General features: G+C 64.1%; 102 protein-coding genes (2 of these 102 cut by a window edge). 50 read left to right on the top strand and 52 right to left on the bottom strand.

What is annotated here, in order from left to right; translation table 11 throughout:
• The 4 genes in view from ABEA18_RS16790 to ABEA18_RS16775 are tightly spaced (at most 57 nt apart) and all read right to left on the bottom strand, a layout consistent with a single transcriptional unit that may run on beyond the window.
• Positions 1-264: the beginning of a pyridoxal-phosphate dependent enzyme gene (locus tag ABEA18_RS16790; protein WP_345450937.1), read on the bottom strand. Its footprint begins 633 nt before the window's first position; the window shows 264 of its 897 coding nt (coding positions 1-264); its start codon is at positions 262-264; its stop codon lies beyond the left edge, outside the window.
• Between the two features lie 57 nt (positions 265-321).
• Positions 322-1,422 carry an ABC transporter permease gene (locus ABEA18_RS16785; protein WP_345450935.1) on the bottom strand — a complete coding sequence of 367 codons (1,101 nt, stop codon included), beginning with the start codon at positions 1,420-1,422 and terminating at the stop codon, positions 322-324.
• The gene (locus ABEA18_RS16780) at positions 1,422-2,531 is read right to left on the bottom strand and encodes an ABC transporter permease (RefSeq protein ID WP_345450933.1); all 1,110 of its coding nucleotides are present in this window, start codon (positions 2,529-2,531) and stop codon (positions 1,422-1,424) included. The genes ABEA18_RS16785 and ABEA18_RS16780 overlap by 1 nt, the downstream gene beginning before the upstream one ends.
• On the bottom strand, positions 2,528-3,466 hold the full coding sequence (locus tag ABEA18_RS16775; RefSeq protein ID WP_345450931.1) for an ABC transporter ATP-binding protein: 939 nt from the start codon (positions 3,464-3,466) through the stop codon (positions 2,528-2,530). The genes ABEA18_RS16780 and ABEA18_RS16775 overlap by 4 nt, the downstream gene beginning before the upstream one ends.
• A 290-nt stretch (positions 3,467-3,756) precedes the next feature.
• On the opposite strand from ABEA18_RS16775, the gene ABEA18_RS16770 reads away from it, so the two are divergent.
• Genes ABEA18_RS16770 through ABEA18_RS16735 form a run of 8 tightly spaced genes read left to right on the top strand, consistent with a single transcriptional unit; the run spans position 3,757 to position 12,788 of the window.
• A complete protein-coding gene (locus ABEA18_RS16770) occupies positions 3,757-4,929 on the top strand; it encodes a sugar ABC transporter substrate-binding protein (protein WP_345450929.1) in 1,173 nt (390 codons plus the stop codon).
• The gene (locus ABEA18_RS16765; RefSeq protein ID WP_345450927.1) at positions 4,929-6,464 is read left to right on the top strand and encodes a sugar ABC transporter ATP-binding protein; all 1,536 of its coding nucleotides are present in this window, start codon (positions 4,929-4,931) and stop codon (positions 6,462-6,464) included. The genes ABEA18_RS16770 and ABEA18_RS16765 overlap by 1 nt, the downstream gene beginning before the upstream one ends.
• On the top strand, positions 6,461-7,435 hold the full coding sequence (locus ABEA18_RS16760) for an ABC transporter permease (protein ID WP_345450925.1): 975 nt from the start codon (positions 6,461-6,463) through the stop codon (positions 7,433-7,435). Before ABEA18_RS16765 ends, ABEA18_RS16760 begins: the two co-directional genes overlap by 4 nt.
• Entirely contained in the window at positions 7,432-8,322 is an 891-nt protein-coding gene (locus tag ABEA18_RS16755) for an enoyl-CoA hydratase/isomerase family protein (RefSeq protein ID WP_345450923.1), read from the top strand. Before ABEA18_RS16760 ends, ABEA18_RS16755 begins: the two co-directional genes overlap by 4 nt.
• A complete protein-coding gene (locus tag ABEA18_RS16750) occupies positions 8,309-9,547 on the top strand; it encodes a CaiB/BaiF CoA transferase family protein (RefSeq protein ID WP_345450922.1) in 1,239 nt (412 codons plus the stop codon). Before ABEA18_RS16755 ends, ABEA18_RS16750 begins: the two co-directional genes overlap by 14 nt.
• 25 nt (positions 9,548-9,572) lie before the next feature.
• The gene (locus ABEA18_RS16745; protein ID WP_345450921.1) at positions 9,573-10,268 is read left to right on the top strand and encodes a GntR family transcriptional regulator; all 696 of its coding nucleotides are present in this window, start codon (positions 9,573-9,575) and stop codon (positions 10,266-10,268) included.
• Positions 10,265-11,674, top strand: coding sequence for an amidase (locus ABEA18_RS16740; RefSeq protein ID WP_345450919.1), 1,410 nt, complete (start codon positions 10,265-10,267; stop codon positions 11,672-11,674). The genes ABEA18_RS16745 and ABEA18_RS16740 overlap by 4 nt, the downstream gene beginning before the upstream one ends.
• A complete protein-coding gene (locus tag ABEA18_RS16735) occupies positions 11,664-12,788 on the top strand; it encodes a ring-opening amidohydrolase (protein ID WP_345450917.1) in 1,125 nt (374 codons plus the stop codon). The genes ABEA18_RS16740 and ABEA18_RS16735 overlap by 11 nt, the downstream gene beginning before the upstream one ends.
• Here ABEA18_RS16735 and ABEA18_RS16730 read toward each other — a convergent pair.
• The 6 genes from ABEA18_RS16730 to ABEA18_RS16705 are packed head-to-tail and all read right to left on the bottom strand — an operon-like array spanning position 12,763 to position 19,711.
• A complete protein-coding gene (locus ABEA18_RS16730) occupies positions 12,763-14,037 on the bottom strand; it encodes a vWA domain-containing protein (RefSeq protein ID WP_345450915.1) in 1,275 nt (424 codons plus the stop codon). The genes ABEA18_RS16735 and ABEA18_RS16730 overlap by 26 nt on opposite strands.
• Positions 14,030-14,974: an AAA family ATPase gene (locus ABEA18_RS16725; RefSeq protein ID WP_345450913.1), complete on the bottom strand. Its 945-nt coding sequence runs from the start codon at positions 14,972-14,974 to the stop codon at positions 14,030-14,032. The genes ABEA18_RS16730 and ABEA18_RS16725 overlap by 8 nt, the downstream gene beginning before the upstream one ends.
• The gene (locus ABEA18_RS16720) at positions 14,958-15,899 is read right to left on the bottom strand and encodes an XdhC family protein (protein WP_345450911.1); all 942 of its coding nucleotides are present in this window, start codon (positions 15,897-15,899) and stop codon (positions 14,958-14,960) included. Before ABEA18_RS16720 ends, ABEA18_RS16725 begins: the two co-directional genes overlap by 17 nt.
• 1 nt (position 15,900) lies before the next feature.
• Entirely contained in the window at positions 15,901-18,294 is a 2,394-nt protein-coding gene (locus ABEA18_RS16715) for an aerobic carbon-monoxide dehydrogenase large subunit (RefSeq protein WP_345450909.1), read from the bottom strand.
• Positions 18,291-18,827, bottom strand: coding sequence for a (2Fe-2S)-binding protein (locus tag ABEA18_RS16710; RefSeq protein WP_345450907.1), 537 nt, complete (start codon positions 18,825-18,827; stop codon positions 18,291-18,293). Before ABEA18_RS16710 ends, ABEA18_RS16715 begins: the two co-directional genes overlap by 4 nt.
• 5 nt (positions 18,828-18,832) lie before the next feature.
• Entirely contained in the window at positions 18,833-19,711 is an 879-nt protein-coding gene (locus ABEA18_RS16705; RefSeq protein WP_345450905.1) for an FAD binding domain-containing protein, read from the bottom strand.
• A gap of 240 nt (positions 19,712-19,951) precedes the next feature.
• Here ABEA18_RS16705 and ABEA18_RS16700 point away from each other — a divergent pair, with 240 nt between their 5' ends.
• Positions 19,952-20,557, top strand: a complete 606-nt coding sequence (locus tag ABEA18_RS16700; protein WP_345450903.1) for a DUF1326 domain-containing protein — start codon at positions 19,952-19,954, stop codon at positions 20,555-20,557.
• 191 nt (positions 20,558-20,748) lie between these two features.
• Here ABEA18_RS16700 and ABEA18_RS16695 read toward each other — a convergent pair whose 3' ends face one another.
• The 6 genes from ABEA18_RS16695 to ABEA18_RS16670 all read right to left on the bottom strand — a co-directional run bounded on the left by ABEA18_RS16695 (position 20,749) and on the right by ABEA18_RS16670 (position 27,585).
• Complete coding sequence (locus ABEA18_RS16695) at positions 20,749-22,461, bottom strand: CocE/NonD family hydrolase (protein WP_345450901.1); 1,713 nt, start codon at positions 22,459-22,461, stop codon at positions 20,749-20,751.
• 6 nt (positions 22,462-22,467) lie between these two features.
• Complete coding sequence (locus tag ABEA18_RS16690) at positions 22,468-23,421, bottom strand: MBL fold metallo-hydrolase (RefSeq protein ID WP_345450899.1); 954 nt, start codon at positions 23,419-23,421, stop codon at positions 22,468-22,470.
• Positions 23,418-24,350 carry an alpha/beta hydrolase gene (locus tag ABEA18_RS16685; RefSeq protein WP_345450897.1) on the bottom strand — a complete coding sequence of 311 codons (933 nt, stop codon included), beginning with the start codon at positions 24,348-24,350 and terminating at the stop codon, positions 23,418-23,420. The genes ABEA18_RS16690 and ABEA18_RS16685 overlap by 4 nt, the downstream gene beginning before the upstream one ends.
• 5 nt (positions 24,351-24,355) lie before the next feature.
• On the bottom strand, positions 24,356-25,501 hold the full coding sequence (locus tag ABEA18_RS16680; RefSeq protein ID WP_345450895.1) for an FAD-dependent monooxygenase: 1,146 nt from the start codon (positions 25,499-25,501) through the stop codon (positions 24,356-24,358).
• Positions 25,502-25,570: 69 nt separating this feature from the next.
• Positions 25,571-26,524, bottom strand: a complete 954-nt coding sequence (locus tag ABEA18_RS16675; RefSeq protein ID WP_345450893.1) for a phosphotriesterase family protein — start codon at positions 26,522-26,524, stop codon at positions 25,571-25,573.
• A 50-nt stretch (positions 26,525-26,574) separates the two neighbouring features.
• Complete coding sequence (locus ABEA18_RS16670) at positions 26,575-27,585, bottom strand: phosphotriesterase family protein (RefSeq protein WP_345450891.1); 1,011 nt, start codon at positions 27,583-27,585, stop codon at positions 26,575-26,577.
• Positions 27,586-27,803: 218 nt separating this feature from the next.
• Between ABEA18_RS16670 and ABEA18_RS16665 the strand changes: the two genes are divergently transcribed.
• From ABEA18_RS16665 to ABEA18_RS16625, 9 genes are all read left to right on the top strand, one after another.
• On the top strand, positions 27,804-29,540 hold the full coding sequence (locus ABEA18_RS16665; RefSeq protein WP_345450889.1) for an MFS transporter: 1,737 nt from the start codon (positions 27,804-27,806) through the stop codon (positions 29,538-29,540).
• Between the two features lie 32 nt (positions 29,541-29,572).
• Positions 29,573-30,745, top strand: coding sequence for a cytochrome P450 (locus ABEA18_RS16660; RefSeq protein ID WP_345450886.1), 1,173 nt, complete (start codon positions 29,573-29,575; stop codon positions 30,743-30,745).
• Positions 30,742-30,936 carry a ferredoxin gene (locus ABEA18_RS16655; protein ID WP_345450884.1) on the top strand — a complete coding sequence of 65 codons (195 nt, stop codon included), beginning with the start codon at positions 30,742-30,744 and terminating at the stop codon, positions 30,934-30,936. The genes ABEA18_RS16660 and ABEA18_RS16655 overlap by 4 nt, the downstream gene beginning before the upstream one ends.
• Positions 30,933-32,147 carry an NAD(P)/FAD-dependent oxidoreductase gene (locus tag ABEA18_RS16650; RefSeq protein ID WP_345450882.1) on the top strand — a complete coding sequence of 405 codons (1,215 nt, stop codon included), beginning with the start codon at positions 30,933-30,935 and terminating at the stop codon, positions 32,145-32,147. Before ABEA18_RS16655 ends, ABEA18_RS16650 begins: the two co-directional genes overlap by 4 nt.
• 367 nt (positions 32,148-32,514) lie before the next feature.
• The gene (locus tag ABEA18_RS16645) at positions 32,515-33,129 is read left to right on the top strand and encodes a TetR/AcrR family transcriptional regulator (protein WP_345450880.1); all 615 of its coding nucleotides are present in this window, start codon (positions 32,515-32,517) and stop codon (positions 33,127-33,129) included.
• Between the two features lie 86 nt (positions 33,130-33,215).
• The gene (locus tag ABEA18_RS16640) at positions 33,216-33,419 is read left to right on the top strand and encodes a hypothetical protein (protein ID WP_059389943.1); all 204 of its coding nucleotides are present in this window, start codon (positions 33,216-33,218) and stop codon (positions 33,417-33,419) included.
• Positions 33,420-33,518: 99 nt separating this feature from the next.
• Positions 33,519-34,688: a carboxylate-amine ligase gene (locus ABEA18_RS16635; protein ID WP_345450877.1), complete on the top strand. Its 1,170-nt coding sequence runs from the start codon at positions 33,519-33,521 to the stop codon at positions 34,686-34,688.
• 49 nt (positions 34,689-34,737) lie between these two features.
• Positions 34,738-35,190 (top strand): DUF1003 domain-containing protein, encoded by a 453-nt coding sequence (locus ABEA18_RS16630; RefSeq protein WP_345450875.1) that lies wholly within the window; start codon positions 34,738-34,740, stop codon positions 35,188-35,190.
• A 66-nt stretch (positions 35,191-35,256) separates the two neighbouring features.
• The gene (locus ABEA18_RS16625; RefSeq protein WP_345450873.1) at positions 35,257-36,372 is read left to right on the top strand and encodes an AI-2E family transporter; all 1,116 of its coding nucleotides are present in this window, start codon (positions 35,257-35,259) and stop codon (positions 36,370-36,372) included.
• A 27-nt stretch (positions 36,373-36,399) separates the two neighbouring features.
• Here ABEA18_RS16625 and ABEA18_RS16620 read toward each other — a convergent pair whose 3' ends face one another.
• Positions 36,400-37,713, bottom strand: coding sequence for an alkaline phosphatase family protein (locus tag ABEA18_RS16620; protein WP_345450871.1), 1,314 nt, complete (start codon positions 37,711-37,713; stop codon positions 36,400-36,402).
• An 87-nt stretch (positions 37,714-37,800) separates the two neighbouring features.
• The gene (locus ABEA18_RS16615; RefSeq protein ID WP_345450869.1) at positions 37,801-38,385 is read right to left on the bottom strand and encodes a histidine phosphatase family protein; all 585 of its coding nucleotides are present in this window, start codon (positions 38,383-38,385) and stop codon (positions 37,801-37,803) included.
• A gap of 463 nt (positions 38,386-38,848) precedes the next feature.
• On the opposite strand from ABEA18_RS16615, the gene ABEA18_RS16610 reads away from it, so the two are divergent.
• Positions 38,849-40,507 carry a phosphodiester glycosidase family protein gene (locus tag ABEA18_RS16610; RefSeq protein WP_345450867.1) on the top strand — a complete coding sequence of 553 codons (1,659 nt, stop codon included), beginning with the start codon at positions 38,849-38,851 and terminating at the stop codon, positions 40,505-40,507.
• A gap of 26 nt (positions 40,508-40,533) precedes the next feature.
• Here ABEA18_RS16610 and ABEA18_RS16605 read toward each other — a convergent pair whose 3' ends face one another.
• On the bottom strand, positions 40,534-41,505 hold the full coding sequence (locus ABEA18_RS16605; protein ID WP_345450865.1) for a magnesium transporter CorA family protein: 972 nt from the start codon (positions 41,503-41,505) through the stop codon (positions 40,534-40,536).
• Positions 41,506-41,650: 145 nt separating this feature from the next.
• On the opposite strand from ABEA18_RS16605, the gene ABEA18_RS16600 reads away from it, so the two are divergent.
• The 3 genes from ABEA18_RS16600 to ABEA18_RS16590 all read left to right on the top strand — a co-directional run bounded on the left by ABEA18_RS16600 (position 41,651) and on the right by ABEA18_RS16590 (position 49,618).
• Complete coding sequence (locus tag ABEA18_RS16600; protein ID WP_345450863.1) at positions 41,651-41,827, top strand: CsbD family protein; 177 nt, start codon at positions 41,651-41,653, stop codon at positions 41,825-41,827.
• 173 nt (positions 41,828-42,000) lie between these two features.
• Positions 42,001-46,839: an NAD-glutamate dehydrogenase gene (locus tag ABEA18_RS16595; protein WP_345450861.1), complete on the top strand. Its 4,839-nt coding sequence runs from the start codon at positions 42,001-42,003 to the stop codon at positions 46,837-46,839.
• 610 nt (positions 46,840-47,449) lie between these two features.
• Positions 47,450-49,618, top strand: coding sequence for a bifunctional polysaccharide deacetylase/glycosyltransferase family 2 protein (locus ABEA18_RS16590; RefSeq protein WP_345450859.1), 2,169 nt, complete (start codon positions 47,450-47,452; stop codon positions 49,616-49,618).
• Positions 49,619-49,651: 33 nt separating this feature from the next.
• Here ABEA18_RS16590 and ABEA18_RS16585 read toward each other — a convergent pair whose 3' ends face one another.
• Positions 49,652-51,244 carry an AMP-binding protein gene (locus ABEA18_RS16585; protein ID WP_345450857.1) on the bottom strand — a complete coding sequence of 531 codons (1,593 nt, stop codon included), beginning with the start codon at positions 51,242-51,244 and terminating at the stop codon, positions 49,652-49,654.
• 112 nt (positions 51,245-51,356) lie between these two features.
• The gene (locus tag ABEA18_RS16580; protein WP_345450855.1) at positions 51,357-52,373 is read right to left on the bottom strand and encodes a LacI family DNA-binding transcriptional regulator; all 1,017 of its coding nucleotides are present in this window, start codon (positions 52,371-52,373) and stop codon (positions 51,357-51,359) included.
• A gap of 199 nt (positions 52,374-52,572) precedes the next feature.
• Here ABEA18_RS16580 and ABEA18_RS16575 point away from each other — a divergent pair, with 199 nt between their 5' ends.
• From ABEA18_RS16575 to ABEA18_RS16540, 8 genes are read left to right on the top strand one after another with little or no spacing between them, the layout of a single operon-like run.
• Positions 52,573-53,952, top strand: a complete 1,380-nt coding sequence (locus ABEA18_RS16575) for an FAD-binding protein (RefSeq protein WP_345450853.1) — start codon at positions 52,573-52,575, stop codon at positions 53,950-53,952.
• Positions 53,949-54,953, top strand: a complete 1,005-nt coding sequence (locus ABEA18_RS16570) for a zinc-dependent alcohol dehydrogenase (RefSeq protein ID WP_345450851.1) — start codon at positions 53,949-53,951, stop codon at positions 54,951-54,953. Before ABEA18_RS16575 ends, ABEA18_RS16570 begins: the two co-directional genes overlap by 4 nt.
• A 53-nt stretch (positions 54,954-55,006) precedes the next feature.
• Positions 55,007-56,374 carry an MFS transporter gene (locus tag ABEA18_RS16565; RefSeq protein WP_345450849.1) on the top strand — a complete coding sequence of 456 codons (1,368 nt, stop codon included), beginning with the start codon at positions 55,007-55,009 and terminating at the stop codon, positions 56,372-56,374.
• 2 nt (positions 56,375-56,376) lie between these two features.
• A complete protein-coding gene (locus tag ABEA18_RS16560; protein WP_345450847.1) occupies positions 56,377-57,507 on the top strand; it encodes a Gfo/Idh/MocA family protein in 1,131 nt (376 codons plus the stop codon).
• The gene (locus ABEA18_RS16555) at positions 57,504-58,376 is read left to right on the top strand and encodes a sugar phosphate isomerase/epimerase family protein (protein WP_345450845.1); all 873 of its coding nucleotides are present in this window, start codon (positions 57,504-57,506) and stop codon (positions 58,374-58,376) included. The genes ABEA18_RS16560 and ABEA18_RS16555 overlap by 4 nt, the downstream gene beginning before the upstream one ends.
• Complete coding sequence (locus ABEA18_RS16550; protein ID WP_345450843.1) at positions 58,373-59,533, top strand: dihydrodipicolinate synthase family protein; 1,161 nt, start codon at positions 58,373-58,375, stop codon at positions 59,531-59,533. Before ABEA18_RS16555 ends, ABEA18_RS16550 begins: the two co-directional genes overlap by 4 nt.
• Positions 59,534-59,586: 53 nt before the next feature.
• Entirely contained in the window at positions 59,587-60,321 is a 735-nt protein-coding gene (locus ABEA18_RS16545; protein WP_345450840.1) for an SDR family NAD(P)-dependent oxidoreductase, read from the top strand.
• Positions 60,318-61,478, top strand: coding sequence for a glycerate kinase (locus ABEA18_RS16540; RefSeq protein ID WP_345450838.1), 1,161 nt, complete (start codon positions 60,318-60,320; stop codon positions 61,476-61,478). Before ABEA18_RS16545 ends, ABEA18_RS16540 begins: the two co-directional genes overlap by 4 nt.
• Here ABEA18_RS16540 and ABEA18_RS16535 read toward each other — a convergent pair.
• The 3 genes from ABEA18_RS16535 to ABEA18_RS16525 all read right to left on the bottom strand — a co-directional run bounded on the left by ABEA18_RS16535 (position 61,475) and on the right by ABEA18_RS16525 (position 63,386).
• Positions 61,475-61,831 (bottom strand): YegP family protein, encoded by a 357-nt coding sequence (locus ABEA18_RS16535; protein ID WP_345450836.1) that lies wholly within the window; start codon positions 61,829-61,831, stop codon positions 61,475-61,477. The two genes, ABEA18_RS16540 and ABEA18_RS16535, sit on opposite strands and share 4 nt — an antisense overlap.
• Positions 61,832-62,029: 198 nt before the next feature.
• Complete coding sequence (locus ABEA18_RS16530) at positions 62,030-62,893, bottom strand: HNH endonuclease (protein WP_345450834.1); 864 nt, start codon at positions 62,891-62,893, stop codon at positions 62,030-62,032.
• Between the two features lie 28 nt (positions 62,894-62,921).
• Positions 62,922-63,386, bottom strand: coding sequence for a GatB/YqeY domain-containing protein (locus tag ABEA18_RS16525; RefSeq protein WP_345450832.1), 465 nt, complete (start codon positions 63,384-63,386; stop codon positions 62,922-62,924).
• Between the two features lie 171 nt (positions 63,387-63,557).
• Between ABEA18_RS16525 and ABEA18_RS16520 the strand changes: the two genes are divergently transcribed.
• The gene (locus tag ABEA18_RS16520; protein WP_345450830.1) at positions 63,558-66,053 is read left to right on the top strand and encodes an ATP-dependent Clp protease ATP-binding subunit; all 2,496 of its coding nucleotides are present in this window, start codon (positions 63,558-63,560) and stop codon (positions 66,051-66,053) included.
• A gap of 53 nt (positions 66,054-66,106) precedes the next feature.
• Here ABEA18_RS16520 and ABEA18_RS16515 read toward each other — a convergent pair whose 3' ends face one another.
• The 4 genes from ABEA18_RS16515 to ABEA18_RS16500 form a co-directional block, all read right to left on the bottom strand.
• Positions 66,107-66,982 (bottom strand): SDR family oxidoreductase, encoded by an 876-nt coding sequence (locus ABEA18_RS16515; protein ID WP_345450828.1) that lies wholly within the window; start codon positions 66,980-66,982, stop codon positions 66,107-66,109.
• Positions 66,983-67,435 carry an SRPBCC family protein gene (locus ABEA18_RS16510; protein ID WP_345451199.1) on the bottom strand — a complete coding sequence of 151 codons (453 nt, stop codon included), beginning with the start codon at positions 67,433-67,435 and terminating at the stop codon, positions 66,983-66,985. It lies immediately after the preceding gene.
• A gap of 154 nt (positions 67,436-67,589) precedes the next feature.
• A complete protein-coding gene (locus tag ABEA18_RS16505; protein WP_345450826.1) occupies positions 67,590-69,707 on the bottom strand; it encodes an ABC transporter permease subunit in 2,118 nt (705 codons plus the stop codon).
• Between the two features lie 8 nt (positions 69,708-69,715).
• Positions 69,716-70,939, bottom strand: a complete 1,224-nt coding sequence (locus ABEA18_RS16500; protein ID WP_345450824.1) for a sugar ABC transporter substrate-binding protein — start codon at positions 70,937-70,939, stop codon at positions 69,716-69,718.
• 416 nt (positions 70,940-71,355) lie between these two features.
• Between ABEA18_RS16500 and ABEA18_RS16495 the strand changes: the two genes are divergently transcribed.
• On the top strand, positions 71,356-71,718 hold the full coding sequence (locus ABEA18_RS16495; RefSeq protein ID WP_345450822.1) for an SPW repeat protein: 363 nt from the start codon (positions 71,356-71,358) through the stop codon (positions 71,716-71,718).
• Between the two features lie 125 nt (positions 71,719-71,843).
• Here ABEA18_RS16495 and ABEA18_RS16490 read toward each other — a convergent pair whose 3' ends face one another.
• The 3 genes from ABEA18_RS16490 to ABEA18_RS16480 form a co-directional block, all read right to left on the bottom strand.
• Positions 71,844-72,842, bottom strand: coding sequence for a zinc-dependent alcohol dehydrogenase family protein (locus ABEA18_RS16490; protein ID WP_345450820.1), 999 nt, complete (start codon positions 72,840-72,842; stop codon positions 71,844-71,846).
• A gap of 17 nt (positions 72,843-72,859) precedes the next feature.
• Positions 72,860-74,728, bottom strand: a complete 1,869-nt coding sequence (locus ABEA18_RS16485; protein WP_345450818.1) for a glycoside hydrolase family 15 protein — start codon at positions 74,726-74,728, stop codon at positions 72,860-72,862.
• Positions 74,729-74,842: 114 nt separating this feature from the next.
• Positions 74,843-75,898, bottom strand: coding sequence for a zinc-dependent alcohol dehydrogenase family protein (locus ABEA18_RS16480; RefSeq protein WP_345450816.1), 1,056 nt, complete (start codon positions 75,896-75,898; stop codon positions 74,843-74,845).
• Positions 75,899-76,039: 141 nt separating this feature from the next.
• On the opposite strand from ABEA18_RS16480, the gene ABEA18_RS16475 reads away from it, so the two are divergent.
• The 5 genes from ABEA18_RS16475 to ABEA18_RS16455 all read left to right on the top strand — a co-directional run bounded on the left by ABEA18_RS16475 (position 76,040) and on the right by ABEA18_RS16455 (position 81,751).
• Positions 76,040-77,050 (top strand): LacI family DNA-binding transcriptional regulator, encoded by a 1,011-nt coding sequence (locus ABEA18_RS16475; protein WP_345450814.1) that lies wholly within the window; start codon positions 76,040-76,042, stop codon positions 77,048-77,050.
• Positions 77,051-77,171: 121 nt separating this feature from the next.
• The gene (gene araB / locus ABEA18_RS16470; protein ID WP_345450812.1) at positions 77,172-78,917 is read left to right on the top strand and encodes a ribulokinase; all 1,746 of its coding nucleotides are present in this window, start codon (positions 77,172-77,174) and stop codon (positions 78,915-78,917) included.
• Positions 78,914-79,606 (top strand): L-ribulose-5-phosphate 4-epimerase, encoded by a 693-nt coding sequence (locus ABEA18_RS16465; protein ID WP_345450810.1) that lies wholly within the window; start codon positions 78,914-78,916, stop codon positions 79,604-79,606. The genes araB and ABEA18_RS16465 overlap by 4 nt, the downstream gene beginning before the upstream one ends.
• Positions 79,607-79,656: 50 nt before the next feature.
• Positions 79,657-81,177, top strand: a complete 1,521-nt coding sequence (gene araA, locus ABEA18_RS16460; protein ID WP_345450808.1) for an L-arabinose isomerase — start codon at positions 79,657-79,659, stop codon at positions 81,175-81,177.
• Positions 81,178-81,364: 187 nt separating this feature from the next.
• Complete coding sequence (locus ABEA18_RS16455; protein WP_345450806.1) at positions 81,365-81,751, top strand: hypothetical protein; 387 nt, start codon at positions 81,365-81,367, stop codon at positions 81,749-81,751.
• 9 nt (positions 81,752-81,760) lie between these two features.
• Here the strand turns inward: ABEA18_RS16455 and ABEA18_RS16450 are convergent, their stop codons facing one another.
• The 6 genes from ABEA18_RS16450 to ABEA18_RS16425 form a co-directional block, all read right to left on the bottom strand.
• A complete protein-coding gene (locus ABEA18_RS16450) occupies positions 81,761-81,955 on the bottom strand; it encodes a hypothetical protein (RefSeq protein ID WP_345450804.1) in 195 nt (64 codons plus the stop codon).
• Between the two features lie 122 nt (positions 81,956-82,077).
• Positions 82,078-83,589, bottom strand: a complete 1,512-nt coding sequence (gene arfA / locus ABEA18_RS16445; RefSeq protein ID WP_345450802.1) for an arabinosylfuranosidase ArfA — start codon at positions 83,587-83,589, stop codon at positions 82,078-82,080.
• A 50-nt stretch (positions 83,590-83,639) separates the two neighbouring features.
• Complete coding sequence (locus ABEA18_RS16440) at positions 83,640-84,539, bottom strand: carbohydrate ABC transporter permease (RefSeq protein WP_345450800.1); 900 nt, start codon at positions 84,537-84,539, stop codon at positions 83,640-83,642.
• Positions 84,536-85,522: a carbohydrate ABC transporter permease gene (locus tag ABEA18_RS16435; protein ID WP_345450798.1), complete on the bottom strand. Its 987-nt coding sequence runs from the start codon at positions 85,520-85,522 to the stop codon at positions 84,536-84,538. The genes ABEA18_RS16440 and ABEA18_RS16435 overlap by 4 nt, the downstream gene beginning before the upstream one ends.
• A gap of 79 nt (positions 85,523-85,601) precedes the next feature.
• The gene (locus tag ABEA18_RS16430) at positions 85,602-86,954 is read right to left on the bottom strand and encodes an ABC transporter substrate-binding protein (RefSeq protein WP_345450796.1); all 1,353 of its coding nucleotides are present in this window, start codon (positions 86,952-86,954) and stop codon (positions 85,602-85,604) included.
• Positions 86,955-87,156: 202 nt separating this feature from the next.
• A complete protein-coding gene (locus tag ABEA18_RS16425; protein WP_345450795.1) occupies positions 87,157-88,188 on the bottom strand; it encodes a LacI family DNA-binding transcriptional regulator in 1,032 nt (343 codons plus the stop codon).
• A gap of 97 nt (positions 88,189-88,285) precedes the next feature.
• Between ABEA18_RS16425 and ABEA18_RS16420 the strand changes: the two genes are divergently transcribed.
• Positions 88,286-88,663, top strand: coding sequence for a low affinity iron permease family protein (locus ABEA18_RS16420; protein WP_345450793.1), 378 nt, complete (start codon positions 88,286-88,288; stop codon positions 88,661-88,663).
• A 31-nt stretch (positions 88,664-88,694) separates the two neighbouring features.
• Here the strand turns inward: ABEA18_RS16420 and ABEA18_RS16415 are convergent, their stop codons facing one another.
• Positions 88,695-88,919, bottom strand: a complete 225-nt coding sequence (locus ABEA18_RS16415; RefSeq protein ID WP_345450792.1) for a hypothetical protein — start codon at positions 88,917-88,919, stop codon at positions 88,695-88,697.
• Between the two features lie 175 nt (positions 88,920-89,094).
• Between ABEA18_RS16415 and ABEA18_RS16410 the strand changes: the two genes are divergently transcribed.
• Positions 89,095-90,276, top strand: coding sequence for a low temperature requirement protein A (locus tag ABEA18_RS16410; RefSeq protein WP_345450790.1), 1,182 nt, complete (start codon positions 89,095-89,097; stop codon positions 90,274-90,276).
• 53 nt (positions 90,277-90,329) lie between these two features.
• Here the strand turns inward: ABEA18_RS16410 and ABEA18_RS16405 are convergent, their stop codons facing one another.
• From ABEA18_RS16405 to ABEA18_RS16390, 4 genes are read right to left on the bottom strand one after another with little or no spacing between them, the layout of a single operon-like run.
• The gene (locus tag ABEA18_RS16405; protein WP_345450788.1) at positions 90,330-91,730 is read right to left on the bottom strand and encodes an aldehyde dehydrogenase family protein; all 1,401 of its coding nucleotides are present in this window, start codon (positions 91,728-91,730) and stop codon (positions 90,330-90,332) included.
• Positions 91,731-91,783: 53 nt separating this feature from the next.
• Positions 91,784-92,311, bottom strand: coding sequence for a hypothetical protein (locus tag ABEA18_RS16400; RefSeq protein ID WP_345450786.1), 528 nt, complete (start codon positions 92,309-92,311; stop codon positions 91,784-91,786).
• 27 nt (positions 92,312-92,338) lie between these two features.
• Positions 92,339-93,853 (bottom strand): APC family permease, encoded by a 1,515-nt coding sequence (locus tag ABEA18_RS16395; RefSeq protein WP_345450784.1) that lies wholly within the window; start codon positions 93,851-93,853, stop codon positions 92,339-92,341.
• Entirely contained in the window at positions 93,850-95,766 is a 1,917-nt protein-coding gene (locus ABEA18_RS16390; protein WP_345451198.1) for a primary-amine oxidase, read from the bottom strand. The genes ABEA18_RS16395 and ABEA18_RS16390 overlap by 4 nt, the downstream gene beginning before the upstream one ends.
• 133 nt (positions 95,767-95,899) lie before the next feature.
• Between ABEA18_RS16390 and ABEA18_RS16385 the strand changes: the two genes are divergently transcribed.
• A complete protein-coding gene (locus ABEA18_RS16385) occupies positions 95,900-96,535 on the top strand; it encodes a TetR/AcrR family transcriptional regulator (RefSeq protein ID WP_345450782.1) in 636 nt (211 codons plus the stop codon).
• Here the strand turns inward: ABEA18_RS16385 and ABEA18_RS16380 are convergent.
• The gene (locus tag ABEA18_RS16380; RefSeq protein ID WP_345450780.1) at positions 96,532-97,548 is read right to left on the bottom strand and encodes a LacI family DNA-binding transcriptional regulator; all 1,017 of its coding nucleotides are present in this window, start codon (positions 97,546-97,548) and stop codon (positions 96,532-96,534) included. The two genes, ABEA18_RS16385 and ABEA18_RS16380, sit on opposite strands and share 4 nt — an antisense overlap.
• A 208-nt stretch (positions 97,549-97,756) precedes the next feature.
• Here ABEA18_RS16380 and rhaI point away from each other — a divergent pair, with 208 nt between their 5' ends.
• From rhaI to ABEA18_RS16360, 4 genes are all read left to right on the top strand, one after another.
• The gene (rhaI, locus tag ABEA18_RS16375) at positions 97,757-98,923 is read left to right on the top strand and encodes an L-rhamnose isomerase (protein WP_345450778.1); all 1,167 of its coding nucleotides are present in this window, start codon (positions 97,757-97,759) and stop codon (positions 98,921-98,923) included.
• Between the two features lie 2 nt (positions 98,924-98,925).
• Positions 98,926-100,977, top strand: coding sequence for a bifunctional aldolase/short-chain dehydrogenase (locus ABEA18_RS16370; RefSeq protein ID WP_345450776.1), 2,052 nt, complete (start codon positions 98,926-98,928; stop codon positions 100,975-100,977).
• The gene (locus ABEA18_RS16365; RefSeq protein WP_345450774.1) at positions 100,974-102,449 is read left to right on the top strand and encodes a rhamnulokinase; all 1,476 of its coding nucleotides are present in this window, start codon (positions 100,974-100,976) and stop codon (positions 102,447-102,449) included. The genes ABEA18_RS16370 and ABEA18_RS16365 overlap by 4 nt, the downstream gene beginning before the upstream one ends.
• An 82-nt stretch (positions 102,450-102,531) precedes the next feature.
• On the top strand, positions 102,532-102,945 hold the full coding sequence (locus tag ABEA18_RS16360) for a hypothetical protein (RefSeq protein ID WP_345450772.1): 414 nt from the start codon (positions 102,532-102,534) through the stop codon (positions 102,943-102,945).
• A gap of 9 nt (positions 102,946-102,954) precedes the next feature.
• On the opposite strand, the gene ABEA18_RS16355 is transcribed toward ABEA18_RS16360, so the two are convergent.
• Positions 102,955-103,182, bottom strand: a complete 228-nt coding sequence (locus ABEA18_RS16355) for a hypothetical protein (protein WP_345450770.1) — start codon at positions 103,180-103,182, stop codon at positions 102,955-102,957.
• 122 nt (positions 103,183-103,304) lie between these two features.
• Here ABEA18_RS16355 and ABEA18_RS16350 point away from each other — a divergent pair, with 122 nt between their 5' ends.
• Positions 103,305-104,789: an MFS transporter gene (locus ABEA18_RS16350; protein ID WP_345450768.1), complete on the top strand. Its 1,485-nt coding sequence runs from the start codon at positions 103,305-103,307 to the stop codon at positions 104,787-104,789.
• A gap of 19 nt (positions 104,790-104,808) precedes the next feature.
• Here the strand turns inward: ABEA18_RS16350 and ABEA18_RS16345 are convergent, their stop codons facing one another.
• The 3 genes from ABEA18_RS16345 to ABEA18_RS16335 all read right to left on the bottom strand — a co-directional run bounded on the left by ABEA18_RS16345 (position 104,809) and on the right by ABEA18_RS16335 (position 107,234).
• The gene (locus ABEA18_RS16345; RefSeq protein ID WP_345450766.1) at positions 104,809-105,261 is read right to left on the bottom strand and encodes an Hsp20/alpha crystallin family protein; all 453 of its coding nucleotides are present in this window, start codon (positions 105,259-105,261) and stop codon (positions 104,809-104,811) included.
• A 391-nt stretch (positions 105,262-105,652) separates the two neighbouring features.
• On the bottom strand, positions 105,653-106,336 hold the full coding sequence (locus ABEA18_RS16340) for a hypothetical protein (RefSeq protein WP_345450764.1): 684 nt from the start codon (positions 106,334-106,336) through the stop codon (positions 105,653-105,655).
• A 46-nt stretch (positions 106,337-106,382) separates the two neighbouring features.
• On the bottom strand, positions 106,383-107,234 hold the full coding sequence (locus ABEA18_RS16335; RefSeq protein WP_345450762.1) for an alpha/beta hydrolase: 852 nt from the start codon (positions 107,232-107,234) through the stop codon (positions 106,383-106,385).
• A 174-nt stretch (positions 107,235-107,408) separates the two neighbouring features.
• On the opposite strand from ABEA18_RS16335, the gene ABEA18_RS16330 reads away from it, so the two are divergent.
• The 5 genes from ABEA18_RS16330 (at position 107,409) to ABEA18_RS16310 (ending at position 110,026) form a co-directional block, all read left to right on the top strand.
• Entirely contained in the window at positions 107,409-107,801 is a 393-nt protein-coding gene (locus ABEA18_RS16330) for a nuclear transport factor 2 family protein (RefSeq protein ID WP_345450760.1), read from the top strand.
• 102 nt (positions 107,802-107,903) lie between these two features.
• Complete coding sequence (locus ABEA18_RS16325; protein ID WP_345450759.1) at positions 107,904-108,200, top strand: hypothetical protein; 297 nt, start codon at positions 107,904-107,906, stop codon at positions 108,198-108,200.
• A gap of 75 nt (positions 108,201-108,275) precedes the next feature.
• The gene (locus ABEA18_RS16320) at positions 108,276-108,623 is read left to right on the top strand and encodes a VOC family protein (protein ID WP_345450758.1); all 348 of its coding nucleotides are present in this window, start codon (positions 108,276-108,278) and stop codon (positions 108,621-108,623) included.
• A gap of 52 nt (positions 108,624-108,675) precedes the next feature.
• On the top strand, positions 108,676-109,683 hold the full coding sequence (locus ABEA18_RS16315) for an isopenicillin N synthase family dioxygenase (RefSeq protein ID WP_345450757.1): 1,008 nt from the start codon (positions 108,676-108,678) through the stop codon (positions 109,681-109,683).
• Between the two features lie 31 nt (positions 109,684-109,714).
• Positions 109,715-110,026, top strand: a complete 312-nt coding sequence (locus tag ABEA18_RS16310) for a hypothetical protein (protein WP_345450756.1) — start codon at positions 109,715-109,717, stop codon at positions 110,024-110,026.
• A 2-nt stretch (positions 110,027-110,028) separates the two neighbouring features.
• On the opposite strand, the gene fdxA is transcribed toward ABEA18_RS16310, so the two are convergent.
• From fdxA to ABEA18_RS16285, 5 genes are all read right to left on the bottom strand, one after another.
• Complete coding sequence (fdxA, locus tag ABEA18_RS16305) at positions 110,029-110,346, bottom strand: ferredoxin (RefSeq protein ID WP_345450754.1); 318 nt, start codon at positions 110,344-110,346, stop codon at positions 110,029-110,031.
• Positions 110,347-110,352: 6 nt separating this feature from the next.
• Complete coding sequence (locus ABEA18_RS16300; protein ID WP_345450752.1) at positions 110,353-111,828, bottom strand: aldehyde dehydrogenase family protein; 1,476 nt, start codon at positions 111,826-111,828, stop codon at positions 110,353-110,355.
• Positions 111,829-111,890: 62 nt separating this feature from the next.
• The gene (locus ABEA18_RS16295; RefSeq protein WP_345450750.1) at positions 111,891-112,676 is read right to left on the bottom strand and encodes an SDR family oxidoreductase; all 786 of its coding nucleotides are present in this window, start codon (positions 112,674-112,676) and stop codon (positions 111,891-111,893) included.
• Positions 112,676-113,608 (bottom strand): dihydrodipicolinate synthase family protein, encoded by a 933-nt coding sequence (locus ABEA18_RS16290; protein WP_345450748.1) that lies wholly within the window; start codon positions 113,606-113,608, stop codon positions 112,676-112,678. Before ABEA18_RS16290 ends, ABEA18_RS16295 begins: the two co-directional genes overlap by 1 nt.
• A 57-nt stretch (positions 113,609-113,665) precedes the next feature.
• Positions 113,666-113,743: the end of an enoyl-CoA hydratase-related protein gene (locus ABEA18_RS16285; protein ID WP_345450746.1), read on the bottom strand. Its footprint extends 735 nt past the window's final position; the window shows 78 of its 813 coding nt (coding positions 736-813); the start codon falls outside the window, past its right edge — the gene reads right to left on this strand; it ends in the stop codon at positions 113,666-113,668.

Genomic DNA, 113,743 nt, shown 5'->3' with positions numbered 1-113,743 from the left:
GTGCATTCCAAGGCGAGCTCCCGCGGCAGCTGTGAGCCGCGCGTGGTTGCTTTGCTGAGCGCCAGTGGTGACTAGGACGCGCGCGCCGCGCCTTACAGCGTCCGCCATCATAATTTCGAGCTTCCGCACCTTGTTGCCACCGCCTGCAAGGCCCATCAGGTCATCGCGTTTGAAGAACAACCCGTCTGGGGGGATGCCGAGTGCCGCAGCTAGCCGGGGTACCGCTTCTACCGGGGTCGGTCGTAAGAAGAAGTGCATCTTCATTTCTATCATTAGCTTCGTGTCAAGGGAGCGGGAGCTGGCGGAGGGCGAAGGCGAAAGCTAATATGCGACGAGCCGCCGTCGGAGGGACACCGCCCCCAAAACGAGCCCGACAGCAGCCGTAGCCAGCAGCACCGCGAGGTCCCGGCCCAGGTTGTCGGTCGATTGGTAGAAGATCGCGGCCTCCAAGGCATCCACGCCGTAAAACGTTGGTGTGAAATGCGCTATGGCCTGGATCCAATCCGGCAAGAACGCCGCAACACTGATTCCCCCGCTGAGGAAGAACAGGTAGATCGACAGGTTGATGCCGGCCCCGGCAACTGCCGAGAAGCGCCGCAGCGCACCTCCCAAGGCAGTCCCCAACCCAGCGGCCGCTAGCGCGATCAGTCCGATCGCGGCCAGCGCCGGAAACCAATACCAGCCGGCAGGCCGGAGGACCCCAAAGGCGAACGACAAGACCAGGACAACCGCCGCCACGAGCATGGTTGTTACCCAGCACGCCAGGATCTTGCCGGCGATCAGCGACCCGCGGCCGATCGGCGAGAGCAACAGCGCCTTGATGGTGAGGTCTTCGAACTCGCGGGCGGCGGCCAAGCCACCGTTGACGATCCCCATGATCGTGAGTAGGAGCACGAGGATCGGCACGAGCTGAAACTGGACGAGGTCGACGTCGTGCGGCCTCAGGTCCGATTCGGCGACGCCGACCATGATTGGCGTGTCCGGCTGGCCGGCATAAAAGTTGGTGATGGCCGCTGGCACTGAACGGCGCAGATCGTTGGTGAAGTCGAGGTTCAGGTTGTTGATCTGCACGCTGACGGGGTCGGGCCGCTGTGCCCGGTAGTCGTCGTCGAACGTGGCGGGTACGGTAATGACCGCCGCAACTTGGAGCGTGTCCAGGAGGTGGGTGGCTTCAACGGGGTCGGCCCGTTGGACGCGGAAGGCGTCCGAGCCCTCAAGGATCGAGACGAGTCGCTGCGCCTGCGGCCCGCTGTCCTCAACCACCAGGGCGACGGGGTTCCGTCCGACCGCCCCGGCCACCACGAAGATGATCAGCAGGAACGCGACGGGCGGCAGCAGGCTGGCCAGAATCGCCGACGGCGTCCGGAACCAGGTCAGGATGTCTTTCGCCGCAATGGCGAGCACCGCACGTCCGGCGGCCATCAGTGCCTCGCCCCCCGCCGGCCGAACACGAGGGCCGCGCACCCGATGGCCGCCAAGCTGAAGGCTGCCAGCACGATGGCGTCCACAGCCAGGCCTTGCGGAGCCGTCTGGTAACCGTGAAAGGCGTGCTGAAAGGCGGCGATCGCATAGGTGAGGGGCGATATCGCCGCGATCCCGCCGGGAATGGCGCCCAGCCAGTTCGCCGGCCCGAACGGTCCGCTCAAGAAGAACAGTGGAAGGACGGCCGCGATGGATAAGGGGATTGCCTGTTGCCTCCGGCGGACCAGGGTCCCGACGAGGACGCCGAGCGCGAGGAACGCGGCCAGAATCAGGAGTCCGAAGCCCAAGACTTCGAGGGGATGGAGCGGACGGACTCCGATAAACAGGACCACAACGGCGAGTAGCAGCAGCGCGGAAGCCGCCGCAAGGACTGCGGCTCCCAGTACTTTGCCCACTCCGATGGTCAAACGGCTCACAGGCGCCAACGCGAGTTCCTTGATGGTCCCGAGCTCGTAGTCCCGCGCGGTATTGACGCTTCCTTGCAGTTGGGACGCGAGCATCAGGCCGGCAACCATGATACTCACGGCGAGGTACGGAATGTAGCCCGTGTCCTGGGCCTGCACGTCGGATTCGCGTGCGGTCACTACCACCTGGTCGGGGAAGGCGTCCGCGTAGAAGGACGTGATGGACAGCGGCACGGCCCGGCGGATGTCGTTGGTGAAGTCGACGTTCAAGTTGTTGACCTCCACCGGAATCTCTATCCGCGCTCGGGCGGCGAGGGCGGCGTCGAACTCTTGTGGCACGGTGACGACGGCGACAATGCTGCCGGAGCGGATCTCCCGTTCTGCATCGGCCGCGCTCGCTGTGTGGATGATGAACGAATGCGCGCCGTCCATGGCCTGGACGAAACGTTCGGCCAGCGGTCCGTGGTCGTTCATCACGACGGCGATTGGTGCCTGGCCGCCGCTGATTGCGAAGAGCAGGAAGAGAAGCAAGAAGTTAATCGGGATCAGGACGCCGATGATGGCGAACAAGGGCTCCCGGAGGGTGAGCCGGATGTCCGTCGCCGCCACGGCCCGGATCACACGCAGGTCATGACGGAGGCTCATTCCCGGAGCTCCTTGCCTGTCAAGCTCAGAAAGACCTCGTCGAGGCTCGGTTCGCGGCTCTGGATCTCCTCCAAACTCATGGATCCGACGACGGCGGTCACCACTTTGCCGGTGACGTCGGCACCGCCCTCCACCGTGACCTTCAGCGAACCGTCGGAAGCAACTGCCGACACAACGCCAGGGAGCGCAAGGACCTTTCGAACGAGGTCTTCCCCGGGCGCCGGATGCGTGCGCATTTCAAGCACGGTGTCACCGAAGCTGCGCCGCAGCTTGGACGGCGAGTCGAGCGCCACCAGCCGTCCGCGGTCGATGATGGCCAGGCGATCGCACAGGGCGTTCGCTTCCTCAAGGTAGTTGCTGGTGATGAGTACCGTGGTGCCGCGATCCTTGAGTTCAAGGATCCGGTCCCAGAGGGCATGCCTGCTTTGCACGTCGACTCCGAGGGTGGGTTCGTCGAAGTAGAGCAGCTCGGGTTCGTGAAGCAGCGCCCGTACCAGGGCAAGGCGTCGTTTCATGCCGCCAGAGAAGGTTGAAACCCGGCTCTTACGGCGCTCCTCAAGCTGCGCCAGCTCAAGCAACGAGGTGATCTTCCCCTCGAGCCCATGCTTGGGCACGTCGAAGAGATCGGCGTGGAACCGGAGGTTGGCTTCCGCCGTCAGTTCCTCGTAAAGCGCGTTCTCCTGCGGTACCGTCCCGAGCGAGCGCCGGATCCCGCGTGGATCCTTCAGCAGGTCGATGCCCAGGACCCTGACCGCGCCAGAGCTTGGGCGGCTGAGGCCGCTGATCATGTTGACGGTGGTCGTCTTGCCGGAGCCGTTGGGCCCGAGAAGGCCGAAAATCTCCCCGCGTTCCACCTGCAGGCTGAGGTCGTCGACGGCGGTGAGGGAACCGAACCGCTTTGTCACGCCTATGAGCTCAATGGCCGTTTCAGTCATGCCTTTTCCTCCCCGAACAGCGGGAGCAGGAACGCGGTCGCGATCCGATGCGCAGACTCATTTGGCGGCGTCACGGCTCCATGATGGGGCGGTGCCGAACAAAATACAAGCGGTCCCGCTGACTCATCGAAGTTCCGACAAGGAGCGCGCCGAAGCCCGATGCGCCCATCTCGGGGCTGCAAGGAAATTAGGGAAATTTGTATACAATAGACAAAAGACGGAGTAGGGTGATGGATATCACGCAGCACGGCTGGCTGCCCCGCTGCCCCCAACACACTGAAGGAACCGCAATGACGCGCACCACCCGATTCAGGGCACTAACACTTTCCTTGGCCGCCGTGACGTTCGTGGCACTGGCAGGCTGTTCCGAGGGCGCGAGTACGACCACGTCCGGTACTCAGAGCCCTGCCATCGATACCACCGCGGTGAAGGCCGTCATCGACCAGGCGAAGGCGGCGCCGTCGTTTTCCGCACCGGGTCCGGCTTTCGATGCTTCCAAGGCCAAAGGGAAAGTCGTGGCCAACATCAGCTTGAACAGCACAGTTCCGTTCAACCAGATTGTTGACGCAGCGATGGGAGACGCGGGCAACGCTGTCGGAGTGAAGGTGGTTCAGTTCACCAACCAGGGGCAGGTGTCGCAATGGATCCAGGGAATGGACAGCGCCATCGCCCAAAAGGTCGACGCGATCGTGCTCGAAGGCTCACCTGACCCGAAGCTGCTCGGCCCGCAGATTGCGGCGGCCAAGGCGGCGGGGATTCCCGTCATCAGCACCCACCTTTACAACGAGTCCTACATCGGCTCGGCAAAGAAGGATCTTCCCGATGTGACGGCCTTCGTGGACGCGCACCACTACCGGGCGGGGACATTGATGGCCGACTACGCGATTGAGCAGTCCGGCGGTCATGTGAACGCCTACTTTGTCGCCTCCAACGAAGTCCAGCCAAGCGCCGGGATCGCGTCCGCATTCAGCGACGAACTCAAAGCCCGTTGCCCCGACAGTTGCAAGGCCAAGGTCGTGAACATACCGATTTCGAGCTGGGCAACCGACGTCCCCACCCAGGTCCAGGCTGCGCTGCTGAGTGACCCGACCATCAACTATGTTGTCCCGGTCTTCGACGGAATGACTCCATTGCTCGGCACCGGCATCACCCAGGCTGGTAAGACAGACAGCGTCAAGATAGTTGCCTACAACGGAACAGCTTCGGTACTGAGCATGATCCAGGCGAAGAACCTGGTGGCAGCCGAGATCGGCGAACCCCTCGAATGGCTGGGATGGGCCAACATGGACCAGGTCCTTCGTGTCCTCACCGGAACGGCCCCGCTTGCCAGTGAAAAGACTCCGTTGCGGCTTTTCGACGCAAGCAATGTCAATGAGACTGGAACACCTGCGAACCAGAAGAACGGCTACGGCGATCCGGCGAAATTCCAGGACGGATACAAGACCCTCTGGGGCGTGAAGTAATGCCAGCCGTTCTGCAGATCAGCAACCTCGCCAAGACCTTCGGCGGAGTCAAAGCGCTGCAAGGAGTTGACCTCACAGTCAACGCAGGCGAGATCCACGGGCTTCTGGGCCAGAACGGTTCCGGGAAGTCCACGCTCATCAAGGTGCTCGCCGGCTTCCACGAACCGGATGCCGGTGGCCGGTTGCTGGTGAACGGAAACGAAGTCAGGCTTCCGCTAGCCCCCGGAGACTACAAGGCGTTGGGGATGAGGTTCGTCCATCAGGATCTAGGCCTCATCTCCAGTCTGAGTGTGCTGGAGAATCTGTTTCTCGACGAGATCTCCACTGGAAACTCCGCGGGCATCCGCTGGAGGTCCTGGCGCCGGATCGCCAATGAGCTGTTCAGGAAGTACAAGGTCGAGTTGGATCCTTCTGCTGCGGTCAGCACGCTCAGGCCTGTCGAACGGGCGCTGCTGGCGATTGTCCGGGCGGTTTCCGGTGCGCCCCGCAACGGTCTTCTGGTCCTTGATGAGCCAACGGTGTTCCTGCCGCAGGACGATACGGAGATGCTCTTCGATCTGACCCGCAACGTCGCTGCGGGCGGGGCCGGCGTGTTGTTTGTCTCGCACGACCTCGAAGAAGTGAAGCGCCTTACGAACCGATTCACCGTATTCCGGGACGGCCGCGTAGTCGGCAACGGCGCGACCGAGCCGACCAGCCGCGAGGAATTAGTCAAGTTGATCGTAGGCCACGAACTCAAGGCCGTGTCGCACCGCAGTGCCGCGCAGATCGCGGCCACCAAGCCAGTCGCGATCATTGACGGGCTCAAGGGTGGCCTCGTCGCCGAGGCATCCTTCGCCGTTCATGAGGGAGAAATCCTTGGCGTGACAGGTTTGTCAGGGTCCGGATTCGAGGACGTTCCCTACATTCTGTTCGGCGCGTCCAAAGCCGAAACCGGGACCCTGGCCCTGAACGGATCGCCCGTGCGTTTGCGGGGTCAAAGCCCGACCAGCGCCTTCCGGTCAGGCATGGCGCTTGTTCCGGCCGACCGGCCTCGCGACGGGGCGATTCTTTCCCTCTCGGTCCTGGACAACGTCAGCATGCAGACCATGGACCAATTCCAGAAGGGCCCCTTCCTTCGCCGTTCCCGCATGCGCGAGGAGGCCAGGAAGGTTCTTTCCGCCTTCCAAGTACGTCCCAATGATCCGACCCTGCCGTGTTCAAGCCTGTCAGGCGGCAACCAGCAAAAAGTACTCATGGCCAAATGGCTCCAGACCCGACCGTCACTGCTGATGGTCCATGAACCGACACAGGGCGTCGACGTCGGCGCCCGCGAAGAAATTTTCAGCGTATTGCGGTCAGCGACCGCAGAAGGGATGGCTGTGCTATGCGCGAGCAGCGACCACGAACAACTGGCATTGATCTGCGACCGCGTCCTGGTGTTCAGGCAGGGACGGATCGTGGCGGAATTGACCGGAAGCCACGTGAACAAGGAAGAGATCTCGGAGCAGTCGTACGCAGTGGACCAGGACGCCCAACCGGCGGAGGCCTCATGACCCTTCTCAAAGGCGGGGGCCGGCTCAGCCTGGTTCAACGCATTGCACTGCCCGGGGCATGGCTACTGCTGATCATTGGTTTCGGCATCGCCAATCCCCACGTCTTCCTGACCGCGGCGACGTTCCAGACAATGTTCGGCTCCCAAGCCGTCCTCCTTGTCCTGACACTGGCCCTGATCGTTCCCCTCACCGCAGGCGACTACGACCTTTCGGTCGGTGCCGTGCTCACGCTGTCGGCCATGATGATCGCTATCCTGAACGTCCAGTACGGCTGGCCCATCTGGGCCGCGATCATTGCCGCCCTCGCGATGGGCCTGCTGGTCGGTTTCCTCAACGGCATCATCATGGTTTTCTTCGGGATTGAATCCCTGATCGTCACCCTCGGTATGGGCACTCTGCTCGGCGGAATCACCCTCTGGGTCAGCAACTCCGCAACTATTTCGGGAATCTCCCACACTCTTGTCGATTGGGTCATCGTAAAACGCTTTGGCGGCATCTCCTTGGCGTTCTTTTACGCCATCGGCTTGTGCGCCCTGCTCTGGTGGATCATGGAATACACCTCCATCGGACGCCGCTTGCTCTTCGTCGGGCGTGGCCGGAACGTCTCCAAGCTCAGCGGCGTCCGCGTCGGACGCGTCCGGGTCGGCGCCTTGATGGGGTCGTCCACCCTGGCTGCTGTGGCGGGAGTCCTCTACGCCGGGACTTCAGGCGGCGCCGATCCCACCTCCGGCACGAACCTCCTGCTGCCGGCTTTCGCAGCAGCGTTCCTGGGTGCGACGAGCATCATGCCCGGCAGGTTCAATCCATGGGGGACCGCCATCGCCGTGTACTTCCTGGTCACCGGAATCACCGGTCTGCAGCTCATGGGCATCCAGTCCTACGTCCAGCAGCTCTTCTACGGCGGTGCCCTGCTCGTGGCGGTCGCCTTGTCCCAGCTGTCCCGACGCCGCGTTCCATTGGACAACGGATGACGCGCGTCATTGAAGCCGCAAAGGATCTGCTCGCGGTTCTCGAAGCAGAGCCTTCAGCGGACACCGTGGAGGACATGATCGCCGTCCAGGCGCTGGCACTGGGGAACAAGACCGCCGTCGTGGTCACGCTCACCCGCCCGGCCCAGCACAATGCCCTGACCCTTGCCGGCTGGCAGCGCCTGGGCGCGGTCTTCACCGATCTACGCGATGACCCCGCCGTGCGGGTCGTCATCGTGAAGGGCGCCGGGGGACGGGCCTTCGGTGCGGGCGCCGACATTTCGGAGTTCCCGGCAAAGCGCCTGGGGTCCGCCGCGGCAGACCGCTACAACGCAGCGATCGCCGGGGCCCTGCAGGCGATCCAGACCGTGCCGTTCCCGGTGATCGCCATGATCGACGGCCTGGCCGTCGGCGGCGGCTGCGAACTCGCAACCGCCTGCGACATCCGCTTGGCCAGCAGCGGCTCGCGTTTCGGTATTCCGATCGGCAGGCTCGGGGTGACGTTGGGGCTCACCGAGACACGCGCCGTCGCCGGCCTCATCGGAGCCGCCAACCTCAAATACCTCGTCTACAGCGGCGACCTTGCGACGGCCGACCAGGCCCTGGCCTGGGGACTTGTTCAAAAGGTTGTCGAGACCGGGGAACTGAGTGCCGAGACCGCCCGCCTGGCATGGAACATCGTCGAAAGCTCGGAAGTCACAGTGAGGGCTACCAAACAGGTAACAGCGCTCGCCGCCGACCCGGCGGTCACGGATGAGCATGAATTGATCCGGGAACTGCACGCCCAGGCCTACGAGGGAAACGATCTCCGCGAAGGAATCGACGCCTTTCTCACCGGCCGGACCCCGAATTTCACTGACGGAAGGATCCCCGCTCATGGCCGCGCTTGACGGTTTGAAAGTCATTGACCTTACCCGCTATCTTTCGGGTCCGACGTTGACGATGCTTCTGGCTGACCTGGGGGCCGACGTCATTAAGATCGAAACCCTCCCGACCGGGGATCCGGCCCGCCAGTCCGGCCCGTTCCTCGGGGATGAAAGCGTCTACTATCTCGCATCGAACCGGAACAAGCGTTCGTTTGCCGTGGACCTCCGGCAGGCGGAAGGCCGGGAGCTGCTGCTGGGGCTCATCGATGACGCAGATGTCTTCGTCCAGAACTTCCGTCCGGGAACGGCCGAACAGATGGGTCTGGGCGCCGAACTGCTCCGGGCCCGCAATCCGCGGCTGATCTACGTCAATATCAGTGGATTCGGTACGAAGCCGCCAGGGGACGCGCTGCCCGGATTCGATCAGACGGCACAGGCGATGTCGGGCCTCATGAGCGTAACGGGTACGCAGGAGACCGGGCCGTTGCGCGTCGGGATTGCCATCAGCGATTCAGCCACGGGTGTCTTCGCAGCCGTGGGCGTACTCGCGGCACTGCACGAGCGCGACCGGACTGGCTCGGGTTCGGTAGTTGAATCCTCGCTGATGGAATCCACGCTGACATTGATGTCCTACCAGGCCCAGAAGTATCTCAGCCTTGGAATCGTCCCGGGACGTGACGGCAACGACCACCCGATCATGTTCCCGCAGGGGACGTTCAAGACCCGGGACGCGTCGGTGACCCTCGCCTCGGGGAACGAGAAGATGTGGCGGCGTCTCTGCGCCGTGTTGAACCTGGATGGCCTGGCCGAGGACGCCAGATTCGCCGACAACGCCGGCCGCATGGCCAACCGCGTCGAGCTTCGCCGCCTCATCGAGGATGCCTTGGCAACGCGCGGCGCGGAGGAGTGGATTCCGCTCATCAACGATGCCGGCATCCCCTGCGGACGGGTGCTGGACCTGGAGCAAGCCCTTAATCACCCGATTACTGCGGCTTTGGGCATGGTGCAAACGGTTGAACACCCTGAACTGGGTACCATGAAAGTGCTTGGCCAGGCTGTCAAGGTCCAGGGCAGCGAAGACGGCTGGCTACGCCGCCCCGCACCGATGCTGGGCGAACACACGGTGGAAATCGCGGCCGAACTTGGCGTCCCGGCATCCGAAATCAGCCGCCTGCTGGAAGCGGGCATCATTACTGGTCCGGTCCACGTCCACCCGGACCCGGACAGGGCCAGCAATGGCGGACTATGAACCCGACACACGATCAGGAGACACCATGAGTGCTGAAGCAACGGCCGGCACGAGCAAAGTCCTGGTCCCGACCATGGCTGACGCCGTCGTCCAGCGGTTGAGGGCGCTGATCGTGTCGGGCGAGTTCCGCCCCGGGGAACGGCTCGTTGAGGAACGCCTGTCGGAAATGTTCGGCGTCAGCCGGCCTCCCCTGAGGGAGGCCTTGCGGATACTTCAACGGGACGGACTGGTCCAGAGCCTGCCCCGCCGGGGCTTCATCGTCATCCCCATCACGGCCGAGGACGTGCGGGAGATCTATTCGCTCCGCTTCGCCCTGGAGCGGATGGCCGTGGAACTGGGGATGCCGGTCCTGGACCCGAGCCGGCTTCAGCCCATGCGCGATGCGCTCGAAGACATGCGGGTCGCAGCAGAAGAAATGGACGATGAAGCTGCGGTCCAGGCCAACAGCCGTTTCCACCTTGCCTTGGTCTCCCTGCCGGGCCACAAGCGACTCATCAATACCTACGAAGGACTTCGCCTTCAGCTCGAATTGTGCATGGGGTACAACTTGAAGTTCCGTGAACAGATGTTCGGTGACCGCAAGGACATGCACCCCCGCCATGCCCAATTGCTGGAAAGCATCGAAACGGGTGACAAGGAAGCCGTCTTGTATGAGATCGCCCATCACGGCAACGCGTCTCTCCTTGAAAATCTCGATGATCTGATTGGCACTGGAGGGTGAGCACCACCCCCGTGACCCTGCGCGATCTCGCGGCGCAAGTGCGGTCGGGACAATTGGCGGGTGACGCCCTTGTGAAGCCTGCCGCGGACCAGATCGAACGCCGAAACGGCCCGCTTAACGCCCTGGTCTCCAGTCGAAGCGCCGATGCCCTCGCAGAGTCCGCTCATGCGGACTGGACAGACCGCACGCTTGCCGGCATTCCGTTCACCGTGAAGGACATGCTCGCGACGGCAGACCTGCCGACCACCTGCGGATCCAGGACTCTTGAGGACTGGAGCGCCGGAGTCGACGCAACTGCCGTTGCTAGAATGCGTGCCGCCGGTGCCGTTCTCATGGGCAAGTCCAACTGTCCGGAGTTTGCCCTGGGCGTGGACACGAACAACGAGTTGTTCGGCAGGACGTTCAATCCGCTCGGAGAGTGGACGCCGGGGGGATCCAGCGGCGGTGAAGCCGCCGCGATTGCCGCCGGAATGTCATTGGTGGGCCTCGGGAGCGACTATGGTGGCTCGATCCGTTGGCCGGCCCAGTGCGCCGGACTCGTCGGTCTGCGCCCAACGGTGGGGCGAGTCCCCAGATCGGGGGAGCAGCCAACCCTTCCCGGCTCCGATCCGCTGGGGGTGGAGGCGTTGTCCTTCCAAGACGCAGTCCAGGTCATCGGCCCGCTGGGCCGGTGCATCGATGACCTGCACACAGCGCTTTCCGTGATCAGCGGCCCGGACGGCATCGACCCGATCGCAGTCGACGAGCCTCTCGGGGACTACCGCGAAGTGGACCCGAGTGACGTCGAAGTCCGCTGGGGTACCCACGTTGGCAACGTCCCGGTGGACCCCGAGGTTGTGCGGACCGTCTTTTTCGCGGTCGAATCACTCAGGTCATTAGGAACGCGTGTCCAGGAGGGCCTGCCCGATGCCGTCAACGACGGGCTTAAGGTCTATGATCTGCTCCGTGCCGCAGACGCCATGGGCACCATTGCCGCCGTCGATACTGCGCGTCCGGGACTCATTGGCGCCCCGGTCCGGGCCATGCTTGAAAACCGGACGGCGCCCGGCAGGGCCGAACAGGCCGAGCTGTGGGAGCACCGCAACAAGATTGTCGCCAAGCTTCGCCAGTGGCTCACCGGGGACCGGGCCCTCATCCTGCCTGTGAGCGTTGACATTCCCCGGGACCTGCGCGGAGATGTAGCGAACTTCCGCTTGCTGACGCCCAGCCGGGCCATCAGCCTTTTCGGCTTCCCGTCCTTGTCCGTGCCCGTCGCCACGGCCCGCTCCGGAGCGCCCATCTCCGTCCAAGTCGTCGCGCCACCTTTCAGGGAGGACCTCGCACTCGCGATCGGCGCGGCGCTGGAACAGGCGTCCGGATGGGGGCGCACCACAACACTGAAGAACAGGATTCCGGATGCGAACTGATGTGCATGTATGCCAGATGCGAACCCCTGGCGACGTCTCGGAGATCGCCAAGCTCTTCGACGCCGGAACCATCGATCCCGCCGACGTCGTCGCCGTCGTGGGCAAGAGCGAGGGGACCGGCCTCGGCCGGGACGTCGGCCGCGAGACCGCCGACCTGGCAATCCGGACTCTCCTCGCGCAACGGACCGGATGCAGCCCGGCGGAGATCGCCGACCGGGTCTGCATCGTGCTTTCCGGCGGCAGCCCCGGGGTGATCACGCCCCACGTCGCCCTCTTCACACGGACGGCCGACCCTGCGCCGGAGCCGCACAACGGCAGTCCGCGCCTCGTCGTCGGGCTGTCGCATTCCGAGGAAATCCTCCCGGAGGAGGTCGGGCGGATGGGCCAGATCTCCAAAGTCCGGTCGGCCGTCAGCGCTGCCATGCGGGATGCCGGGCTGACGGATCCGTCCGATGTCCACCTCGTCCTCGTCAAGGCGCCGTCCCTGACCGCCGAGTCGATCGCGGACGCGAACTCCCGTGGCCACGAAACCGTCACCAGGGACGTCTCCATCGGAGCCGAGGGTGCCATCTGCTACTCCAACGACGGATCCGCGCTTGGCGTCGCCCTCGCTTTGGGTGAGGCTGACGACGATCAAGTGCACGATTCGATGGTCCGCAGGGACTGGTCGGTGTTCTCGGACGTCGCCATGACATCTTCCGGGGGCGAGAAAACACATGCCGAAGTCCTGTTGCTCGGCAACTCAACCGGCTCGTCCAGCCCCCTGCGTATCGGGCACCGATCAATGCGGACCATCATCGACGCATCTGCCGTGAGCGGTGCCCTCGAATCCGCAGGCATAGGACCGGGCTGCGACGTCAGTGAAACCTCAAAGGCTGTTGTGTACGCCTTGGCCAAGATGATCATGCCCGAAACAGCCGAGCTGGACGGCCGACGCATCACCATGCTGGACGATCAGGTCGGCTACCACGTCGCCAAGGCAATGGGAGGCTTTCTCCTGGCCTCGCTGACCGGCCACACCACAGTCTTCGTCAGCGGTGGTGAGCGCAATTCGCATCAAGGTCCTCCCAATGGCAACCCGCTGGCCATCATCGTGAAGGCGACGGAAGAGTAACGGAGCAGCGTGACCGCTCGGCGCGAATGGCGGTTGCAGCTTCCGCCAAAGCTGCGTAGTTGTGCCCGCTGATGAAGGCGTCACAATAGGGCAGCGCAGCGGCCATGCCGCCCGCCAACGGTTGGTAGTCGGTGCCGGCCTTCCTCGGATTGACCCAGACGATCCGGTAGGCAAGGCGCCGCAGCCGCGCCATCTGGGCGTCCACCAGTTCCGGCGCGTCCTGGGCCCAACCGTCGGAGAGCACCACAATGACCGCGCCCCTGGCCAAGCCGCGGCGACCGTGGCCATCGATGAAATGCCGGAGGCTCTCCGCGAGCCGTGTGCCGCCCGCCCAGTCGGGCGCGGCGGCGGCTCCCAGGGCCAGGGCTTTGTCCGGGTTCCGGGTCGAAAGCTGCCGGGTCAGCCTGGTCAACCGGGTGGAAAACACGAACGCCTCAGCCTGGGCGCCGGCCACTGCGCCCTGCAGCAGGGAAAGGAAGACCTGTGTGTAGGGTTCCATGGAGCCGGATACATCGCACAGAAACACCAGTCGGCGCGGACGCAGACGACGGCGGGCATACACCAAGGAGCTTGCGTCGCCGCCGGTCCGCCGGGCAGCGCGAATGGTGCGCCGGAGGTCGAGCTTTGCACCGCCGTGCGCCCCTTGGCGTGTCCGGCGGCTTCGGCGCTCCGGGGTAGCCAGCACGATGCGCTGCACCAGTTGGCGCACGTGGGCAGCTTCTTCGGGTGTCAGCTCCGCGAAGGACTTCTCATGCAGGTGCTCGTCAGGGGAGGCCATGGCCAGGATTGCCTCGAACCCGAGTGCGTTGGATTCGTCGTCGTTCGCTACGCCGGGGACGGCGAGGGGTGCCCGCGACGCCGGGACGTGGCCATCGGCATGAGCCAGGCGTCGCTCGCTTTCAGCCGCCCGGGCGTGCTCCGCCGCGCCGATTGCTGGAGGACTGTTGATATCGCCGCGGGTGTCCGCCGGATCGAGCATCCCGTCAAATGCGGCTGTCCCGTCGAATACGGCAGAAAACATGGCGTCGAATACCGGCAGTTGTTCGTGCGAGGAGACGAGCGCCACCCGGCACGTCCAGTACAGTGGCTCACGGGCAGTCGGAGGAACGATCCGGAGCGCCTTGGCCAGCCAGGCCGCACGGTCCGGGGAGCTCGGCAGTCCTGCACGTCGCAGGGCCGAGCTGAATCCGACCGCCAAGGCCGCTGCATCGACGCCGGGCCGGCCATCCCTGAGCACGTACTCAGTCATGGCCGCCGGCCACCCATGCCGGTCCGCGGGCCCATGCAATGTCCAGATCGTCACGATTCTTCAGGACCGAACCCCAGGTCTGTTTCACCGCATCCGGGTCCAGGCGGTCCACGCCAAGCACCGTGAGGGCGGACACCCAGTCGATGGCCTCCGCGATCCCCGGGGGTTTGGCCATGTCCAGCGACCGCAGCCGCGTGATAGCCGCTGCGGCATCCAGGGCGAGCGGCTCGGCGCTCCCGGGCACCCTGCGGCGAACGATCGCGGCGATACGCTCGGGCCGGGGGTAGTCAATCCAGTGGTACAGGCAGCGCCGGGTCAATGCGTCGTGCAGGTCCCTCGTCCGATTGGAGGTCAAGACGACGACGGGCGGGTGCGTGGCGCGGATAGTGCCAAGCTCGGGAATCGTCACCGCGGCCTCGGCCAGCAGCTCGAAAGTGAAGGCCTCGAACTCGGCGTCGGCCCGGTCGATCTCGTCCAGCAGGAGGACGGCCGGGCGCGGACCGGGATGCTCGATCGCCTTCAGCAGCGGGCGGCGCAGCAAGTACTGTTCCCCGAAAAGGTCGGCCTCCTCCAAGTGGACGTCCCGGACTTCAGCCAGGCGGATCCCCAGGAGTTGGCGTTGATGGTTCCACTCGTACAGGGCCTCGCCCACGTCGATGCCCTCGTAACACTGCAAGCGGTACAGGGGAGTGTCGAGCACCTTGGCCAGCGCTTTCGCTGCCTCGGTCTTCCCGACGCCGGCCTCACCCTCCAGCAGGATGGGTTGTGGCAAGCGGATGGACAGGAACAAAGCGGTCGCCAGTCCGACGTCGGCGAGGTAGTCGCCGTCGTCGAGTGCGGACATCAACGCGGAGACGTCCGGGAGAAGGCGGCGCACTTCGTCTTCAGCACCCGCGCGCACCGGTCCGGCGGCGGGGGGTTCACGACGCGGTGGCATAGTGTTCCGGATCGGCGAGGAAGGCCCTCCTGCATCCAGGGGAACAGAAGTAGTACGTCGTTCCGGCGTACTCGGCGTGCAGCGTAGATTCCACAGCCGGGACGCTCATGCCGCAAACAGGGTCCACGGCGCTTGCGGGCTCGGTGCTCGCGGGCACCGGATCCGCCGTCGCAGTCTCCGGTCTCGTAGACTCTGCGGCCCCGCCAAAGTGGCGAACGGAGACAAGCTCGGCCAGGATCGACAAAGCGATCTCGGCGGGCGTCCGGCCACCCAGCAGCAGCCCGGCCGGGCTGTGTACGCGCGCCCTCTGGCTGTCGTCGACGTCGAGCGAGGCCAGGACGGCGGCGCCGCGCGTGCGGCTCGCGACGAGGGCGACGTACGGCACCCCTAGCCGGAGTGCGGCCTCCAACGCGGGCTCCTCGTCCCGGCCCTGGGAAGCGACGATGAGGGCAGCGTCGTCGGCCCGTGGTTCCGCGGCAGTTCCGTCGCTGAGTTCCATGTCCAGGTCGAGGATGGCACCCAAGGCCCCCAAGGCTTGTGCCACGGGAGTCGCGCCGACCACCACTACCCGGGGAGCGGGCATCTGCGGCTCGAGGAAGATCTCCACCGCGCCGCCGCTGAGGCAGGGATTTGCGACCTCCACGGCGCCCTCTTCGCGGGTGCGGGACGGTTCGCCGGGGACGACGCGCAGCAGCAGGGGTTCGTGCTTGGTCAGCGTCTGCAGTCCGTATTCGCGCACGGAGGCCTCGACGCACGTGCCGCCAAGGAACCCGTCGATTTCCCCGTTGGCCAGCACCAAGGCGGTGTCGCCGGCGTGGGCGCTGGTGGGGTGCTGCGCGCGCACTACGGTTGCACGCACAAAGGGTTCCCGGCGTTCCACAAGTTCCTGCGCCCTCGCCGTCAAGGCTTCTCCGTGCAGGGGCATGTCACACCGGTGGCCTGGCCCGGCCCTGCATGGCCTCCCACACCCGGGCTGGCGTGCACGGCATATCCATGTGGGTCACTCCATACGGTGTCAAAGCATCCACGATGGCGTTGACGATGGCCGGCGGCGACCCGACCGTGGCGGACTCGCCAATGCCTTTGGCGCCGATGGGGTGGTGTGGCGACGGCGTGACGGTAAATCCGGTCTCCCAATCCGGGACTTCCATCGCCGTGGGGATGAGGTAGTCCATGAACGAGCCGCTGAGGCAGTTGCCTTCCTCGTCGAACGCAATGATCTCCATGAGCGCCATCCCGACGCCGTCGGTGAGCCCTCCGTGGACCTGGCCCTCAATGATCATCGGGTTGATCCGGGTCCCGCAGTCGTCCACAGCGATGAAGCGCCGGACCTTGACGCGGCCGGTCCCGGCGTCGACGTCCACAACGCAGATATAGGCGCCGAACGGGAACGTCAGGTTGGGAGGGTCATAGGTCACCTCCGCGTCGAGGTTGCCGTCGATGCCTTCCGGCAGGGCCACGGTGCCGTGCGCGCCGAAGGCGATCTCAGCGATGGTCTTGCCGGCGCTTGGATCGCCCTTGACGAACCAGCGGCCCTTTTCCCATTCGAGGTCCTCGGGCCGGGTCTCAAGCATCGCGGCGGCAACGAACTTCGCCTTTTCCCGGACCTTGCGCGCCACGAGCGCCACTGCGCCGCCGCTGACCGGCGTCGAGCGGCTGCCGTATGTGCCAAGGCCGAAGGGTGTTTGGTCCGTGTCGCCGTGTACGACGACGATGTCTTCCGGCGGGATGCCGAGCTCCTCGGCCACGATCTGGGCGAACGTGGTTTCGTGGCCCTGGCCCTGGCTCTGCACCGAGATCCTGACGACGGCCTTGCCCGTGGGATGGACGCGGAGTTCGGCACCGTCGGCCATGCCGAGTCCCACGATGTCGAAGTGCTTGCGGGGTCCGGCACCGACGGTCTCGGTGAAGAAGGAGACGCCGATGCCCATCAGCTCGCCACGCTCCCGCTTTTCGAGCTGCTCGCGCCGGAGATCCTCGTACCCTGCCATCTGCATGGACAAGCGCATGGCGGGCTCGTAGTTGCCCGAGTCGTAGACCCAGCCGGTCTTGTTGGCGTAGGGGAATTGCTCCGGCTTGATGAAATTCTTCAGCCGAAGCTCTGCCGGATCCATCTCCAGTTTCCGGGCCAGGATGTCCACCATGCGCTCCACGAGGTAGACCGCTTCGGTCACGCGGAAGGAACAGGCATAGGCCACTCCGCCGGGGGCCTTGTTGGTGTAGACGCCCGTGACCTTGCAGTAGGCCGCCTTCAGGTCATAGCTCCCGGTGAAGATGGAGAAGAAGCCGGCCGGGGTCTTGGTGGGCTGTGCAGTCGCGTTGAAGGCACCGTGGTCTGCCAGCACGCTGGTCCGGACTGCCAGGATCTTGCCGTCCTTGGTGGCCGCGATCTCGCCCTGCATGATGTAATCGCGGGCGAACGACGTCGACATCAGGTTCTCCGAGCGGTCCTCCACCCACTTCACCGGCTTGCCGGTGACAATCGAGCCGACGACGGCGAGCACGTAGCCGGGATAGATGCCCACCTTGTTGCCGAAGCCTCCGCCGATATCGGGGGACACGATCCGGATCTTGTGTTCCGGAATGCCGGCAACTATCGCGTACAGGGTCCGGTGGGCATGCGGGGCCTGGGTTGTTTCGTAGAGGGTCAGCCTGCCGTCGATCGGATCGAAATCCGCGACGGCGCCGCAGGTTTCCATGGGTGCCGGGTGCACGCGCGGGTACACGACTTCCTGGGCCACGACGACGTCGGCAGCGGCGAACACCGCCTCGGTTTCAGCCGCATTGCCGATCTCCCAATCGAAGATCCGGTTGTCCGTCCTGCCCTCGATATCGTCCCGAATGATCGGCGCGCCCGGGTCGAGGGCGTGGCGGGCATCAATCACCGGCGGCAACATGTCGTATTCGACGTCGATCAGCTCCAGGGCGTCGCGCGCGGCGTAGCGGTCCTCGGCAACGACGAAAGCGACCTCCTGGCCCTGGAAGCGGACCTTGTCGGTGACGAGGACTGCCTGGACGTCCGCCGACAGGGTAGGCGCCCACGCGAGGTTGAGGGCCTGCAGGTCCTTGCCGGTGATGACGGCGAGGACCCCGGGATGCGCCAACGCTTCGGTGGTATCTATGGAAACCAGCCGGGCATGCGCGACGGGGGCGCGCAGGATGGCCCCGTGCAACATGCCGGGCAACACGATGTCGTCGAGGTAATTGCCCTTGCCACGGACGAACCGCGGGTCCTCCTTGCGCTGGAGACGGCCGAAGCCGATCGGGCGGCCCGGGTCTCCGGCCGCCGGGTTGGGTGCATGCTCCTGGACGGTGGTCATGCCGTCACCTCTTCCGCGATGGTCCCTCCGGCACCGCCGTCTTCCGTCCCGGCGTCCGTCTCAGAATCCCAACCGGGCGGGTGGGCGGCTGCCCATTGCACCGAGCGGACGATCGTCGCATAACCGGTGCACCGGCAGATCTGGCCCGAAATGGCTTGGCGGATCTCGCCGTCGTCGGGATGCGGGTTGCGGTCCAACAGTGCCCTGGCGGTGAGCATCATGCCCGGAGTGCAGAATCCGCATTGCAGGCCGTGTTCCTCCATAAACCCCTGTTGTACCGGATCGAGCGTGCCGTCCGCAGCCAGTCCCTCGACGGTCCGGATTTCGTGTCCGTCGGCCATGGCTGCCAGCACGGTGCACGATTTCACCGGCTGACCGTCCATCAGGACCACGCAGGTTCCGCAATTGCTCGTGTCGCATCCCCAGTGCGTGCCGGTCAAGCCAAGGTTTTCGCGGATGAAGTGGACCAGCAACACGCGGGGTTCGATCTCCCGGGTCACCTTGTCCCCGTTGACCGTCATGCTGACCTGCATTGCATTCAGCCTTCCTGTGCACCTGCGGCGCGCGCACAAGCACGGCGCAGGACCCTGCGGGTGAGTTCATCGGCCAGGTGCCGTTTGTAATCGACCGGCCCACGCTGGTCGTCCACCGGGTGGCAGGCGGCGGCTGCGATGCGGGCGGCCTCGACGAACAGGCCTTCGCGCGGCTGCTGTCCGCGGAGCACGGCCTCGGCCTCTGGAACAGTGCCGTCCAGCCCGACCGCCGTCAGCCCGATGGCTGCCTCTTCCACCGTGCCGTCTGCGGAGAGCCCGACGGCGGCCCCGGCCGCGACGACTGCCCAGTCACCTACCCGGCGTTCCACTTTTTCATAGGCGCTGCCCGAACGAGGGCGGATCGTGAAGCGGACTTCGTACAACAGTTCGTTCTGCGCAACGGCGGTTTCGTAAGGGCCGCGGTGGAAATCCGACATCGCGACGATCCGTTCGCCATCGGGGCCGCGGATCACGGCTTGGGCGCGCAGAACATCGCAAACGGTAGACAGGTCTTCGGCCGGATCCGCTTGGCAGAGCGAGCCGCCGATCGTGCCGCGGTTGCGGACCACAGGGTCCGCGATCACCTGCTCGGCGTCGCGGATAATCGGAAAGAGCTCTGCGACGTCGGTTGACTCGAGGAGCGCTGTGTGGCGGGTCAATGCGCCGACTCGCAACTGATCACCTTCGCGACGGATGAATTCCAGTTCCGCGAGGTCGTTGATGTCGATCAGCCACTCCGGCCGCGCCAGGCGCAGCTTCATCATCGGCAGCAAGCTGTGTCCGCCGGCGATGATGCGCGACTCGGGACCGTGGCGTTCGAGGAGGGCCAGCGCGTTTGCGACGTCGCTCGCGCGCTCGTAATCAAATGGAGCCGGAATCTGCATTGTCCACCCCTTAGGGCCAGACATCCTGCACCTCGTAGGACGCGGACCTATGATCAGTCTTGCCCGCGTCATTGAGGGTGTCAACATGGTCAAGGGGGCCAAGATCGCGGCCATTTCGGCTCGCAAAAGAATTTCCCAAACAGTGCCCAATGGACCCGTGAACGATGCGGAGCGCGTTGACACTGTTCCGGGCCGCGAGGAGACTTTTTTCTGGGGATGCCTCGCCGAAAGGAGCCCCAGATGTCGTGGCACGTCGAGGGTACGTATTTTGAGAATTGCAACTGCGACATGGTCTGCCCGTGTTCCACTTCAGGGCTGACCGCACCGGCGGATAACGATCGCTGCAACGTGGCCTTGGCCTTCCATGTGGACACCGGCGAGGTGAACGGCGTCGACGTCGGAGGCCTGACGGTCTGCGTCGTCGCCGATACACCTGCCCTCATGAGCGACGGGGGTTGGAAGATCGGTGTTCTGATGGATGCCGCCGCCTCGCCCGAGCAGGCGGAAGCACTCGGTGGTGTCTTCGGTGGCCAACTCGGCGGACCGATGGAGGGCCTCGCCCCCTTGATCGGTGAAATGGCGGGAATGGAGTCCCTCGAAATGGCCTACACCGAGGACGGGCGCTCGCACCAGGTCCGCATTGGCAGCGCCGTCGACATGGCCGTGGAGGACTTCGTGTCCCCGCTGGATGCCACGGGACTCGGAGTGAAAATCAGCGGGATAGGATTCCCGGCGGACACCCTCGCGGCCGGGACGTCCAGCACGGCCCGCGTGGACGTGTTCGGGATGACCTGGGACAACGCCGGAAAGAACTCCTTCTCGGCTCCCTTTGCCTGGTCGGCCTAGGCGCCGCCCCTGGGTCGAGCGCCAGATTGTCTGAAGTCGACCGGGACGCTCGCTCACATATACGGTCAAGTTCCACGACGCTCGCTCACATCATGTGAGCGAGCGTCGACGGAAAACACCCTAAAAGTGAGCGAGCGTCCGGGGACGCGAAGCTTAGTCAAGCGGTCCCACAACCCGTGGCGCTCAGCCGCTCACGTCGTGAACGGCAGGACGAGCCGTGACTTGTGCGCGGCATCGCGGTAGATCTTGTGGGTGACGGGGCGGCCCACCGGCAAGTGGAAGGCGTCCGGCGGGAGCAGTGCGTTGTGCTCATCGGCCAGTGGCTCGTCGTTGGACAGTTCAACCGTGAGGCGATGACCCGGCTTGAACGTGTTGGCGAACGGGTAGAGCCGCAGTACGTACTCCTCTACGGCCCCCGGCTCCACCGGGACGGACCGGGTGTGCGGGTGGTAGGGGTTGCCCTCGGTGGTCCGGTCATCCAGTTCGCGGTGCGATGCCTTGAGGTAGCCGGTGGTGATCAGCTGGCGTTGCCCGTTCGGCGCGGTGTCCCAGAGGCGCATAATGAAGTTTGTGTCGGCCTGGTCGATTTCCGCGAAGATGTGGGCGGCGCCTGCGCCGATCAGTTCGGTGTCCTGCTCGAACGGCTGGGTGCTCCAGCTCAGGATCTCCACCTTGTCGGTCACCGTCAATGGGGCTTGGTAGAAACCGTCCGGGGCGGCGTACTCGGCCCCCATGGGCTCCGGCTCTTCCGATAGCAGATGGCGCGGGCGGAGGTAGAGGGACTTGTATTCGACGTCCTTCGGCGGCCACTGCGCGGCGGTCACGACTTCGCGCGAGCCCTCCACGAAGACGCTGACGGGCGGTTCGTCCATGACCCCGTTGTCGATGCCCCTGATCCAGTAGTCATACCACCGGAACATCTTGTCGTGCTCCTCGATGAAGGGGCGCGACTGCATGGGCGGGTAGGGTCCGATGGTCAGTTTTTTCGGCCCCTTCAGTGCGTTGTACAACTCGATGGTGCCGTCCAAGGTCCAGCCCCGGCCCTGGTCCAGCTGCAGCCAGACCGGGATGTCAATGTTCGGGGCCAGCGTGATGGGGTTGCGCTCCTCGTACCATTCACCGTCCACCTCGTTCATGACGATGTCGAACCAGGCCTCATGGTTCTTGGGATAGTTCAGTACGTGGACCAGGTTTGGCCAGGCAGCGATATCCGGATCTTCGAGACGCTCGGCGACGAGCTTCTTCAGTTCCTCCGGAGAGTATTTCTCGATCATTCGGGACTTCACGTTGTCGGTGAACGCCCAACCCGAGTCGCCTCCGCGGCCTTCGCGGGCGGCGCGCGGCATGAACCACATGATGCCGCCGTGGTAGGTGGTTTCGTAGAAGTCGTAGTGGCCGCCGGAGACGAAGATCGCCTTAAGGTGCGGCGGACGCTCCGCCGCCGCCAGCACCTGCATGGAACCGAAGTAGGAGATACCCACCATCCCGACGTTGCCGTCGCACCACGGCTGCGCGGCAACCCACTCGATAAAGTCATGGGCATCCTGGCCCAGCGAAACACCGCCCGCGTTGTAGTTGCCGATGTGCTCGCCGCCAGAGAATCCCGAGCCGCGGAGGTCACCGATGACGTGGACGTAGTCCTCCTTGACAATACGGGCGATGTCCCCGGCCTCGATGCAGCCGTCCCACATCGGGCTGGGCCGCCGCTGCGGGGGAGTGGTGAGGGCGAGGGCCTGCAGCTCCTTACCGTACGGACTGAGCGCAACCAGGGCCGGCCGCGGCTTGTCTTCGATGCCGTGGTACGCGTCTGCGGCAAGCTCGACTCCGTCCCGCATTGGAACCCGGAGGTCCTTGCGGACAGCAATGGCCTGTCCACTGGCATTCAGCAACTGAGAGTCATCCATGGGCATTTACTCCTCATTTTCGATCGAATGGTCCAACGTCGTGCGGTACCCGTGGAGGGTAGTGAAGAAGGGGGAGGGCTCCAGGGCGGGATCCCCTTCGTACCCGAGGTCCTCGGCCACGCGGGCGAACGGAGAGTAGGGCGAGCCCGTTTCATGCGGGCCGGAGGTCAAGCAAGCACAGGCCGCATTGTTGATACGTGCCTCGATGTCAAGGCTCCCTTGGAGCGCTCCCCTGGCCTGTCCGGCGTCGAGCTCCACGCCGTAGGGGGTGCCGTCCCCGCGGCGGTACGGATGCCCCAGATACAGGTGCCGGGGACGGACTTCATCGCGCAGGTATTCAAGGCTTGAGCGGTAGGCGACAGGGTCGACGAACCCCGGGAAGCCGTTGGCTGCGCCGTGGACCTGGACCGCGTCGCCAACGAACACGTCATTCTGCCCGTCGATGACGTAGGCGACCGACCCCGGGGTGTGGCCCGGAATCGAATGGACCGATACCGTGACGTCCCCGCCCAACGATATGGTCTCGCCTCCCCGGACCAACAGCGTCGGCTCCATCTCGCCCGAGATCACGGCGTTCGTGGCCGCCGTCAGCTTCGCCTCGCCGTCGGGATCCCTCACATACTGAGCCCGCCCGGAAAGGTATTCCTCCACATGGACCCGGCGGGAGCGCAGCAACGGTGCGTCGGCCTCATGGATGACCACCTGGGCGCGCCGTCCGGTCAGTTCCCACAAGGCGTATGCGCCGCCGATGTGGTCGATGTGTCCGTGCGTCAGCAGTATCCAGCGGACGTCCTCGATCCGGCGTCCGATCGCCTCCAGCGCCGGCACCATGCCTTCGGCGGGGGAGGAAGCGATCCCGGTATCGACGATGGCCGGTTCGGCAGCGTCGATGAAGAAGCTGTAGAGGCCGAAGCGGCCCCATGGCGAGACAAGGGGATGCACAGCAACCGGCGTCGTCATCGCGCGGCCCTCCCGTTCAGGAATTCGCCCGTCTCCTCGAATGCCCGGTACAGCTCCGGGATCCACGAGAAGTGCTGGACGAAACCGTGGTTGGCGCCAGGGTAGCGGGTCACTTTTGTCTCGACGCCGGCTTCCGCCAAGCGTTGGCCGTATATTTCGCCCTCATCCCGGAGGGGGTCGTGCTCGGCGGTGATAACCAGCGCTGGCGGCAGGCCGGCGAGATCTTTCCGCTTCATGGGGGAAACGCGCGGGTCGGCAGGGTCGGCCCCATTCTCAAGGTAGAACGAGTTGAACGGCTTGAGGCCCGCCGTCTCCAGTCCGTACCCTTCGGCGTTCTCGCTCAAGGAGGGGTAGCGCTCGACGTCGAAGTCCAGGTCCAGCGAGGGATAGAACAGAACCTGGTGGGTAATCCGGTTGAACCCGTCGTCGTGGGCTTTCGCCGCGACAGCGGCAACGAAGTTGCCACCGGAACTGTCGCCGGCGATGGCGAGGTTCTTCCCGTCCCACTTCAGGCTTCCGCCCTTGCCGGCCGCCCAGCGGACCACGCCATAGCAGTCATCGAGCCCTGCCGGGAAGGCGGCCTCGGGAGCCAAGCGGTAGCCCACCGAGATGACCTTGTATCCGGTTTCCTTTGCCAGGGCGCGTGCCACGTGGTCATGGGTGTCCAGGCTGCCCAGGAAGAAGGCGCCGCCGTGGAAGTACACCAGCAGGCCATAGGAGTCTGCTTCCATCGGCGTGTAGATCCGCACCGGCACCTCGCCCGACGGCGTCACGGCCGTGGCGTCGTCCACCGAGTACAGCGGTAGCCGCTCCGCCATCGGCGGGACCTGGGCTGCCTCCCCGGCGCGCATGGCGTCGGGGTCCAAGGGGGAACCATCGGGTGCCGGCAAAGTGGCCAGGACCTTGGCGATTTCCGGATGGATGGCCATGGCGTTCAGGCCCTCGCTTCTGTGGTTGCGGTCGCGGATACGCTGGTGGGCTTTTGCCCGGGAAAAACATCGTTGACCTCTTCCTCGCTCCAGCCCTGGCGGGAAATGCGCTGCAGCTCGTCCGTCACTGGCTTGCGGGTCGCCTGGAACAGGGCCAGCGCCTCCTTGACTGTGCCGGCCTGGGCGAGCGCGTCGGCGAGTGCGCCTGCGTCCTCAATGGCAGAGTTTGCGCCTTGTCCCTGGTGGTGCAACATGGAGTGCGCCGCGTCGCCCATGAGCACCACGGAGTCGGAGTGCCACGAGTCGACGGGGTCGATGTCGTAGACGGCGCGGATGTTGACCGTGTTCATGTCGAGGCCCCTCGTGATGTTCACGATGCGCTCGTCGAATCCGCTGACGGTTTCCAGGAGGCTTTCCTTGCTTACCTTCGGCGCCCAGGTGCCGTCCGGGTTCAGGGCGGTGATGTCGAAGGACACCTGGTTCCGGTGGCGAAGCGGCAACAGGTAGACCTTGGTGCCCTTGCCGATGTACATCCGCAGGTTGTCGTCGACCACCAGGCCGTGGGCGTCGTCGGCGGAGATCACCACGCGATAGGCGTGTTCTCCGGAGAAGACGGGACCTTTGTCGCTGAAGAGCTGCTCGCGGACCACGGATTTGATGCCGTCGGCACCAACCACGAGGTCTGCCTCGACATTGTTGCCGTTCGTGAAGCTCAGGACGGATCGGCCGTCCTTTTCCTCGATCTTCTCGAGCTTGTGGCCCAGGTGCACCATTCCCACCGGGAGCACGCCCAGCAAGGCCTCGATGAAGTCGCCTCGGTGGATGAGGTAGGTGTGGGCCTGCTCGCCGAACTCGGGCCAGGTGTCTTTCATGATCGGTTCGCCGGTCGCCGAGAGGATTTCGAAGTAGTCGCTCGGCGAGCTGACCTTGGCGATCGCGTCGAAGATCCCCCATTTGCTGAAACGGTCCATGGTGGCGGGACGCAGTCCAATGCCGGCGCCGACCTCCCGCATCTGCGACGCTTGCTCATACACATTGACGTTCGCGCCGAGCAGGCTCAAGGCCTTGGCCGCAGCCGCGCCGCCGTACCCCGCGCCGACAATCGCGATGTTGAGGTTCTTGATATCTTCAGCCTTCATTGCTTGGATCACTTTCTTTACTCTTCTTTGGCCGAGGGCCAAGTCTGGAGAAACGGGTAGCTTGTAGTGCCTGTCCGGAAGTCAGGCGTCCATCGACAGGAAGTCGGCCGGATTGTCTTCGAGCAGGAGTTTGAGGGTGGCGTCGTCGATTCCCGCCGCGCGCATGTCGGGAATCATGTCCTCGAAGATGTAGTTGATGGTGTGGCCCTTGACCCCCGGCCAGCCCAATGGGCTGCAATTCGCGTCTGCAGAAACGAGGAGCTTCTCCGCGTAGCCCTTGTTTACGAGGTCCACGAAGTGCTGCATGCGTTCGGCGCGCTTGCGGCCCCAAAAGGGGGGATCCGGAAGCTCGAGGTCGTAGCCGAAGGTGTCGAAGCCGATACGTCCACCCTGTTCGTAGATCCAGTCGTGCGGGGTGATCGGAGCGTTCAGTCCGTCGTCGGCGTGGCCGAAGAGAACGCGGTCCAGGGAGAGGCCCTCTTCTCTGAAGATGGACACCGCCGGTTCGGGGTCAATGGCCAGGTGGGTCAGGATTGGCGCACCGGTGACGACGGCGGCGCGGGCCGCGGCACGGTAGATGCGTTTATCCAGGTCTGTCATTCGTCCACCGCGGCTCACGCCTACCTTGATGACGCCGGCTTTGGCGCCGGAGTTTCCGATGCCGACGGTGATTTCGTGGATGAACACTTTGGCGAGGTAGTCCACGGTGGCGCGGGCGAAGTGCGGGAGCGCGGTGTCGCCGCCGACGAACCCGGTGGAGGCCACAATGTGGACGCCGGTCTTCCGGGACAGGGACTTGTAGTAGTCGACGTCGCGGCCGTTACAGATACCCGTCGCGTCCACGAAGGTCCCCCCACCGTATTCGCGGAACTTCCGCAGCTTCGGCACGGTTTCTTCATAGGCCTGCTCCGGGGTCTTCCACCATTTGGTGTCGAGTTCGGAACCGGGCATGCCGTAGCCGATGTGTTCGTGGACCGCCACGATTTCCAGTTCTTCGGCCGGAATGGTTCCCAGCACTGTGTTGACCTTGGTCATTCGTTCACCTCAGGGGTTCTCAAGCTTGTTGGGGGGGGGTGGGCGGGTGCTTAGCGCACGGTCAGGAGGTTGCGCGGGTTGTCCACGAGGATGCGTTGGGCATCTTCTTCGCTCAGCCCCTGGGCTTTGAGGTAGGGCACGAACGTGGCCAGGACGTGGCTGTACGGCAAGTTGTACTCCGGGAGGCCCTTGGCCACTCCGATCGCGTTGCCCGACAGGATGATCTGGCCGGCGTGGCCGGCGTGCACGAGCTGGAGCACCAGTTCGGTGCGTTCGTCGTCGCTGAGGTAGCCAGGATGGTCGTTCAAGCCCACGTGGTCGATGCCGACGAATGCTCCTCGGCGGGCCACCTCAAGCGCGGAGCCGGCGGCGTCCTTGCGGTCCAGGTCGCCGACGAGCACCCGCTCGACACCGATTTGCTCTTCCAGGACGATGTCCAGATCATGGAGGGCGTCAGCGCCGAAGCGGATGGAGAGCGGAACGCCGGTGTCTTTGGCGGCGCGCGCGGAGCCGCGGAACAGGCTTTCCTCGGTGGGCGTCATCCCGGCACGATCGGCGACGGTGGCAACGATGCCTGCGGGGGCGCGGCGCTCAAGCCGGGGGACCACCATCCCTTCGCTGATCTCCTTGCCGAAGAGATCGCTGAACTTTTCGGCCGGCCACGGGGTGGGCGGGTTGGTCTGTGGCGTGAGGAAGTACCCGCCGAGTTCTTCCTCCGGGCCCAAGCCTGTGGAGGCGATGATGTGGACACCGGTGGAGCGGGAGAGCGCCTCGTAGAGCTTGAGGTCGCGTCCGTGGAACATTCCGGTGCTGTCGACGATCGTTTGGCCCCCATGCTCGCGGAAATCCGTGAGCTTAGCAGCCAGGGCCTCGAAGATCGCTGCCCGGTCCATGGAGATGTCGGGAGCGTACTGGGCGCCCGGGAGTACCGACAACAAGGCCTCATGGACCGCCACGACGCCCAGCTCAGATGCAGGTACGGGACCCAGGACCGTGTTGACGGCTGGCCCGCCGGTGGCATCAATCGTGTCGGCTGTGCCGGCGGGTTTGGTGTGACTCACGGGGCTTCTCCCTAAAGATCGGGTTCTGAATGCAGGGACGCCGCGGAGTGTGACCATGCCGTCGCTCCGTTGCGGTGCAGCCAGCATCACACTTTGCTTTACATCATGTCAAGTAAATTCTATCCAGTAATTTTCCTTGACATGCTGTAAGGATTAACTCCACACTGTCTCATACAGTCCCCGTGAACCAGATCGAACGGAACAAAGGAGTTTCATCGATGAGTCAGACCATTTCCGTCCAGAGCCGCGGCTCTGTTCGGGCCACCTTCGTGGCCGCCTATAGCGCGGTCACCCTCGCGCAGATCACCAACGCATTGCCAGGGGCCCTCAGCGGCACCTTTGCTGTGGAATTCCATACCTCGGGTGCCGGCCTGACCTGGATCGCGGGCATGTTCCTGATGGGCATCGTGGTCTTTGAGCTCAGTTGGGGACTTCTTGGCGATATCTTCGGGCGCAAGAAGCTGCTCTATGTCGGCGCTGCCGTCAGCATCGTCGGCTCCGTCATGGCAGCGATGGCGCCCTCCACCGGGATCATGATCGTGGCGCAGGCCATCGGCGGGATCGGAGCCGGCATCCTGTTTCCCATTTCGCTCTCCATGATCGCGGCGATTACTCCCGACCACCGCGCCCGGGCGAAGGTCATTGCCACCTGGGCCGGATTCCTGTCACTGGGCGCGGTGATTTCCCCGGTTCTCGCCGGGTTCACGGCGCAGTTCTTCACGGTGGCGGGCCGTGGGCCCGGCGCCCCGAACACTTTCAGCGGCTGGCGGGCGGCGTATTTGATCGCGGCAGCCGTCGCCGTCGTCGTGCTTCTCATCGCGGCCCGGGCGAAAGATTCCGCGGCCGCCGAGGGGCGCAAACTCGACATGCCCGGCCAACTCACCCTCGCCGTCGGCCTCATCGCAGTCCTTTACGCCACGGTGACGGCGGTCGACGCCGGCCTCAGCAGCGCGCAGGTGGTCGCAAGCTACATCGCCGGCGGAATCCTGCTCGTCGCTTTCGTCGTCATCGAGTCACGCACCGCGCACCCCTTGATCCACCTCTCGCTGTTCAACAACAGCTCCTACTCGATCACCGGCATTGTGGCAGTGACGGGCATGTTCGCCTTCCTCGCGATCTGCTTCAGCACGAGCGTCGCCGTCAGCGGCCTGGCCCTGGCAGAGACCTGGAAAGTCGGAGTGTTGTTCGTCTTCATCCAAGGGCCGGCATTCGCCTTCATCCCGGTTGTCGGGTGGCTCATCCACCACGTTGCTCCACGCTGGGTACTCACAGCGGGCTTCGCTCTCATGGCCGTTTCCGGGTTCTGGCTCTCGACCTTCGCCCTCGGAACTCCGGAGACGTTCGGCGGCACCCCGTGGACAGCATTCATTCTGCCTCTGCTCGTACTGGGTATCGGCTTTGCCCTCACGGTAGGCTCCGTTACCGCCGTGGCCATCAACACCGTCCCGGCCCGCCAGATCGGCATGGCGTCCGCCACGACGAATCTTCTGCGCGACCTCGGCTTCGCCCTAGGCCCTGTTATCGGCTCAGCCATCGCTTTCGGCATCGGAGCCACTGTCTTCGCGGGTCCCCTTGCCGGGATCCTCGGGGCAGCCGGGATGCCCGCAGATGCCGTGACCGGATTGGCGCACGTGCCGCCTCTGGGCTTCCTCTCGGGCTGGGACGGCGTCGTCGCCCAATTCTCCGGCCAGGCAGCGGCAGGCGGTGCCCCAGCCCAAGCCGTCGATGGCATGGTCAAGGCTCTTACCGCCGCCAAGCCGCGCATCCAGGGGGTCGCAGGGACGTCCCTCGGCCAGGGCTTCCAGACCGTCTACCTCTCCGCCGGCATCGCGGCGACCCTCTCCGCCGTTCTCACCCTTTTCATCTCAGCACGATCCTCGGGGCCTGCCACTGTCGCTATCGCGGAGACCGCCGAAGCAAGCGCCGAGGCCGCCGTCCAAGACCTCCGGCGCTGACCAGACCATTTACTATCCGCAAGGAGAAAACCATGACTGCACCCATCGAATCAGACATCGACATCTGGGATGACGACATCCTCGTCGACCCTTATCCCACATATGCCGCGCTCCGCGAGCAGGCTTCCGTGGTCCACCTTCCGAAAAACGAGCTGTACGTCCTGACGCGTTACGACGCCATCCGCAATGCTCTCAGCGATCCGGCAGCCTTCTCGTCCACCAGCATCGGATTCAACCCCATGGTGAACGAGGCGCTACAGGGCACGTCCTTGGCCTCCGACCCGCCGACCCACACCCAGCTCCGCGCCACGCTGTCACAAAACCTCACCCCCCGCGCCCTTCGTGGCCTCAAGGTCGTGATCGACGAAAAGGCCGACAAGCTCGTCGCGGAGCTGGCTACGAGCGGCAGTTTCGAGGCCATCGACGCCCTGGCCCGGGCCTTCCCGATCGAAATCGTCGCCGACCTCATTGGCTTCAGCGGTCACGTCAAGGACAACATGTTGCGGTGGGGCCAGGCTGCGATGCAGGTAATCGGCCCGCTGAACCAGCGCACCCAGGAGAGCTTCCCGATCGCTGGCGAGCTCTACGGTTGGTGCTCCTCGGTCACCGCCGACGACCTCACTCCCGGCTCCATCGGCCGCGGCATCTTCGACGCCGAGACCCGCGGGGACATTCCCGCGGGCTCCGCGGGCCACATCATCCACCAGTACCTTGGTGCCGGCGTCGACACGACCATTGCCTCCATCGGCAACATCGTTGCGCTGTTCGGCCACCACCCCGATCAGTTCGAGTTGGTCCGGGAGCACCCGGAGCTGGTTCCCGCCGCGTTCGCCGAGGTGCTGCGCTATTGGGCGCCGGTCCACATCTGGGGGCGCAAGGCAACGCGTGACGTGGAAATCGACGGAGTCACGATTCCTTCAGGTGCCCAGCTCGGCATCCTCTTCGGCGCCGGCAACCGGGACCCGCGCCACTACGAGGCTCCCGACACCTTCGACGTGAAACGCAACCCCGTGGACCACCTCTCCTTCGGTTATGGACCGCATGGCTGTGCCGGCCAGGGCCTCGCGAAACTCGAGGCGCATGCGATCATCGAAGCGCTTGCCCGCAGGGTGAAGAGCCTGACCCTTTCCGAAGAGGTCCGCGAGCCGAGCAATATAACGCGGAGCTTCGAGGTGCTCCGGGTTGAAAAGGTGGTGGCAGCATGAGGATCGAACTGGACCGTCCGCGCTGCGAAGGCCACGGCCTGTGCGAAGAAGCCGCGCCCGCGCTGATGCACCTGGATGACGACGGCGAACTGGTCATCGATGTGCCCGACGTGGAGGGGGCCGGGCTTGATGCCGCAAAGGCGGCGGTCAGGGTGTGCCCGGTGGCGGCGCTTCGATTGGCTGCGGCATGACCATGCGCAGGATTGTGGTGGTGGGCAACGGCATCGCCGGGCTCACGGCTTGCGACTCGTTGCGTTCGGCGGGCTTCGACGGCGAGTTGACGGTGGTAGGCGCCGAGCGCCACCAACCGTACAGCCGTCCCGCTCTGTCAAAGGCGCTGCTGCACAGTGCTGATGGGAGCAGCGTTGACGGGAGCAGCGTCGACGCCCTCCAGGCCCACGAGCTTCCCAAGCCAGGCCACGAAGCGAGCGAGCTGCTCGGCATCAGCGCGACGGGGCTGGACGTCGACGCCCGGCTGGTTCAGCTGGACGGAGGCGATGAACTGCCGTACGACGGCCTAGTCATCGCCTCCGGTTCCCGGGCGAAACGCCTCACGGCGCTAGGACAAGGGAAGGGCTCCTCCCGGGAACTCACGCTGCGCACCATCGAGGATGCGATCCTGCTGAGGGAACGGCTTGCATCGCGTCCCTCAGTCGTTGTGATCGGCGGCGGCCCGCTTGGGATGGAGGTCGCCTCGGGTTGCCTGCACGTTGGCTGCGAAGTCACGCTCGTCGCCGACGCGAAACCCCTCTCAGGCCAGCTCGGCGACTATCTGGGGGATACATTCACTTCCGCGGCCATGAGGCAGGGCCTACGAGTGGTCGTCGGCGGGAAGGCCTTTCTGGTGGAGTCCGACGCCGGGACGCGGGTTGTCTTGGCCGACGGCACCGAGCTTGAGGCGGATCTCGTGGTCACCGCCGTCGGCGACGAACCGAACACCGATTGGCTGGCCGGAACCCGACTCCTCCTCGACGGCGCGCTGCGGGTCGATACCCGGGGCCGGCTCCGGCCGGATATCGTCGCCGCCGGCGACGTGGCGTTCTTCCCGAGCAGTCGCGGGGTAAGGCGGGTGCCCCTCTGGACGAGCGCCATCGACCAAGCGAAGGCCGCCGCCGTCGGGCTGCTCAAGGGCGACGCGGCGCCTGAGTTCACTTTCCAGCCGTACTTCTGGACCGAGGCCTTCGGCTTGTCGCTCAAGTCGGTTGGCTTCACCCCCGTGGTCGGCGCACCGGATTACTGCGAGCCGGGGGAGGACAGGGACTCGATGCTCCTGCGCTGGGAAGACAAGGACGGCTCCGGTACCGCTGCGGCGATCAACTACCGGATCCCTGTCCCGAAATTGCGCCGGCTGGCCGACGTCGGCCCGCGAGCGTTCTTTCCCGCGCAGGGCTTGAAACTCTGAAGGGCGACCTGCCGTCAACCAGGACGCTCGCTCAGATATGTGGACAAATTCCAGGACGCTAGCTCACATGGTGTGAGCGAGCGTCGGCCGGAAACGCCCCAAAGGTGAGCGAGCGTCTGGAGGGGGAGGGGCAACGGCGCGACGACAGCGCAAGGAGACTGTCGCCGTCGGGCCCTCACGGAACCAGCGGCGCACCTCCACAGGGACGCGCGCTCACATAAATGGCCAGATTCCAGGACGCTAGCTCACATAAATGGCCAGATTCCAGGACGCTAGCCCTCCTTTACGGCATGTCAGGCCGCTTGGCGACGTGCATCCTTTGCTCTTCCTCCGCCCAATTGCCGAACACCACGGTTAGGATTGACCTATGTCGTCGTTGCGAGAAGCCCAGAAGCAGCTGACCCGCGACATGATCGTGGAGCGGGCGCTCGAACTCTTCACAGATAAGGGCTACGCTGCCACCACGATCGACGAGATCGCCGCTGCTGCCGGCACCACAAGGGTGACTTTTTACGCGTACTACCCTTCGCGCAGTGACCTGATGAAGGACTTCATGGGGCGCGTCAACGCCGTACTCGACCGCTCGGACGGCCCTGACGAGGCGTCGACCGCCGTCGAGCTTGTCGACGTGGTGCGGGAGGGCAAGCTGCCGGGAATCCTCGCCTGGCTCGAGTCGCGCGCTGCGCTCTGGCCGGTCTTCCGTCCGTACCTCGATGTGCTCGACGAGGCCGCCGCGGTCGATCGCGAGGTGCGGACGTTGGTGGAGGGATGGCATGAGGAAGTCATCTCCGACATCGTCCGCGGCATGCAGCTGGCTGGCCGCTTCCCCGAAGAAACGCATCACATCCGCGGAACGCTCGCCTTCACCCAGCTGGACTACGTCGCGACGCTCTGGACGCGCCGCAAGTACGAGCCAAACCGGGACCACGCCCTCGAAGTGCTCGCCGACAGCTGGTACCACTTGCTCTGCGACGAAGGATAATCAAACTCAACGCAGCTGGTCCCGGCCCTGCTGCCGACCGCGCGCCACAGGAGTAGCGTTTGCCTTGGCTGAGGATAGGGGTCCACATGAGCTACAAATATCGAACCGTCAGGGTTCGCGGCACCGAGTTGGTAGGAACGATCGCCCGAAAACACGGCAGCGCACCGGAGATCTACGAAACCTCGAAGGACGCGAACACATCTGTAGTTCCCGTATTTTTCCAGGCGACCGGTGAGATCCGATTCTTCGACCGGTCAGTCTTGGAAGACGTCGTGACGCCGGCCAGCTAGCAGCAGTTGCGCGTCTCGGAACTGACCAGAGACGCTTGATTCTAGAGGTCCTGCGACTTGTGGTCGTTGGGGGTAGCTTTTGTGGCCCACACTTGGCAAGTGCGTACTTTTGGTGTTGAAGAAGAATTCCTGATCGTAGATCCTGTCAACGGCAGTCCCGTGCCCCTCGCCGGCGATATTTTGCGCCTTCATAGCTCCGGTCCCCAGGCGGTGGCTCCTCCTTTGGGCCCGACGTTGGCGATCGAGCTTCAGCAGGAGCAAATCGAAGTCATCACCTCCCCGCACAGCAGCCTGAGTGCACTCGGCGCTGAAATACGTGCCGGACGCTCTTACGCCGATTCGCTTGCCCGGAAGGCGGGCGCGAGAATTGCCGCCCTCGCGACGTCGCCGCTGGCGGTCATTCCGCATGCAACAAAAACCGAGCGCTACGACGCCCTGCTGGAAAAGTTCGCTATGACTGCCAGAGAGCAGCTGACCTGCGGATATCACGTCCATGTCTCCGTTGACTCGGATGAGGAAGGTGTCGCAGTGCTGGACCGGATCAGGTCCTGGCTTCCGGTGCTGACTGCACTGAGCTCGAATTCACCGTTCTGGAACGGGGCCGACAGCGGTTACGCCAGTTTCCGGACCCAAGCTTGGAATCGATGGTCCAGCGCCGGTCCGACCGAGGTCTTCGGATCTGCCGCGGCCTATCACTCTTTGGTGGCGGACCTGTCGGGAACCGGCGTGATCATGAGCCCGGATTTCGACGCTCGGCTATCCGCCCGGCACCCTACGGTCGAGATCCGTGTCTCGGATGTTTGCCTTGATGCCCGGGATACCGTGCTGATCGCGGCCTTGGTGCGCGCCTTGGTGGATACCGCCGCCCGGGAATGGAAATCCGGACAGCGTCCGGACATGGTTTCTGCCGCCGTCCTGCGCCAAGCCACGTGGCGGGCCAGCCGGTTCGGCCTGCACGGGGAGCTGCTCGACGCGAAAACGCACAGGCCCGACACCGCAAAGCATGTCCTCGCCGCACTCCACTCCCATGTCCGTGATGCCCTCGAAGAGACCGGGGACGCTCTCTACGCCAAGGAGGGATTGCAAAGGATCCTCAGCCAAGGCACGGGAGCCGCGCGCCAACGGCAAGCCCACCAACGCACCGGCAGTCTCGCCGGCGTCGTCGCATATGCAACGGGCGTCACCCATCTTGAACCCGTGGATAACCAACACACCGGCGAACCATACCTTTCGACGGACGCAGGGACTGCCGTGCTCGTGGCGAGCTAGCGGTCGGGCGAAATTGCGGCTCCATCGGAGTGCGCCGTTAGGGTGAGGCATGAGTGATAAGGGAAAGACCTGGCACGAAAACCACAAGGAATCATTGACGAAGGGGCAACGCGCCGCGGATGTCATGCGGAACGGGATGGGCAGTTGGCCGTTCGTCGGCGGCTTTGTCGGGTTCATGATCCTTTGGGCAGCCATCAACAGCTGGGCGTTGGCGAACAACGCCTGGGATCCGTATCCGTACATCTTGTTGAATCTCTTCCTCTCGATGCTGGCTGGGCTGCAAGGAGCCATCCTTCTCATCGCCGCCAAGCGTCAGGATGCGATTGCCGCGGTGATGTCCCGGCACGATCATGACACCAACGTGAAATCCAAAGAGGAGATTGACCTGCTCATGTCCATCAACAGCCAGCAACTGGAGATCCTTCGGGAACTTCAGGTACTTGCAGCCGCAGGGAACATCAAGATCGACACGGCTGCGGGGAAGGGCTTCGACCGTTCTTAGCGCATCACGTCTGAAGGCACGACGGCGTGGCGTTCACTGCCGGAACCATCACCAGGAAGGACTCCAATGACTGAAAGCAACAATTCGCCGACCAAACCCACAATGTCAGCGATGTGGTCCGACGGCCTTGGCCGGGCAGGGATCCGTTCAGGGCAGATGCTCCTGGTCATCACCCTGGTGTCAGTGATTCTGTGGGCGATGACCAGCGTGCCGCTCGTCATGATCCCGGTCACAATCGCGCTCATTCTCGCCTCGGCAATTTCGCCTCTTGTGCGTTGGCTGACTGCACACCGGTGGCCCCGGGCCCTCGCCGTTGCGGCGTCGTTCGTGGGGATCCTTGCAGTCTTTGGCGGAGTCATCACCGGAATCGTCTTTCTTATCAGGGCGCAATCCAAGGAGCTTGCCGTGAAATTCACTGCCGGCATCGAGCAATTGCACCAATTCCTGAACAACGGCCCTTTCAAAGTCAGCGACGAGCAGCTCCGCTCCGTGGCCGATTCCATCCAGCGCTTCTTCACGAGCAGTAGCTTTGGTGCCGAAGCGCTGACCGGCGCGCGGACGGTCGCTGAAATCCTGGCCGGCTTGGTTCTTATGGTGGTGATCTTGTTCTTCTTCCTCAAGGACGGCGAGAAAATCAGGAACTTCCTCTTCGGATTCCTTCCGGCGGCCCACCGCGGTAAGGCCCATCTGGCCGCGGAACGAAGCGCCGTCGTTCTGGGAGGCTACGTCCGCGGCACGGCTCTGATCGCAGCGGTGAACGGCGTGATCATCGGGACAATGCTGGCCATCCTCGGTGTCCCGCTTGCCCTGCCCCTCGGCGTTTTTGTGTTTATCGGCGGGTTCATTCCCATCGTTGGCTCCACCGCGGCGGGTACCCTCGCTGTGGGTGTCGCCCTGATCTCGAATGGTCCGGTGACCTCGCTCATCGTCCTCGCCGTCCTCATCGCGGCCAACCAGCTTGAGCACCATTTCCTCCAACCCGTTTTGATGGGCAAGGTCCTGAGTATCCATGGACTGGCCATTTTGCTCGCCTTGGCCATCGGGACGATGCTCGCAGGCATTGTCGGGGCCTTGTTAGCCGTACCGACCGCCGCCGTCGCGTGGACTGCCATCAAGACGTGGACCGGGCGCGGAGGCACGGCGCCGGCCGGCATAGGTCCCTCCGACGAAACCGCGGCCTGAACAGGACACACACCGCCAAATCCGGTCCTACGTTTGCGCTAGGAGCTCGTCGCGCAGTTGCTCCAGGTGGGACGGCTGTTCCGCCAACGCCCGTGCGGCCGGCGGGGGAGTAGGTGCCTGAACCCCCGCGAGGGGGTCGTCGGTCCGGGGGATGGTGAGGCTCAAGGCCCCGCCGACGTCGGGCGCCGCTGCATCGCGGCGGGTGAGGGCCGGCAGATTCCAGCGATGTTCGATCGTCGCAAGGATGCTGGTGTGGTCGAGCGGTGCAGAACCGGGCGCTCGAAACACGGTGCCGGCGGGGATGAGCGGACTGATCAGTACCGTCGGTACCCGTAGCCCGAAACGGGTGAAATCGAAACCGAACTCCCCCGGGGCATCGTCCGGCGGCGTCGCGCCCCATGGCGGGGCGACGTGGTCGTAGCAGCCACCGTGTTCGTCATACGTGATGATGAGCAGGGTTGAGTCCCAGGCCGGCCCATCGCGGACGGCGCGATAGACGTCGAGCAGGAACTCCTCACCGAGAGCGACGTTGTAGTTGGGGTGTTCGCTGTTGCCCGTCGAGGACCAAGACGGCTCAAGGAAAGCGTATGCGGGCAGCTTCCCGGCTGCCGCGTCGGCTTGGAAGTCCGTGAACAGTCCAATGTTCGACGCCGGAGCGTGCCGGGTGTCGTCGAAGTCGAGTTTCGTCAGGGGCTGCTTGGTTTCGCCGTAGATCTTCCACGGGATGCCATGGTTGCCCAGGTGCCCGAAGATGCTCGGCACGGTGAACCGCTTGGCCTTGTCATCCAAGTTGCCCTGGCTGGTGCCGGCGCAGGCGAAGGCCCGATTGGGCATCGTCATGGTGGGAACCGACGCGAACCAGGCGTCGCACACGGCGAATCCCTTCGCCATAGCCGACAACACCGGCAGTGTCTGAGGGGTGAAGCAACCCATGATCATGTGCTCGGTTGTTCCCGGCACCACATGCCAGCCCTTGGCTAGGTTGTCCTTGATGGCGCCGGCATAGTTGGTCACAAAACCCGTCATGGAGGGAACCGTCCCCGCTTTCGGCGAGCCGGCGCTGCCATAGAGCTGCTCGTTCGTTGCCTGGTAGCCCTCTCCGGGGTCGGCGCCCGGCATGAAGTAGACGTCGGGGGTCGAGGGAGTCAGTTGATAGACCTCAACCGGACTGCCATCGGAGCCGGGGCAGGACTCGGTGCCGGTCAGGCCTTCGAACGGGTCCCCCACGGGAGATACGTTGGCGGAATCGGCGTAGAGGTATCCGAGCATGTGATCGAACGATCGGTTTTCAAGCATCAAGACGACGATGTGCTGGACGGCGTTGAGACCTGTTACCGCCACGGTGACCATCCCCTTCGAAGATCCTGTCAGTGCTGAACAGTCTCCCATGCCGCTGTCCTGGTGGATATGCCCCGGGCTCGGTCCTGCTCAGCCGGGAATGGTAGCCAGCACGGGTTCACCATTGAAGTATTCGAGTTGCCAGCCGTCAATGGCATGGTGGTGGGCGAGGTTGAGCACGGCGTTGTCGATGCTCTCCAGAGTGCGGCCGACGGCGCGGCCGAGGCTCACTCGGAGGAGCGTTCCGTGGGCGACAACGAGGACCCGGCGGCCGCGGAACTCTTCGGCCAGCGCCTCCAGCGCGGCAAGTCCGCGGGAGGCTGCCTCCTCCTCGGTTTCCGCCCCTTGGAAGCCACCGGGGATGCGAAGTGCGTCCAGTCCAGGTCCTGCCTGCAGGCCCTCGGCAGGTCCAAAGCGGCGCTCGGTGAGCTCCGGCACGTGCCGGTCCACGCTGAGCCCCAGCCCTGCGGCGATCAGCTCGGCGGTCTCCGCGGCCCGGCTCAGCGGTGACGAAACAACGACGTCCCACTCGTAACCGGACAGCACGGCGACGGCGTCGCGCGCTTGGCCACGGCCGACGTCGTTCAGCGGAATATCGGTCGATCCCTGCAGCCGGCGCTGGGCATTCCAGTCTGTCTGGCCGTGGCGGACGAGGGCGAGCGTAGTAAGGGGCATGCCCTCCATTCTGCCTTGACCAATGCGGCTTCGATCAATCCCGGAATCCGTGATTCCACCGAAAATTGTTCAGTTAACCGCGAATAACTCTTTCATTAGTCAGCCGTTCATATTATTGTGCCTCTGGGGGCTGAGGGGCAGCTCGTACCCTTGCCAATCTGGACAAATACCAAGGGGGAGTTGTGTCCATGAGCCAGCAGTCGCCTGACGAGCCATACGACGTATCGCAAGTTGCCAGTCATGAGTCGTATCCTGACGAGGCTGTGCCAAACGATGTTTCCTTGGAATCCCTTTGGTCAAGCCGGGTTCCCAAGCCTTCCGTCGGGATGTGGCGGAACCGGGAATTCTGGCCCTAGGTCGCAACTCGGCCGGCAAGTGAACGTGGCATGAAGGTTCGGTCAATAGGTTTTGCGAAACCCGAAAACCGGCCCGGGCGACCGTCTGGTCTCTATACGGTGGACGCATGAAAGCCTCCCTCAAACGTCGTAGTGCCCTCACTGGCGGGCTCGTTCTGGCCGTCTTTTCAGCGCTCCTCAGCCCCGTGGGTCCCACCCATGCGGACGATGTCCGGACAAGTGGCAAGAGCACTGATCAGGGCGCCCACCTTAACATTGGTGCGGCTGACCTCCCCGAGACCCGGACAATGACAACCCTCGCCCCCGGCGTCACACTCACCAAAATCCGCCGCGGCGGAGCCGACTCTTCACTTTTCTGGACGGCCGAAGTAGCCATCCCCTCTGACTCGCCGGATCCGGATGCTCCGGCGTCGGCGCTCTCAAGCCAGGCCACTGCGCAGCGTACAGCCGACAAGCTGAAGGCCGCCGGCGTCGATGCCCGCGTTGAACATGTCCAGTCGCCGCAGCTTGCCGACGCCGGCGGCGACTTGGGCTACCGGGTCCGCGCCGGCCATTTTGCCGCTCAGGCGGACGGCGCCTCCGTCGTCGCGAAGATCAAAGCCGCCGGTTTCGCGTCCTCAGTGATCTACACCGGTTGGGACGGCGACTCCGAAACCAGCACGACGACGCGCGGACCGTGGAATCTTGACGTCATCACGATCGACCCTGGGACGTACCAGGGCCAGCTCGCCGCCTCCTTCGGCCCGGACCTGGAGAAGCGGGAGACCACCAGCCAGCTGGCATCGGACGCCCACGCCCTCGCCGCTGTGAATGCAGGCTTCTTCGTCTTCGACCCGAAGGCCGGCGCTGAAGGCGACCCCGCCGGCGTTGGTGTGTACGGAGGCAAGATTCTCAGCGAAGCCGTGGCGGACCGCCCGGCCCTCGTCATTGACGGAAAGAAGAACGCCAGCAATATCCAGCGGCTCACCTGGTCGGGGAAAATCTCGGCCCCTTCCGGAGAAGCGACTTTGGACGGTATCGACCGGGTACCGGGCCTGATCCGCAACTGCGGCGGCGCCAACGACCTGCCTACCTCAGGCCCGCTTCAGGACGTCACTTGCACGAACTCCAACGAACTCGTCACGTTCACACCGGAATTCGGGCCGTCCACGCCAACCGGTCCTGGCCTTGAAGTGATGGTGGACAGCCACGACACCGTCACATCCGTCGCCGAAACCCGTGGCGCGGCCGTGCCAGCCGGCGGACACACCATCCAGGCCACTGGAACCAACGTCGCACGGCTCCGTGCACTCGCTCCCGTGGGCGCGAAGCTCAAGATCGACGCTGGATTGCTCGGCCAGGACGGGAAGCCCCTGCACATCAACAAGGCCACCAGCGTCGTCAACGGTGGACCCTTGCTCGTCAAGGACGGCAGCGTTGACGTCACTGCCGGGCATGACGGCATGGTGCATCCCAACGATGGAAACAGCTTCTACTACGGCTGGGTCCACAAGCGGAACCCCCGGACCTTCGCCGGGACCGATGCCCAGGGCAGGACCATGCTTGTCACCGCGGACGGACGCTCAACTTCCTCGCTTGGGTTGAGCCTGAAGGAAGAGGCTGACGTCGCGGTGTCACTCGGCATGGTCCAGGCCATGAACCTCGACGGCGGCGGCTCAACAACAGCCGTTGCCGATGGGAAAGTCCAGAACAGCCCGTCGGGCGGATCGGAACGCGCGGTCGGAGATGCGCTCCTGGTGCTTCCGGCCCGAAAGGCCGATCAGTAGGACGGAAGACCTCCAGGGGGAACCAGCTAGATCCAGTCCCGCTTCTTGAAGGCGAGGTACAGGAAGATTGAACCGCCGGCCATGAGGGCGCAGGATAGCCAGAGGCCGTAATCGCTCTGGAAGCCGAAAAAGGGCACATTCTGCCCGAAGAAGCCGGTCACGGCAGTGGGGACGGCGATGATTGCGGCCCAGCTGGTGACCTTCTTCATGACCAGGTTCATCTGGTTCCCCTGGATGCTGATGTGGGTTTCCAGGATGGTGGTGACCAGGTCGCGGAGCGATTCCGTCCATTCCGAAGCACGCAACACATGGTCGTAGACGTCCTGCAGGAAGGGCTGCATCGCCGGGCTGCAGCCGACCAGGTCTTCCCGCCGGAGGAGCGTGTTGAGGACTTCACGCATGGGCAGGACGACGCGGCGGAGCCGGACGAGGTTCTTGCGGAGCTCGAAGGTCTTACGTTGCAGGTCATGATCGGGGGAGTGGTCGTCGAAAAGCGACTCTTCGAGGGCGTCGATGTAGCCGTCGAGTTCCTGGACGGCGTCGAAGTGCCCGTCGACGATCATGTCCAGCAGGCCCCAGAAGAGGAATGGCACTCCGTGTTGGGCCAGGTCGGTTTCCGAGTCCCAGTGCGCCGTCAGTTCGTCGGTGTCGAACTCGGGCCCGTGCACCGTCACCAGGGCGTTATGGGTTACGAATGCCGAGATCTCGACGACGGCCAGTTCGCCGGTGCCAGGCTTTAGCGCCGCCTGGTAAGCCGAAAGGAACAGGTGGTTCGGGTATCGGTCCAGTTTGGGCCGCTGAAAATCGTGGACGGCGTCCTCGACTGCGAGTCGGTGAAGCCCATACACGGTTTCGACGCCGAGCAGGTCATCCGCCGTCGGGTTCGTGTAGTCGATCCACAGCACCACGTCATCCTGGCGGGCCAGCGCTTCGATCTCGTGGGCCCTGACATCGTCACGTTCGAGTTTGCCTTCGCGGTATAGCCGTATGAACACCATCCGCCCCATGGTACGGGACGCGTATCCGTGCTTCCTGACCGGCAAGGCCTCACGCCGGGACCTGCCTTTGCCGCAGTTCCGTACCTACAATTTAAGTGCGGCCTCGCGGTGTCCCGCCGCGGGCCGCCGACTAAGGAGAGCCATTATGGGTTGGGGTGAGAGGTTCCATCACGCTGCCGGGAAACTCCACGGCAAGGCCACGGAAGCGGCAGGCGAGGCCACCGGCAATGACCGGCTGAAGGCTGAGGGCAAGGCCCGTCAGGTCAGGGCCGATCTGAAGCTGGCAGGCGAAAAGATCAAAGGCGCCTTCAGGAAGCACTAGTCCGCAGACGCCGGTAGCAGGGCGCGGGCCATGCGGCCCGCGCCCGCGTCTTGTCCTGAATCTTTTTTGCAGCACTGGACGGGGTCGGTGCGGCCAGCCATGATGAAGGAGGCGCGGGGGCTGGATCGTCAACCCCAGTTTGCGAGTGGCACCCGCAGTGGAGGCGCGCTGACATGACACGCGAATCGGTGCCGGCGGGGGAGGCGGAATCACCGGGTTCCCTTGAGCCCGGCGAAACTTTCCTGGCCGAATACTATGCCCAGGTGCCCCCGGAGGATCTGCGGAGCCATAGTCCTGAGACGCTCCGGGCGCGGGCCGGGCACCATCTGAAAGTGGCGTCGTCGCGCGCGCCCGGGCAGGCCGCCGTCGGGATCCTGACCGAACTGGATGCCAGCGTTGTCGCAGTGGTGACGGAGGACATCCCGTATCTGGTCCACTCCGTCACGGCGGAGCTCACCCGCGGCGACACATCGATCAACCTGCTTGTTCATCCGGCCTTTCGGGTGCTTCGGGACCCGCTGTCCCACGAGCTGTTGGAAGTCTGCCTTGAAATTTCCGCGGCGGGCGCTTCGGGAGGGACCCCGCCGGAGGCCGGGGAAACCGAGGTCTGGATCGCCGCGGAAATCGGCAGGCTGCCGGATGCGGCGGCCGCAAAGGAACTAACGGAAAACCTGCAGAGGGTGCTGGATGACGTTCGGGTTGCCTCCGACGACGCGGCCGCCATCCATGGGAAGGTTGCCGAAGCAGCCGCCTCCGTGGACGGATTCCCGCGCGCCGCGGTGCCGGCACCGGAACAGCTCAGTGAGTTGCTCGTTTGGCTTGACGACGGCAACTTCTTGTTTCTCGGTTACGCCGAATTTGAGCTCACGACGGCGGGCGGCCAGGAAGAGCTCGCCGAGCGGCAAGGTTCCGCGCTCGGTCTGTTGAGGCGGGCGCAGGGGGACGCCGCCGTAAGCGCCGGGCCGGGCGTACCAAATATCCGCCGGTCCCAAGCACTCACGTTTGCCACCTCGGAGCTGCGGTCCACGGTCCTGAGGCGCTCGTACCTGGACGAAGTGCGCCTGCAAGTGTTCGATGAGGCCGGCCGGACCACCGGCGAACGGCGCTTCTTGGGGTTGTTCACGCCGGGCGCCGCGCACCAGTCGGTCCTGCGGATTCCGGTACTCCGGGAGAAAGTCCAGGCGGTCAGCGAAAGACTGGGGGTTACGCCCCGATCCCACCAGGCCAAGGACCTCATGGCTGTCCTGGAGACCTTTCCGAGGGACGAACTGTTCCACATCGAAGCGGATGATCTCGCGCGCCTGACGGACGAAATTCTTCGGGCGGAGGTGCAGCAGCGGATCCGCGTGTTCCTTCGTCCGGACAGCTTTGGACGGTTCGTGTCCGCGCTCGTCTTCTTCCCGCGCCGCCGCTACAGCACGGCGGTGCGGCTGTTGATGGAAGAAGAACTCAGGCGGGCGTTCAAGGCGGACTCTGTCGATTTCGAGGTCCGCCTGACCGAGTCACCCATGGCCCGGGTGTTCTTCCGGATCCATGTAGGTGCAGCGCCGGACGCGCCGGCGTCAAGTACCGCCGCCGTCGACCCTTCCCAACTGGAGCGGCGCCTGATCGCTGCTACCCGTTCCTGGTCGGACGGGCTCGACGATGCAATCCGTGACCGCTTCCCGGCGTCGGAGGCCGCGAGGCTCACCGGCCTCTGGTCGGAAGCATTTCCCCCCAGTTATCGCGCGGTCTACGACGTGGAAGCCGCGGTCGAAGACATCATCAATTTCGAGACGTTCGACCTGGACGGTACAGGCGGCAGACCATTCGGGGACCCGCTGCTCACGGTCTACGTCAGGAAGGGCGCCTCGCGCACCCTCGTGGAGGACGCCCGGATCCGCCTCTACCTGACAAAGCCCAGGAGCCTGACGCAGATCCTGCCCTTCCTGCACAACCTCGGGCTCGAAGTGCTGGACCAGCGGCCTTTCGAACTTCGGCGCGGTACCGGCCAGGACCTGTTTCTCTACGACCTCGGCGTGAAGTATCCCGACGGCGTCGACCCTGCGGAAACCAGCAGCCTGCTCGCGGATGCTTTCACCGCCGCCATGCGGGGGGACATCGAATCGGACCGGATCGATGCACTCGTCATCCGGGAACGGCTTGCATGGCGGCAAACCGCAATCCTGAGAAGCTACGTGAAGTACCTCCAGCAACTGGGGACCACCAACTCCTACGGATTCATCGCAGACACCCTGATCAGCAACGTCCGGGCAACACGTGCGCTCCTGGCCCTGTTCCAAGCGAAGTTCGATCCAGGACTGGACGGGTCCGATCGCGACTGGAAAACTGCTGACGCGAAGAAGGAGTTGACGGCCGCCATCGACGACATTCCGGTCCTCGACGCGGACCGTCTGCTGCGCACCTTCATGAACCTTGTGGAAGCCACAACGCGGACCAACTACTTCCTGGACAAGGCCCATCTGAGCTTCAAACTCAATCCTGCAGCCATCGCCGGTGCCCCGTTTCCGCGGCCCAAGTACGAGATCTGGGTCTACTCGCCAAGGGTGGAGGGTGTCCACTTGCGCTTCGGGGACTTGGCTCGCGGGGGTTTGCGGTGGTCAGACCGAAGCGAGGATTTCCGGACCGAGGTCCTGGGACTGGTCAAGGCACAAAACGTGAAGAACTCCGTCATTGTCCCAACAGGGGCAAAAGGAGGCTTCTATCCCAAGCGATTGCCGGACCCGGTCATGGACCGCGAGGCCTGGCTCGCTGAGGGCCTGGAATGCTACCGGATCTTCGTCAAGGGCATGCTGGACCTCACGGACAATTTGCTCGCCTCAGGGCAGGGAGAATCGGTGGTGCCTCCGGACCGCGTGGTGCGACATGACGGCGATGACTACTATTTGGTGGTTGCCGCCGACAAGGGAACAGCGTCATTTTCAGACGCAGCCAATTCCGTGGCCCGGGAATTCGGCTTTTGGCTCGGCGACGCGTTCGCTTCCGGAGGATCCGTGGGATACGACCATAAGCAGATGGGCATCACGGCCCGTGGCGCGTGGGAATCCGCGAAACACCACTTCAGCGAGCTCGGGGTGGATTCACAGAGCGAAGACTTCACCGTGGCCGGCATCGGAGACATGAGCGGCGACGTGTTCGGAAACGCTATGCTGCTCTCACCGCGCATCCGTCTGGTGGCGGCATTCGACCATCGGGACATCTTTCTTGACCCGAGCCCCGACGCGGCAAATTCCTTCGAAGAACGCAAGCGTCTCTTCGGTCTTCCCCGTTCGTCCTGGGCTGACTACGATCCTTCGCTGATCAGCGAAGGCGGGGGTGTCCACTCCCGCCGGGCCAAAGCCATCGAGATTACGGAGCAGGTCCGGACCGCCCTCGGCCTGGAACCGGGAACGGTATCCCTGCCACCCCACGCCCTGATGCAGGCCATTCTCCGGGCGCCGGTGGACTTGCTCTATAACGGCGGCATAGGCACATACGTCAAGGCGTCCACGGAGGACCAAACACACGTGGGTGACAAAGCCAACGACCCAATCAGGGTCAATGGCAACGAGCTGAGGGCCCGGATCGTGGCGGAGGGCGGGAACCTGGGTTTCACGCAGCGCGGCCGGATAGAGGCGGCCCTCGCCGGCGTCCTCCTCAACACCGACGCGATAGACAATTCCGCCGGCGTGGACTGTTCGGACCACGAGGTCAACATCAAGATTTTCGTCGACCGGATGATTGCGGCTCGGAAGATGGGGCCTGAGGAACGTACGGGCTTCCTGCATTCCCTGACCGATGAGGTAAGCCGCCTGGTTCTGGCAAACAACATGGACCAGAACGTCCTCCTCTTCAACGACCGGCACCAGGCACTCGAGCTGAGCCCCGGCTTTGAGCGGATCATGGACTGGCTCGAGAACGCCGCCGACTTGGACCGCGGCTTGGAGGGGCTGCCGAGCACGGAACAACTCCAGGACCGGCTGCGGGCAGGCACAGGGTTGACCTCGCCCGAACTGTCGGTGCTTGCCGCCTACGCGAAGATCGAACTGGCCGGGGAGCTCACTGCCAGCAACCTCGCCGACGATCCCTGGTTCAAGCGGGTCCTCCGAGGTTACTTCCCCCGCCAACTGTCGGAACGCTTTGATGCTGAGCTGGACTCCCATCCGCTGCGTCGGCAGATTATCTGCACCGTGGTGGCCAACGACATGATCAACCTTGGAGGGATCACGTTCGCCTTCCGCGCCATCGAGGAAACCACAGCCACCGCCGCGGCCGTGGCCAGGGCCTTCGTGGTTGTCCGCGAGGCTTATGAGCTGCAGCGGTTCGTGGACAGGATCGCCAGCCTGCCTCCCGGGTTTCCCAGCGAACACGCTGCCTCGGTGGCCCTTCCACTGCGCAGGCTCCTCGACCGGGCTGTCCGGTGGTACGTGACCCACGATCATCGGGACCAACCCATTTCCGACGCCCTGAAGAGGATCGGGCCGACCCTGGACCTGCTGCGGACCCGGACCACGGAATTTCTGCGCGGCTCGGACCTTGACCGCGCCGAGCAACGGTTGGCGCACTGGAACGACGTCGGGCTGCCGGGAGATCTGGGGCGGCGCGCCTCCGATTTGCTGGAGAGCTTCTCGCTCCTGGACATCTCGCTTGTGGCGGAGCAGGTGGATGAACCCCTCACCACCATTGCCGACATGTACCACACAGTCATTCATTGGATCGGTGTGGGAACATTGTTGCTGCGCATTACCGACCTGCCGCGGCAAAGCCGGTGGGAAGCCCTGGCCCGCGCGGCCCTGCGTGACGACGCATATTCGGCCGTCGTCGACATCACGATTTCCGTCATGCGGACGACCCGGACGAGCGGGGCCTCGGGTGCCTCCGCCGTGGAACGCATTGTGGAGTGGGAGAGCGGACGCCAGGAACAACTGGGAAGGATCAAGGACACGTTCGTGGAGGTCACCAAGCCCGGGCAGGTGGACCTCGCTTCGATCTCCGTGGCCCTGAAACTCCTGCGAACGCTCGCGAAGCGCTAGCCGTTTTGAACATTGAACCCGGAGGATCGTCGAATATGACGCTTTTGGGCTACCGGATGAGAATCCTCTAAGGTTGGTGCCCGATGGCAGCTTTTAATGAAACGTCCGATCAGCCCGGATCCGCGTCGCCCCGTGGGCCAGTCTTCGTCGACGCCTCAGGCCGACGCCTACGGAGGCTCAAGCTTATTGGGCTCGGAGCCCTTGGGCTCGCAGGAGGCTACGTCATCCTCTTGCTGGTTGCGTTCATGGGAGGGCCCAACGTTGCGGCGCCGTTCCTCCCTTTCCCGGCCGCCCCGGAGCCCACAGCGACACCGGCCGCTCCGGCAGCCCGTGATCTTCCGTCATCCCCATCGACTCCGGCTTCCAACGCGGACGGGCTCCCAACGGGCGAGGGCCGATTGCCTGCGCCTTCGACGCCGGCCGCTTTCGGTATTCCGGTGACTTCTCCTTCACCCGCTGCTGTGGCACAACCGATCAATGGTGCGGCAGCGCAGCATGCTGCCTCGTTTGCGCCGGTTGCACCCCCCGCGCCGGGCACGTCGCCGACGAGTCCGGGCAAGAGCGGGGCAGCTCCGGGCCAGGCCACGCGACCGTCCACGCCGGCGCACCCGTGAGTGCGCGCCGCCTGAGCAAGCGCACTGCTCCGGTCAGTGTCAGGGCGCACTGGTTCATCCTTCTGGCCGTCCTGTTGGCACTGGGTGTCGCACTCGTCGTGCAGGGGTACATGCATCACCTGGCCGGGATCGCCGATGACTCGGTGCCCGCGGGCGGCTCCGCGATTAGTGTCCCGGACGCGGTGTCACACGGCGGCCCGGTGGTCGATGCGCGTGGCGGGACCGTTCGTACCGTGGCTCCGCCGGATCACACGCTCGCCCTGACGTTCGACGACGGCCCGGACCCGGTCTGGACGCCCCGGATTCTCGATGTCCTCCGCAAGCACCACGTCCATGCCACGTTCTTCGTCGTCGGTTCGGCTGCCATCGACAATCCCGACCTCGTGCGCCGCATCCTTGCTGACGGCAACGAGATCGGCGTGCACACCTTGACGCATGCGGACCTTGGAAGCGCCCCGCCTTGGCGCCAACAGCTTGAGGTACAGGGCGACCAGCAAGTGATCGCCGGCATTACGGGCCATGCCGCGACGCTCTTGCGGCCTCCGTACAGCTCTGAGAACGACGCGGTCCGGGACGGGACGTGGACTGCGATCCGCGCCGCGGCGGACCGGGGTTATCTCACTGTGCTCACCACTCAAGACAGCGAGGATTGGCAGCGGCCCGGAGTCGCCGCGATCGAGCAGAACCTTGCCCCGTCCGGCCCGAAGGGCCAGGTCCTTTTGATGCACGACGGCGGTGGAGACCGGGACCAGACGGTCGCCGCCCTCGACTCCGTCCTCACGAAGTTCGCGGATCAAGGTTTCCGGGTCACAACGGCGGGCGACGCCGTCGGGATCGCTAGCATGGGCGATGCCTCGGTGGGTGAGCAGGTCAGCGGAAACGCGTTGGTGTGGGGAATACGGCTCAGCGATTTCTTCATCGCCGCGATCTCCTGGGCGCTCGTTGCGGCCGGTGTTGTGACGGTGGTCCGGGCCGTGCTCGTGGTGGTGTGCGCAGCGCGCCACCGCAGAGCGGCGCGCCGTTCCTTGGCGACCGCCCGCAGTCGACGCCGGGTGGACGTGCCGGTCCGGCCTGAGGTTACCGAGCCGGTCAGCGTTATCGTCCCGGCGTACAACGAGGCGGCCGGCATCGAAGCCGCGGTCCGATCGATCGTTGCCTCGAGCCATCCGGTGGAGATCATCGTGGTTGACGACGGGTCGACCGACGATACCGCGGACATCGTGGAAGGGCTCGGCCTGCCGGGCGTCACATTGATCCGGAAAGAGAACGGCGGCAAACCGTCCGCGTTGAATGCCGGGCTCGCCGCTGCCAGCCACGATCTCGTGGTGATGGTCGACGGCGACACTGTCTTCGAACCGGAAACGGTACACGCGCTCATTCAACCCTTCGCCGACCCTCGAGTGGGCGCAATTTCGGGGAACACCAAGGTTGCCAACCGCGGAGGGATTCTCGGCGCCTGGCAGCACATCGAGTACGTCGTCGGCTTCAACCTCGACCGCAGGTTGTTCGATGTCGCGGAGTGCATGCCGACCGTTCCGGGGGCTATTGGGGCCTTCCGCCGTGACGCCCTCTTCCGGGTTGGCGGAGTCAGCGACGACACGCTTGCCGAGGACACGGACCTGACCATGTCGCTGTGTCGTGACGGTTGGCGGGTCGTGTACCAGGACGATGCGAGGGCCTGGACCGAGGCGCCCGCGAGCCTGGGAGCGCTCTGGAAGCAGCGGTACCGCTGGTGCTATGGCACGCTTCAAGCCATGTGGAAGCACCGCGGCGCGGTCGTGCAGGGCGGCCAGGCCGGTAAGCTCGGCCGGCGTGGTCTTGGCTACCTCCTGGTCCTCCAGGTGCTGCTTCCTTTGTTCGCGCCCATCGTTGATGTCTTCGCCATCTACGGCCTGGTTTTTCTTGATCCGGTCCGGATCGGGGCGCTCTGGCTTGTTTTCCTCCTGGTTCAATTCCTCATGGCGGCCTATGCGTTCAGGCTCGACAATGAGTCGCTGCGCCCACTGTGGACACTTCCGCTTCAGCAGTTCGTCTATCGTCAGCTCATGTACCTCGTGGTCATCCAGTCGGTAGTGACGGCCTTGGCCGGGGTCCACCTGCGGTGGCACCGCATGGAGAGGTATGGAAGCCTGCGCGTCCCGCCGGCTTCGCAGGGCCAAGCGTAGCCACGCACATTGCCAGGGAGCCGGCACGCATCCCTAGGCCCTCGCTCGCAGCTCCCGCCGGAGGATCTTTCCCGACGCCGACTTGGGAATCACATCGACGAACTCCACCGATCGCACGCGCTTGAACGGCGCCACCCGCCCGGCGACGAACTCCAGGACATCGCCGTCCCCGAGCTCGGCCCCCGCCTGCCGGACGACGAACGCCTTCGGTACCTCTTCGCCGTCGTCCGCGTGGATGCCGATGACTGCGGCATCCGCGATCAGGGGGTGGGTGAGCAGGAGGGCTTCGAGCTCGGCCGGCGCAATCTGATAGCCCTTGTACTTGATCAGCTCTTTGAGCCGGTCGACGATCGTCACGACGCCGTCGGCAGTGACGGTGGCGATGTCACCGGTACGGAGGAAGCCATCCGGATCAATCGTCGCGGCGGTTGCGTCGGGCCGGTTCAGGTAGCCGAGCATGACTTGCGGGCCACGGACAAGGAGCTGTCCGGGAGCGCTAGGTCCTTCGGCCGGGATTTCGATCTCTTCGTCCGTTGCCGGGTCGAGGAGCTTGCACTCCGTGTTCGGCACGGTGTAGCCCACAGAGTCGAGCGGGACGCGTTCGGCGCCGTCACGCGGAATGGCGTGGGACACGGGACTCAGCTCGGTCATTCCGTAGCCCTGGAGCATCGTGCACCCGAGCCGCTTCGCAACAGCGTGCCCCAGCTCGCCGTCTAGGGGCGCCGCACCCGAAAGCACGGCGCGCACGGACGAGAGGTCGAATTGGTCCACCAACGGATGCTTCGCGAGCGCGACGGCGATGGGCGGCGCGATGAAGAGGTACGTGCAGCGGTGGTCCTGCGTGATCCGGAGGAACTCGGCGAGGTCGAACTTCGGCATCGTGACGAGCCGGGCCCGCTCGCCGAGGGCGAGATTGAGCAGTACTGTCAGGCCGTAGGCATGGAAGAAAGGCAGGACGGCGAGCAGCACGTCGTCAGAAGTCACACGGAAAAAGGCACGCGACTGTGCGACGTTCGCCACGAGGTTGTACTGGCTCAACAGAACACCCTTAGGCGTGCCGCTCGTGCCGGAGGAATAGGGCACGACGGCGGCGGCGTGCGGATCGACACTGAGAGTCGGTGCGGGAAGAGCGGCTTCGAGCACGTCCGCTAGCGACGGATGCCCCGCGGCGGCAGCGGGCTCGCCGCCGTCGAGCACCACGAGGCGTTCCGCCGGGATCCCGGCAGCCTGAGCGGCGGCCTCCGCCCGCTCAAGGAAGGGCGAGATCGTGAAGAGCCAGGAGGCGCCGGCGTCGCTGAGTTGGCTGCCGACTTCATCCGCGGTAAACAGCGCGTTGACCGTGGTGACGGCGGCTCCCGCGCGGAGGACCCCGTGGAAGACGACCGCGAACGCCGGCACGTTGGGGCAGAAGAGGCCCACTGTGGTCCCGCGGCCGGCCCCGTGGCTCGCGAGCCAGCCTGCTGTGGCGTCGATTCGGCCGACGAGTTGCCCGTAGCTCATTTCCGCGCCCGACGTGCCGTCCACGAGCGCGATCCTGTCAAGGTCCTCGCCGCCCAGCCTACCGAACAGATACTCATAGATCGTGACGTCGGGGATCTCGACATCAGCGTACGGGCTGGTGAACATTGCGGCTCCTTCGACGCACGACGGCGGGAGTCGCCGTCGTGCGTCCATTACACCCGGCGGCGCGGGGCCGGGACAAGGGCCGCCGCGGTCGGATGTCCTCCCGCTCGCCCGTTTAGTCGGATTGTCCGCGCGGGGCAGAGGTGGATCCGATATGCAGCCCAAAGCTGGGGGGAGCCGGTACGTCTGATGAGCCACCCGCGGTGGCGATGTAACGGGCGGCAAGTCCGCCGAGCTCCACCAGAGGGAGCGTCATTGTCGTGAGGCCGAAGACTGCACCACCACGAGTACCACCTATGCCGGCGACGGACACGTCTTCGGGGATCTTGTACCCCACAGTCCAAAGATGCGCGAGAACGCCGACGGCCACCTCATCGTTGGTGCAGACGATCGCGTCCGGAAGTTGCGTCGATGCGGTCAGTTCCTCGGCGGCGCGCTTTCCCGATTCCTGGCTCATGCCGGTCAAGCCGAGGACTTGTGCAGGGGCCTGTGCTTCGAACATTGCATCGCGGTAGCCGACAATTCGCTGTTCGGCTGCGGAGAGTCCGGGGATTCCTCCGATGAAGGCAATTTTTCGGTGCCCAAGCGAAAGCATGTATTGGGTAAGTTCGTACGCCGTCGCGGCGTTGTCGATGACGATCTTCGTGGAATCAAACCCCCGGGGAGCGAGCGCCACTACCCGCGTACCGGCCCTTACGGCGAGGTTCACTTCGCGTGCGAGCTGCGCGGTTCCGGGTGAGCCCTCGATGTCGCTGCCGCAAAACACGATCCCGGAGACTTGATGTTCACGCAGGACGCGGAATTTTGTCCGCTCTTGCTCCGGGTCGCGGTTGGCATTGGCCAAAATGGTGACATATCCGAACTTGGCCGCTTCGATCTCGATCCCGCGGGTCATCTCTGCGAAGTATGGATCGAGGATGTCGCTGGCAATGACGCCGATGATTTTGCTGCGCTGTTGCTTCAGCGCCTGGGCCGTGGCGCTCGGCGTATAGCCCAGAGTGTCCGCTGCAGCCCGCACACTGGCCCGCACATCCTGGGACACCGGGTGCTTCTCCGCCGAGCCGTTGAGCACGCGTGAAGCGGTGGCTACCGAGACGGACGCCAGTTCGGCTATCTCGCGCAACGTGGCCATGTCCAGACTCCTTTGATGTGATCGACGCTCCAGCCTAACCGCAACCGAAGCTGACGATTCCCAATGTCTTCCGGCGCCCCTCTTGACAGGAGGTCCGGGTGGAACTAGCGTAACGGAAAACGTTATCCATTGCTAGGGCACGAATCTTGCCGCTAACGGTAAACGTTATCCGCAGGAGACAAACTCAAAGGAGAGACAAATGACAGACATTACGGAGCCTTTTGACCTGATCGTCGTCGGGGCGGGGGCAGCAGGTTTGGCAACGGCAAACCGGGCAGTGGACCTTGGGGGACGCGTTCTCCTGCTTGAGAAGGGCGCGGCTGCGGGAGGGTCTGCGGCGCTTTCAGCGGGCATTCTCTGGACGGCACCGAATGTTGATGTCCTTCGCCGCATCCAGCCCGACGGCGATCCGGTCCTGGGACCACTTGTGGTAGAAGGTTACGAGCAGTCCGTGAAGGATGTGCGTGCCGCCGGTGTCAGCGTCAGCGAAGAATGGCGCGATCACCTCGAATGGGGTCGCGCCTGCAAGGTTGACATCCTTGACCTGTTCGCCAGGTGGACCGCGAAAATCAATGCCAGCGGCGGCGGTCTGCTCACCAGAGTCAGCGACGTCGAACTCATCATCGACGGCGGCAAGGTTGCAGGCGTGACGTTCACCCACGAGGGAGAAGAAAAGAGCGCACTTGGTGCGGCAACAGTACTTGCAACAGGTGGGTTCCAGGGTGACCCCGAGCTCAAGCAGAAGTTCATTGGCAACGGTGCCGACGACATAGCTGTTCGCAGCAACCCGCACTCAGTCGGTGATGGATTTCGCCTCGGAACCGCAGCCGGGGGAGCGGCGAGCCGCCATCTGTCCGGCTTCTACGGCCACACCCTGCCGAGTCCGCTGCCGGTCTCGCCAGAGGTATTCCTCCGCCTTACCTTGTATTTCTCCGCCTACGGCGTTTTGGTCAACAGGCGCGGCCTGCGATTCACCGATGAGTCGCTCGGCGACGAAGTCTCCAACCAATTCCTTGTCCGGGAGCCGGGGCAGCGCGGCGTCCTGATCTGGGATGACCAGGTCCAGCAGAATCGCGCCCTCGCTGTCCCGTACCCCAGCGGCATGGCGCTTGACCGTCATGGCGAAGCGAAGAAGCTCGGCTCCCGGACCGCGGAAACGGACACCCTGGAGGAACTCGTCGAGGTCGTTGCCAGTTGGGGTGTCGACCGCGCCGCCCTGGCCGCCACCTTGGAAAGCTACCAGCGAGCCTCCGACGGCGAGTCCGTGGCGCTCGACGCACCGCTGCCTGCGAACCCGAGTCCGCTCAAGAAGGGTCCCTTCAGGGCAATCGAGGTGCAGCCATGCATCACGATTCCGTTCGGCGGACTGCGAGTGGACGGTGACAGCCGGGTCCTGGACCGGGACAACCTTCCCATCCGCGGACTGTTCGCTGCCGGGGCCGACGCCGGGGGAGCCCAGGACCTCCGGTACGTCGGTGGCATCGTCTTCGGATTCGTTTTCGGCCGCCGCGCTGCAGACGCCGCCCTTGCCCACATCGTGCGCGGTCACGGGGCCGACGAACTGGTTTCTGCGCCATGAGCGCCCCGACGTTGGCCCACCGGGTTGCCTGGACGGGCGCGGAACGGCTCGTCGTTGAGCCACGGCCTGCGCCGACTCCGCCGGGTCCGGACGAGATAGTGATTCGCGTCGAAAGCGTTGGTGTGTGCGGCACGGATGCTGCGATATGGCGCGGGCATAACAACCGCGTCCGGTCCGGAACTGTTCCCGGTCACGAATTCGGGGGCACCGTTGTGGAGGTCGGCCCGAACGTGACGATCCGGACCGTCGGCCAGCAAGTGGCAGTCGATCCCAACCTCGTCTGTGGCGAATGCCGGGAATGCGCAACAGGTTCGCGTGGACTGTGCCGCCGGCGCGAACTCATGGGCCTCGACGTCGACGGCGGTCTGCAAAGCTACGTGACGGTTGACGCCGTCAACACCGTCGCTGTCCCGGGGCCCGCAGATCCACGGGCCCTGGCGCTTATTGAGCCCATCGCCGTCGGAGTGCGCGCTTGCGCCCGCGCGAATGTCTCACCCGGCGCGCGCCTGGTGATCGTCGGCGGCGGGGCGATCGGCATGGCGTCCGCACTCCAGGCCCGCAGCCTTGGCGCGGAAAGCGTCACCGTCATCGAGCCCGACCCCGTTCGCCGCGCGACGATCACGGATTACGGAGTCATCGCCCTCGCCCCGGGGGAAGGAGCCGCGGAGCGCTGGGATGTCGCCATTGACACCGTGGGAAGCGGCGCCAGCGTCAGCGCCGTGATGGAGCTGCTGGAACCGGGCTCGACGATCTGCGTGGCAGGACTCGCCAAAGGAGGGGCCCTTCCACCAACGGAAGACCTCGTCCGGCGGGAACTCACCCTCACCGGAACCTTCTGCTACACCTCGGAAGACCTCTCGACGGCGGCCGCCTTGGTCGCCTGCCACGGTCTGGCAGCAATCCCCAACGACATTGTCCAGGGCCTCAACGACGCCCCGGCAGCGATCGAAGCATTTGCACAAGGCCGCCTCGGCCGTGGCAAGACCCTCATCATCCCCTAGCCGGAGTCCCCAAGGGGTATCAGGCAACTGAATCTGCAATGAAGGAGAAGTCAGTGAACACATCCCTGCACACCACGGCGGTCCACCCGCCGCGGGTCAAGAACAGTCCCACGCGCGCTGCCATCGCAAGCATGGCCGGCGGCACGCTGGAATATTACGACAACTACATCTACGCCTTGGCTGCCGCCCTCGTCTTCGGCAAAGTCTTCTTCCCGGAAGCGGGCGGCGTTGCGACTCTGGCAGCCCTGGCCACTTTCGCCGTTTCCTACGTGGCCCGGCCGATCGGCGCGATTCTGCTGGGACACTTCGGGGACCGGATCGGACGCAAGAAGGTCCTCGTCTTCATCCTCATCCTCATGGGAACGTGCACCTTCCTGGTCGGCTGCCTGCCCGGTTACTCCCAGATCGGAGTCTGGGCGGCAGTCCTCCTGGTGACTCTTCGCATCCTCCAAGGCATTTCCGTCGGCGGCGAGACTGCCGCGGCTACAGTACTCACCATCGAGGTATCGCCGGAAGGGCGCCGGGGCTTCTTCACGAGTTGGGCCCCCAACGGGATCGTCGGAGGCTTCGTCCTGGCCACCCTCATCTTCGTACCGATCTCCGCACTGCCCAAAGACCAGCTGCTCAGTTGGGGCTGGCGCATTCCGTTCCTCCTCAGCGCCCTCGTCACGGTCGCCGGTCTCATCATCCGTGCGAAGCTCACCGAGCCGGAAGCATTCCTTGAAGCCAAGGAGGAGCACGCCTTGGTGAAGGTACCGGTGCTCGAAGTGTTCCGCTCGCATTGGGGTGCCATCGTACGGGTCACCTTCTGCTCGCTTGCGTTCGCGATTGACACCGTCATCAAGGTCTTTGCGCTCTCGTTGGCGACGTCTGTCTATGCTGTCCCGAGCAGCACCATGCTGTGGGTCCTCATCGTCAGCCACGTGTGCGCCCTCGTGACCCAGCCTTTGTTCGCTGCCCTCTCTGACCGGATCGGGCGGAAACCGGTATTCATAGCAGGCAACATCGGATCCGCCGCCATGATCTTTGCGTACTTCGCCTCCATCCAATCCGGCAACGTGCCACTGCTCTTCGTGGCGGGATTCCTTTCGGTTTCCTTCGCCTATGCGGCCATCAACGCCACCTACCCGTCGTTCTTCGCGGAAATGTTCAACCTGAAGGTCCGCCAGACCGGCATGGCCCTCGGCTTGCAGATCGGCCTCATCGCAGCCGGGTTCGCGCCGACCATTTACACCGCGCTGACGGCCGGCCACCCGGGCGACTGGATGCCGGTCGCCACCATCTCCGCCGTCATCGCCCTCATGGCCGCAGCCAGCGCCCTCACCGCAAAGGAAACCTTCAAAGTGCCCCTGGAACAACTGGGAGCCCCGATTTCCGCCGCCCGCGTACATCCTTCCACGTCGAATCCCTCAGGAGAGTAGCCATGAACCACCCCTTCCGCGTAGGAATCGTCGGCTGCGGCAACATCGCCGACAACCACTTCCAGTCCTACTCCGCGTTGCCCGACGTCGAAATCGTCGGAGTCTGCGATGTCGCGGTCGAACGCGCACAAGTGTTCGCGGCCGAACGTGGCATCGCGCGCGCTGTCCCCTCGGTGAGGGAACTCATAGCCCTGGGAATCGACGCCATCAGCGTCTGTACCCCACACCCGACGCACGAGGCCGTCGTGGCCGAAGCCGCGTCCGCAGGAGTGCACGTTCTGTGCGAAAAGCCAATTGCCACCGACACCGGCGCCGCTGAACGAATGGTCAGCGCCGCCGAAGAGGGCGGCATCACCCTGGGAGTGGTGTTCCAGCGCCGCTTCTGGCCCGGCGCCCGGGCGCTCCGGACAGCCATCGACGACGGTCGCCTCGGCACACCGATGCTTGGACACTGCCAAGTACTCCTGCACCGCGGCATCGACTACTACAATGCAGCCGCTTGGCGTGGCACATGGGCTGCCGACGGCGGCGGAGTGCTCATGACCCAGGCAATCCACAACATCGACCTCCTTCAGTGGTTCATGGGGGACCCCGTGGAGGTCAGCGCCAAGGCCGGTTCCTTCGTCCTCGGCGACACCATCGAAGTCGAAGACACCGCGGCTGCGCTCATCACCTTTGCCTCCGGAGCCATAGCGACACTCAGCGCTACGGTCGCCGCCAGCCCGAACCTTGGCACGCGCATCGTCGTCACTGGAAGCAACGGTGCGACGGTGCAGGTCACGGAGTACCCGGAAGGCTCCGACGCGGTGAACGACCTGTGGGCAATACCCGGCGAGGAACGGGCCGGGACGGTATTCCCGGATGGTTTGAGCGGCGATATCCCTGTGGCGGAAGTCAACGCACGGCTCCTGCCCTTGCACAAAGTCCAAGTGGCCGACTTCGTCGATGCCATTCGCTCCGGACGGCAACCAGCCGTCACCGGACGTGAAGCCATGAAGTCGCTCCAGATCGTCGCCGCCGTCTATGAATCGGCTCGTACAGGGCTACCGGTTCAAATCCGCTCCGCGTCTGTGGGTTCGCGCCACTTCACCCATCTGTCGCACTCATTGGCCGAAGCGGGGACATCCCGATGACGCACGTCCGCAGCGAAACGGTGGAACTTAGCCTGAACCAGGCCACCACCCGCCCCTATCCATTGACTGAGACAGCCGAAGCGGCAATGCAAGCGGGCATCCGGCACATCGGTTTGTGGATCGAACCGGTGGAGGAGATCGGAATCGCCCGCACCCGGCGGTTGCTCGCCGACACAGGCTTGTCGGTCAGCTCCGTCTGCAGGGCTGGATTCCTCGCGGACAAGGAAGGCGCCGATCTACGGGCGGCGCTCGAAGGAGTCAAGCGGGCCTTGGAGCTGTCCCGCGAGGTCGGCAGTCCAATGCTGACGCTTATCGCCGGCGGTCTCCCGGCACACGACCGCAGCATTCAGCACGCTGAAGTCCGGCTCCGGGCCGCCATCGAGGAACTGGAGCCGTACGCCCGCGACGCCGGCGTGAGACTCGCGCTCGAACCTCTGCACCCCCTGTTCGTCGGCACGCGGAGCATCGTGACAACGATCGCGCAGGGGCTGCGGGTCATCGCGGACTTCCCCGCCGACACTGTCGGGCTACTCATAGATGCCTATGCCACGTCCTGGGACAGCCGCTTCCATGACGATGTGCTGGCCGCGGGTCCGCGGATCGCGGGCTACCAAGTCAGCGACTTCGCACTGCCCCTTCCTGTCCCGGAGAACATGAACGGCCGCCTCTTTCCAGGGGACGGCGAAATGGATCTAGCACCCCTCACCGCTTCGATCCGCCACGCCGGCTACAGCGGACCCATCGAAGTCGAAATTTTCAACGAACACATCTGGAAGCTTCCCCTTGAGACGATCATCAAGCGCACCGTCTCCAGCTTCAACCGCTATGTCGGCGAACCCCTCAACGAATCGGAGCGTCAACCCGCATGAAGACCCGGACCACCATTGAGCTGCCCGCCATCTCCGGCCGGCATCGGACCCTGGAACTAGCCCAGCCTGCCACGCTGGAAACACTGACGGCGCCGCCCACATCCCGTATTGCTTACGCGGCCGGGCACGTCGTCGCCGACCCGCTCCGGTCCGGCGCGGGATCTCCGACCGCTATCGACTGGGATGCCACTCTCCACCTCCGGCATTCCCTCTGGAACCTTGGACTTGGTGTCGCGGAGAGCATGGATACCGCCCAGCGCGGAATGGGGCTCGGACCGGCAGCAGCGCTCGAACTCGCACGGCGCACACTTGCCGAAGCCAAAAGCGTTGGCGGCTCGGTCGTCGTCGGAATCGCCACCGACCAACTGGACGCCGCACCTCATACACTCGAAGAAATCACCGACGCCTACATCGAGCAGCTGGGCGAAATCGAGGCAGCCGGGGGCAGCGTCGTCATGATGGCCAGCCGCCATCTGGCCCGCACCGCGAGGGGGGCCGACGACTACTTCAACGTCTACGGCAAGGTACTGGACGCGGCCACGCGGCCCGTGATCCTGCATTGGCTGGGCTCCATGTTCGACCCCTCGCTGGAGGGCTACTGGGGCGCCCCTACCATCGCTGATGCATCGGAAACGGTCTTGGCGCTCATCCGCGCGAAAAGGGAAAAGGTCGCAGGGATCAAGATCTCGCTGCTCGACAAGGACCATGAGATCGGCTTCCGCCGGCGGCTTCCCGCCGGGGTCCGTCTGTTCACCGGCGATGACTTCAACTACGCCGATCTCATCGCCGGGGACGAACAAGGCCACAGCGACGCGCTCCTAGGCGCCTTCGCCGCAGTGCCTCGGTTCGCGTCTGCGGCTTTTGCCAAACTCGACGAGGGAGACGTCAGGGGATTCCGCGACATCCTGGAACCTATTGTCCCTCTCAGCCGGCTTATTTTCGAAGCCCCGACACAGTACTACAAAGTGGGCGTCGTCTGGCTCAGTTACCTCACCGGATGGCAAAGCCACTTCAGGATGGTCGCCGGGCTCGAATCCGGCCGCTCGATCCTCCACCTCGCGGACCTCTTTGACGCGGCCAACGGCATCGGCCTGTTCCCTGAGCCCGACCTTTCGGCAGCACGGGCGACGGCATTCTTCCGAGCACAAGGACTTTAGCCGATGGCCCACCAGAGCAACCCGCCCTCACCGGGGCCGATCCGTCCGCGCAGATGCCGGCCGCAACTCCTTCATTCTCCGATCTCCGCTGCCTGATCGTAGGCGCCGCGTCCGGAATCGGCCATGCAACCGCGGAACTGCTCAGTACGAAAGCAGGCAGAGTCATCGGCGCCGACCTCCCGACCTCCCAATGGCCGGCAGCTCGAACGCCATACGCTCAGCTTCCCATCGATGTTTCCGAACCCCAATCAGTTGAAGAGGCTGTCGAGCAAGCTATCTCCTTGGCCGGAGGCCTGGATGTAGTCATCAACACCGCAGGAATCCTCGGGAAAGTTCAACCCTCCGCCGAAGAAACCCTCGAAGAGTTCGACAGGCTTCTCCGGGTGAACCTTGTTGGTGCGTTCGCACTGTCAAAAGCGGTTCTTCCTCATATGGCGGCGAACGGTTTCGGCCGGCTCGTTCACTTCTCGTCCACCGCGGGAAAGGAGGGCGTAGCCGGGATGACCGGCTATTCCGCCAGCAAGGCAGGAATCACAGGTCTGGTGAAGGCCTTAGCACGGGAATATGCCACGACCGGAGTCACCGTCAACGCAATAGCACCTGGCAAAATCGATACCCCGTTGGTGAGCGGACACCCGCCTACTCCGCAAGACCTCGAACGAATCCCCATGCATCGGCTGGGCACAGCGGAGGAGGCCGCCGCGCTGATCGAGTACATCATCTCGCCCAAAGCTTCGTACACGACCGGCTTCGTTTACGACCTATCCGGGGGAAGGGCAAGCTATTGACCACCACGCATGATGCGCGGCCTTTTTCCCGACCGCTGCGAATTCTCATCGCTCCCGACAAATTCAAGGGGTCCCTCACCGCCAGGCAAGCCGCCGAATCGATTGCCGCAGGCGTACTTGACGCCGTTCCTGACAGTGAGATCACCGTCCTTCCTGTCGCGGACGGCGGGGAGGGGACGATCGATGCCCTTGTTGCCGCAGGGGCAGACCTCCACCATCTCACCGTCAGCGGCCCGCTTGGCGAACCAGTGGAAGCGACCTGGGCCTCGCTCAAGGACACGGCGGTCATCGAGATGGCCCAGGCCGCCGGACTGCAGCTCATTCCACAACCATCTGCAGCAACAGCTGAAGGTGCCTCAACGTATGGCGTGGGTCAATTGGTTCTCGATGCCCTCGACTCCGGATTCCGCAAGATCATCCTCGCTGCCGGCGGAGTTGCCAGCACCGATGCGGGCGTGGGGGCGCTTTCGGCTCTTGGCCTGACGGTTCTCGATCCAAGCGGGGCCGTGATCGCACAGGGAAATGACGTGGTGTACGGGACCGCGATTGACGGATCGACTCTCGACCCACGACTGGCAGGCGCCGAAGTGGTCATTGCCACAGACGTACTTGTCCCCCTTCTCGGCGAACGAGGGGCGGCGCGCCTTTTCGGACCCCAGAAGGGCGCCGACCCGGTGACCGTTCAACGCCTCGAACGCCGCCTTGAGAGATGGAACGGCCTCTTCTTCGGCGCTTTCGGCGTTGACGCCTCAGCCACGCCAGGCGTGGGCGCCGCGGGCGGATTTGCCGTGGGCTTTCTTGCGGCGGGTGTTGGCCGGATCGTCCCGGGCATCGAACTCATCGGAGAACTCATCGGCCTCGATGCCGCCATGAGCGGTTCAGATCTGGTGATCGTTGGAGAAGGCTCACTCGACGATCAATCCTTGGAAGGAAAGGCGCCAATTGCGGTAGCCCGGGCCGCAATGCGTCGGGGCATTCCGGTCGTCGCCCTCAGCGGCATCATTCAGGCCGAAACAAGATCGCGCCTCCACAGCAACGGGATCTGTGCGGCTGAATGCATCAGTGATCTTACCGAGGACAGGAACGACGCCATCAGGAACGCACAGCCACTGCTGCGGGTTCTCGCGGCGCGGGCAATGGCTTCACGCCTGGTCTAAACCGGTGCAGGATGGTCGACCAGGGCGGGAGTACGCCAGGGCCGGGTGCGATCTCTTTGGGGGAGGGGACTATGGTGCCGCGGCGGGGCGGGAAGCGGCGGCATAGCTGAAGGAGTGGTTTGCCTGACAACGGGAGCCGGCGGCGTGGGCGCTGGTCCGCGAAGTGGGACTTCGGGGCAGAGATCGGTGATCAGGCCCATTCCAGCATATTCGCGGACGTCGCTGATGCCGCACACCGCAGCACGCTTGTCAGGAAAGGACTTGGAGACGGCTACCACTGTTCCGTCCGGCGCTTTGAGCCTGAATCTGAAGCTCGTGTCCTCATCGATGAAGAGTTCAAACATCCCGGTCATGCGTATCCTCCTGAACAGCGGGCGGCGCGTGACGCCCGGTAGGTTTCGCCGGGTCTGGGGCGCGGCGTTGCGCCCCTAGTGATTTCTAGTCCGGCAAATGGATCATCTGACTAACAGTGTGTGGTGCTCGCTACACGGTGTGGTTAACCAAAATACGGGGAAGAACCTCGGCTGGCTAGTGCAAAGGACGGCCATTGGTCATCGCTGCTCGAGGATCCGGTGTGCGGCGTCCTGGGCTGCCAGTGCTCTGTCATCGACGATTTGGCCGGGCAAGTGCCCGGCGGCGGCGATGGCCCGCCGCAATTCCGCCACTGTCCGAGGGGTACCCACGCCCCTGTGTGCCATGGCGTGGCAGTTGGCACACAGCGGCACAAGGTCCGCTATGGGATCCAGCCGGTAGTCGCTGCCAAGCTGTGAAACGGGAACCACGTGGTGGATGTGGATGAAGTCCTTGCCGATGTCCCCGTAGCTTACTTCGAAGGAGAAAGTGCAAGCGGCACAAGACGTCCCGTGGAAAGCCAGGCAGATCCGGCGGGCTTCAGGATCCCGCTCGTAGCGGTTCGTTTCAATCCTGCTGACGGCTCCTTCAGGGTAGGTCCCTGGAACAATCTGGCACGGCTCAGAGACCGCTGGACTGTGCTCCCGCCACACGTGCTGAAGGCCAGGTTCTGATTCCGGCGGAATGAACCGTCCCGAACCACGAAAGGTATTCCAGGCCACGTCCGGCACTTCTCTGGAGAGGACACTCAACGGGATCTGGCCGCCGAGGGGGAGCAGTGCATCGAAGGCCACGCTTACGTACCGCGCCATGCTCTTGCGTTCGGTGCGTTGTGGCGCTTCATAGCTTTCGGACATGACGACGCCGTGTCCGATCAGCCCCCGTCCGTGAGGGCCCCCGCCTTGCAGGAGAAGCCATGCCTGGTTGCCTGGCTGGATCTTCCGGTGTTGCCCGACGTTCCACCGCTCCAGGAATTGGCCTGTTTCGGCGACCTGCTCGGTCACAGCCTCGTAGTTCCAGTCGTTTCCAAGCCGTGGATTCCATCCCAGGATGATGGCGGCCATGGCTGCTCCTCCCTGCGTGCCGGTGAATCTATGCGAGTCGGGTCCGGACGATTTCGCTGACCGCCTTGCCGTCAAAGCGGCCGGCGACCTTTGCTGTGACGGGCTTCATCACAGCGCCCATCTGCCTGATCGTAAGCTCCTGGCCACTGGCCTTCAACGCGGCGATTGCCTCGTCGACGATGTCTTCGACTTCCGCGGGCGTCAACATTTTGGGCAGGTACGCCTCAATGACTTCCGCTTCGGCGATTTCCGCCGCAGCGCGCTCGGCCTCGCCGGCATCCGTGTAAATGCGGGCCGTGTCCCTGCGCTTGGCGGCTTCCTTTTGCAGCAGGGCCGTCACCTGCGTGTCGTCCAGCTCGATGGGTGTCTTGCCGGACTTTTCACGCGTCTCTATTTCGCCCAGGACGTTGCGCACCGTCGTGAGCGCGGTCTTGTTGCGGTCCTTCATGTGGACTACGACGTCGGCATGCAGGCGTTGCTTCAGGGTGCTCATGGTAATTCCCTCTACTTGGTGGTTGTTCTCATTCTTCACGGTCTGGAGGGTCTGTGGAGAAGAGGCGTGCGGCCGGCCGGCCCGGTATCTAAAATTCTGCCTCCGGTGATCCCCCACGAAGGCCCTCGGCGACGTAGCATCAAGGTAGGCGGCTGCCAGGAGTGTGGCGAAATGTTTGAGAGATTTACGGACCGTGCCCGTCGCGTTGTTGTGCTTGCCCAAGAAGAGGCACGCATGCTCAACCATAACTACATTGGTACCGAGCACATCCTCTTGGGTCTGATCCAGGAAGGTGAGGGGGTTGCCGCCAAGGCGCTCGAGTCGATGAGCATTTCGCTCGATGGCGTCCGCGAGCAGGTACAGGAGATCATCGGCCAGGGGCGGCAGGCCCCGTCCGGCCACATCCCGTTCACCCCGCGCGCCAAGAAGGTGCTTGAGCTCGCCCTCCGCGAAGCCCTGCAGCTTGGCCACAACTACATCGGCACCGAGCACATCCTGCTCGGCCTCATCCGCGAGGGTGAAGGCGTTGCCGCACAGGTCCTCGTCAAGCTTGGTGCCGACCTAGGCCGGGTCCGCCAGCAGGTCATCCACTTGCTCTCGGGCTATGAGGGAAAGGACCCCAGTGGAATGGTCGCCGGACCAAGCCAGGCCGAGGTTGCGCCCGCGGGTTCGGTGGTGTTGGACCAGTTCGGCCGCAACCTCACCCAGGCCGCGCGGGAAAACAAGCTTGATCCCGTGATCGGCCGCGAGCTGGAGATGGAACGCGTCATGCAGGTCCTCTCCCGCCGGACCAAGAACAACCCCGTGCTGATCGGTGAGCCCGGCGTCGGCAAGACTGCCGTCGTCGAGGGCCTCGCCCAGGCGATCGTCCGGGGCAACGTGCCGGAGAGCCTGAAGGACAAGCAGCTCTACACGCTCGATTTGGGCTCCGTGGTGGCCGGTTCCCGTTACCGTGGTGACTTCGAAGAGCGCCTGAAGAAGGTCCTGAAGGAAATCCGGACCCGCGGCGACATCATCCTCTTCATCGACGAGATCCACACGCTCGTGGGTGCCGGCGCCGCAGAAGGTGCCATCGATGCCGCGTCCATCCTCAAGCCCTTGCTGGCCCGCGGTGAACTCCAGACCATCGGGGCCACCACACTGGACGAGTACCGCAAGCACATTGAGAAGGACGCCGCCTTGGAGCGCCGCTTCCAGCCGATCCAGGTCCAGGAACCGTCGGTGGCCGACACCGTAGAGATCCTCAAGGGCCTGCGTGACCGCTACGAAGCGCACCACCGGGTAACCATCACCGACGGCGCACTGGCGGCCGCGGCGAGCCTCTCGGAGCGGTACGTTTCGGACCGCTTCCTGCCGGACAAGGCGATCGACCTGATCGACGAAGCGGGTGCACGGCTTCGCATCCGCCGCATGACCCGTCCGCCGGAGCTCAAAGCGATGGATGCACGCATCGCAGAGGTGAAGATGGAGAAGGAATCCGCCATCGACGCCCAGGACTTCGAAGGGGCCGCCTCGCTGCGCATAAAGGAGCAGAAACTTGTCGCCGAGCGCAGGGAAAGGGAGCTCAGATGGAAGGCCGGCGGCACAGACGGCAACTCCGAGGTCGACGAGGAGCTGATTGCCGAAGTTCTCGCGAATTCCACCGGCATCCCGGTCTTCAAACTCACCGAGGAAGAATCCAGCCGCCTGCTCAAGATGGAGGAGGAACTGCACAAGCGCGTTATCGGGCAGAATGAGGCGATTAATTCAGTGTCGCGTGCAATCCGTCGCACGCGCGCAGGCCTGAAGGACCCCAAGCGTCCGGGTGGTTCGTTCATCTTCGCCGGCCCCACCGGCGTCGGCAAGACCGAGCTCGCCAAGGCCCTGGCGGAATTCCTCTTTGCCGATGAGGATGCCCTCATCACGCTGGACATGTCCGAATACTCGGAAAAGCACACCGTGTCCCGCCTCTTCGGTGCCCCTCCGGGCTACGTCGGCTACGACGAGGGTGGCCAGTTGACGGAGAAGGTCCGCCGTCGTCCGTTCTCCGTGGTGCTGTTCGACGAAGTGGAGAAGGCCCACGCCGATCTCTTCAACTCGCTCCTGCAGATCATGGAAGACGGCCGCCTGACTGACTCCCATGGCCGGGTGGTGGACTTCAAGAACACGGTGATCATCATGACCACCAACCTGGGCACCCGCGACATCTCCAAGAGCGTGGCCACCGGCTTCCAGTCCGGCACGGACACCACCACCAGTTACAACCGGATGCGGGCCCGCGTCACCGAGGAGCTCAAGCAGCAATTCCGTCCCGAGTTCCTCAACCGCGTCGACGACGTCATTGTGTTCCCGCAACTCACCCAGGACGAGATCATCGAGATCGTCGACCTGATGATCCGTCGCTTGGAACAGCATCTGGCCGATAAGGACATGGGCATCGAACTCACGGACGCCGCCAAGGTCCTCCTGGCCACGCGCGGCTACAACCCGGCCATGGGTGCCCGGCCGCTGCGCCGCACTATCCAGCGCGAGATCGAGGACCAGCTCTCCGAGAAGATCCTCTTCGGCGAGCTGCACCCCGGTGACATCGTGGTGGTCGATGTGGACGGCGAAGGCGACGACGCCAAGTTCACCTTCGCCGGCAACGCCAAGCCCCGCATCCCCGACGCGCTGCCCGCCGTGAGCTAACCCGAGTCAACGCGGAGCAACAGTCGGCACGACCGCCCGCCGTCGGGCATTGCTTAGTCAAGCTTGTGCCCGAGGCTGGTGAGCAGGCGCGCGACGGCGTCCTCCGCGGTTGGCGGTGGGCCGAAGACCTCGCGTTGTCGTGACGTATCGGCGACGTAGCGGCCGGTCCCGAACCAGTCGATCATCGCCCCAAGGTCCTTCGCCATCGGATTGAGCGGGTTCATCGGGGTGAGGACGAGCTCAATCTTTCGGCCGAGGATTTGGCCAGAGATATCGGCGATGTCCTGCATGGTCACCGGCCGGTCCCAACCGATGTCAATGCGCTGTCCTTCGACGCCGCTCGCGTCTACTGCCGCCGCGAGATACCCGGCGAGGTCACTGGCGAGAACGTAGGTCAAGGGAACGCTCGGGGACCCGAACCACGTAAGCCGCCCCTCGCTGAAAGGGTCGCCGAATCGCGCGATCTGCTCAAGGAAAGCGCCCGGACGCAGCGCCACGAACGGGACCCCGAGTTCTTCCAATCGGTCCTCGGTCAGTTTCTTGTGCCAGAAGTGCGGCACCTCCGGGGTCTGGTCGCAAGTGAGGATGCTCGTGAGGACGAATCGGCGGACACCGACGCGGCTGGCGGCATCGACGAGGTTGGTGTTGCCCACTGTGTCAATGACGGGGCTGTCACCCTCCCGATGGTGGGTGTACCCCGCCGCTGAGGTGATGACGGCGTCCACGCCGTCCATTGCGCTCACGAGCGACTCCGGGTCCATCATGTCGCCACGGGCGATCGTGGCCCCTAGCTCCTCAAGGAGGCTCGCATCCGAACCAGGCCGCACCAAGGCGCGGACGTGCTTTCCCCCCGTGAGCAGCCCGGACACCACCTGGCTGCCCAGCATCCCCGTGCCGCCGACGACAAGCACCGGTCCACGGTCAGCCATCTACTCCTTCACCTCGCCGCGCCACTGTCCGGTTTCGTTTCCACGCGACTCTATGAACTCCTTGAACTTCTTCAAATCCGCCTTCACCTGCATCTCGTCAACTTTGAGCGCGGCCCCGGCCTTCTCCACGACGGTTTCGGGAGCCCATTCGAAATGGACCTTGACGTGCGTATGGTTGGCGTCCAGTGGCGAAAACCTGATGATGCCGGCGTGCGACTTGCCGTCAATACTGCGCCAGGCAATCCGGTCATCGGGTTCCTGGTCGACAATTTCCGTATCGAATTCCCGTTCCACACCCCCAACCCTGGTGACCCAATGGTTGGTCGTGGCGCTCAACTGGGATACGGATTCCACACCGGGCATGAATCGGGGAAACGACTCAAACTGGGTCCACTGGTTGTAAGCCGTATGGACGGGGACGGCCACGTCAATCGCTTCTTCAACCTTTTGCATCTTTCCTCCCTTGGACTTGCGTGAGCTGGCCTCAAGGATGGCCATGGGGCCGTCCTTCCGGGAAGCCAGCCTCTCTTGAACGTTAAGCCTGCCGATTGTCCAAGTCCAGACCGGCCAGGTAGCTGCCTCCGGGCCCGGCCATTCAACAAGCCGGCTACGTCCGGGAGCGCCCGCGGCGCGCGACGGCGTCGATCGTCACGGCCGCGACGAGAACCAGCGCCGTGACGACGTACTTGGCCGGTGCGCTGTATCCCTGCAGGCCCATGCCGTTATCGATCGTGGCGATCACCAGTCCGCCCAGGACCCCGTGCAGCACCTTGCCGCGGCCACCGAACAAACTGGTCCCGCCGATCACTGCGGCGGCCACGGCGTAAAGCACCAGCGTGCCGCCGTCGTACGACGTCGAGACGGAACGGAGCCGCGACGCGTAGACGATTCCGCCGATTCCTGCGGTGAAGGAAGCGAGGATGAAGGCCAGGGTGCGAATGCGGGCAAGGTTCACGCCTCCCCGCCGCGCGGCCTCGGCGTTGCCGCCAATGGCGTAGACGTAACGGCCAAACCGGGTTCGCCCAAGCAGCAGTGTCCATGCGGCGAGGACTCCGAGCACCACGAGAAGGACCCACGGAACGCCACTGATTTCGACCAGGGTTCCCCGGTCCGTATTGCAGAGCCAGACAATGGCCACACCCGCGGCGAGCACCGCTGCGATCTTGAGGGCGCTCACGCTGGCGGGCGGCGCGACGAGCCCGGTGTTGCGCCGCCGGGCGTCCCGCAGCCACGTCCACGCGCTGAACGCCCCGACGACGACGAGCATGAGGATCCAGCTGGTGACCGGGCTGAGGTTGCCGCTCGCGATGTTGTTGATGACGGTGTCGTTGATGGGTACCACGCCGCCGCTGCCGAGGATGATGAGCATCACGCCAAGCCAGCCGAGCTGGCCGCCAAGTGTGACGACGAACGACGGCAGCCCGAGCCGGGTGATGATCGTGCCATGAAGCAAGCCGATCCCCGCGCAGCCAAGCAGGCCGACGGCGATCGCCGCCCACCACGGCCAGCCGGTGGACTCCTGCACTAGTTCGGCCATGATGACTCCGCCTACACCACCGACGTACCCGATGGACAGGTCGATTTCGCCGAGCAGGAGCACGAAGACCTGGCCCATCGCCAGCAGCATGAAAACGGAGCCCTGGATGAGCAGGTTCACCATGTTCCCGGGAGTCAGGAAGTTCGGGTTCAGCGATTGGAACAGGATCGAGATCAGCAACAAGCCCGCGAGGACCGGCAGCACTCCGCTCTCGCCGCCCCGGACCCGCGCGAACGCCGAGCGGAAATATTCGGGGAGCGAGGTCGCGGTGATGTCCGGGTTCAAGGCCAATGCGGCCTTCCGCTTGGCGGCTGCCGTGGTCGGCTCGTCTTGGAGCACGGCTGCCGCCGACGGGAGCGGACCCGTGGCTGCGGTGAGCTGACGGTTCGACTGCGGTGGCGGCGCGAGTTCCGGCCTTGCCCGATCGGAGAACCCGGTGGTCATCAGGTCGACCACGATCTGACGGTCCATTTCCGTGACCGGCCGGATTGCCACGAGCTGCCCGAGCCTGAGCACAGCGATGCGGTCTGCGACCTCGAACACGTCGTTCATATTGTGCGAGACGACGATGACGGCAACGCCACGATCGGCGAGCTGGCGGATCAGGTGAAGGACGACCTCCGTCTGGGCGACGCCGAGGGCCGCGGTGGGCTCGTCCATGATGACGAGCTTCGAGTTCCACAGCACCGACTTCGCGATCGCCACCGACTGGCGTTGCCCTCCGGACAGCGACGCGACGGGTTGCCGGATCGACCGTACTGTTGTCACCGCCAGGCTCGCGAGCGTCTCCCGGGCCGCGATCTCCATGCTTTCCTCGTCGAGGAGGAAATGTCGCAGGCGTTCGCGGCCGAGGAACAGGTTCTGCACGATGTCGAGGTTGTCGCACAGTGCCAGGTCCTGGTACACGGTTTCGATGCCGAGCGACGCGGCTTCGTGCGGCGAGTTCAACCGCACGGGCTGGTTTTCCCAAAACAGCTGCCCGTCGTCGGGGGCGTGAATGCCGGCGATGCATTTGATCAATACGGATTTGCCCGCGCCGTTGTCGCCGGCAAGCGCAGTCACCTTGCCGATCGGCACCTCGAGGGTGATGTCGACCAGTGCCTGCACCGGCCCGAAGTTCTTGTCGATGCCCTCCAGTCGGAGCAGGGGCCTGACAGAGGCGGGGTCCGGGGCTGCCAACTCACTCATCGTTCGGACTACTGGATACCTGCCGCGGTGCACGCGTCCTTTACCTGCGAGATGCACAGCGAAGAACTCGTTACAGCACCGTCCTTGACCACCGTGTCCGCCATGTTCTTCGTGGTCACCCACAGCGGGGTCAGCAGGACCGATCCGACGTCGGACTTCGCGGTGTCGTCCGTCGTCTTGCCGTTGACGAGGGTTGACGGAACGGTAACGCCTGCCCGCAAGTAGAGCGCTGCTGCGGCGGCCGCCTGGGCTTCAAAGTAGATCGGCTTGTACACCGTTCCGCATTGGTAGCCCTTCAGGATGTTCTGCAGGCCGGACAGGGATGCATCCTGTCCAGTCGTCGGGAAGGTCTTGGCGGGAATTTGCTTGCTCTGCAGGTAGGCGATCACAGCATTCGCGTTGTCGTCGTTAGGCGTGACCACAGCGTTGATGTTCGGGTGTGCGGTGTATTGCTGGGCGAACGTCGTCTGTGCCACTGACGGCGTCCACGTACCCGCTGGCTCTCCTACGTTGACGTACTCGCCATTGTCGAAGTGCGGCTTGAGCACGCCGTTGTAGCCTTCGGCGAACAGCTTCGCGTTGTTGTCGGTCGGATCGCCATCCATGACCAGGATGTTCGGCTTGGTGACTTTCCAATCAGCGATGCACGTGATTTCGCCTTGGCCGATGAGCTGACCCACCTTGACGTTGTCGAAGCTCACGTAGGTGCGATCCTTTGCCCCGCCTTTGACGAGCCGGTCATAGTCGATCACTTTGACGCCGCGCGCGGTGGCGGCGGCCTCGATGGCCGCGCCCGAACCGGAGTCGAGAGCATCGACCAGCAGCACGGATGCCCCGGCCGTGATGTCAGCCTCGGCCTGCGTCTGCATCGTGCTAGCGCTGCCTTGGGCATTGTCGATCTTGAACTTGGAGGAGTCGAGTCCGGCGGTTTCGAATGCCTTCTTCAGATATGGCGCATCGAAAGTGACGTATCGCGCGGAGGTGGTGGTGTCCGGCAGCAGCACGCCCACCATGCCCTTGCCTTGCGAGGCAAGCGACGTGAGCTGTTTCATCGCCGAGAAATCGGCCGTGAACGCATCCGCAGATATCTGCGGTACCGCTCCTCCGGAACTCGCGGTGCTCGACGACGAGGAAGATGTACCCGTGCTCGAGCATGCGGCGAGTGCCGTGATAGCGAGGGTTGCAATGAAGGCGGTTCCGGCGCCTCGTGCCGGGACCTTCATGTTTAACATTTCTTTCCTTCTGTTGGTTGCGACTGCAGGCGACCGGGCGGGGTCGGGCCGGAACCTGGGCGTTGGCGGCGGACGCAAGTCCACGCCGGAGGCCACGGCGGTTCGCACCAACGGACGTCGCTGGGTCAGCTTCTGGCTGACTGCGACTTTACGACCAGCGACTCGATATCACGGGGTCCTCTCCGGACGGACGTGCTGGGCGACGCCGGGCGTGTCCGTCGATGTTGCTCTATGACTACGTTGTAGACCGGAAGTCCGCTCTTAGCAAGGCTTCGTGCGCGGCAGGAGGGTTCGACGACGGCCGTCCAATCCCGCAGACGTTCGTCGGGAAGTAGCTGCGCGCGGAATTTGTTACATCAGTACCGGAGTACTGCCCGGTACCCCGGGATGCAGTCCACATCACAGAGGTGGGTTCAATGAAGAAATGGACGCGATGGCAGGATTGGGTCACGGTTGTCGCCGGTCTCTATGCTGCTTTGTCGGTCATCTGGACCATGGCGGCCGGCTCGTCGGCTGCCCTGATGGTCGTGTTCGGCGCTTTGCTGATCGTTAGCGGTGTCATCAATCTGGCCATGCCCGGAACGCCGGTCATGGAGTGGGTGCAGGCAGCCTTCGGTGCCTTGCTGTTCCTTTCTCCGTGGCTAGGCTCTTACTCCATGCAAGCCGGGGTCGCCTGGACATCCTGGATCACTGGCCTGGTGGCGCTCGTCGTCACCGCAACGGCGATCAAGCCCAGCGCCGAGGAACACCGGCATCACATGGTCAGCCCTTCGCACTGACGTGTTGAGTGCTGACGCGTTGAAACGCTGAACAGCGGTAATACCGACCGGCGGGCCGTCATGGGACCCGCCGATCGCCGTCTCTTGCTCCGGTATGCCCGTCTGTGACACGGGACATGTGCAGTTCAGACCCTCAGGACGGCAGCGCCGGTGATGCGGTCCCCAGCCAGGTCCCGTAATGCCCGATCGGCTTCCGCTAATGGATACACCGTCGTGGTGGGAGCCAGCGGGATTTCCGCGGCCAAGGACCAGAACTCTTCGCCGTCTGCCCGGGTGTTGGCGGTGACGCTGCGGAGCTGCCGCTCATAGAAGAGATCGGCGGAATAGTTCAGGGGCGGAATGTCGCTCAGGTGGATGCCGGCAATGGCGAGGGTACCGCCCCGGTCCAATGCCTTGAGGGCGGCAGGGACGAGGTCCCCGACCGGGGCAAAAAGTATTGCCGAGTCGAGTGGGTCTGGCGGGGATTCGTACGCGTCGCCCACAAACACCGCACCCAGCTCCCGCGCCAGTTCGCGGGCCGACTCCGAGCGGGTCATCACGTAGACCTGAGCCCCTTGGTGGCGCGCCATCTGCGCCGTGAGATGGGCGGATCCTCCGAAACCATAGATGCCCAGCCGGCCACCTTCCGGAACAGCGGCCCGTTTGAGCGCACGGTACCCGATGATGCCGGAGCACAGCAGAGGGGCCGCCTGTTCGTCCGAAAACCGGGGCGGGATGGCATAGGCGAATTCCTCAGACACCGTGAGTTGTTCGGCATAGCCACCGTCTCTGTCCCAACCCGTGAAGACGGGGGAGAGGCAAAGGTTCTCGTCGCCGCGGCGGCAATAAGCGCAGCTCCCGCATGTTCCCCCCAGCCAGGCCACTCCGACCCTGTCACCGCGCCGGAACCTCACGCACCCTTCGCCCGTTTCGCTGACTATTCCTACCGCTTCGTGGCCGGGTACGACGTTCGGCATCCGCGGCGCAAGGTCACCCTCGGCGAGGTGAAGATCCGTGCGGCAGACTCCACAGGTTCGGACACTGACCAGGAGCTCATGCACTCCTGGTTGAGGATCGGGCCGTTCCCCCCAAACAAGCGGCCCGGATTCAATCGGAGCTGGTTCCCGGACCCACCAAGCACGCATCGGCTTCAGCCTCGCCGCTAGCTCTGATTCCGCGTGGTGGTGCCAGCCTTTGCGGCCCGCCGCTCCGCTTTCAGCAGGCGCAGGCCGCTGGCCAGCACGCCCACATGGCTGAACGCCTGCGGGAAGTTGCCGAGGAACTCTCCGGTGTCCGGGTGGATCTGCTCGGGTAGCAGGCCCAGTGAATTCGCACGGCTGCAGAGGGACTCGTAGAGTTCATGGGCTTCATCCACGCGCCCTTGTCCGGCCAAGTTATCCACCAGCCAGAAGCTGCAGAGGAGGAACGCCCCTTCGCTTCCGGGCAGACCGTCGGGAGAAACCGATGGCAGGTAGCGGAACAAAAGTCCGTTGCCGGCGTCGAGCTCCGCCGCGATCGCTTTGGTCGTGGAAACCATCCGGGGATCGTCGAAATCAATGACGTTGCGGACGGGAAGGGTCAGGAGGGACGCGTCGAGGCCGCCGTTGCCACCTAGGTTCTCGGTAAAGGTGCGCCGCCTGGGATCCCATGATTGCGTCAGGGCAGCCTGCCGGATTTGACGGGCGGTGGCCTCCCATCGGCGTTTGGGATAGGGAAGCCCGTCCCTGCGCGCGATCTGGATGGCGCGGTCGATCGCGACATAACACAGCGCCGCCGAGTAGGTGAAGGGCCTGCTCTTGTCCCGGATTTCCCAAGGCCCAGAGTCCGGAAGCCGCCAGCTCCTGATGGCCATTTCCACAATGGGGACCAATGCGGCCCAGAGCCGCTCATCGACCCGCTTGCCGCTGCCCGACCACTGATACGCGATGTCGACGATTTCACCGTACACATCGTGCTGGAGTTGGTGGCGGGCGCCGTTTCCCCACCGGACCGGGGCCGAGCCGCGGTATCCACGCAAGTGCGGGTCCTGTACCTCATCGGGCGGCTGGGAGCCGTCGAGGGCGTACATGACGTGCGGGACGCCGTCCCGCTCGACGTTGGTCAGGACCCAGGCGAGGAATACGTCCGCATCACTGGGGTCGCCGATGCGCCTGAACACGTAGTTGGAGAACGAGGCGTCGCGCACCCATGTGTACCGGTAATCCCAGTTCCGCGACGTCCCTGGCCACTCCGGCAGCGACGAGGTGGCGGCGGCCAAGATGGCCCCCGTCTCCGCGTGGTCCAGCATCTTCAGGGTCAGGGCCGAACGCTTCATCAACTCCGCTTGGGAGCCTTCGCAATCCAGGTTCGATGCCCACCGGCGCCAGGCATACACGGTCTGGTCAATGAGCTTCTTGCTCTCGGGATGCTGACGGAGCCGGAACCGCCCGGACCAGTGCAGGACCATGGTCAGCGTTTCTCCCGCGCGAAGCGTCAATTCGGCGGACAGGCCGCGGCCGTCAGGCACGAGTTCAACGGAAGACCATAGGTAGACCTCCTGGACTCCGTCTTGCAGCCAATCAAACCTCCAGCCGGTGGCCAAGGCGTCAAAGGTGATGCCGGCCTTCGGTATCAGGCGGATCCGCAGCGGGACGTCGCCGCCCACGGCCCTCGCATGCCGCAGGAGTTCGGAGCGGCCGGCCGGTACCGGTTCCGACAACTCGGCGCCGGCACGCAGCGTGAGTCCGTCCGTCACTTGCAGCACGCCACGATCGGATACGAGGGACGTGACCAGCACGCAGGAGTCCTCGGTGTAGCGCTGGGAGGATGCCACGGTGTGGACAGGGGCTATTTCAAAACGGCCGCCTGACTCCACATCCAGGATCCCGGCCAGGAACGGGGGACTGTCGAACTCCGGCAGGCAAAGCCAGGTAATCGCGCCGTCCCGCCCCACCAAAGCGCAGGTGGACCCGTCACCGATGAGTCCGTGATCCTCGATGGGCAAATACCCATCGTGACTAACCACCGGGCGCGCATCGGCACCAGTGATCATTTTGTCCACTCCTTTGGGTTCAGGCCAGCCTTCCTATATGGATTCTCTCGCCGTTCCCGCGCGTACGCCACAGTCCGCCTATCCCATAAGGACCTGCGGGTTAATTCCTTGCCCTCAGGGAGTGAGCAGGACCTTGATGGAGCGCCGTTCATCCATGGCGCGGTAGGCCTCGGGGGCTTCCTCGAGGGTCAGCACGGTGTCGAAGACCCGGCCCGGATTGATCTTTCCCTCGAGCACGTCGGCGAGCAGTTCCGGAATGTAGGTGCGGGCCGGAGCCATGCCGCCGGCAATCGAAATGTTCGTGTCGAACAAGTAGCGCAGCGGGGCTTCGGCTCCGCCCGTCGGGACGCCGACAAAACCGAGCGCGCCGCCCGGCCGGACGCTGTGCAGTGCCTGTTCCATGGATTCCTTGGTCCCGACGCATTCCAGGACGGAGTCGGCCAAAACGCCTCCGAGCAACTCACGGACCTTGGCCACTCCGTCGTCGCCACGCTCGGCGACGATGTCCGTGGCCCCGAACTCGAGGGCAATCGCCTGACGGTCGGCGTGCCGGGACATCGCGATGATCCGCTCGGCTCCAAGCCGCTTCGCTGCGAGCACGCCGCAGAGCCCTACCGCGCCGTCGCCGACGACGACGACCGTCCTGCCAGGGCCGACCTTCGCCGCGAGAGCGGCGTGGTGGCCGGTCGCCATCACGTCGGAAAGCGTCAGCAAGCTCGCGCGGAGGGCGTCGTCGGGTTCCGTGACGCCGGGAACCTTGACGAGGGTCGACTCGGCGAGGGGTACGCGCACGGCCTGGCCCTGCCCGCCGTCGATCGCGTGCCCGCTGTCATCTTTGCCTCCCCAACCTGCCAAGTGATCGCAGGCCACGGTGACGCCGTTCAAGCATTGCGGGCAGGCGCCGCAGCTGACCAGGAAGGGAGCGATGACGAAGTCGCCAACCGCCAAGGCCGTGATGTCGTCACCGATGCTTTCCACCGTGCCGATGAATTCGTGTCCAATGGCCGAAGGCTGGTGGGTGGGCTTGACGCCGCGGTACGGCCACAGATCCGATCCGCAGACACAGGAGGCGGTGACTTTGACAACGACGTCGGTGGGCAGCTGGACCGTGGGGTAGTTACGGTCTTCAACACGGATGTCGCCGGGACCGTGGATGATGGTGGCGCGCATGGGGCTCCTCAAATGGTGGTTGGTGGGCTTGAATCGAGTCTATCCCCGCCGCGCCTATGGTCCTGTACTGGCCGGTAGCTCAGCCCGGACTCGCAACGGCCACGTTCGCCGCTTGGCCACCAAGTCGCGCAGAATAGCTCCATGACAAAAAGCAGCGGGCGCTTGCCACGGCTTGAGGACGTGGCGGAACGGGCGGGAGTCTCGCACCAGACCGTGTCCCGGGTGATCAACGACCACCCCAACGTCAGCAAGGGCACTCGTGAGCGTGTCGAGGCGGCCATCACTGAACTGGGTTACCGCCGCAACACTGCTGCGCGGAGCCTCGTGACCCGCCGTTCCCAGACCATCGGCGTCCTGGCGAGCGAGTTGGCGCAGTACGGCCCGGCGAACACCCTGCTGGGCGTCGAGCAGGCAGCGAGGGATGCCGGCTATTTCGTCAGCATCGCAGCCTTGAGGACGGTCAATCGCGAGGCGATTCTTGATGCAGTCCGGCATTTCCTGGACCAGTCCGTGGATGGGATCGTCGTCATCGTGCCGCATTCGGAGACCCTGCTGGCGTTGGCTGAAGTGAACGCCGGGGTTCCCGTGGTGGCCGTGGGATCGCTGGGCGACGCCTCCGTCAGCGGAGCCATGGTGGACCAGAAGCACGGCGCGGAACTGGCCGTCAGGCATCTGCTTGATCAAGGACATCGACGGATCGGACACGTGGCCGGCCCGCAGGACTGGATCGACGGAGTGGCCAGGGCCGAAGGGTGGAGCGCAGCGTTGCGGGCCGCGGGCCTTGAGGATGATCTGCTGGTAGTGGGGGACTGGAGTGCCGGCAGCGGCTACGACATCGGCAGGAAACTCGCGGCTGAAAGGACCGCCACGGCGCTTTTTGTGGGAAATGACCAGATGGCCCTGGGCCTGTTGCGGGCCTTCAGCGAGGCGGGCGTCCGCGTGCCCGGGGACGTTTCGGTGGTGGGATTCGATGACCAACCCGAATCCGGCTACTTCACGCCGCCGCTGACCACGGTGCGCCAGGACTTCGAAGAACTCGGGCGGCGCTGCATGGACCTCATGCTGGACGGCATCGAGGACGGGCAAAGCGTCGGCACCACCGTGGTGGAGCCTGAGTTGGTAGTGCGCCGAAGCACTTCCGCCCCCGTCTGACTGCTTCTTTTCACTTGGGCCGGCCGGCCGGTCGTTGATCACCACATCTTGACGTGTGATTTGTTAGCGTTCACAATTGGACGAGTCCGCAAGGCTGCGGGCAGGCTATTGGAGGATTTTCATGGGCGTCACAGCGGACGGCAAGGAACATTACGTCATCGGCGTGGACTACGGCACGCTTTCCGGCAGGGCGGTCGTGGTGCGGGTCAGGGACGGCAAGGAACTGGGAAGCGGCGTGTTCGACTACCCGCACGCGGTCATCACCGAGGCTTTGCCTGGCGATCTGGCGGATGGACCTGATGGACCTGATGGCACAGCGGTCGGGCTTCCGTGGGAATGGGCGCTTCAGGTGCCGGAGGACTACCGGGAGGTGTTGCGTCATGCGGTTCCCGCCGCGGTGCACGACGCCGGGATCGATCCGGCCGCCGTCGTTGGGATCGCCACCGACTTCACGGCGTGCACCATGGTGCCGGTGAAGGCCGACGGCACTCCGCTCAGCGAACTCCCCGGATTCGCCAACCGGCCGCACGCGTACGTGAAGTTGTGGCGCCACCACGCGGCCCAGGGGCAGGCCGACCGCATCAACGCCCTGGCCGCCGAGCGGGGTGAGGCCTGGCTGCCACGGTACGGCGGGCTGATTTCTTCTGAATGGGAGTTCGCCAAGGGCCTCCAGCTCCTTGAGGAGGATCCGGACGCATACGCGGAGACGGACCATTGGGTCGAGGCCGCGGACTGGATTGTCTGGCAGCTGTGCGGGAACTATGTGCGGAATGCCTGCACCGCCGGGTACAAAGGCATCTACCAGGACGGCAAATACCCGTCTGAAGCCTTCCTCGCGGCGTTGAACCCTGGCTTCAAAGAATTCGTGTCCGCCAAGCTCGAACGCAAGGTTGGCCGGCTGGGGGATGCGGCCGGTTACCTGACGGCCGAAGCCGCCGGGTGGACCGGCCTGCGTGAGGGCATCGCCGTCGCGGTCGGGAATGTGGATGCACACGTCACCGCGCCGGCGGCCCGGGCCGTGGAGCCCGGGCAGCTCGTCGCGATCATGGGTACCTCCACCTGCCACGTCATGAACGGCTCCGAGCTGCACGAAGTGCCGGGCATGTGCGGAGTGGTCGACGGCGGGATCGTGGAGGGGCTCTGGGGCTACGAAGCCGGCCAGTCCGGGGTGGGCGACATCTTCGGGTGGTTCACCAAGTACGGCGTGCCGCCCGAATATCACGCAGCCGCCGAAGCAGCGGGACTGGGCATCCACGAATACCTCACCGAACTCGCCTCCCGTCAAGGGATCGGCGAACACGGGCTCATCGCGCTGGACTGGCACTCGGGCAACCGCTCCGTCCTGGTGGACCACGAGCTGTCAGGCGTGGTCGTCGGCCAGACGCTGGCAACCCGCCCGGAGGACATCTACCGGGCGCTCCTGGAGGCCACGGCCTTCGGCACCCGCACCATCGTGGACGCCTTCCGCGACTCGGGAGTGCCCGTGAAGGAATTCATCGTCGCCGGAGGGCTCCTCAAGAACAAGCTCCTGATGCAGATCTACGCCGACATCACCGGACTGCGGCTCTCCACCATCGGCTCCGCCCAAGGCCCTGCGCTGGGTTCGGCCATCCACGCCGCCGTCGCTGCTGGCAAGTATGCCGACATCCGGGCGGCCGCGGCCGCCATGGGATCCGAACCAGGCGCCGTCTACACGCCGATCCCGGAAAACGTCGCCGCCTACGAGGAACTCTTCAAGGAGTACCGGACCCTGCACGATTACTTCGGCCGCGGAGCGAACGAGGTCATGCACCGGCTCAAGAAGATCCAACGCTCGGCACACCAAACCGCGCAAATGGATGCCGTTCTGAAAGGAAGCAACGCATGAGCGCCCTGCTGGACACGATCGCCAAGATCCGCCGCGAGGTCTGCGCGCTGCACGCCGAACTGACACGTTACGAACTGGTGGTCTGGACAGCGGGCAACGTCTCGGCCCGCGTCCCCGGCCATGACCTGATGATCATCAAACCGTCGGGGGTCTCCTACGATGGGCTGACCCCCGAACTCATGGTGGTCACCGATCTCCATGGGGTGCCTGTGGCCGGCGATGGTGACGGGGAGTGGAGCAACCCGGACCTTTCGCCGTCGTCGGACACCGCTGCGCACGCTTACGTCTACCGGAACATGCCCGACGTCGGGGGCGTGGTGCATACCCACTCCACCTACGCGACGGCGTGGGCCGCGCGCGGTGAGCCGATCCCGTGCGTGCTGACCATGATGGGGGACGAATTCGGCGGCACTATCCCGGTGGGCCCGTTTGCGTTGATCGGGGACGATTCGATCGGCCGCGGCATCGTGGAAACACTCAGGGCCTCCCACTCGCCGGCGGTCCTGATGCAGAACCACGGCCCGTTCACCATCGGCAAGGACGCCCGCTCCGCCGTGAAGGCCGCCGTGATGTGCGAAGAAGTGGCGCGCACGGTCCACATTTCCCGGCAGCTCGGTGAACCGCTGCCCATCGACGCCGGCCAGATCGAGTCCCTCTACAGCCGCTACCAGAACGTCTACGGCCGCTGACGCGGCTGCCGCTGGACCTTCCAACCCACGAACTTTTCAAGGAGAAACCCATGCCCACCGCCCACAACACGTCCCTCGAGCACTACGAAGTCTGGTTCCTCACCGGCAGCCAGCACCTCTACGGCGAGGCCGTCCTCAAGCAAGTCGCTGCCCAGTCCCGGGAAATCACCGCCGCCCTGAACGCGTCCTCCGATGTTCCCGTCAAGCTGGTCTGGAAGCCCGTGCTGACGGATGCGGACGCGATCCGCCGCACGGCCCTGGAAGCCAACTCGGACGACGCCGTGATCGGCGTGACGGCCTGGATGCACACCTTCAGCCCGGCCAAGATGTGGATCCAGGGACTGGACCTGCTCCGCAAGCCCCTCCTGCACCTGCACACCCAGGCGAACGTGGCCCTGCCGTGGGCGGACATCGACTTCGACTTCATGAACCTGAACCAGGCAGCCCACGGAGACCGCGAGTTCGGCTACATCCAGTCCCGCCTCGGCGTGCCGCGGAAGACCGTCGTCGGGCACGTCTCCAACCCCGAGGTCACGCGCCAGGTGGGTGCCTGGCAACGCGCCTCCGCCGGCTGGGCCGCCGTCAGGTCCCTGAAGCTGACGCGTTTCGGTGACAATATGCGCAACGTCGCCGTCACGGAAGGGGACAAGACCGAAGCCGAGCTGCGCTTCGGCGTCTCGGTCAACACCTGGTCCGTCAACGAACTCGCCGCTGCCGTACACGCTGCGCCGGAGTCCGACGTCGACGCCCTTGTCGCGGAGTACGAGCGCCTCTACGATGTCGCGCCGGAACTGCGTGCCGGCGGTGCGCGGCACGATTCGCTGCGCTACGGCGCCCGGATCGAACTGGGTCTGCGGTCCTTCCTGGAGGCGAACGGCTCGGTCGCGTTCACGACGTCGTTCGAGGACCTGGGCGCGCTGCGCCAGCTTCCCGGGATGGCCGTGCAGCGGCTCATGGCCGACGGCTACGGCTTCGGTGCCGAGGGCGACTGGAAGACCGCGATCCTGGTCCGGGCAGCGAAGGTCATGGGCGCCGGACTGCCTGGCGGCGCCTCGCTCATGGAGGACTACACCTACCATTTGACGCCCGGTCAGGAGAAGATCCTCGGCGCGCACATGCTCGAGGTCTGCCCCTCCCTGACCGCGACCACGCCGCGCGTGGAAATCCACCCGCTGGGCATCGGCGGCAAGGAAGACCCCGTCCGGATGGTCTTCGACACCGATGCCGGCCCGGGCGTCGTCGTCGCGCTCTCGGACATGCGCGACCGGTTCCGCCTCGTGGCGAACGCCGTCGACGTCGTCGACCTCGACGAACCGCTGCCCAACCTCCCGGTCGCCCGGGCACTGTGGGAGCCGAAGCCGGACTTCGCGACCTCCGCCGCCGCGTGGCTCACCGCAGGCGCCGCGCACCACACCGTGCTCTCCACACAGGTGGGCATGGACGTGTTCGAAGACTTCGCCGAAATTGCCCGGACCGAACTGCTCACCATTGACGACGGCACCACCATCCGGCAGTTCAAGAAGGAACTCGCCTGGAACGCCGCCTACTACAAACTCGCGGGCGGGCTGTGAACGGAAAAGCTTACCGGCTTGTCTGTGGGGATCATCGCCGGGCCTTCACGCGTGAGTACCTAGTTGACAAGGGCAACTGACGCCCTTAAGTTTCTGTGTATTCAGGTAGGTTCCTTGTTTTGGATCACATTGTTAGCTGTAGCTATGGAAACGCAGCCGGTGAGCTGCCAAGGCGCAGGGGGCAACGATGACGAAAGTACCGCTGGATAATTTCCTCAATGAGTGCGTCTCCCGGAATTCCGGAGAGGGCGGCCTCAGCTTCGAAGAACTGTATGGTCTGTACGTCAGCTGGTGCGGACTTAAGGCTTCGGAACCCGTGAGAGCCAGGACGTTCAGGGCCAGCCTTCGGGCGGCCGGCATCGCTCCCGGACACCGCGGAGAACTATGCGAGGATCTGGTGATGATAGGCCCGGCGGCGTGCGACTACATTGTCCACAGCGTGCTCCCGCTCGCTGCGTTGGACGCGCGATTGGGCCGCTGGCCTCGGCTCAAGTCTTGGCCCGCGGAACGTCTGAAGCTACCAGTCACCAGGCGGGCACCCGGCGAAGACCGCGACTCGGCTCCGGCTGCCTAAGCGGGTATTTTATTCGTGGAACTTCTCCCGGGCCTTGCGCTGTTGCCGCTCAAGCTTGGCTTCCGCCTCGGTCCGCCGCTGACCGATGATGCGCATCTGGTGGGTGGTCGGGTGTTCGTATTCCTCCACGAAAGCGCCCTTTTCCCTGGGAAGGCTTTGGCGGGCAGCCGGGGACACGAGCTTTTGGTCGTCGTTTTCGCTCATGTCAAAATCGTCCCACCGGGCGGCTGTCTCCAAAAGAGGTTCAATCCGCGGTGCTGCAAAATAGGCGCGACATCCCGGTTTTCGGACCGGGATGTCGCGTGGCACTGACTGATCCAGCGAAGTCAGCCGAGGTTCAGCGCCGTCCAGGAGACGGGAGGCAGGGTGATTTCGACGACGCCGTTGCGCACGGCGGCGCTCTTGTTCGGCTGCAAGCCCACGCGGTCCCGATCCTCGAGTGTGTTCTTGGCGTAGACGTCCGCGTCCGAAAGCGTCTGGGCACCCAGGACGATTGCGCCGTCAAGCGCCGTCAAGTCGATGGTGACTGTTGCTTCGTCAGTCCGTGATCGGTTGACCAGGAAGACCGACGTCGCAGCTGCGTCCGCGTCGTGGGTCGCGACGGCGTCGATGAGCGGGACGGTGCCGTAGGCCTCCGTGCTGTATGTGTCCGCTTCCAGCCTCACATCCAGGGCGACTCCCTTGGCCAGATTGGATGTCAATGCGAACGGGAAGAAGGTGGTCTGCTTCCACGCCGGCCCCCCGGGTTCGGTCATGATGGGAGCGATCACGTTGACCAGCTGCGCGAGGGAGGCGGAGGTGACACGGTCGGCGTGCTTGAGCAATGAGATCAGCAGGTTGCCGAAGACGACGGCGTCGGCCACGGAATACGCGTCCTCGAGCAGCCGTGGCGCCTTGGGCCAGTTGTCCAGCCCTGCGATTTTGTCGACCTTATGGAACCGCTCGAGGTACCACACATTCCATTCGTCGAAGGAAATGTTGATGGTCTTCGTGCTCCCGTTGACCGCCTTGACGTGGTCCGCTGTTGCCACAACGGATTCAATGAAGTGGTCCATGTCGGTAGCGGAAGCAAGGAACGAGTCCAGGTCACCGTTCTTTTCCTCGTAGTAGGCGTGGCACGAGATGTAGTCGACGTCCTCGTAGGAGTGGGTGAGTACTACGCGCTCCCATTCTCCGAAGGTGGGCATATGGGCGCTGGATGAGCCACAGACCACGAGTTCAACTGAAGGATCCAGCTGGCGCATTGCCTTCGCGGTCTGCGATGCGATTTTGCCGTAGTCGTCAGCGGAGCGATGGCCCAACTGCCACGGGCCGTCCATTTCATTGCCGAGGCACCACATTTTGACGCCGAAAGGCTCCGCCCGGCCATGAGCGGCGCGGCGGTCCGACAGCTCCGTCCCGGAGCGGATGTTGGAGTACTCCAACAGGTCCAAAGCTTCCAGCGTGCCCCGGGTGCCGAGGTTGACGGCCAGCATGAGTTCGCTGCCCACCTTCTCCAGCCATGTGCTGAACTCGTGCATGCCGATCTCGTTGGTTTCGGTGGAGTGCCAAGCGAGGTCAAGGCGGCGGGGGCGGTGTTCCTTGGGTCCAACACTGTCCTCCCAGCGGAACCCGGAGACGAAGTTGCCGCCCGGGTAGCGGATGGTGGAGACACCGAGTTCCTTGACGAGCTCAATCACGTCAGTGCGGAAACCGTCTGCGTCGGCGTTGGGGTGAGCGGGTTCGTAGATGCCGTCGTAGACACAGCGTCCAAGGTGTTCAACAAACGAACCGAAGAGACGGGGATTGACAGTACCCACTGCGAATTGTGGGTCGATCGTAAGGCGTGCGGAAACCATTGTCTGCTTTCAGTGAGAGGTAGCGGAAAGAGAAGGGGTGCTTTGAATGCCTATTTGAGGCTGCCGAGAGACAGGCCGCCCTGCCAGTACTTATGCAGGGTGAGGAATGCCACCACGAGGGGAATGATGGAAATGAACGAACCGACCACAATCAGGCTCCAGAGCGAGTGGCCACCCCCGTTGTTGGACGAAGCCAGCTGCTCCCAGAGGCCTATGCCCACCGTGAGTGGATAGAGCCTCTCCGTGGACAACATGGCCAAGGGCAGGAAGTAGTTGTTCCAGGTCCCGACGACCGAAAGCAGCAGGACAGTCACGAGCGCCGGCCGAAGCAAGGGCAGGGAGACTTGGAAAAAGGTGCGCAGTTCACCGGCTCCGTCCACCCTGGCCGCGTCGAGCAACTCATCGGGCACGGCTTCTGCGGTGTAAACCCGCATCAGGTAGACGCCGAAGGGGCTTAGCAGGGACGGCAGGATGACCGCCCACACGGTATCTGTGAGCTTGAGGTTGGACATCAGGATGAATGTCGGGATGACCAGCGCCGTCATGGGGACCATCACGGCGCCGAGCAGCAACGCGAACGTAAGGTTCCGGCCCCGGAACTTGTACTTGGCGAAGCCGTAACCGGCCAGGACCGAGATTGCCGTCGCTCCCAAGCCGCCGCTGACAGCGTAGAGCAGCGAATTACCGAGCCACCGCACATACTCCCCGCCGTTGTAGGCGAAAAGCTCCTGGATGTTTGCGATCAGGTTGAAATTCTTGTCGAACCACATAGCGCCGGAAGAGCCGGCAAAAAGCCCTTGTGCATCCTTCGTGCTGGCAACGAACAGCCACCAAATGGGAGCCAGGAAATACAGGACCAGGACGCCCAGAAAGACATGAGCCACAACGTTGCGGCGACGGGGCCGCGACAACCGGGTTGTAGCCGGGAGATGTGTTGTTAGTGCGCTCATGAGAGATTGCTCCCTTTCTTGCGGGTCGCGAACATGAAGATATACACCGCGATGAAGACGACGATGCCAAGGGAGAAGGAGATGGCCGAGGCGTAGTTGAACTGGGCATATCCGAAGGCCAAGTTGAACGCGTAGATGTTCGGGGTGAAATCCGGGGTGATGCTGCCGTTCGCTACCGGCCCTAGGATTTGCGGCTCGGAGAAGAACTGCAGCGTCCCGATCAGCGCAAAGATAAGAATGAGCACCAGCGCCGAAGAAACGAGGGGTATTTTGATGCGAAAAGCAACTTGCCTTTCGGAGGCGCCATCAATCTTGGCGGCCTCGTAGAGCGTCGGATCAATTCCCTGCAATGCCGCGTAAATGATGATCATGTAATAGCCGGCCCATTGCCACGTCACAACGTTGAGCAGGCCATAGAAGACGTTGTCCTGGCTGAGCAGGAAAGGCGCCGGCGCGTGGAACAAGGAGAAAAGCTGCTCAAGCGGGCCGAATGTCGGACTGTAGAGAAACCCCCACATCAGGGCGCCGATGACCGCGGGCACTGCGTACGGCAGGAAGATCATCAGCCGGGAGAACCTGGCGAGCCGGGTGGTGAGGTGGTCGAGCACGAGCGCGGCCGCGAGGGAGACTGCCATTTGGACCGGGATAAGGACCAAGGAGAAGCGGACCACGAACCAGACGCCCTTGAGGAACTGTGGATCCGAGAAAGCGTGGAGATAGTTCTCCAAACCGCTGAACCGCGTACCTGTCGCCAGGCCCTTGGTGAACAGGCTGAGGTAGAGTGCGTAAGCAAGCGGAGCCAGAAGGAACGCCACGAAAACCACGCCGAACGGTGCGATGAAGAGCCACCCGGTCCGGGCGCGCCGTGCATTCATCTTGTCGCTGCGGGTGCGGGTTCTGCGTTCGGGCGGGGGCGGGGGATTCACCGTGTCCGGTCTGGAAGTATGCGGCAACGACGTCACCGTTGACCCGTGAACTGCCATAAGTTGTCCTGCAACTTTCTATCGATCGATTCCGTCCCGTTCTGCCCGGCCGCGGGGCCGGGCGAAACGGGAGGAGTTGTCAGTTGACCGTGAACCCTTGGCTCTTCGCGTAGTTCACCATGATGCCTTGCAGCTCGGTGGCTGCTTCGTCCCCGCTGACTTTGCCGGCGTTGATCTTGACCGTCTCGGCCTGCAGTTGTGCGTAGTAGTAGACACTGAACGGGCTATAACTGAATCCCTTGTAGGCATTCTCGGCCGGGATGTAGATGTCCTTGTTTGCAGTCTGCCCGCCAAAGAAATCGACCGCGTTGTTGGTGAACGCATCCGACTTCAGCACATTTTGGTTGAGCGGGAAGATTGTCTGGGTCTTCCAGCCATCCGTGAGGGAGGCGTCGTCGGCGTAGAGGCCCTTGGCGACTTCGGCGGCGAGCTTCTGGTCACCCGCCTGCGAGGTGACGGCAAAGGTGGATCCTCCCCAGTTCACTGAGACGGGGTTGCTTGGATCCCACTGGGGGAGCGGCGCAGCGGCGAATGTTCCTTTCTCGTTGCCCTTACCCACTCCGGATCCGGTGAGGTAGCCGGGAGCCCAAGCCGCGGAGATGTACGTGGCGTACTTGCCGCCGATCATTCCTGAGATGTAGTCGGTGGTGAACTGGTCCTGGGTGGCCACCAGACCCTTCTTCACGAGCGCGGCCCAGTAGTTCAGCACGTCCTTGGCCGGCTGGCTGTCGAGGTGAATGGAGATGTTCTTCTGGTCCGCCAGGTCATAAGTGAAGGGAACGGCGCCCTTTTGGGCCATGAGGGCGGTCAGGGCGGCAGGAACATTGCTGCCAAGATCTCCGAATGCAGGGCCGCCGGCGTCCTTGACCTTTTGCGCGGCCGTTTCGTACTCCGCCCAGGTCGTCGGCGGCTTGATGCCGTACTTGTCCAGCACATCCTTGCGGTAGATCATGCCCATGGGCCCGCCGTCGACCGGAATCGCGTAGACCGAATCGCCTTGCGAGACGTCCTTCCAGGAGCCGGCGCTGAAGTTCTTCTTGACGTCTCCGGCGCCGTACTTGCTCAGGTCGACGAGTGCGTTCTGCAATTCAAAACCCGTCAGCTGGTCGGCCTCGAGCATGATCACGTCAGGGGCTCCCTTGCCGGCCTGGATAGCGGTTTGGAACTTCGCATACTCCGGGCCGCCTTGGCCTGCCACGGTCCAGCAGACCTGGACGTCGGTGTGGGAGTTGTTGAAGTTGTCCACGACCGTGGCCATGTTCGGGTACCACGCCCACACGGAGACCTTCGGAGCGTCGGCATGGACGATCTTGTTGGTGCAATTGGTGATGTTAGAGCCCGCGCTTGCGGCATCCGCGCCGCCACTGCACCCGGCCATTGTGGCGGCCAAGGCAGCGACTGATACTGCTGCTGCGATTGCTTTCTTGTTCACGTAGTTTCCCTTCGGTCGTGCATGGACGTCGTCGTCGGAGGTAGAGCAGTGAGGGTAGGCCGTCCTCCAGCCAATGGATGCTGGTGGGGGCCCGGACGGACTCGGAGGTTGGGGCGAGAGGAGATTCCCAGGCTTTTACATCGATGTAAGTAATCGTTGTAAATCCATGATGCTGTGACCCGACTTACATGTCAAGAAGAAATTAGGCGGAGTCTTCGGCGGACTTAATCGCAGTGGACTCCCGGCTGATGACCTTGAAATCCGCTTCAAACTCGCGGGCGGGCGTTGCTTCGGCCGCGCCGTCGATCCGTTCCAGGAGCATCGCGACGGCGGTCTCGGCGATCTGCCGCCGGCCCGGATCTATGGTCGACAACGTCGGTAACGAATACCGGGTCTCGTCGATGTCGTCGAAACCGATAATGGCGATATCCTCGGGGATTCTCAGTCCAGCGTCCTGCATGACACGCATGGCACCCAGGGCGATGGAGTCGTTGAATGCGACGACGCCATCGAACTCGAGCCCGGACTCCAAGACCTGCCGCATGGCTTGGGCGCCGTCGGACCGGTGCCATGACTGGACATCGATAGCCAGTTCGTCCCGGTAATCCAGTCCCGCGTTCTGCAAGGCGCGGCGGTAACCTTCCAGACGGAGCCCGGCTGAGCCGATGACTTCATTTCGATGGGCGCCAAAGGCGAGTAGTTTCGTTCGTCCCCGCTGCAGGAGGTGTTTCGTAGCTGCTTGCGAAGCCTCAATGTTTTGCATGGTCACGTGGTCCGTGGGGCCATGAAAAATCCGCTCACCCAGGAGGACCATGGGCGTCGGAATATCAATGAGGCCCACGTCCTCCTGGCCCAGGCCAAGCACGCTGTACAAGACGCCATCGACCATTCGCATCCGGGGGCCATGGAGGATCTCCAGCTCGCGTGTCCGTGAGCCTCCGCTTTGTTCGATGATCACGACCTTCCCGCGCTTTGAGGCGGCCGTCATCACGGCGTCTGCAAGTTCGGCAAAGTATGCGTTCTTCAGATCCGGGATGATGAGGCTGATGACATCCGTGCGTCCGGACCGTAACCCGCGGGCCGAGAGATTGGGCTGATAGCCGAGTTTCTCGATGGCCAGCAAAACCCGCTCGCGGGTCTCGGCTTTGATGTTTGGATGGTCATTGATGACGTTGGATACCGTCTTGATTGACACATCGGCCGCCTGGGCCACGTCCCGCATGGTAACTGCCACTTTTCCTTCTTCCGCGCACGTCGGCGTCCGTCCTTAGCTGAAGATTACAACGTTGGAAAGACTTTGGGTCGGAATGAAATGGGCGGATGATGACTGAATGAGCGAAGACAGCGGTTCACGACAGGATTTCTTCACCCGGTTCACCACCAAGGTGGCCAAAGTTCTCGGCCACGCCTGGGTCTTCAGCGCGGCAGTAATCATTCTCATCGTCTGGGCGTTTACGGGGCCACTCTTGGGATTTTCGGATACCTGGCAGTTGGTCATCAATACCGGCACCACCATCGTGACGTTTTTGATGGTCTTCATCATCCAAAACACCCAAAACAGAGACAGTGCCGCCCTCCATGTGAAGCTCGACGCCGTGATGCGTGAACTCCGGATCACCAACTCCAAGCTTTATGAAGCTGAAGACGAAGGCGAGAAGGAACTGGAGGAGCAGCGCCGACGCATCGAGCAGGATGCCGAGTCCGATTAACCTGATCGGGGTCTTGGAGTGCCTGCAGTTCCTACATCAGCCATTGGACTGAGACGTTCATGGCGAACAAGGCATTTGTCAGGGGAGCGAGTATCGACTCGTCGGCCTCCATCCGGTGCAGGGTCTCGACGAATTCTTCTATCTGAATTGTGGTGAACCCGCCGTCCCGGAGTTGCTGGATGGCAAGCTCGGTGTTCTGTTTCCGGGTGTTGCTGAATCGCGGGTTTACCTCTGGCTGTACCGGTTCCGAATCCATTGCCTTTACTTGTCCCCAACTTCCCTGTCCGCAGGACGCCCATTGCAAGGGTATTCATGCATTACAAATGCTACTATCCCAGGCCTTGTCGGGTGCATTGCGGGTACCTGTATGAACAGCCTCTCTCTTCGGCGCCAGGAGCCACTAGCGCTTCGCCAGCCAATAGCATGGGTCAATGATGGATAAGTCGTCGGATTCTGGCGCGCTGACACACGAGGTGGCCCGTGACCCACGCCGCGTGCACTGGATGGAACTGTTCTTCGACCTCGTCTTTGTGGCCTTCGTCGGGCAGCTTGCCCGCGGGATCCACGGCGATCCTGGATGGGCTGAATTCGGTACGTTCGTCCTGCTTTTCTTCCCGGCGTGGTGGGCCTGGGTGAACATCGTTTCCGTCGTCAACCTCCTGCCTGGTTTGTCGTCCCGGGCGCTGGGCATCGCAATGCTCGCTGCCATGGCAGCGGCGAGCGTGATGGCCGCCGCCGCGCCCGGGGCCTTTGGCGAACGGGCCTGGGCCTTTTCGCTGGCCAATGCTGCCATTCGCGTGGTCCTGCTGATCTTGTGGCTGTACCAGCACCGCGGGAATTCGTCCGAAACTCCGTGGCGCATCTGGATCTACAACGGCGGCACTGCCGTCCTCTGGCTCATCTCAGCCTCTTTGCCGCTCCACATCGCTGTCATTCTGTGGGCTGCCGCGATCGTCGTCGAGGTTGGAATGATGACGCTTAGCGCGCGCCTTTGGCCAGACCGGGGTATCGGCGGGATCAACATCGAGCACGCATCTGAGCGGCTTGGCTTGTTCGTCATCATTGTCCTCGGCGAGTCCATCTTCACGATCGTCACCGAGGTGTCTGACGATTGGGGCCCGGGCGCAGGCCTGCTCGGTGCGCTCGGATTCCTCGTTGTTGCCTTGCTCGGCTGGGCATTCTTCCAATACGGCACGGGGACAATCACAGCAGGGCTCGAGCGACTGCAGGCCCGGTCCGATTTTGCCGGGATACTTCAGACCACCTTGTTCATGCCGTTCCTCCTGGTGGTGGGGGTGACCGCGATCGCCGGGGCGATCGCGACAGCCATTCCAGCACCCTACGAGCACTTGCCGTTCGGTTCCGGGATTTCGCTCGGCGGAGGCCTGGCCCTCTTCTATGCGTGCAATGCGATCGTGTCGCTCCGCTACGGTCAGCCTCCGCGCGCAGTGCTGCCATGGGCCGTGCCTACAGTGGTGACCGCCGTCTTGCTCATACCCGTGAGCGTTGTGGTTCCCGCCGCCGTCGTTTTGGGCCTTGCCGTGATTGTCCTGCTCCTCGTCACGGCCTACGTGGAGATACAAAGGCGACGGCGGCACTACCCAACTAGCTGACAGTTGTTGTCGTTCTGGGGCCTCAAAACGACAACAACTGCTAGTCAGTTGGGTCAGCCGTTGATCACCTGGGGCACACCGAGGGCTTTGAGGCCTTCGACGCCGAATTCGAGGCCGTAGCCGGATTGCTTGGCGCCGCCGAAGGGGATGCGGGGGTCGACGTTGCCGTGCTTGTTAATCCAGACCGTGCCGGCCTCAAGGCGTGCCGCGACCTCGCGGGCGGCTTCCTGGTCCGCGGACCAGACGGAGGCGCCGAGTCCGACGTCGAGCGCGTTCGCCTTGGCGATGGCCTCGTCAACGCTCTTGTAGCGAATGATGGGCAGGGCGGGGCCGAACTGTTCCTCAACCACGAGGGGGTTGTCGTCGTCGATGTCGGCCACGAGGGTGGTGGGGTAGAAGTAGCCGGGCTGGCCGTCGTCGGGGTTGCCGCCGAGCAGGATGCGGGCGCCGGAGTCGCGGGCGGCGTCCACGAGTTTCGCGACGATGTCGTATTGCTGCCGGTTCTGCAGCGGTCCAAGCACGTTCGCCTCGTCCAAACCAACGCCCATGGGCATAGCGGCGGCAACGGCAGCAAGTTCGGAGCACACCGCCTCATACAGGGAGTCGTGTACGTAGAGGCGCTTGAGCGCGGCACAGGTCTGGCCGGTGTTGATGAAGGCGCCCCAGAAGAGGCCCTCGGCGATTGTCTTGGGGTCGGCGTCGGGCAGGACGATGCCGGCGTCGTTTCCGCCGAGTTCGAGGGTGAGGCGCTTCACCGTGTCCGCGCTGGAGCGGATGATCGCTTTGCCGGTGGCGGTGGAACCGGTGAACATGACCTTGCCGATGGCGGGGTGTGAAGCCAGCGCCTCGCCGACGTCGCGGCCGCCGGAGACCACGGTGAGGAGGCCCTCGGGAAGCTCTTCGTTGATCACGGCGGCCAGTGCGAGCACGGACAGGGGCGTGTATTCGGAGGGCTTGACGACGACGGCGTTGCCCATGCGCAGGGCGGGGGCGATCTGCCAGATGGTGATCATCATGGGCCAGTTCCAGGGTCCGATCGCGCCGACGACGCCGATGGGCCGGTAGTGCAGCTCGGCGCGTGTTTCGCCGTCGTCCACCACGGTTTCCGGGTCCAGGGGCGTGCCGGCAGTGGCGCGCAGCCAGGCGGCGCAGGCGCCGACTTCGAAGCGGGCGTTGGGGCCGTTCAGCGGCTTGCCCTGCTCGCGGGAGAGCAGGCGGGCGAGTTCCTCGGCGGAGCGCTCGACGGCGTCGGCGGCCCTGAGCAGCGCGGCGGACCGGGCGTCGTGTCCCAGCGCAGCCCACGCGGGTTGGGCCGCCTCGGCGGCGGCGATGGCGCGCTCCAGGTCCTCGACGGTGTGCACGGGAGCCTCGCCGACGGCGGTACCGGTGGCAGGGTCGAGGATGGTCCGGGTTTCGCCGGTGGTCGGGGTGATTGAAGCCAGAAGGGTTTCCAAGGGTTTGCTCCACTCTGAGTTGGTATTGGTTTCGAAGGACAACGTTCTAGGCGTCAGACGGCCATCAGGACCATGGCGCCCAGGGCACCCGCTGAAGAGAAGGCCTCAAGGGATGCAGATGCGTGTCGACGGTGTCCACGGCTGTTTCGCCGCAGCGTTCGGGCCGCCAGGACGACTGAGTAGGCGATGACCCCAGCCGCGAGGGCAACTGCCAGGACCGGGTTCGCTCCGCCAGGTCCCGAATGCGCATGTGTTGGGTGTATCGAACTGGAGGGGGCGGAGGGAAGGGTTGTGACGAAGATGGCGAACATGGCCACCATGGACAAGGAGCGGTGTATTTCCATGCCGCCGCGTCGCTCCCTGGGCAGGAGCACCAGTGGAAGAGGCGACGTAAGGAGAAGCAGCAGTCCCCACACGACGCCCGGAACAATGCCGGGCCCGACGGTCGTGTCAGCCATCGCCACCAGCATAAGCGCCATCGGTCCCCACTGGCTGAGGTTCCTGACCAGGCCTTCGCGCATCGGGCTCCAAATTCCGAGGGCGCAGCAGGCCAGCATGACCAACGAAAGGGTTATGTGCATGTCGTTCACCGATCGGCAGTCCAGTCGCTACAAGTCTTCTTCGGCCCCGAGGTGCACAGCCGCCGGCCCCTCTTCGCCGTGCCCGATGCGCCTATACACGGCGGGATTGCTTCGGCGGAGGCGGAATGCCCAAGCGACCCCCACCAATCCGGGCACGATGATCGTCGCCGGCAGGATGAACGTCAAGGCATTGGTCTCGTTTTGGCCCAGCAGGACGTTGAAGTTGACCACGATCAGAACGAAAATCACGGCCAAGAGCATGAACCCCAGGGCAGGGGCGATCACGCGGGTCCAGATTCCAGCGTCATGCCTGTTCTTACGGAAGAATCCAATGACGGCCAGCGAAACAACGGTCATCAAGAGGACAAGTCCCATCGCGCCGTCGTTCGTCAGCCACGTGAACATGGTCAGGACAGGGTAGAGATCACCGAGTGACGATCCGGTCCCGGCGATTGCGAACGCCACCGTGACCACGACTGCGATGACCGTCTGGGCGATCGACCCGGCGTAAGGTGCGCCGCTGTGCCGCCGGACTGCCCCTAGCTTTCGGGGGAGGACTTGTTCCCGGCCCAAGGAGAAGAAATAGCGCGCTGCGGCATTGTGGAAGCTGACGAGGGCTGCAAAAAGGCTGGTGACGAAGAGCAAGCGGGCCAGGTCGGCGAGAAGGACGCCGGCATGGTCACTGAGGAAGCCGAACATCAGGTCCGGTCCTTGTTTCGCGGAGGCGTCCACCACGGCTGACGGTCCGGTTCCGACCGCCATGGCCCAGGAGGAAACAGCGTAGAAGAGCGCGATGATCGCGACGGCAGTGTAGGTGGCCCGGGCGACGGTGTGCTTGGGGTCCTTGCTTTCCTCGCCGTAGATCGCTGCCGATTCGAATCCCATGAATGCAGCGATGCCGAAGGAGAGGACCGCCCCGACGCCCGGCACAAAGAGGCTCTGCGGGCTGAGCGGTGCTCCGCTGACTCCCTCGGGTGCCACGGCAAAGGAGACGACGTCGTAGACAATCACCACGAGGAACTCCAGGCCGACGAGCACCCCGAGGACCTTCGCTGACAGATCCACCCGGTTCACCCCGAGGAAAGCGACGACGGCGATGCAGGCCAGCACCGGAATCCACCAGGGGACAGTGACGCCGAAGCGTTCGTTGATCAGGCTTGAGACGGTGAAGCCGAAGAGACCATAGATGCCGACTTGCATCACGTTGTAGGCCATCAGGGCCACCATGGAAACCCCGACGCCGACCGGCCGGGAGATGCCCTGGGCTACGTAGGAATAGAAGGCGCCGGCGTTGACGACGTACCGGCTCATTGCCGCGTAGCCGACGGCGAACACGGCGAGGGTTCCGCCGAGTAGGAGAAAGGACAGCGGCACGCCGGTGACCCCGGTCACGGCAAACGTCGTCGTCACGCCGCCGGCGAGGACGGTGAGCGGAGCAGAGGCGGCGATGATCATGAAGGTCACCGCGGGGACGCCGAGACGGCGCCGATGGTGATGCGGGTGGCCCACCTGAGTGGTCTCTTTCCCGGTTGTTAAACTCATTTCTGGGCCTCCATGTGGCAGTGGCCGCCTTCGGCGGGCTTCGATGCGGGGACGTCGAGGACGGGGCTCCGATCGAAGAAGCCTTCGGGCCGCAGTTTGAATCCCACCGTGTCGACGGGCATGATCGGCCAGTCTTCGGGGCGGGGGAAGTGGGTCAGCCCGAAGGTGTGCCACACGACGATGTCTTGCCCGTTGATGTCCCTGTTGCGGGCAATGTAGGACGGCAATCCGGCTCCTCCGCAGTGCTGATTGACGAAGTCGCCGCTGGGGTAGCGCTCATTCTCGTCGTAGCGGGTCACCCACAGGTCCTTCGTAGCGAAGGCTGCACGCCGGGCGATGGACGATTGGGGGTCGGCCAGGAGCATGGGATGCCCTTGTCCATGGAGCTTGTACCCCACAGGGTCGCCCAGGCGGTTGAGTGATTCGGGATTGGAAATGATCCAGGCCCGCCCGGCCGCCATGTCGGACTCGCGCACTGCCTCCGCTTCGCTCTTGAGCACAGTCCGACGGCGCGCGAAGGCGTTGCCGCGTTCGTTGCCTTCTCCCATGGGTACGCGCACGGCGTCCTCTTCCTCGACCCTGTTGCTCAGGCCGTCGATGGCGAAGTCCAGTCGGGCGCTGAAGAGGTGCTGATGGAAGGGAGCGCCAAGGCCCGGAGCGAGCTCCGAGGCGTACGGGTAGCCTTTTCCGGGGTGGGCGCTTGTGAAGACGACACCGGTGGCCTTGGCTTCGAACTCGATGGTGCCGTCGAGGTAGAGGTACCAGTAGAAGCCATAGTCGTAGTTGCCGATGGTGGTGAAGAAGCTGATGACGAGCCTGCGGTTTCGGCGGGTGTAGTTCACGCCGCTCCAGAGGTCGCTGTGCTTGGCGAGGATGCTCCAGTCCTCTTCGTGCATGCAGATGCCGTTGCGGATTTCCCGTGGCCGGCCGAACGAGTCGCTCACTACCGGGCTGAGGTAGGTGATTTCGCCGAGGCAATCGCAGCCGAGCTCGAGCGAGTTGGCGTATTGGCCCACGAGGTATTCGCCGGTATCGAAGTAGTTCTGCCAGGAGCGCACGGGGGAGGGGTCGCCGTAAGGGACCACCATTTCGGCGATCGAAGCGCGCTTGAGGATACTGCGACGGCGATCGACGTCGTCGAACGCTACATTGTGCAGGACAACGCCTTCCCGGACATCGAAGCCGATGTCCAGGCTCCACTTTTCCCACTCGACGTGGTTTCCATTGGTGACGGTGAAGCTCGGGCCTTCCGGCTGGGTGATATGGATCGGTTTCTGGGTGGTGCGCATCGGCCCGGTCAGCTCAGGGTCGGTAAAGTTGCCGTGTTCTTGCGGCACCGGGACGGCGCCGAAATCCAGGACTTGGTCGACCGTCTTGCTGACGACGTCGACGTAGGCGACCAGTCCATCCACAGGGTGGGCCCAGGCGCTGTCGCCGGGGAACTCTTGGACGAAAGCCAAGCCGCGCAGGATCCGGCGGCCTTTCTCCTCCGGGTACTCAAAGACCCCGGCTGACAGGGGAGCGACCCTGACTTTGCTGACGTCGAGATTCCGGTCAGCCAAGGCCTTGAGCCACCGTTCGTCCTGGGCGAGGATCTCTTCGACCACCTCGAATTCTTCTTCGATGACAGGAAGCTCGCCCGTCACTGACGTATCGAGTTCGACTTTCGAGACGACTTCCTGGTGTGTCACAGAGACCACGACGTCCTGTGCGGCACCGGATGAAACGTTATGTAGGAACGCCCTGAACCTGCGGTCCACAGCCTCCGCATTCCGCGGTGGCTCAAGGAGGCCAAGGTAGGCGATCCGGATGGATTCGTCGAAGAGTCCGGCGTCGGCCAAAATGCCCCTGACGGCCGTGATGTCTTCGGCACTGGTCAAGGCATACGGAGACAGTCCGGCAATCTCAGCCATGTCGGCGATTTCTGGAGAGGAGGTTGTGCTCATGGAAGGCCTTTGTGAGTGGCGGTTTATTTTCTATGTGTGTAGAGAATAGCATCGTGTAATCTGAGTCACAACGGTTGTAGAAAAAAGATTTGGGGAAAGAGTGCCGAAGATCGTAGACCACGATAAGCGCCGGGTGGAGCTGGTCGAAGCCACGTGGCGGATCATCGCCAGCCGGGGGATCGAGGGTGCCACGATGCGCGAGATAGCAACGGAAGCGGGCTTTGCCAACGGTGCGCTCAAGCCGTACTTCCCTACGAAAGACGATCTCTTGACGTTCGCTTTCGGCCACGTCTTCAACCAGACGAATACCCGCATGAGCGACTCCACTGCCGGCCAGCGGGGCCTGTCTGCGTTGCGCAGCTATTGCCATGAAATTTTGCCGCTCGACGCCGAGAGGCTCAACGAGGCGCGAATCGCGATTGCCTTCTGGCAGCGCGCATTGACGGACCCGGCGAAGGCCGCCCTGCATGATTCCTCGATGGAGCAATGGCGTGAGGCCCTGTTCGACAAGCTCCGTGAAGCCAGGGAGCTAGGCGAACTGAAGGAGGGGCTGAACGATGACGACATCGTCGGCGGGATCATGACATTCGCGCTCGGTGCCCAAATCACGGCCACGCTGACGCCGGAACACCACTCAGCGGATCAGTTGCGGTCCCAGCTGGAGACCTATATATCGCTCATTTCATCCGAAAAGGACGCTCTCGTGCCAGCGGCCGGATCGAAAGGATCCGCTTAGCGGCGCAAGGTGCTCTGCCGCGCAACGAGTTCCGGCGTGAACACCACTTGGCTGTGGACGTGGCCGGGTTCGGCGTCGATTTCTTCAAACAGGAGCTGGGCGGCACGCTCGCCGATCAGCTGCCTCGGTTGACTGATGGAGCTGAGTGGGATGCTCGACTGCGAAGCGAAATCGATGTCGTCGAACCCTACGATGGCGATGTCCTCGGGCACGCGGAGCCCGTTCGCGGCGAAGGATTGCAAGAGCCCCAGCGCCAACTGATCGTTGGCGGCAAACACGGCATCCGGGCGCTTGTCGGGCTGGAGATTCCCGATGAGATCTCCGATCCGGCGCCCGCGCTCGAATTTCAGGTCCGGGGTTTCGAACAGTTGAAGCGGGACTCCCGCACGGGTTGCCGCGTCGGCGGCACCCCGGTACCGGTCCTCGACCTGCTGCAGCGTGAAAGGGCCGCCGACGAATGCCGGGCGCACTGAACCGACGCTGACGAGATGCTCCAGGGCCGTGGCGCCGCCGGCGACGTCGTCCACTGAAACCGAGCAGAACTGGTCCGTGCTTGCGAGCCTGTCGACGAGTACAGAAGGGATACCCCGGTCGCGCATTCTTTCGAGCCGTTGAAGAACTTGCCCGAACGGAGTGATGAGAACGCCTTGGACCCGCTGCTGCTCGAACAGGTCCAGGTAGGCCTGCTCGCGGCCGGCATCTTCGGCGCTGTTGGCCAGTATCAGGGAGTGCTTGTGGTCTTCGGCGACGTTCTCAGCCCCCAAAGCGACATCCGTGAAGAAGGGGTTGCGCACGTCCAACACCAGCATGCCGAGGCTCCTGGTGGATCCGGACCGCAGTGAGCGGGCTGATTCGTTGCGCACGAATCCCAGCTCCTCGATGGCGGCAAGAACGCGGGTCCTCTTGTCGAACGAGACTTGGTCAGGCCGGTTGAGGACATTCGACACTGTGCCAACCGAAACTCTCGCAAGGGCGGCGACGTCTGTCAGCTTTGCTCCCGGGCCGCTTGGCACGCTCAACCTCCCAATTGATGAATCGAATCAAACTGTTTCATCCATATTACGTGCCTCGACTGGCGATCCGGGTGTTTGTCTGTTGACACGCAGCGAAAGTGGCCCTACCGTGTGAGTAGATTCTTGAATGAATCGATTCAAGACGGAATCGATTCAAGAAGGCACTGCTGTTCGAAGACGACGCACAGGCAACAGAAGGAACACAATCATGAACACCACGGAAACGGCCCTGGGTCGCCTCGGGGAACTGGCCATCGAGGTTCCCTCGTGGGCCTATGGCAACTCGGGCACGCGCTTCAAGGTGTTCGGCACGCCCGGCACCCCGCGGTCCATCCAGGAGAAGCTGGCCGACGCCGCGAAAGTCCACGAGCTGACGGGCCTTGCGCCGACCGTGGCACTGCACATCCCGTGGGACAAGGTGGACGATTACTCCGCACTCCGCGGGTATGCGGCGGACCTCGGCGTCGGGCTGGGGACCATCAACTCGAATACGTTCCAGGACGACGAATACAAGTACGGTTCCCTGACGTCCTCCGACGCCGCGGTGCGCCGCCGGGCCATCGATCATCACCTCGAGTGCATCGAGATCATGCACGCCACGGGTTCGAGGGACTTGAAGATCTGGCTGGCTGACGGCACAAACTATCCGGGCCAGGACGACATGCGCGGCCGCCAGGACCGCCTGGCGGAATCCCTTCAGGAAATCTACGCGGGCCTCGGCGAAAGCCAGCGCCTGGTGCTGGAGTACAAGTTCTTCGAGCCGGCTTTCTACCACACCGACGTTCCGGACTGGGGTACGTCCTACGCCCAAACCCTGGCGCTGGGGGAGAAGGCCTTCGTGTGCCTGGACACCGGCCATCATGCCCCGGGTACCAACATCGAGTTCATCGTCATGCAGCTGTTGCGCCTGGGCAAGCTGGGCTCCTTCGACTTCAACTCGCGCTTCTATGCCGACGATGACCTGATCGTCGGTGCCGCGGATCCTTTCCAGTTGTTCCGCATCATGCACGAGGTCATCCGTGGAGGCGGCTTCGGAAAGGATTCGGGCGTCGCCTTGATGCTGGACCAGTGCCACAACCTGGAAGAGAAGATTCCGGGCCAGATCCGCTCCGTGCTCAACGTCCAGGAAATGACGGCGCGCGCCCTGCTCATCGACACGGACGCACTGGCCGAGGCGCAGCGCGAAGGGGATGTCCTGGCCGCCAACGGCATCTTCAACGATGCCTTCTACACGGATGTCCGGCCGGTCCTGGCCGAGTGGCGCGAATCGCGCGGCCTGCCGGCAGACCCGATGACGGCGTTCAAGGCGAGTGGTTACCAGAAGAAGATCAACGAGGACCGCGTGGGCGGTCAGCAAGCCGGATGGGGCGCTTAGGCATGAACACGCAGAACACAACAAACAAGACAGTTGAAGAACTGATCACCCGTTCCAACCGCCTGGGCGCGGACAAGCGGAACACCAATTTCGCCGGCGGAAACACCTCCGCCAAGGGCACGGAGACGGACCCGGTCACCGGGGAGGACGTCGAACTGTTGTGGGTCAAGGGTTCCGGCGGGGACCTGGGAACCCTGAAGGCCGAAAACCTGGCGGTTTTGCGGCTGGACCGGCTGCAGGCACTCAAGGCCGTTTACCCCGGCGTCGAGCGCGAAGACGAAATGGTGGCCGCCTTCGATTACTGCCTGTTCGGCAAGGGCGGCGCCGCGCCGTCGATCGATACCGCGATGCACGGGCTCGTGGACGCCGCGCACGTGGACCACCTGCACCCGGACTCCGGCATCGCGATTGCGACGGCGGTGGACGGCGAAGCGCTGACCTCCAAGGTCTTCGGCGAGAAGGTCGTGTGGGTTCCCTGGCGCCGCCCGGGCTTCCAGCTGGGACTGGACATTGCCGCGATCAAGGAAGCCAACCCGCAGGCCATCGGCACCATCCTGGGCGGCCACGGCATCACCGCCTGGGGCGCCACGAGCGAGGAAGCCGAAGCCAACTCCCTCTGGATCATCGAGCAGGCCGAACGCTACATCGCGGAGAACGGCAAAGCCGAGCCTTTCGGCGCCAAGCTTCCCGGCTACGCCGCACTCCCGGAAGCCGAGCGTCGTGCCAAAGCGGCAGCGCTGGCTCCCGCCATCCGCGGCCTCGCCTCGGCCGACAAGCCGCAGGTGGGCCACTTCAGCGACGATCCGCGTGTCCTGGAGTTCCTCGAAGGCGACGGGCATCCCCGCCTGGGCGCGCTGGGCACCTCCTGCCCGGACCACTTCCTGCGCACCAAGGTCAAGCCTCTCGTCCTGGACCTGCCCGCCGACGCCGGCATCGAGGAAAGCGTCGCACGCCTCAAGGAACTGCACGCCGCGTACCGCGAGGATTACCAGGCCTACTACGACCGCCATGCCCAGGAAGACAGCCCCGCCCTGCGCGGCGCGGACCCGGCCATCGTCCTGGTCCCGGGCGTCGGGATGTTCTCCTATGGCAAGGACAAGCAGACCGCACGGGTCGCCGGAGAGTTCTACCTCAACGCGATCAACGTCATGCGCGGCGCCGAGGCCATCTCCTCCTACGCCCCGATCGAGGAATCCGAGAAGTTCCGGATCGAATACTGGGCCCTGGAGGAAGCCAAGCTCGCCCGGATGCCCAAGCCCAAGTCCCACGCCACGCGCATCGCTTTGGTGACCGGCGCGGCGTCGGGCATCGGCAAGGCTATCGCCACCCGCCTCGCCGCGGAAGGAGCCTGCGTGGTCATCGCGGACCTCAACCTGGACAACGCCCATGCCGTCGCCGCCGAACTCGGCGGGGCTGACGTCGCCATCGGCGTGCAGGCAGACGTCACCGACGAAGCCCAGATCGCCGCCGCCATCCAGGAAGCCGTCCTGGCGTTCGGCGGGCTGGACCTGGTGGTGAACAACGCGGGCCTGTCCATCTCCAAGCCGCTCCTGGAAACCACGGAGAAGGATTGGGACCTGCAGCACAACGTCATGGCCAAGGGCTCGTTCCTGGTCTCCAAGGCCGCGGCGAAGGTCATGATCGAGCAGGGCATGGGCGGGGACATCGTCTACATCTCCTCGAAGAACTCGGTGTTCGCCGGCCCGAACAACATCGCCTACTCCGCCACCAAGGCGGACCAGGCCCACCAGGTCCGCCTGCTTGCGGCTGAACTGGGCGAGTACGGCGTCCGCGTCAACGGCATCAACCCCGACGGCGTGGTCCGCGGTTCCGGGATCTTCGCCGGCGGCTGGGGCGCCAAGCGCGCCGCCGTCTACGGAGTCGAGGAGCAGGAACTGGGCAAGTACTACGCCCAGCGCACCCTGCTCAAGCGCGAAGTCCTGCCCGAGCACGTGGCCAACGCGGCCGCCGTGCTCACCAGCAACGAACTCTCGCACACCACGGGCCTGCACATCCCGGTGGACGCGGGCGTCGCCGCAGCCTTCCTGCGATGAGCAGGAAGGAAACTGCCGGCGGCGTTTTCGCCGCGGTCGATATCGGAGCGTCCTCGGGCCGCGTCATGCTCGGCCGTGTCACCGACGGCCCTGCGTCCGGAAAAGCGGTCTCGCTCGAAACAGTGCACCGTTTCCCCAACGGCGTCGTAGAGCTCGACGGCGGACTCCACTGGGACTTCGACGCCCTGCTCGAGGAGGTGCTCACGGGACTTGCGGCGGCCGCCGAAACGGCCGCCGCAAGCGGGGAACGGATCGCCAGTATCGGCATCGACACGTGGGCCGTCGACTACGGACTCGTGGATGCCGCCGGTGCCCTGCGTATCCAGCCGTTCAGCTACCGCGACGAGCGCGGCCGAACGGCCGTCGCGGACGTCCACAAGGTACTGGACCCGGCGCGGCTCTATGCCACCACCGGGCTGCAGTTCCTGCAGTTCAATACGCTCTACCAGCTCGCCACCGAGCGTGAACTGCGCGGCGTCCAGGCGCTGCTCATCCCGGACTTGATCGCTTTCAGGCTGACGGGGCAACGCCGTACCGAGGCCACGAATGCCTCCACCACCGGGCTTTTTCACGCCGTCACGGGGGAGTGGTCCACAGAATTCTTCAGGGCACTCGGCCTGCCCAAGAACCTTTTCCCGGCCATCATCCAGCCAGGCGAGACCATAGGCACGCTGCTACCGGAAGTCGCAGCCCGGACGGGCCTCGAAGCGGAGACTGCCGTGGTTGCCGTGGGATCGCACGACACCGCCTCGGCAGTGGCCGCCGTTCCCGCGCAGCAGGAAGACTTCGCCTACATTTCCTCCGGCACCTGGTCCCTCGTGGGCGTGGAATTGGACAGCCCGGTCCTGGATGAAGCAAGCCGATTGGCCAACTTCACCAATGAGCGGGGCGTCGACGGCACCATGAGGTACCTGCGCAACGTGGGCGGCCTGTGGTTGCTCAGCGAATGCCAACGCACCTGGGCCGACGAAGGGCATCGGGAGGAACTGGCCGCGCTCCTGGAGTCCGCGGCGGCACTTCCCGCCGGCGGCCCGCAGATCAACGCAGACGATCCGGCGTTCATCGCCCCGGACAACATGCCCGAGCGCATCAGATGCGCGGTTCGCTCCGGCGGTGCCGTCCTCCCGGACCGGCCGGCCGCCGTCGTGCGCTGCATCCTTGACAGCCTCGCCGCCGCCTACGCGAGGACCCTGGCACGCGCCGAAGGACTGTCCGGCAAGCAGACGTCCGTGGTCCACGTCGTGGGCGGGGGCTCGCAGAACAGGCTGCTGTGCCAACTCACCGCCGACGCCACCGGCAAGACGGTTGTGGCCGGTCCCGTGGAAGCCACGGCGCTCGGAAACGTCCTGGTTCAGGCCCGGGCCGCAGAAGCCGTTACAGGGGGCCTGCCCGAACTCCGGGCACTCGTGAGGGCCAGCGTCCAGCTTGAAAGCTACGAGCCGGGCGTGGTACTTCACAGTCCGCAGGGCTGACGCCCTGTTGCCCCGCAAAGCCCGTCGATAAACTTAAGGGGCGCCGAAGAGACGCAAGGTTGGTTGCGGGAAAGGCAAGATCATGACCGACAGCAGCAGCGGCGTCGAAGAACCCGTCGAAGAACCCACTGACGAAGAGAAGAGCGGAACTCCCGAGGAACCGGAACTTCGGGGTCGGTACGTCGAGGGCGACTATGGCAAGACGGGAACGGAGCCCGGCCGGCACTCCAACGACGTAGAAGGCCAATACAGCGAAGGCGACTACGGCGTGGCCGGCAGTCAAGGCGGCTTGCCCGAACCCTTGGGTAAGAAAGCCAAAGAATCCGGGCGCTACGCAAAAGCTGACCTCGGCGACGCGGGAGCGGTTCCGGGACGCACAGCGGAATCGGAAATCGGACAGTACGCCGAGGGGGACTACGGCGCGGACGGGGCAGTGGGACCGCTACGTGAGGCAGCAATTCCATCGGCGCCAGCGGATGACGACCGCGACGAATGAGCGGGTCGGTCACTTCGGCCGGACCGTGCCCCCTTCGGCCTTGGCCAGGATGAAGCTCAGATCCTCGGGAGAGAGGCTGACTTGGCTGTGCCGGTCGGCATCCGGAGTGATGCCGGTTTCCTTATGGATTATTTCCGCGATGGTTCGCGGCAAGACCACGCATCCGGGGTTGTCGGTTAGCCAATGCTGCGTCTCGGGGCTGAGCATGTCCCAGTGGTCCCTGATGTTCATCTCCATGGATGGCGCCTTACTGAGTGGGTGCAGGGATAGATGGTGTGTGCGAAGAATATGCCGGCCGAGGCCGGTGCCGGAAACGTAATCAGGATACGCCGCGGCATAGGGGAAAGACAGGCCCGCACATGGCAACTCAAAGCGACGGCGTAGGCTTTCGTTCCGAACGGGGCCCGATACTCATAGCCCTGATGCTCTCGAGCGGCCTTGTCGCGATCGATGCAACCATCGTGGCGACCGCTGTGCCTTCGATCGTTCATGAAATCGGCGGGTTCGCCTCGTTCCCTTGGCTCTTCTCCGCCTACCTGCTCGCACAGGCCGTCTCGGTCCCGGTCTACGCGAAACTCTCCGACATGGCGGGTCGGAAGCCGATCATTCTCACTGGTATCGGACTCTTCCTTCTCGGATCCATCCTTTGCGGGCTTGCGTGGAGCATGCCTGCGCTCATCGCCTTCCGCGTGGTGCAGGGACTGGGTGCCGGCGCGGTCCTGCCTGTGGCCATTACCATCGCCGGCGATATCTACACCCTCGCCGAGCGCGCGAAGGTGCAAGGCTACCTCGCCAGCGTGTGGGCAACATCGTCTGTTGTGGGCCCAACTCTGGGCGGGGTGTTCGCTTCGCTTGGAGTCTGGCGCGGAATCTTCCTCGTCAACATTCCGCTGTGCATCGTAGCTGCGTGGATGCTGGTTCAAAGGTTCCAGGAGAACATCGAACGGGTAAAGCACCGCGTCGATTATCTTGGAGCCGCCCTTCTGACGGTCACGTTGACCTTGAGCATCCTCGGTGCCTTGGAAGGCGGCCAGGCATGGGCCTGGGACTCTCCGATCAGCATCGCAGTATTCGCCATTGGCGCAGTTTTGCTTGTTGCCTTCGTCCTGGTCGAGCGACGGGCAGCTGAACCTGTCCTTCCGCCGTGGGTCGTTTCGAGGCGTCTTCTCGCCACGACCGCACTGATCTCTTTTGGAGCCGGAGCAGTCGTACTTGGCCTCACCTCGTACGTTCCGACCTTCCTCCAAGGGGCGCTTTCGGTGTCGCCATTGGCTGCGGGCCTGTCCCTGGCGGCCCTGACGATCGGCTGGCCGATCAGCGCTTCGCAGTCGGGCCGCCTCTACCTTCGGATCGGCTTTCGGGCAACAGCCTTGGTCGGAATCATCGTTACCCTTATCGGCTCGGCGGCCCTCGCCGTGACGGCCTACACACCGAACATCGTGCTCGTCGCAGGCAGTTGCTTCGTTGCAGGGCTAGGACTTGGGCTTCTGGCAACCCCGAGCCTGATCGCGGCCCAGTCCAGTGTCGAATGGCACGAACGAGGAGTGGTGACGGGCACCAACCTCTTCGCGCGATCCATTGGCAGTTCGCTTGGAGTAGCCGTTTTCGGTGCCGTGGCAAATGCGATCTATGCCGGCAGCCCCGGTGGCGCTAAGAATCCGCAATCGGTGGTATTCGCTTCTGCGGCGGTATTTCTCGCGGTGCTCGTGAGTGCCGCGCTCACCGTCGTCGCTGTCCTCGCGATGCCCGTCACGCCCCTTGAGGCTAGTGCTCCGCAGGGCAAGCGGCCAGCCCCGCGGCTCCAAAAAGTGCGGCGACCAAACGGACGGGACGGAGGCCCTTAGGCTCGCGTCCTCGCTCGGGCTAGTTGCTCAGGTCCTCCGGAGACTGATTGGCCTCGCGGCCACCCGTCCGGACCACTCGGATTTTCGTGGTCTGCGGCTCTGACTGTTCGGGGAGCTGGATACGGATTTCGAGGACGCCGTCCTCGTACGTGGCGACGATGCCGTCCTGGCTCACTCCGCGGGGCAGCGGAATGCTGCGGGTTCGTTCGCCGTAGCGGAGCTCGGTGCGGTAGCCCTTCTTGTCCACGTGTTCGGCATCCTCTTCGCGCCTCGCCTCGATATGCAGGGTGTCGTCGGCAATGCTGATGTCGACGTCGGTCTCGGGGTCGATTCCGGGCAAATCCACTCTGACGACGAGCGTGTCCCCCTCTTGGTATTGCTCGATGCGGAGCGAAGGGTCGGATTCTCCTTGAAGGAAGCGTCGGAGCGGCTCCGGTACTCCGAGTCCGCCGCGTCCGAATAGGTTGTCCATGATGACCTCCTGGTAGGTCCGGCTGCGGGTCAAGTTAGACGTGCCGGGATGAGAAGAAAGCTACGCCTAGCATGGTCCCGTGGATAGCCCTTGGTCTCAGGGGAGATGGGTAGCCACTACCGAATATCGCACTCTTGACGGCAGTTGCGCCGGGCCGGAGACTGAGCGTAGGAGGCGTGCCGTGGGCAATTTACCGTGGATATTGGTGCTGCTCATCCCGGCACTGGGCTTCTTCCTCTTTCTGATCTACGCAAATATTCGCTTGTCAGCCAGGCGGAAAGCGCTTGGGTTGCCCCCGCTGGGACTGACTCCACATCGTTTCAAGACCCGGCATCGGAAGCATCACAGGTACGTGATCATTCGTCGTGTCAGACACTGAGATCGGTTCCTGTCAGCTCTGATGGAAGTCCGGAGCCTTTGGTGCGTCGAGCATTCCCTCGATCTTCTCTTCCAAGGCCGCGATTGTCGCTTCGGGCAGGACAATCAGCCCATCCAATTCGCGTCGGGCGCGCTTGTACGCGGTCTGCCGCTCTGCCGGCGTCGCCGCACTGTCAGAAGCGATCCTGAGCAGCTTCCTGGCCGTCGCCAGCCGCTGGCGCTCGGGCCCGGTGAAGTTGCCGTCCTTGATGCGTTTGGCTTCCCGCTCTGCCACGCCGAACGCCAGTTCGAAGCTGCGGACGGCCGTGCGATATTCGGCCAGCCGGGCCGCCGTCGTGATTTCTCCCGGAGTTGCCGGGCGCAAGCCGTCAGCCTCCCGTTTGGCCCGAAGAAACGCCACGGTGAGCGGTTCGCGGACATCCGACATGACCGGAAAATCGATGAGTTTTCCGACGTCGAGTTCGTATTCGAGCCATCGCCGGTTCACAGCGTCATGGGCCTCTTGCAGCCGGAGGACCTCGGCCTGGCTGGCTTGCTCCGCTTCTGCCACGCGGTTCTTGAGCTGATAGAGCTCCACCCGACGGCGGTGCCGCCGTTCGCTGGCCCTTGACCAGGACCGCGCCCAACCGCCGGCCAATCCGCTTAGCGGAAAGACCAGCCACCAGTAGTGGCTGACAAATTCGAGGAAGGGATTCACGGCTTCATCGTCCCACCGGCCCGGATGTGTCTCAAGAGTGCAGGGCCTAGCCGACTTTCCGGAGCCAGTCCGTCAGGAGAGGCAAGACGACGGAGCTACGCATCGCTCCGATGTGGTCGAGGCCCGCAAGCACTTGGACATCCCACCCGGAATCAATGAGTTCTTGCTTGTGTGTCGTCAGGGGCTCGCCGATCTTTACGTGAACGTTGCCCCATGCCCGGCCGTAATCGATCAGATCGTCCGATCCTGCGAAGGCAAGACGGGGCAAACCCGGCTGGACTTCGGCGGCGGAATCGTCGAAGTCTTGAAGGGCCTCGTAGAGGGTGACGAATTGTCGGGTTTGTGCTTTGTTCGTTTGAACGGGCACCGAATCCCAGTCTCCAGGCTCAACGTCGGCGGTCGGTGAAGGAACGACGTCGGCAGATTGTGTGGACATAGAATGTGCTGCTCGCGTGACCGCCAACATGCTCCCGTAAGGTCCATCGAGGGGTGGGAAGCCGCCCATCACCAGCGCCCAGAGCCGGTCAGTGCGGATTGCGAGTTGCAAGCCGCAAAGTGCCAGCCAGGAGTAGCCGTAATAGGCGAAGCTGCCGGCATCAGCGGCATCGGCGATGGCAAGGAGATCAGCCGTGACATTCCGTGGAGTAAGGGTGTCCGGCGCGGGGTGGGCCATCCGGTGGCTTTCATAATCGGCGACTATGACGCGGTGGGATCGCGCGAGTCCGTTCACCAGATTGGGTCCCAGATCCGGATCAGCGCCCCACCGGCGCATCGTTTCGGCTTCCTCCGGCGGATAAGGGGCGAAACGGGCCGGAACCATCAGGGCGCGTCCGTTTCCGTGGATGGTGATGGGAATCGTCGTGCCGTCATGAAGAACGGCTTCAGCGGTATCAATCACGGCTTACCCTCCGTCTAGGTGCGGCCCCTTGTGGTCAAGCTTGCCACCGAATTGCCGGCGGCGGGCGGTCGCGTGGTCACCCAACTGAAGGCTTCCCCATCGACAGGCACCGTGCCCGGGAATAGCCTTAAGCCGTCCCATTGACCGACGAGGATGACGGAGAGGTATCCGAACATGGGAGCTACAGAAAACGCCGAATTGGTCCGGCGGGGATACGAGGCCTTTAATTCAGGTGATCTGGCGGCACTCAGCGAACTGTTCGCGGAGGACGCAGTCTGGTACGCAGCAGGAAACGGCGTGCTGTCCGGGACGAAACAAGGACGAGACGCCATCCTGGCCTATTTCGGCGAGCTGGGAGCGCGTTCCCAAGGTACCTTCCAAGCGGCGGTCCAAGACATCGTCGGTGGGGAAAACCACACCATCGGGCTCCAGCAAAGCCGCGCGGAAAGCGACGGAAAGACCCTGGACATTGCAACCGCAATCTCCTTCGTTCTCCGTGACGGAAAGGTTGTGGAGGGCCGGGAGTTCTTCGAGGACACAGCCAAGGCAGACGAATTCTGGACCTGAATATCGAATTCGGATCCCGGCCCTGAAAACTCATTGACATCCCGGGTGGCGGGGTCTATTGCTTGGCATGTCCATACCCGTCCACACCAGCAAGGAGCAGAGATGGAAGCCGCACCCTACGGAGTCGTGCACTTCTTCCCAGGAGGCACGCAGGACCAATACGAGGCGTCAATTGCCGCTGTCCACCCCGGAGAGGGGCTACTGCCGGATGGTCAGACTTTCCATGCCGCAGGCCCATCGGCCGGTGGCTGGACCATCATGGCTGTCCATGAATCGAAAGAAAGTTGGGAGAAATTCCGAGACGGCATTCTCATGCCCCGCATGCAGGCGGGCATCGAGGGCGGATTCGAGTCGCCCCCGGAAGAGACCGTCGTCGATCTCTACAAGGTCATGCCCTAACTATTCGAAAAGGCCGCCCCCAGGTCTCGCGGGCGGCCTCCGTCCATTCGCGGTGGAAGCGGAAAGGAAACGGTCATGGCCTCCGTAGTGAACTACTTCGAAGTCGGTTCGCCAGATCCCGAGAGTGCGCGGACCTTCTACGGCTCGCTTTTCGACTGGACTTTCGGTGAGTCCTCGCCTGCCAGCTACCAGATGGTGAATGGCGACAAGGGAGGGTTGTGGGATACGTCCTCGCTCGAGGGAACGTCGTGGGCGATCTTCTACGTGCAAGTCGACGATGTGAAAGCCGCGATCGCGAGGGCCGAGTCTCTCGGTGCGAGCGTAGCCATCCCGTTCGTCGACAACGGCGCCATCGAGTTCGCGCACCTCCTGGACCCGCACGGCAACCGTTTCGGTGTGTGGCGTCCCAAGCAGCCGAACTGAAGCGAAGGGATCATCCGCGCGATTGCGCACTCGATGAAAAGGATGAAGTGCTTTGACTCTCGATGCATTGCCCGTGATCGATTTCTCCCGCCTGAATGCGGGCCTTGAAGAAGCCTCCAGATTCCGTGACGAACTGCGCAATGCCATGCATGAGGTTGGATTCCTCTACCTGGCCGGCCACGGCATCCCGCAGGAGTTGACGGACGCCATTCTCGACGTGTCGCGCCGCTTTTTCGAGCTGCCGGAAGAAGAAAAACTCGCGATTGAGAACGTCCACAGCCCCCAATTCCGCGGCTACACCCGCGTTGGCGGCGAGCTCACGGACGGCGGGATCGACTGGCGCGAGCAGATCGATATCGGCGTCGAACGTGACCCTGTTGAGCCGGGCCCTGGCGTCGCCGAATATTGGCGCCTGGAGGGGCCCAATCTGTGGCCGGATGCGTTGCCGGAAATGCGGGAGATTGTCTCGGAATGGACCGAACGGCTGAGCACCATCTCACTTGCGTTGCTGCGGGCCCTGGCAGTTTCCCTTGGAGCGCCCGAGGACACTTTTGATGCGGCATTCGCCGCGCGCGCTTTCCCTGTCCTTAAGATTGTGAGATATCCGGGGGAGTCGAACCCGGAACCCAAGCAGGGCGTGGGGGCCCACCGTGACGGGGGAGTGCTCACGCTTCTCCTGGTTGAGCCCGGGAAGGGCGGGCTCCAAGTCGAGTACCAGGGAAAGTGGATCGACGCGCCACAAGTGCCGGGGACTTTCGTGGTCAATATCGGCGAAATGCTGGAACTGGCCACCAACGGCTACCTCAAAGCGACCCTGCACCGGGTCATCTCACCCCTTCGCGGCACGGACCGGATTTCGCTTCCGTTCTTCTACAACCCCGCACTGGACGCGACTATGCCGCAGCTTGCCGTGAGCCCGGAGTTCCAGGCAAAAGCCCGCGGCTTGTCGGTTGACCCGACTAACAGTCCGATTCTGGAAACCTACGGGGACAACGCCCTCCGCTACCGTCTTCGGGCCCACCCGAACGTCGTCGCAGAGCATCACGCCGACCTGCTGTGAGCCTGGCCGTGCGGTGCCGGATAATGGGGTCATGGATTTCGAATTGCTCACCATCCAGGACTGTCCCCATGGCACCGCGGCCCGGGAACTGTTCCGCCGGGCCGTTGAACTGGAAGGAAACGACCCGGCTTTGATTGCGGCCAGGGAGATCACGAGCGACGAAGAGGCCGAAACGTCCGGGTTCCACGGATCCCCGACATTCACGGTGAACGGAATTGACCTCTTCCCGTCTGCAGCAGAGCCAGCCATGACATGTCGCGTCTACCGCACGGCCGGGGGCCTCTCCGGCCTGCCTAGCCTGGAGTCGCTTCGACAGGCGATCCAGGCCAGGCTGGCCGCTTAACATCAGCCCGGAACGGGCGCAGCTGCAACCACCGGGTGGTCCCGGCCGAGGTTCCCCAACGCCGATGCTCCTTGCGGGGCTCCGAGTTCCTCGAAGAACTCGACGTTGGCCCGGACATAATCTGCCCACTCATCCGGAACGTCGTCCGAGTAGTAGATCGCCTCGACCGGGCACACGGGATCGCAGGCGCCGCAGTCCACACATTCGGACGGATGGATGTAGAGCGAGCGTTCGCCTTCGTAGATGCAGTCCACCGGGCATTCATCGATGCAGGCTTTGTCCTTGACGTCCACGCAGGGCTGTGCGATCACGTAGGTCATGACGCGCTACACACCCGTGTAAACGGTCTTGCCCCAAGTAAAGAAGTCCAGTGCGGACTTGCCCTGCTCGCGGAAGGTGTTCGTGGAGGAGTCCTTCACGCCACCGAACGGCACGTTCAAGTCCAGGCCGGCCGTGGGACGGTTGACCTTGATCACTCCGGCCTGCGCCCGCACGGCGAAGTCCGTGGCCAGGGCCAAAGAATCGGTGCAGATGCCTGCGGTGAGGCCGTAGCGGGAGTCGTTGATCGCGGCCAAGCCAGCCTCGTAATCGGGGACCTCCACGACTGCGACCACCGGACCGAAGATTTCCTCCGTCACGGCGGCATCGTCAAGGGCAATGTCGGTGAGGACAGCGGCTGGGAAGAGCAGCGCGCCGGAGGGGTCGCCGTCGTACTCTCCGTGAAGGAGGGTGGCGCCGCGTTCGACGGCGGTGCGCACCGCGGCCTGGTCCTGTTCGAACTGCTGGCTGCTCACCACAGCGCCCATCTTGGCACCGTCGAGCCCGTCACCGGCGGTGTAGTTGGCCGCCTCGGCGATGAGGGCTTCGAGGAACGCGTCACGGATGCCGGGGGTGACGTAGACCCGCGACGTTGCCGTGCATGCCTGGCCCGTGAGTCCGAAGGCGCCGGCTGCGACTACCGCTGCGGCCTTCCGCGGATCGGCATCGTCGAGGACCAGAACGCCGTTTTTGCCGCCCATTTCGAGCTGGACGCGGGCGCGGCGGGCATTCAGGATTTCCTGGAGTCCGAGCCCCACTTTGGTGGAGCCGGTGAAGGACAGCCCTGCGATGCGGGGATCGCGCGCCAAGGCGTCTCCGACCACGCGGCCCTTGCCGTGGACCACGTTGAATACTCCGGCGGGAAGCCCGGCGTCCTGCAGGGCGCGGGCAAGGTGCGTCGCCGAGAGCGGGGTGAGTTCGGCCGGCTTGATGACCACGGCGTTGCCGCTGATGAGTGCGGGGGCGGCCTTCCATGCCGGGATGGCGATGGGGAAGTTCCAGGGGGTGATGAGCCCGACGACGCCGAGCGGCTCGCGCCGGGTGGTGATGGTGGTGTCCGGGATGCCGCTGGGAAGCACTTCGCCGGTGGCGGCCCAGCCGAGGGAGCCGAAAAAGCGCAGGACGTCCGAGGCGCGTTTGACCTCGCCCTTGGCTTCGGCGAGGGTTTTGCCTTCCTCGCGGACAAGGTCCTCGGCGATCGCGCTTTGGCGCTCGAGGAGCAGGTTGCCGGCGGCCATGAGAATGGCGCCGCGGGCAGGGGCGGGCAGGGCTGCCCAAGCCGGCTGGGCGGCGGCAGCGGCGGTGATGGCCGCGTCGACGTCATCGGCTGTGCTTCGCGGGGAGAGGGCAGCAAGTTCCTCCGGGCGGGCCGGGTTGATTCGCTGGATTTCGGGGTCTCCGATCCATTCGCCGTTGATCAGGTGCTGCGCTGCGGCAACATCCTTGCGGGTAGACGTTGCGGATTCGGTGGCGGTGGAAGTCATGGTAATCCTTTGGCTTAGCGGTTGGGATTGGGCATTAGGGCTATTCGGGCGGAGATCGGCGCCTAGAGGCTCCGGATAAGGCCTCCGTCACAGCGAAGCGCGACGCCGGTGATGTAGGAAGCCGGGGCACTGCAGAGGAACGCACCGGCGGCACCGAACTCCTCCGGCTCGCCGTACCGTCGGGCTGGGATGGTCTTGCGGGATTCGAGTTGGATCTCCTCAGGCGTGGTGCCGCGGCGTTTGGCCGCCGCCCGGTCCAGTTCGGCGACGCGATCGGTGGCGATACGTCCGGGCAAGATCATGTTGACCGTGACGGCGTCGAGGGCCACTTCCGCCGCAAGTGTCTTGAGGTACCCAGCCAATGCTGCGCGGCCCGTGTTGGAGACGGCGAGGTTGGGCAGGGGTGCCACAATTCCGCTGGATCCGATGGCCAGGATCCGTCCCCAGCGCCGCTCCCGCATCCCCGGAAGGATCTTCGAGACAAGGGCGTGGTGCGGCTTCACGAGCAACTCGAACGCCGCCGAGATGTCGTCGGCACCAAGGCTCGCGGCTGCCCCGGGCTTGGGGCCGGGGCCGTTGAGGACGAGGATGTCGATGGGACCGAGCAGTTCCACGGCGCGTTCGACGGCGGCGGTCACTCCGTCCGCGGTACTGAGGTCCGCTTCAACAGCCACGGCGCTGTAGCCGTCTGCTTGCAGCTCCGCCGCGATCTTCTCGGCCAGCTCGCCGCGGCGGCCGGTGATGGCAACCCGGACGCCTTCGGCCGCGAGGCCGCGGGCGACAGCCAGCCCCAGCCCTCCCGTGGAGGCGGCGACGAATGCGGTCTTTCCACTGATTCCGAAGTCCATCAGAGCCTTCCTGCTGTGTGGGCGGTGGGGGCGAGCGAGAGATCCAAAGCGCGGGCCGCTTCAGCCAGATGCGTCAGCATTCCGTTCCTGAGGACCTCCGGGAAAGGAGCCGCGGGCGGCCGGACGCCGGAGTCCTTGATGAGGCCCCGCTCACGGAAGCACTCCTTCCGGACGGACAAGGCGATCCGGGCCTGCTGCTCGAAGTTGATGAGCGGCAAGTACGGGAGCAGCGCGTCCCGGGCGGCATGGTAGCCGCCCGATTGCCACGCGCGGACGCAGGCCACGAGGGCTTCCGGGTAGGAAAACCCCGTCATGGCCCCGGCAGCGCCGGCCACCAGCTCGTCGAGGAGCCCCTGACCGCCCAGCCCACCGAACACGGAGACCTCGACGGCGGCCGCCAGTTGGGCGATGGCCACACTGGTGGGCGGGGCCTCAGCCTTGACTGCGATAACGAACTTACACGCCTGGACCACGTTAATGAGCGCTTCCGTGCTGATGCTGACGCCGCTGGCCACCGGGTAGTCCTGCAGGACAACTTTGGCGCCGGTGGATTGGTGGATGGCGTTCAGGTGCGCGATGACCACCTCCGGCCGTGCCGAATTTGCCTGCACCATGACTGCCGCGATCCGGTCTCCCGCCACGGCCTGGGCAGCGCGGATTTCTTCGACAGCCGTGCCCGTGAAGAGCGAGGTCACACCGACCACGACAGGCAATCGGGTTTCTTCGACGACAACTTCCAGCGCGAGGCTGCGCTCCGCTGCGGTCAGGGCGGCGGCCTCGCCGAAGACACCCAGGACAGTCAGCCCTGTGGCGCCGATGGATTCATAGTGCTCCACCAACTGGGCGAGGCTGTCGGTGTCCAGATCGAGGGTGCTGCCCTGGAATGGCGTGGCAACGACGCCCCACACTCCGGGTGCTAGTGCTTCCCGCATTGGATTGTCCTTCCGTGCGTGCTGAAGTTCCGTGTCGTGCATCTGTTCGTGCTGCATTCAGCGGCCCGGCCACACAGGCGGGCGCTTTTCCTGGAAGGCGCTTACGCCTTCGGCGGAGTCTTCGCTGTCGAGGGC

Source organism: Arthrobacter gyeryongensis (assembly GCF_039543785.1).
Classification (GTDB): Bacteria; Actinomycetota; Actinomycetes; order Actinomycetales; family Micrococcaceae; genus Arthrobacter; species Arthrobacter gyeryongensis.
Note: the sequence above shows the minus strand (reverse complement) of the source record. Positions and strands in the feature narration are given on the sequence as shown.

Excerpts from the sequence above, each read along its gene's own strand:
- ABEA18_RS16785 (WP_345450935.1), bottom strand. The coding sequence starts at position 1,422 with ATGGCCGCCGGACGTGCGGTGCTCGCCATTGCGGCGAAAGACATCCTG.
- ABEA18_RS16780 (WP_345450933.1), bottom strand. The coding sequence starts at position 2,531 with ATGAGCCTCCGTCATGACCTGCGTGTGATCCGGGCCGTGGCGGCGACG.
- ABEA18_RS16775 (WP_345450931.1), bottom strand. The coding sequence starts at position 3,466 with ATGACTGAAACGGCCATTGAGCTCATAGGCGTGACAAAGCGGTTCGGT.
- ABEA18_RS16770 (WP_345450929.1), top strand. The coding sequence starts at position 3,757 with ATGACGCGCACCACCCGATTCAGGGCACTAACACTTTCCTTGGCCGCC.
- ABEA18_RS16765 (WP_345450927.1), top strand. The coding sequence starts at position 4,929 with ATGCCAGCCGTTCTGCAGATCAGCAACCTCGCCAAGACCTTCGGCGGA.
- ABEA18_RS16760 (WP_345450925.1), top strand. The coding sequence starts at position 6,461 with ATGACCCTTCTCAAAGGCGGGGGCCGGCTCAGCCTGGTTCAACGCATT.
- ABEA18_RS16755 (WP_345450923.1), top strand. The coding sequence starts at position 7,432 with ATGACGCGCGTCATTGAAGCCGCAAAGGATCTGCTCGCGGTTCTCGAA.
- ABEA18_RS16750 (WP_345450922.1), top strand. The coding sequence starts at position 8,309 with ATGGCCGCGCTTGACGGTTTGAAAGTCATTGACCTTACCCGCTATCTT.
- ABEA18_RS16745 (WP_345450921.1), top strand. The coding sequence starts at position 9,573 with ATGAGTGCTGAAGCAACGGCCGGCACGAGCAAAGTCCTGGTCCCGACC.
- ABEA18_RS16735 (WP_345450917.1), top strand. The coding sequence starts at position 11,664 with ATGCGAACTGATGTGCATGTATGCCAGATGCGAACCCCTGGCGACGTC.
- ABEA18_RS16730 (WP_345450915.1), bottom strand. The coding sequence starts at position 14,037 with ATGACTGAGTACGTGCTCAGGGATGGCCGGCCCGGCGTCGATGCAGCG.
- ABEA18_RS16725 (WP_345450913.1), bottom strand. The coding sequence starts at position 14,974 with ATGCCACCGCGTCGTGAACCCCCCGCCGCCGGACCGGTGCGCGCGGGT.
- ABEA18_RS16720 (WP_345450911.1), bottom strand. The coding sequence starts at position 15,899 with ATGCCCCTGCACGGAGAAGCCTTGACGGCGAGGGCGCAGGAACTTGTG.
- ABEA18_RS16715 (WP_345450909.1), bottom strand. The coding sequence starts at position 18,294 with ATGACCACCGTCCAGGAGCATGCACCCAACCCGGCGGCCGGAGACCCG.
- ABEA18_RS16710 (WP_345450907.1), bottom strand. The coding sequence starts at position 18,827 with ATGCAGGTCAGCATGACGGTCAACGGGGACAAGGTGACCCGGGAGATC.
- ABEA18_RS16705 (WP_345450905.1), bottom strand. The coding sequence starts at position 19,711 with ATGCAGATTCCGGCTCCATTTGATTACGAGCGCGCGAGCGACGTCGCA.
- ABEA18_RS16700 (WP_345450903.1), top strand. The coding sequence starts at position 19,952 with ATGTCGTGGCACGTCGAGGGTACGTATTTTGAGAATTGCAACTGCGAC.
- ABEA18_RS16695 (WP_345450901.1), bottom strand. The coding sequence starts at position 22,461 with ATGGATGACTCTCAGTTGCTGAATGCCAGTGGACAGGCCATTGCTGTC.
- ABEA18_RS16690 (WP_345450899.1), bottom strand. The coding sequence starts at position 23,421 with ATGACGACGCCGGTTGCTGTGCATCCCCTTGTCTCGCCATGGGGCCGC.
- ABEA18_RS16685 (WP_345450897.1), bottom strand. The coding sequence starts at position 24,350 with ATGGCCATCCATCCGGAAATCGCCAAGGTCCTGGCCACTTTGCCGGCA.
- ABEA18_RS16675 (WP_345450893.1), bottom strand. The coding sequence starts at position 26,524 with ATGACCAAGGTCAACACAGTGCTGGGAACCATTCCGGCCGAAGAACTG.
- ABEA18_RS16665 (WP_345450889.1), top strand. The coding sequence starts at position 27,804 with ATGAGTCAGACCATTTCCGTCCAGAGCCGCGGCTCTGTTCGGGCCACC.
- ABEA18_RS16660 (WP_345450886.1), top strand. The coding sequence starts at position 29,573 with ATGACTGCACCCATCGAATCAGACATCGACATCTGGGATGACGACATC.
- ABEA18_RS16655 (WP_345450884.1), top strand. The coding sequence starts at position 30,742 with ATGAGGATCGAACTGGACCGTCCGCGCTGCGAAGGCCACGGCCTGTGC.
- ABEA18_RS16650 (WP_345450882.1), top strand. The coding sequence starts at position 30,933 with ATGACCATGCGCAGGATTGTGGTGGTGGGCAACGGCATCGCCGGGCTC.
- ABEA18_RS16645 (WP_345450880.1), top strand. The coding sequence starts at position 32,515 with ATGTCGTCGTTGCGAGAAGCCCAGAAGCAGCTGACCCGCGACATGATC.
- ABEA18_RS16640 (WP_059389943.1), top strand. The coding sequence starts at position 33,216 with ATGAGCTACAAATATCGAACCGTCAGGGTTCGCGGCACCGAGTTGGTA.
- ABEA18_RS16630 (WP_345450875.1), top strand. The coding sequence starts at position 34,738 with ATGAGTGATAAGGGAAAGACCTGGCACGAAAACCACAAGGAATCATTG.
- ABEA18_RS16625 (WP_345450873.1), top strand. The coding sequence starts at position 35,257 with ATGACTGAAAGCAACAATTCGCCGACCAAACCCACAATGTCAGCGATG.
- ABEA18_RS16615 (WP_345450869.1), bottom strand. The coding sequence starts at position 38,385 with ATGCCCCTTACTACGCTCGCCCTCGTCCGCCACGGCCAGACAGACTGG.
- ABEA18_RS16610 (WP_345450867.1), top strand. The coding sequence starts at position 38,849 with ATGAAAGCCTCCCTCAAACGTCGTAGTGCCCTCACTGGCGGGCTCGTT.
- ABEA18_RS16605 (WP_345450865.1), bottom strand. The coding sequence starts at position 41,505 with ATGGTGTTCATACGGCTATACCGCGAAGGCAAACTCGAACGTGACGAT.
- ABEA18_RS16600 (WP_345450863.1), top strand. The coding sequence starts at position 41,651 with ATGGGTTGGGGTGAGAGGTTCCATCACGCTGCCGGGAAACTCCACGGC.
- ABEA18_RS16595 (WP_345450861.1), top strand. The coding sequence starts at position 42,001 with ATGACACGCGAATCGGTGCCGGCGGGGGAGGCGGAATCACCGGGTTCC.
- ABEA18_RS16585 (WP_345450857.1), bottom strand. The coding sequence starts at position 51,244 with ATGTTCACCAGCCCGTACGCTGATGTCGAGATCCCCGACGTCACGATC.
- ABEA18_RS16580 (WP_345450855.1), bottom strand. The coding sequence starts at position 52,373 with ATGGCCACGTTGCGCGAGATAGCCGAACTGGCGTCCGTCTCGGTAGCC.
- ABEA18_RS16575 (WP_345450853.1), top strand. The coding sequence starts at position 52,573 with ATGACAGACATTACGGAGCCTTTTGACCTGATCGTCGTCGGGGCGGGG.
- ABEA18_RS16570 (WP_345450851.1), top strand. The coding sequence starts at position 53,949 with ATGAGCGCCCCGACGTTGGCCCACCGGGTTGCCTGGACGGGCGCGGAA.
- ABEA18_RS16560 (WP_345450847.1), top strand. The coding sequence starts at position 56,377 with ATGAACCACCCCTTCCGCGTAGGAATCGTCGGCTGCGGCAACATCGCC.
- ABEA18_RS16555 (WP_345450845.1), top strand. The coding sequence starts at position 57,504 with ATGACGCACGTCCGCAGCGAAACGGTGGAACTTAGCCTGAACCAGGCC.
- ABEA18_RS16550 (WP_345450843.1), top strand. The coding sequence starts at position 58,373 with ATGAAGACCCGGACCACCATTGAGCTGCCCGCCATCTCCGGCCGGCAT.
- ABEA18_RS16545 (WP_345450840.1), top strand. The coding sequence starts at position 59,587 with ATGCCGGCCGCAACTCCTTCATTCTCCGATCTCCGCTGCCTGATCGTA.
- ABEA18_RS16535 (WP_345450836.1), bottom strand. The coding sequence starts at position 61,831 with ATGACCGGGATGTTTGAACTCTTCATCGATGAGGACACGAGCTTCAGA.
- ABEA18_RS16530 (WP_345450834.1), bottom strand. The coding sequence starts at position 62,893 with ATGGCCGCCATCATCCTGGGATGGAATCCACGGCTTGGAAACGACTGG.
- ABEA18_RS16525 (WP_345450832.1), bottom strand. The coding sequence starts at position 63,386 with ATGAGCACCCTGAAGCAACGCCTGCATGCCGACGTCGTAGTCCACATG.
- ABEA18_RS16520 (WP_345450830.1), top strand. The coding sequence starts at position 63,558 with ATGTTTGAGAGATTTACGGACCGTGCCCGTCGCGTTGTTGTGCTTGCC.
- ABEA18_RS16515 (WP_345450828.1), bottom strand. The coding sequence starts at position 66,982 with ATGGCTGACCGTGGACCGGTGCTTGTCGTCGGCGGCACGGGGATGCTG.
- ABEA18_RS16510 (WP_345451199.1), bottom strand. The coding sequence starts at position 67,435 with ATGCAAAAGGTTGAAGAAGCGATTGACGTGGCCGTCCCCGTCCATACG.
- ABEA18_RS16505 (WP_345450826.1), bottom strand. The coding sequence starts at position 69,707 with ATGAGTGAGTTGGCAGCCCCGGACCCCGCCTCTGTCAGGCCCCTGCTC.
- ABEA18_RS16500 (WP_345450824.1), bottom strand. The coding sequence starts at position 70,939 with ATGTTAAACATGAAGGTCCCGGCACGAGGCGCCGGAACCGCCTTCATT.
- ABEA18_RS16495 (WP_345450822.1), top strand. The coding sequence starts at position 71,356 with ATGAAGAAATGGACGCGATGGCAGGATTGGGTCACGGTTGTCGCCGGT.
- ABEA18_RS16490 (WP_345450820.1), bottom strand. The coding sequence starts at position 72,842 with ATGCGTGCTTGGTGGGTCCGGGAACCAGCTCCGATTGAATCCGGGCCG.
- ABEA18_RS16485 (WP_345450818.1), bottom strand. The coding sequence starts at position 74,728 with ATGATCACTGGTGCCGATGCGCGCCCGGTGGTTAGTCACGATGGGTAT.
- ABEA18_RS16480 (WP_345450816.1), bottom strand. The coding sequence starts at position 75,898 with ATGCGCGCCACCATCATCCACGGTCCCGGCGACATCCGTGTTGAAGAC.
- ABEA18_RS16475 (WP_345450814.1), top strand. The coding sequence starts at position 76,040 with ATGACAAAAAGCAGCGGGCGCTTGCCACGGCTTGAGGACGTGGCGGAA.
- araB (WP_345450812.1), top strand. The coding sequence starts at position 77,172 with ATGGGCGTCACAGCGGACGGCAAGGAACATTACGTCATCGGCGTGGAC.
- ABEA18_RS16465 (WP_345450810.1), top strand. The coding sequence starts at position 78,914 with ATGAGCGCCCTGCTGGACACGATCGCCAAGATCCGCCGCGAGGTCTGC.
- araA (WP_345450808.1), top strand. The coding sequence starts at position 79,657 with ATGCCCACCGCCCACAACACGTCCCTCGAGCACTACGAAGTCTGGTTC.
- ABEA18_RS16455 (WP_345450806.1), top strand. The coding sequence starts at position 81,365 with ATGACGAAAGTACCGCTGGATAATTTCCTCAATGAGTGCGTCTCCCGG.
- ABEA18_RS16450 (WP_345450804.1), bottom strand. The coding sequence starts at position 81,955 with ATGAGCGAAAACGACGACCAAAAGCTCGTGTCCCCGGCTGCCCGCCAA.
- arfA (WP_345450802.1), bottom strand. The coding sequence starts at position 83,589 with ATGGTTTCCGCACGCCTTACGATCGACCCACAATTCGCAGTGGGTACT.
- ABEA18_RS16440 (WP_345450800.1), bottom strand. The coding sequence starts at position 84,539 with ATGAGCGCACTAACAACACATCTCCCGGCTACAACCCGGTTGTCGCGG.
- ABEA18_RS16435 (WP_345450798.1), bottom strand. The coding sequence starts at position 85,522 with ATGGCAGTTCACGGGTCAACGGTGACGTCGTTGCCGCATACTTCCAGA.
- ABEA18_RS16420 (WP_345450793.1), top strand. The coding sequence starts at position 88,286 with ATGAGCGAAGACAGCGGTTCACGACAGGATTTCTTCACCCGGTTCACC.
- ABEA18_RS16415 (WP_345450792.1), bottom strand. The coding sequence starts at position 88,919 with ATGGATTCGGAACCGGTACAGCCAGAGGTAAACCCGCGATTCAGCAAC.
- ABEA18_RS16410 (WP_345450790.1), top strand. The coding sequence starts at position 89,095 with ATGATGGATAAGTCGTCGGATTCTGGCGCGCTGACACACGAGGTGGCC.
- ABEA18_RS16400 (WP_345450786.1), bottom strand. The coding sequence starts at position 92,311 with ATGCACATAACCCTTTCGTTGGTCATGCTGGCCTGCTGCGCCCTCGGA.
- ABEA18_RS16395 (WP_345450784.1), bottom strand. The coding sequence starts at position 93,853 with ATGAGTTTAACAACCGGGAAAGAGACCACTCAGGTGGGCCACCCGCAT.
- ABEA18_RS16390 (WP_345451198.1), bottom strand. The coding sequence starts at position 95,766 with ATGGCTGAGATTGCCGGACTGTCTCCGTATGCCTTGACCAGTGCCGAA.
- rhaI (WP_345450778.1), top strand. The coding sequence starts at position 97,757 with ATGAACACCACGGAAACGGCCCTGGGTCGCCTCGGGGAACTGGCCATC.
- ABEA18_RS16370 (WP_345450776.1), top strand. The coding sequence starts at position 98,926 with ATGAACACGCAGAACACAACAAACAAGACAGTTGAAGAACTGATCACC.
- ABEA18_RS16365 (WP_345450774.1), top strand. The coding sequence starts at position 100,974 with ATGAGCAGGAAGGAAACTGCCGGCGGCGTTTTCGCCGCGGTCGATATC.
- ABEA18_RS16360 (WP_345450772.1), top strand. The coding sequence starts at position 102,532 with ATGACCGACAGCAGCAGCGGCGTCGAAGAACCCGTCGAAGAACCCACT.
- ABEA18_RS16355 (WP_345450770.1), bottom strand. The coding sequence starts at position 103,182 with ATGGAGATGAACATCAGGGACCACTGGGACATGCTCAGCCCCGAGACG.
- ABEA18_RS16350 (WP_345450768.1), top strand. The coding sequence starts at position 103,305 with ATGGCAACTCAAAGCGACGGCGTAGGCTTTCGTTCCGAACGGGGCCCG.
- ABEA18_RS16345 (WP_345450766.1), bottom strand. The coding sequence starts at position 105,261 with ATGGACAACCTATTCGGACGCGGCGGACTCGGAGTACCGGAGCCGCTC.
- ABEA18_RS16330 (WP_345450760.1), top strand. The coding sequence starts at position 107,409 with ATGGGAGCTACAGAAAACGCCGAATTGGTCCGGCGGGGATACGAGGCC.
- ABEA18_RS16325 (WP_345450759.1), top strand. The coding sequence starts at position 107,904 with ATGGAAGCCGCACCCTACGGAGTCGTGCACTTCTTCCCAGGAGGCACG.
- ABEA18_RS16320 (WP_345450758.1), top strand. The coding sequence starts at position 108,276 with ATGGCCTCCGTAGTGAACTACTTCGAAGTCGGTTCGCCAGATCCCGAG.
- ABEA18_RS16310 (WP_345450756.1), top strand. The coding sequence starts at position 109,715 with ATGGATTTCGAATTGCTCACCATCCAGGACTGTCCCCATGGCACCGCG.
- fdxA (WP_345450754.1), bottom strand. The coding sequence starts at position 110,346 with ATGACCTACGTGATCGCACAGCCCTGCGTGGACGTCAAGGACAAAGCC.
- ABEA18_RS16300 (WP_345450752.1), bottom strand. The coding sequence starts at position 111,828 with ATGACTTCCACCGCCACCGAATCCGCAACGTCTACCCGCAAGGATGTT.
- ABEA18_RS16295 (WP_345450750.1), bottom strand. The coding sequence starts at position 112,676 with ATGGACTTCGGAATCAGTGGAAAGACCGCATTCGTCGCCGCCTCCACG.
- ABEA18_RS16290 (WP_345450748.1), bottom strand. The coding sequence starts at position 113,608 with ATGCGGGAAGCACTAGCACCCGGAGTGTGGGGCGTCGTTGCCACGCCA.